This is a genomic window from Pantoea sp. KPR_PJ (genome assembly GCF_041386365.1).
Classification (GTDB): domain Bacteria; phylum Pseudomonadota; class Gammaproteobacteria; order Enterobacterales; family Enterobacteriaceae; genus Pantoea.
The window spans coordinates 1-114,803 of record NZ_JABMIK010000008.1; the positions used below are offsets into that span (position 1 = coordinate 1).

109 protein-coding genes, 1 tRNA gene, 1 other RNA gene and 2 pseudogenes (1 of these 113 running past the window's edge) are annotated in these 114,803 nt (G+C 54.1%); 50 read left to right on the plus strand and 63 right to left on the minus strand.

Annotated elements, in window-relative coordinates; all coding sequences use genetic code 11:
* Positions 1-257: 257 nt before the first annotated feature.
* Positions 258-809, minus strand: coding sequence for a molybdopterin-guanine dinucleotide biosynthesis protein MobB (gene mobB, locus HP564_RS15840; protein ID WP_371244651.1), 552 nt, complete (start codon positions 807-809; stop codon positions 258-260).
* On the minus strand, positions 787-1,353 hold the full coding sequence (gene mobA, locus HP564_RS15845; protein ID WP_371244653.1) for a molybdenum cofactor guanylyltransferase MobA: 567 nt from the start codon (positions 1,351-1,353) through the stop codon (positions 787-789). Before mobA ends, mobB begins: the two co-directional genes overlap by 23 nt.
* A 52-nt stretch (positions 1,354-1,405) precedes the next feature.
* Here mobA and HP564_RS15850 point away from each other — a divergent pair, with 52 nt between their 5' ends.
* From HP564_RS15850 to polA, 4 genes are all read left to right on the plus strand, one after another.
* Positions 1,406-1,681 (plus strand): YihD family protein, encoded by a 276-nt coding sequence (locus tag HP564_RS15850; protein WP_371244655.1) that lies wholly within the window; start codon positions 1,406-1,408, stop codon positions 1,679-1,681.
* Positions 1,682-1,726: 45 nt separating this feature from the next.
* The gene (locus tag HP564_RS15855) at positions 1,727-2,710 is read left to right on the plus strand and encodes a serine/threonine protein kinase (protein ID WP_371244657.1); all 984 of its coding nucleotides are present in this window, start codon (positions 1,727-1,729) and stop codon (positions 2,708-2,710) included.
* A gap of 27 nt (positions 2,711-2,737) precedes the next feature.
* The gene (gene dsbA, locus HP564_RS15860) at positions 2,738-3,367 is read left to right on the plus strand and encodes a thiol:disulfide interchange protein DsbA (RefSeq protein WP_371244659.1); all 630 of its coding nucleotides are present in this window, start codon (positions 2,738-2,740) and stop codon (positions 3,365-3,367) included.
* A 376-nt stretch (positions 3,368-3,743) separates the two neighbouring features.
* Positions 3,744-6,530 (plus strand): DNA polymerase I, encoded by a 2,787-nt coding sequence (gene polA, locus HP564_RS15865; RefSeq protein WP_371244661.1) that lies wholly within the window; start codon positions 3,744-3,746, stop codon positions 6,528-6,530.
* A gap of 403 nt (positions 6,531-6,933) precedes the next feature.
* Here polA and yihA read toward each other — a convergent pair whose 3' ends face one another.
* Positions 6,934-7,566 (minus strand): ribosome biogenesis GTP-binding protein YihA/YsxC, encoded by a 633-nt coding sequence (yihA, locus tag HP564_RS15870; RefSeq protein WP_371244663.1) that lies wholly within the window; start codon positions 7,564-7,566, stop codon positions 6,934-6,936.
* On the opposite strand from yihA, the gene HP564_RS15875 reads away from it, so the two are divergent.
* From HP564_RS15875 to hemN, 3 genes are all read left to right on the plus strand, one after another.
* Positions 7,537-7,674 carry a hypothetical protein gene (locus HP564_RS15875; protein WP_371244665.1) on the plus strand — a complete coding sequence of 46 codons (138 nt, stop codon included), beginning with the start codon at positions 7,537-7,539 and terminating at the stop codon, positions 7,672-7,674. The two genes, yihA and HP564_RS15875, sit on opposite strands and share 30 nt — an antisense overlap.
* Before the next feature lie 536 nt (positions 7,675-8,210).
* A complete protein-coding gene (gene yihI, locus HP564_RS15880; protein WP_371244667.1) occupies positions 8,211-8,729 on the plus strand; it encodes a Der GTPase-activating protein YihI in 519 nt (172 codons plus the stop codon).
* 229 nt (positions 8,730-8,958) lie between these two features.
* Positions 8,959-10,332, plus strand: coding sequence for an oxygen-independent coproporphyrinogen III oxidase (hemN, locus tag HP564_RS15885; RefSeq protein ID WP_371244669.1), 1,374 nt, complete (start codon positions 8,959-8,961; stop codon positions 10,330-10,332).
* Between the two features lie 28 nt (positions 10,333-10,360).
* Here the strand turns inward: hemN and HP564_RS15890 are convergent, their stop codons facing one another.
* From HP564_RS15890 to glnA, 4 genes are all read right to left on the minus strand, one after another.
* On the minus strand, positions 10,361-10,486 hold the full coding sequence (locus HP564_RS15890) for a YshB family small membrane protein (RefSeq protein ID WP_371244671.1): 126 nt from the start codon (positions 10,484-10,486) through the stop codon (positions 10,361-10,363).
* Between the two features lie 112 nt (positions 10,487-10,598).
* Entirely contained in the window at positions 10,599-12,008 is a 1,410-nt protein-coding gene (gene glnG, locus HP564_RS15895) for a nitrogen regulation protein NR(I) (RefSeq protein WP_371244673.1), read from the minus strand.
* A gap of 7 nt (positions 12,009-12,015) precedes the next feature.
* The gene (glnL, locus tag HP564_RS15900; protein WP_371244675.1) at positions 12,016-13,065 is read right to left on the minus strand and encodes a nitrogen regulation protein NR(II); all 1,050 of its coding nucleotides are present in this window, start codon (positions 13,063-13,065) and stop codon (positions 12,016-12,018) included.
* 221 nt (positions 13,066-13,286) lie between these two features.
* Positions 13,287-14,696, minus strand: a complete 1,410-nt coding sequence (glnA, locus tag HP564_RS15905) for a glutamate--ammonia ligase (protein ID WP_371244677.1) — start codon at positions 14,694-14,696, stop codon at positions 13,287-13,289.
* A gap of 435 nt (positions 14,697-15,131) precedes the next feature.
* Between glnA and typA the strand changes: the two genes are divergently transcribed.
* The 5 genes from typA to fabY all read left to right on the plus strand — a co-directional run bounded on the left by typA (position 15,132) and on the right by fabY (position 20,070).
* Positions 15,132-16,952, plus strand: coding sequence for a ribosome-dependent GTPase TypA (gene typA, locus HP564_RS15910; RefSeq protein WP_371244679.1), 1,821 nt, complete (start codon positions 15,132-15,134; stop codon positions 16,950-16,952).
* Between the two features lie 210 nt (positions 16,953-17,162).
* Positions 17,163-17,759: a glucose-1-phosphatase gene (yihX, locus tag HP564_RS15915; RefSeq protein WP_371244681.1), complete on the plus strand. Its 597-nt coding sequence runs from the start codon at positions 17,163-17,165 to the stop codon at positions 17,757-17,759.
* Positions 17,760-17,762: 3 nt separating this feature from the next.
* Complete coding sequence (locus tag HP564_RS15920) at positions 17,763-18,632, plus strand: virulence factor BrkB family protein (protein WP_371244979.1); 870 nt, start codon at positions 17,763-17,765, stop codon at positions 18,630-18,632.
* Positions 18,629-19,063, plus strand: a complete 435-nt coding sequence (dtd, locus tag HP564_RS15925; protein ID WP_371244683.1) for a D-aminoacyl-tRNA deacylase — start codon at positions 18,629-18,631, stop codon at positions 19,061-19,063. Before HP564_RS15920 ends, dtd begins: the two co-directional genes overlap by 4 nt.
* Before the next feature lie 59 nt (positions 19,064-19,122).
* On the plus strand, positions 19,123-20,070 hold the full coding sequence (gene fabY, locus HP564_RS15930) for a fatty acid biosynthesis protein FabY (RefSeq protein WP_371244685.1): 948 nt from the start codon (positions 19,123-19,125) through the stop codon (positions 20,068-20,070).
* Positions 20,071-20,101: 31 nt separating this feature from the next.
* Here the strand turns inward: fabY and HP564_RS15935 are convergent, their stop codons facing one another.
* From HP564_RS15935 to gmk, 7 genes are all read right to left on the minus strand, one after another.
* Entirely contained in the window at positions 20,102-21,781 is a 1,680-nt protein-coding gene (locus HP564_RS15935; RefSeq protein WP_371244981.1) for an AsmA family protein, read from the minus strand.
* Positions 21,782-21,901: 120 nt separating this feature from the next.
* Complete coding sequence (locus HP564_RS15940) at positions 21,902-23,275, minus strand: NCS2 family protein (RefSeq protein WP_371244687.1); 1,374 nt, start codon at positions 23,273-23,275, stop codon at positions 21,902-21,904.
* Between the two features lie 124 nt (positions 23,276-23,399).
* On the minus strand, positions 23,400-25,478 hold the full coding sequence (recG, locus tag HP564_RS15945) for an ATP-dependent DNA helicase RecG (RefSeq protein ID WP_371244689.1): 2,079 nt from the start codon (positions 25,476-25,478) through the stop codon (positions 23,400-23,402).
* The gene (gene trmH / locus HP564_RS15950; RefSeq protein WP_371244691.1) at positions 25,475-26,173 is read right to left on the minus strand and encodes a tRNA (guanosine(18)-2'-O)-methyltransferase TrmH; all 699 of its coding nucleotides are present in this window, start codon (positions 26,171-26,173) and stop codon (positions 25,475-25,477) included. Before trmH ends, recG begins: the two co-directional genes overlap by 4 nt.
* A 3-nt stretch (positions 26,174-26,176) precedes the next feature.
* Positions 26,177-28,285, minus strand: a complete 2,109-nt coding sequence (spoT, locus tag HP564_RS15955) for a bifunctional GTP diphosphokinase/guanosine-3',5'-bis pyrophosphate 3'-pyrophosphohydrolase (protein WP_371244693.1) — start codon at positions 28,283-28,285, stop codon at positions 26,177-26,179.
* A 20-nt stretch (positions 28,286-28,305) separates the two neighbouring features.
* Positions 28,306-28,581 (minus strand): DNA-directed RNA polymerase subunit omega, encoded by a 276-nt coding sequence (rpoZ, locus tag HP564_RS15960; protein WP_013511051.1) that lies wholly within the window; start codon positions 28,579-28,581, stop codon positions 28,306-28,308.
* Positions 28,582-28,635: 54 nt separating this feature from the next.
* Entirely contained in the window at positions 28,636-29,259 is a 624-nt protein-coding gene (gmk, locus tag HP564_RS15965; RefSeq protein WP_371244696.1) for a guanylate kinase, read from the minus strand.
* A 241-nt stretch (positions 29,260-29,500) separates the two neighbouring features.
* Between gmk and ligB the strand changes: the two are divergent.
* A pseudogene (ligB, locus tag HP564_RS15970) lies at positions 29,501-31,241 on the plus strand (NAD-dependent DNA ligase LigB); the annotation flags it as partial.
* On the opposite strand, the gene HP564_RS15975 reads toward ligB, so the two are convergent.
* From HP564_RS15975 to HP564_RS16035, 13 genes and pseudogenes are all read right to left on the minus strand, one after another.
* Entirely contained in the window at positions 31,182-31,799 is a 618-nt protein-coding gene (locus HP564_RS15975; protein ID WP_033754272.1) for a trimeric intracellular cation channel family protein, read from the minus strand. The pseudogene ligB and the gene HP564_RS15975 overlap by 60 nt on opposite strands.
* Positions 31,800-32,167: 368 nt before the next feature.
* Positions 32,168-32,812 carry an oligosaccharide flippase family protein gene (locus HP564_RS15980; RefSeq protein ID WP_371244698.1) on the minus strand — a complete coding sequence of 215 codons (645 nt, stop codon included), beginning with the start codon at positions 32,810-32,812 and terminating at the stop codon, positions 32,168-32,170.
* Between the two features lie 71 nt (positions 32,813-32,883).
* Positions 32,884-33,135: a hypothetical protein gene (locus HP564_RS15985; RefSeq protein ID WP_371244700.1), complete on the minus strand. Its 252-nt coding sequence runs from the start codon at positions 33,133-33,135 to the stop codon at positions 32,884-32,886.
* A gap of 448 nt (positions 33,136-33,583) precedes the next feature.
* Positions 33,584-33,979, minus strand: a complete 396-nt coding sequence (locus HP564_RS15990) for a polyketide cyclase (protein WP_371244702.1) — start codon at positions 33,977-33,979, stop codon at positions 33,584-33,586.
* 18 nt (positions 33,980-33,997) lie between these two features.
* Positions 33,998-34,174, minus strand: coding sequence for a hypothetical protein (locus tag HP564_RS15995; RefSeq protein ID WP_371244704.1), 177 nt, complete (start codon positions 34,172-34,174; stop codon positions 33,998-34,000).
* 18 nt (positions 34,175-34,192) lie between these two features.
* On the minus strand, positions 34,193-34,666 hold the full coding sequence (locus HP564_RS16000) for a hypothetical protein (RefSeq protein ID WP_371244706.1): 474 nt from the start codon (positions 34,664-34,666) through the stop codon (positions 34,193-34,195).
* A 24-nt stretch (positions 34,667-34,690) separates the two neighbouring features.
* Entirely contained in the window at positions 34,691-35,614 is a 924-nt protein-coding gene (gene lpxP, locus HP564_RS16005) for a kdo(2)-lipid IV(A) palmitoleoyltransferase (protein ID WP_371244708.1), read from the minus strand.
* An 801-nt stretch (positions 35,615-36,415) separates the two neighbouring features.
* Complete coding sequence (gene drt3b / locus HP564_RS16010; RefSeq protein ID WP_371244710.1) at positions 36,416-38,377, minus strand: antiviral reverse transcriptase Drt3b; 1,962 nt, start codon at positions 38,375-38,377, stop codon at positions 36,416-36,418.
* Complete coding sequence (gene drt3a, locus HP564_RS16015; protein WP_285064353.1) at positions 38,374-39,657, minus strand: antiviral reverse transcriptase Drt3a; 1,284 nt, start codon at positions 39,655-39,657, stop codon at positions 38,374-38,376. The genes drt3b and drt3a overlap by 4 nt, the downstream gene beginning before the upstream one ends.
* Positions 39,658-40,187: 530 nt before the next feature.
* Positions 40,188-41,000 carry a hypothetical protein gene (locus tag HP564_RS16020; protein ID WP_140924040.1) on the minus strand — a complete coding sequence of 271 codons (813 nt, stop codon included), beginning with the start codon at positions 40,998-41,000 and terminating at the stop codon, positions 40,188-40,190.
* A gap of 17 nt (positions 41,001-41,017) precedes the next feature.
* Positions 41,018-41,293, minus strand: a complete 276-nt coding sequence (locus HP564_RS16025; protein ID WP_094121039.1) for an ogr/Delta-like zinc finger family protein — start codon at positions 41,291-41,293, stop codon at positions 41,018-41,020.
* 366 nt (positions 41,294-41,659) lie between these two features.
* Positions 41,660-41,977 (minus strand): annotated as a pseudogene (locus HP564_RS16030) (alkaline-shock protein); the annotation flags it as partial.
* Between the two features lie 109 nt (positions 41,978-42,086).
* Positions 42,087-42,950, minus strand: a complete 864-nt coding sequence (locus tag HP564_RS16035; RefSeq protein WP_371244713.1) for a YicC/YloC family endoribonuclease — start codon at positions 42,948-42,950, stop codon at positions 42,087-42,089.
* 158 nt (positions 42,951-43,108) lie between these two features.
* Between HP564_RS16035 and HP564_RS16040 the strand changes: the two genes are divergently transcribed.
* Positions 43,109-43,540: a DUF3574 domain-containing protein gene (locus tag HP564_RS16040; RefSeq protein WP_371244714.1), complete on the plus strand. Its 432-nt coding sequence runs from the start codon at positions 43,109-43,111 to the stop codon at positions 43,538-43,540.
* A gap of 33 nt (positions 43,541-43,573) precedes the next feature.
* Here the strand turns inward: HP564_RS16040 and HP564_RS16045 are convergent, their stop codons facing one another.
* Positions 43,574-44,758, minus strand: a complete 1,185-nt coding sequence (locus tag HP564_RS16045) for a NupC/NupG family nucleoside CNT transporter (protein WP_371244716.1) — start codon at positions 44,756-44,758, stop codon at positions 43,574-43,576.
* A 144-nt stretch (positions 44,759-44,902) separates the two neighbouring features.
* Here HP564_RS16045 and rph point away from each other — a divergent pair, with 144 nt between their 5' ends.
* Entirely contained in the window at positions 44,903-45,619 is a 717-nt protein-coding gene (gene rph, locus HP564_RS16050) for a ribonuclease PH (RefSeq protein WP_371244718.1), read from the plus strand.
* 49 nt (positions 45,620-45,668) lie between these two features.
* Positions 45,669-46,310 carry an orotate phosphoribosyltransferase gene (gene pyrE, locus HP564_RS16055; RefSeq protein WP_371244720.1) on the plus strand — a complete coding sequence of 214 codons (642 nt, stop codon included), beginning with the start codon at positions 45,669-45,671 and terminating at the stop codon, positions 46,308-46,310.
* 60 nt (positions 46,311-46,370) lie between these two features.
* Here pyrE and slmA read toward each other — a convergent pair whose 3' ends face one another.
* The 3 genes from slmA to coaBC form a co-directional block, all read right to left on the minus strand.
* Positions 46,371-46,967, minus strand: coding sequence for a nucleoid occlusion factor SlmA (gene slmA, locus HP564_RS16060; protein ID WP_371244722.1), 597 nt, complete (start codon positions 46,965-46,967; stop codon positions 46,371-46,373).
* 111 nt (positions 46,968-47,078) lie between these two features.
* Positions 47,079-47,537, minus strand: a complete 459-nt coding sequence (gene dut, locus HP564_RS16065; protein ID WP_371244723.1) for a dUTP diphosphatase — start codon at positions 47,535-47,537, stop codon at positions 47,079-47,081.
* On the minus strand, positions 47,506-48,735 hold the full coding sequence (gene coaBC / locus HP564_RS16070; RefSeq protein ID WP_371244982.1) for a bifunctional phosphopantothenoylcysteine decarboxylase/phosphopantothenate--cysteine ligase CoaBC: 1,230 nt from the start codon (positions 48,733-48,735) through the stop codon (positions 47,506-47,508). The genes dut and coaBC overlap by 32 nt, the downstream gene beginning before the upstream one ends.
* 184 nt (positions 48,736-48,919) lie before the next feature.
* On the opposite strand from coaBC, the gene radC reads away from it, so the two are divergent.
* The 4 genes from radC to mutM all read left to right on the plus strand — a co-directional run bounded on the left by radC (position 48,920) and on the right by mutM (position 51,113).
* The gene (gene radC, locus HP564_RS16075; protein ID WP_371244725.1) at positions 48,920-49,576 is read left to right on the plus strand and encodes a DNA repair protein RadC; all 657 of its coding nucleotides are present in this window, start codon (positions 48,920-48,922) and stop codon (positions 49,574-49,576) included.
* Between the two features lie 242 nt (positions 49,577-49,818).
* Entirely contained in the window at positions 49,819-50,055 is a 237-nt protein-coding gene (gene rpmB / locus HP564_RS16080) for a 50S ribosomal protein L28 (RefSeq protein ID WP_371244728.1), read from the plus strand.
* 11 nt (positions 50,056-50,066) lie between these two features.
* On the plus strand, positions 50,067-50,234 hold the full coding sequence (gene rpmG, locus HP564_RS16085) for a 50S ribosomal protein L33 (RefSeq protein ID WP_001051798.1): 168 nt from the start codon (positions 50,067-50,069) through the stop codon (positions 50,232-50,234).
* Between the two features lie 69 nt (positions 50,235-50,303).
* The gene (gene mutM / locus HP564_RS16090) at positions 50,304-51,113 is read left to right on the plus strand and encodes a bifunctional DNA-formamidopyrimidine glycosylase/DNA-(apurinic or apyrimidinic site) lyase (protein ID WP_371244729.1); all 810 of its coding nucleotides are present in this window, start codon (positions 50,304-50,306) and stop codon (positions 51,111-51,113) included.
* Here mutM and coaD read toward each other — a convergent pair whose 3' ends face one another.
* From coaD to HP564_RS16125, 7 genes are all read right to left on the minus strand, one after another.
* Positions 51,114-51,593: a pantetheine-phosphate adenylyltransferase gene (coaD, locus tag HP564_RS16095; RefSeq protein ID WP_371244730.1), complete on the minus strand. Its 480-nt coding sequence runs from the start codon at positions 51,591-51,593 to the stop codon at positions 51,114-51,116.
* The gene (locus HP564_RS16100; protein WP_371244733.1) at positions 51,590-52,366 is read right to left on the minus strand and encodes a glycosyltransferase family 2 protein; all 777 of its coding nucleotides are present in this window, start codon (positions 52,364-52,366) and stop codon (positions 51,590-51,592) included. Before HP564_RS16100 ends, coaD begins: the two co-directional genes overlap by 4 nt.
* Entirely contained in the window at positions 52,366-53,640 is a 1,275-nt protein-coding gene (gene waaA / locus HP564_RS16105) for a lipid IV(A) 3-deoxy-D-manno-octulosonic acid transferase (RefSeq protein ID WP_371244736.1), read from the minus strand. Before waaA ends, HP564_RS16100 begins: the two co-directional genes overlap by 1 nt.
* An 85-nt stretch (positions 53,641-53,725) precedes the next feature.
* Positions 53,726-54,859, minus strand: coding sequence for a glycosyltransferase family 4 protein (locus tag HP564_RS16110; protein ID WP_371244738.1), 1,134 nt, complete (start codon positions 54,857-54,859; stop codon positions 53,726-53,728).
* Complete coding sequence (rfaQ, locus tag HP564_RS16115; protein ID WP_371244740.1) at positions 54,852-55,928, minus strand: putative lipopolysaccharide heptosyltransferase III; 1,077 nt, start codon at positions 55,926-55,928, stop codon at positions 54,852-54,854. Before rfaQ ends, HP564_RS16110 begins: the two co-directional genes overlap by 8 nt.
* 72 nt (positions 55,929-56,000) lie before the next feature.
* On the minus strand, positions 56,001-56,996 hold the full coding sequence (locus HP564_RS16120; protein ID WP_371244741.1) for a glycosyltransferase: 996 nt from the start codon (positions 56,994-56,996) through the stop codon (positions 56,001-56,003).
* Positions 56,997-57,176: 180 nt separating this feature from the next.
* Complete coding sequence (locus tag HP564_RS16125; RefSeq protein ID WP_371244743.1) at positions 57,177-58,148, minus strand: deacetylase; 972 nt, start codon at positions 58,146-58,148, stop codon at positions 57,177-57,179.
* A 196-nt stretch (positions 58,149-58,344) separates the two neighbouring features.
* Here HP564_RS16125 and HP564_RS16130 point away from each other — a divergent pair, with 196 nt between their 5' ends.
* Positions 58,345-59,445 carry a glycosyltransferase gene (locus HP564_RS16130; RefSeq protein ID WP_371244983.1) on the plus strand — a complete coding sequence of 367 codons (1,101 nt, stop codon included), beginning with the start codon at positions 58,345-58,347 and terminating at the stop codon, positions 59,443-59,445.
* Between the two features lie 72 nt (positions 59,446-59,517).
* On the opposite strand, the gene tdh is transcribed toward HP564_RS16130, so the two are convergent.
* Positions 59,518-60,546 (minus strand): L-threonine 3-dehydrogenase, encoded by a 1,029-nt coding sequence (gene tdh / locus HP564_RS16135; protein WP_371244746.1) that lies wholly within the window; start codon positions 60,544-60,546, stop codon positions 59,518-59,520.
* 10 nt (positions 60,547-60,556) lie between these two features.
* Complete coding sequence (locus HP564_RS16140; protein ID WP_371244984.1) at positions 60,557-61,753, minus strand: glycine C-acetyltransferase; 1,197 nt, start codon at positions 61,751-61,753, stop codon at positions 60,557-60,559.
* 232 nt (positions 61,754-61,985) lie between these two features.
* Here HP564_RS16140 and rfaD point away from each other — a divergent pair, with 232 nt between their 5' ends.
* The 5 genes from rfaD (at position 61,986) to HP564_RS16165 (ending at position 67,008) form a co-directional block, all read left to right on the plus strand.
* Positions 61,986-62,918 carry an ADP-glyceromanno-heptose 6-epimerase gene (gene rfaD, locus HP564_RS16145; protein WP_371244747.1) on the plus strand — a complete coding sequence of 311 codons (933 nt, stop codon included), beginning with the start codon at positions 61,986-61,988 and terminating at the stop codon, positions 62,916-62,918.
* Between the two features lie 16 nt (positions 62,919-62,934).
* A complete protein-coding gene (gene rfaF / locus HP564_RS16150) occupies positions 62,935-63,993 on the plus strand; it encodes an ADP-heptose--LPS heptosyltransferase RfaF (protein ID WP_371244748.1) in 1,059 nt (352 codons plus the stop codon).
* Positions 63,981-64,943 (plus strand): lipopolysaccharide heptosyltransferase RfaC, encoded by a 963-nt coding sequence (rfaC, locus tag HP564_RS16155; RefSeq protein ID WP_371244750.1) that lies wholly within the window; start codon positions 63,981-63,983, stop codon positions 64,941-64,943. The genes rfaF and rfaC overlap by 13 nt, the downstream gene beginning before the upstream one ends.
* Entirely contained in the window at positions 64,944-65,840 is an 897-nt protein-coding gene (locus tag HP564_RS16160; protein WP_371244752.1) for a sugar glycosyltransferase, read from the plus strand. It abuts the gene before it with no gap.
* Positions 65,841-66,021: 181 nt separating this feature from the next.
* Entirely contained in the window at positions 66,022-67,008 is a 987-nt protein-coding gene (locus tag HP564_RS16165) for an O-antigen ligase family protein (RefSeq protein ID WP_371244755.1), read from the plus strand.
* 5 nt (positions 67,009-67,013) lie between these two features.
* On the opposite strand, the gene HP564_RS16170 is transcribed toward HP564_RS16165, so the two are convergent.
* From HP564_RS16170 to envC, 3 genes are all read right to left on the minus strand, one after another.
* Entirely contained in the window at positions 67,014-68,090 is a 1,077-nt protein-coding gene (locus HP564_RS16170) for a glycosyltransferase family 9 protein (protein ID WP_371244757.1), read from the minus strand.
* 133 nt (positions 68,091-68,223) lie between these two features.
* A complete protein-coding gene (locus HP564_RS16175) occupies positions 68,224-69,120 on the minus strand; it encodes a divergent polysaccharide deacetylase family protein (RefSeq protein ID WP_371244985.1) in 897 nt (298 codons plus the stop codon).
* 3 nt (positions 69,121-69,123) lie between these two features.
* Entirely contained in the window at positions 69,124-70,425 is a 1,302-nt protein-coding gene (gene envC / locus HP564_RS16180; protein WP_371244986.1) for a murein hydrolase activator EnvC, read from the minus strand.
* 253 nt (positions 70,426-70,678) lie between these two features.
* On the opposite strand from envC, the gene HP564_RS16185 reads away from it, so the two are divergent.
* The 5 genes from HP564_RS16185 to cysE all read left to right on the plus strand — a co-directional run bounded on the left by HP564_RS16185 (position 70,679) and on the right by cysE (position 73,791).
* The gene (locus HP564_RS16185) at positions 70,679-71,110 is read left to right on the plus strand and encodes a rhodanese-like domain-containing protein (protein WP_371244759.1); all 432 of its coding nucleotides are present in this window, start codon (positions 70,679-70,681) and stop codon (positions 71,108-71,110) included.
* Positions 71,111-71,130: 20 nt separating this feature from the next.
* Complete coding sequence (gene grxC / locus HP564_RS16190) at positions 71,131-71,385, plus strand: glutaredoxin 3 (protein ID WP_371244761.1); 255 nt, start codon at positions 71,131-71,133, stop codon at positions 71,383-71,385.
* 36 nt (positions 71,386-71,421) lie between these two features.
* Positions 71,422-71,886 (plus strand): protein-export chaperone SecB, encoded by a 465-nt coding sequence (gene secB, locus HP564_RS16195; protein ID WP_371244762.1) that lies wholly within the window; start codon positions 71,422-71,424, stop codon positions 71,884-71,886.
* Complete coding sequence (gpsA, locus tag HP564_RS16200) at positions 71,886-72,902, plus strand: NAD(P)H-dependent glycerol-3-phosphate dehydrogenase (protein ID WP_371244763.1); 1,017 nt, start codon at positions 71,886-71,888, stop codon at positions 72,900-72,902. Before secB ends, gpsA begins: the two co-directional genes overlap by 1 nt.
* Before the next feature lie 67 nt (positions 72,903-72,969).
* Positions 72,970-73,791, plus strand: a complete 822-nt coding sequence (cysE, locus tag HP564_RS16205) for a serine O-acetyltransferase (RefSeq protein ID WP_371244765.1) — start codon at positions 72,970-72,972, stop codon at positions 73,789-73,791.
* Here cysE and trmL read toward each other — a convergent pair.
* The 3 genes from trmL to cpxR are packed head-to-tail and all read right to left on the minus strand — an operon-like array spanning position 73,788 to position 76,368.
* Positions 73,788-74,258, minus strand: coding sequence for a tRNA (uridine(34)/cytosine(34)/5-carboxymethylaminomethyluridine(34)-2'-O)-methyltransferase TrmL (gene trmL, locus HP564_RS16210; protein ID WP_371244766.1), 471 nt, complete (start codon positions 74,256-74,258; stop codon positions 73,788-73,790). The two genes, cysE and trmL, sit on opposite strands and share 4 nt — an antisense overlap.
* Before the next feature lie 35 nt (positions 74,259-74,293).
* Entirely contained in the window at positions 74,294-75,673 is a 1,380-nt protein-coding gene (cpxA, locus tag HP564_RS16215; protein WP_371244768.1) for an envelope stress sensor histidine kinase CpxA, read from the minus strand.
* A complete protein-coding gene (gene cpxR, locus HP564_RS16220) occupies positions 75,670-76,368 on the minus strand; it encodes an envelope stress response regulator transcription factor CpxR (RefSeq protein ID WP_371244770.1) in 699 nt (232 codons plus the stop codon). Before cpxR ends, cpxA begins: the two co-directional genes overlap by 4 nt.
* A 149-nt stretch (positions 76,369-76,517) precedes the next feature.
* Between cpxR and cpxP the strand changes: the two genes are divergently transcribed.
* The 6 genes from cpxP to HP564_RS16250 all read left to right on the plus strand — a co-directional run bounded on the left by cpxP (position 76,518) and on the right by HP564_RS16250 (position 82,007).
* Complete coding sequence (gene cpxP, locus HP564_RS16225) at positions 76,518-77,027, plus strand: cell-envelope stress modulator CpxP (protein WP_371244771.1); 510 nt, start codon at positions 76,518-76,520, stop codon at positions 77,025-77,027.
* A 508-nt stretch (positions 77,028-77,535) separates the two neighbouring features.
* The gene (locus tag HP564_RS16230) at positions 77,536-77,718 is read left to right on the plus strand and encodes a general stress protein (protein WP_371244772.1); all 183 of its coding nucleotides are present in this window, start codon (positions 77,536-77,538) and stop codon (positions 77,716-77,718) included.
* A gap of 218 nt (positions 77,719-77,936) precedes the next feature.
* The gene (fieF, locus tag HP564_RS16235) at positions 77,937-78,839 is read left to right on the plus strand and encodes a CDF family cation-efflux transporter FieF (RefSeq protein WP_371244774.1); all 903 of its coding nucleotides are present in this window, start codon (positions 77,937-77,939) and stop codon (positions 78,837-78,839) included.
* A 206-nt stretch (positions 78,840-79,045) separates the two neighbouring features.
* Positions 79,046-80,008, plus strand: coding sequence for a 6-phosphofructokinase (gene pfkA / locus HP564_RS16240; RefSeq protein ID WP_371244775.1), 963 nt, complete (start codon positions 79,046-79,048; stop codon positions 80,006-80,008).
* Between the two features lie 149 nt (positions 80,009-80,157).
* Positions 80,158-81,147, plus strand: a complete 990-nt coding sequence (locus HP564_RS16245) for a sulfate ABC transporter substrate-binding protein (protein ID WP_371244776.1) — start codon at positions 80,158-80,160, stop codon at positions 81,145-81,147.
* A gap of 113 nt (positions 81,148-81,260) precedes the next feature.
* Positions 81,261-82,007: a CDP-diacylglycerol diphosphatase gene (locus HP564_RS16250; protein WP_371244778.1), complete on the plus strand. Its 747-nt coding sequence runs from the start codon at positions 81,261-81,263 to the stop codon at positions 82,005-82,007.
* A 39-nt stretch (positions 82,008-82,046) separates the two neighbouring features.
* Here HP564_RS16250 and tpiA read toward each other — a convergent pair whose 3' ends face one another.
* The 3 genes from tpiA to fpr all read right to left on the minus strand — a co-directional run bounded on the left by tpiA (position 82,047) and on the right by fpr (position 84,390).
* Complete coding sequence (tpiA, locus tag HP564_RS16255) at positions 82,047-82,814, minus strand: triose-phosphate isomerase (RefSeq protein ID WP_371244779.1); 768 nt, start codon at positions 82,812-82,814, stop codon at positions 82,047-82,049.
* An 83-nt stretch (positions 82,815-82,897) separates the two neighbouring features.
* Complete coding sequence (locus HP564_RS16260; RefSeq protein ID WP_371244781.1) at positions 82,898-83,524, minus strand: DUF1454 family protein; 627 nt, start codon at positions 83,522-83,524, stop codon at positions 82,898-82,900.
* 119 nt (positions 83,525-83,643) lie between these two features.
* Positions 83,644-84,390 carry a ferredoxin--NADP(+) reductase gene (gene fpr / locus HP564_RS16265; RefSeq protein WP_371244782.1) on the minus strand — a complete coding sequence of 249 codons (747 nt, stop codon included), beginning with the start codon at positions 84,388-84,390 and terminating at the stop codon, positions 83,644-83,646.
* A gap of 289 nt (positions 84,391-84,679) precedes the next feature.
* Here fpr and emrD point away from each other — a divergent pair, with 289 nt between their 5' ends.
* Positions 84,680-85,870, plus strand: a complete 1,191-nt coding sequence (emrD, locus tag HP564_RS16270) for a multidrug efflux MFS transporter EmrD (protein ID WP_371244783.1) — start codon at positions 84,680-84,682, stop codon at positions 85,868-85,870.
* Here the strand turns inward: emrD and glpX are convergent.
* From glpX to HP564_RS16285, 3 genes are all read right to left on the minus strand, one after another.
* A complete protein-coding gene (glpX, locus tag HP564_RS16275) occupies positions 85,860-86,870 on the minus strand; it encodes a class II fructose-bisphosphatase (protein WP_371244784.1) in 1,011 nt (336 codons plus the stop codon). The genes emrD and glpX overlap by 11 nt on opposite strands.
* A 94-nt stretch (positions 86,871-86,964) precedes the next feature.
* A complete protein-coding gene (gene glpK, locus HP564_RS16280; protein ID WP_371244786.1) occupies positions 86,965-88,482 on the minus strand; it encodes a glycerol kinase GlpK in 1,518 nt (505 codons plus the stop codon).
* A gap of 26 nt (positions 88,483-88,508) precedes the next feature.
* Positions 88,509-89,357 carry an MIP/aquaporin family protein gene (locus HP564_RS16285; RefSeq protein ID WP_371244788.1) on the minus strand — a complete coding sequence of 283 codons (849 nt, stop codon included), beginning with the start codon at positions 89,355-89,357 and terminating at the stop codon, positions 88,509-88,511.
* 419 nt (positions 89,358-89,776) lie between these two features.
* Here HP564_RS16285 and zapB point away from each other — a divergent pair, with 419 nt between their 5' ends.
* On the plus strand, positions 89,777-90,016 hold the full coding sequence (gene zapB / locus HP564_RS16290) for a cell division protein ZapB (protein ID WP_371244789.1): 240 nt from the start codon (positions 89,777-89,779) through the stop codon (positions 90,014-90,016).
* 55 nt (positions 90,017-90,071) lie between these two features.
* Here zapB and rraA read toward each other — a convergent pair whose 3' ends face one another.
* From rraA to priA, 6 genes are all read right to left on the minus strand, one after another.
* Positions 90,072-90,557 (minus strand): ribonuclease E activity regulator RraA, encoded by a 486-nt coding sequence (gene rraA, locus HP564_RS16295; RefSeq protein ID WP_371244790.1) that lies wholly within the window; start codon positions 90,555-90,557, stop codon positions 90,072-90,074.
* Between the two features lie 160 nt (positions 90,558-90,717).
* Entirely contained in the window at positions 90,718-92,049 is a 1,332-nt protein-coding gene (gene hslU / locus HP564_RS16300; protein WP_371244792.1) for an HslU--HslV peptidase ATPase subunit, read from the minus strand.
* A gap of 9 nt (positions 92,050-92,058) precedes the next feature.
* Positions 92,059-92,589, minus strand: a complete 531-nt coding sequence (gene hslV / locus HP564_RS16305) for an ATP-dependent protease subunit HslV (RefSeq protein WP_120458028.1) — start codon at positions 92,587-92,589, stop codon at positions 92,059-92,061.
* Positions 92,590-92,679: 90 nt separating this feature from the next.
* Complete coding sequence (gene ftsN / locus HP564_RS16310) at positions 92,680-93,639, minus strand: cell division protein FtsN (protein ID WP_371244794.1); 960 nt, start codon at positions 93,637-93,639, stop codon at positions 92,680-92,682.
* 152 nt (positions 93,640-93,791) lie between these two features.
* The gene (gene cytR, locus HP564_RS16315) at positions 93,792-94,829 is read right to left on the minus strand and encodes a DNA-binding transcriptional regulator CytR (RefSeq protein ID WP_371244796.1); all 1,038 of its coding nucleotides are present in this window, start codon (positions 94,827-94,829) and stop codon (positions 93,792-93,794) included.
* Between the two features lie 144 nt (positions 94,830-94,973).
* Positions 94,974-97,169: a primosomal protein N' gene (priA, locus tag HP564_RS16320; RefSeq protein WP_371244798.1), complete on the minus strand. Its 2,196-nt coding sequence runs from the start codon at positions 97,167-97,169 to the stop codon at positions 94,974-94,976.
* Positions 97,170-97,401: 232 nt separating this feature from the next.
* On the opposite strand from priA, the gene rpmE reads away from it, so the two are divergent.
* Positions 97,402-97,617 (plus strand): 50S ribosomal protein L31, encoded by a 216-nt coding sequence (gene rpmE, locus HP564_RS16325; RefSeq protein WP_371244800.1) that lies wholly within the window; start codon positions 97,402-97,404, stop codon positions 97,615-97,617.
* 203 nt (positions 97,618-97,820) lie between these two features.
* On the opposite strand, the gene HP564_RS16330 is transcribed toward rpmE, so the two are convergent.
* From HP564_RS16330 to metJ, 3 genes are all read right to left on the minus strand, one after another.
* Complete coding sequence (locus HP564_RS16330) at positions 97,821-99,398, minus strand: filamentous hemagglutinin N-terminal domain-containing protein (protein ID WP_371244802.1); 1,578 nt, start codon at positions 99,396-99,398, stop codon at positions 97,821-97,823.
* Positions 99,399-99,473: 75 nt separating this feature from the next.
* Complete coding sequence (locus tag HP564_RS16335; RefSeq protein ID WP_371244804.1) at positions 99,474-101,192, minus strand: ShlB/FhaC/HecB family hemolysin secretion/activation protein; 1,719 nt, start codon at positions 101,190-101,192, stop codon at positions 99,474-99,476.
* A gap of 221 nt (positions 101,193-101,413) precedes the next feature.
* Positions 101,414-101,731, minus strand: a complete 318-nt coding sequence (gene metJ / locus HP564_RS16340; RefSeq protein WP_033754441.1) for a met regulon transcriptional regulator MetJ — start codon at positions 101,729-101,731, stop codon at positions 101,414-101,416.
* A gap of 269 nt (positions 101,732-102,000) precedes the next feature.
* Here metJ and metB point away from each other — a divergent pair, with 269 nt between their 5' ends.
* The 3 genes from metB to metF all read left to right on the plus strand — a co-directional run bounded on the left by metB (position 102,001) and on the right by metF (position 106,707).
* On the plus strand, positions 102,001-103,161 hold the full coding sequence (metB, locus tag HP564_RS16345) for a cystathionine gamma-synthase (RefSeq protein ID WP_371244806.1): 1,161 nt from the start codon (positions 102,001-102,003) through the stop codon (positions 103,159-103,161).
* Positions 103,162-103,163: 2 nt separating this feature from the next.
* The gene (locus HP564_RS16350) at positions 103,164-105,599 is read left to right on the plus strand and encodes a bifunctional aspartate kinase/homoserine dehydrogenase II (RefSeq protein ID WP_371244807.1); all 2,436 of its coding nucleotides are present in this window, start codon (positions 103,164-103,166) and stop codon (positions 105,597-105,599) included.
* A gap of 211 nt (positions 105,600-105,810) precedes the next feature.
* Positions 105,811-106,707 (plus strand): methylenetetrahydrofolate reductase, encoded by an 897-nt coding sequence (gene metF, locus HP564_RS16355; protein WP_371244809.1) that lies wholly within the window; start codon positions 105,811-105,813, stop codon positions 106,705-106,707.
* Between the two features lie 39 nt (positions 106,708-106,746).
* Here the strand turns inward: metF and HP564_RS16360 are convergent, their stop codons facing one another.
* Positions 106,747-108,348 carry a gamma-glutamyltransferase family protein gene (locus tag HP564_RS16360; RefSeq protein WP_371244810.1) on the minus strand — a complete coding sequence of 534 codons (1,602 nt, stop codon included), beginning with the start codon at positions 108,346-108,348 and terminating at the stop codon, positions 106,747-106,749.
* A gap of 522 nt (positions 108,349-108,870) precedes the next feature.
* Between HP564_RS16360 and HP564_RS16365 the strand changes: the two genes are divergently transcribed.
* A complete protein-coding gene (locus HP564_RS16365) occupies positions 108,871-109,164 on the plus strand; it encodes an HTH-type transcriptional regulator (RefSeq protein ID WP_033754453.1) in 294 nt (97 codons plus the stop codon).
* Positions 109,165-109,201: 37 nt separating this feature from the next.
* On the opposite strand, the gene HP564_RS16370 is transcribed toward HP564_RS16365, so the two are convergent.
* Complete coding sequence (locus HP564_RS16370) at positions 109,202-109,795, minus strand: HD domain-containing protein (protein WP_371244812.1); 594 nt, start codon at positions 109,793-109,795, stop codon at positions 109,202-109,204.
* Positions 109,796-109,858: 63 nt separating this feature from the next.
* Between HP564_RS16370 and HP564_RS16375 the strand changes: the two genes are divergently transcribed.
* The 6 genes from HP564_RS16375 to dppA all read left to right on the plus strand — a co-directional run.
* The gene (locus HP564_RS16375; protein ID WP_371244813.1) at positions 109,859-110,323 is read left to right on the plus strand and encodes a MarR family winged helix-turn-helix transcriptional regulator; all 465 of its coding nucleotides are present in this window, start codon (positions 109,859-109,861) and stop codon (positions 110,321-110,323) included.
* An 89-nt stretch (positions 110,324-110,412) separates the two neighbouring features.
* Entirely contained in the window at positions 110,413-110,841 is a 429-nt protein-coding gene (locus HP564_RS16380) for an organic hydroperoxide resistance protein (protein WP_371244814.1), read from the plus strand.
* Between the two features lie 247 nt (positions 110,842-111,088).
* Positions 111,089-112,780, plus strand: a complete 1,692-nt coding sequence (gene eptB / locus HP564_RS16385) for a kdo(2)-lipid A phosphoethanolamine 7''-transferase (RefSeq protein ID WP_371244816.1) — start codon at positions 111,089-111,091, stop codon at positions 112,778-112,780.
* A gap of 123 nt (positions 112,781-112,903) precedes the next feature.
* Positions 112,904-112,980, plus strand: a tRNA-Pro gene (locus HP564_RS16390).
* Between the two features lie 32 nt (positions 112,981-113,012).
* A non-coding RNA gene (locus tag HP564_RS16395) (RtT sRNA) lies at positions 113,013-113,141 on the plus strand.
* 1,004 nt (positions 113,142-114,145) lie between these two features.
* Positions 114,146-114,803, plus strand: partial view of a dipeptide ABC transporter periplasmic-binding protein DppA gene (gene dppA / locus HP564_RS16400; protein WP_371244817.1) — the beginning only. Its footprint extends 953 nt past the window's final position; only the first 658 of its 1,611 coding nucleotides appear in the window; its start codon is at positions 114,146-114,148; its stop codon lies off the right edge, out of view.

Below are 114,803 nucleotides of genomic sequence, written 5' to 3' on the forward strand. Positions count from 1 at the left end.
CTCAGAAGTGAAACGCCGTAGCGCCGATGGTAGTGTGGGGCCTCCCCATGCGAGAGTAGGGAACTGCCAGGCATCCATACGCGACAGCCCTGACCTCACGGTCAGGGCTTTTTGCGTTTTGCCTCCGGTAAAAGATTGCTGAATAAAGTCTGCTCTACGTTCTCGTTTATGTCAGTGCCGTCCGGAATGAAATGAGAGGTTCAAATCAGGCTGATCAGGCCTGATTTCATGGCAACAAACGATGTTCTCTTTGTTACCTACCGGCCGTTCGCGCCGGATGCCATGCTGTTCATCCAGTCAGAAATAAACGCAGCGATCTGCTCAGGATCATTTAAATCCAGCAGTGGGCAAGAGAGCTCCAGCTTTTCATCACTGGCAACGGCAATCACGTGTTTATCCAGCAGTGAAGCTAAATCTTTATGTGGGTTATTTCGCCACAAAATAATTTTAGCCACGGGCTCGTGTTTAAACCCTTCAACTAAAACAATGTCGAGCGTGCGGGTATCCATGCGGCTGGCCAGGGTTTGCAGATCGGGAACAGGCAATTCCGCTAACTCAGTAATCAATGCCCATCTTTGCTGGTTAAATACCATGACCTGATCAGCCCCTGCTTTACGCAATTCGTAACTGTCTTTGCCTGGCGTATCAATATCCATGTCGTGATGCGTGTGTTTAATCAGCCCGGGTCTGATACCACGCGCTTTCAAAACAACAATAAGCTTTTTCAGCAACGTCGTTTTTCCCGTACCGCTCCAGCCAGCAATAGCCAGTAAAGGCAGCGCCATTTCAAAAGCCTCCAGCCAGTTCATCAGGGGTATTAATATTGCGGAACGCCACTTCATCCTGAGTCATTGTCACTGCATGTCCACCTTGATCACGTAAAAACTGCATCAGACGCCGTTCGCCACGCTGCAAATAGTCAGCCAGTGGCTGGGCCAGACTACGGTGCAGTAGTGCCAGCGCAGGATGATCACGTTCAGAAGAACGCGCCCAGACGCTTAATGCTTCCTCTTTGTGCCGCCACAGCTGCTGTACATAGTCCACAGGGATAAACGGCGTATCACAGGAACAGAATGCAACCCATTCAGTCTCAGCGGCAAGCAGTCCACTCAACATGCCTGCCAGCGGACCGGGATAGCCTGGTAGCGTATCCGGGAGCACCGTGAGCCCGCTCGACTGATAACGATCAAGGTTACGGTTAGCGCTTATCATGACAATGTTAACTTGCGGCCTGAGCCGTTGAAGAACATGCTGATAAAGCGGGATGCCATCAAACAGCAGCAGACCTTTATCCTGACCGCCCATGCGACGTCCCTGTCCGCCGGCCAGAATAATGCCGGTTAATACTGTCATGCGGATACTCCTGTTTTAAGGTCTATAACAAACACGTTATGAGGAACAACTCATGAAATACCATCGCCTGAATGAGCTGCTTGAACTGCTAAAGCCAGCCTGGCAACAGGAACCCGATCTTAACCTGATGCAATTTTTACAAAAACTGGCGCAGGAGTCTGGTTTCAGTGGCCCATTAAGTGAATTAACTGATGACGTATTGATTTATCATTTGAAAATGCGTGATGCCGACAAGTTTGCAGAAATACCGGGGCACCAGAAGGATTATGAAACGGATTTTAAAACTGCGCTGCTGCGTGCACGCGGTGTGATTAAGGACGATAACTAGTGCTATGCTTGCCGGCTCCTTGTAAAGACAGTCACAGGTAATTCAATGGATGCCGCTTTTAACTTCCAGACGCTTGAACCCGATGCCATCCTCGATGCGCTGTGGGCAACAGGGCTTAGGGTTGAGTCTGGCTTAACCGCGCTTAACAGCTATGAAAATCGCGTTTATCAGTTTAGTGATGAAGATCGACAGCGCTATGTGGTGAAGTTTTATCGGCCACAGCGCTGGAGCGCGGCGCAAATAGAGGAAGAACATCAGTTCACGCTCGATTTGCAGTCCGATGAAGTGCCAGTGGCTGCCCCTCTCGTTTTACAGGGGAACACGCTGCATGCCCACAACGGATTCTTTTTTACCGTGTTCCCCAGCCTGGGTGGACGTCAGTATGAAACTGACAATGATGAGCACCTGGAGTGGGTGGGCCGCTTTCTCGGGCGCATTCATCAGACCGGCCGTAAGCAGAGCTTCCAGCATCGTCCTGCAATGGGCCTGGATGAATATCTCCATCAGCCGCGCGCTGAGTTAGCCACCAACGCAATCGTCCCCGCCTCGCTTAAACCCGCTCTTTTACAGGCGATTGATAAACTCGGCAGCACGTTAGCGCAGTACTGGCATCACAACTGGCAGCCGCTGCGTTTGCATGGAGACTGTCATCCGGGCAATATCCTCTGGCGTGACGGACCGCTTTTCGTCGATTTGGATGATGCCCGTACCGGGCCAGCGGTGCAGGATCTCTGGATGCTGATCAATGGCGATCGTCAGGAACAACGGATCCAGTGGGATATTCTGCTGGAGGCTTACAGCGAGTTCAGCGAGTTCGATAGCAATGAATTGTCACTGATTGAGCCTTTACGCGCCATGCGCATGGTTTATTATCTGGCCTGGGTTGCGCGCCGCTGGCAGGATCCGGCTTTCCCTCGTGCGTTTCCCTGGATGACCGATGAGGATTTCTGGCGCAGACAGATTTCGCAATTTACCGAGCAGGAGAAGCTGTTGCAGGAACCACCGCTACAGCTCACCCCGCAATTTTAAATAGAGAAGTCAGGAGAATTTTTCACAATGAAAAAAATTTGGTTTGCACTGGTTGGTTTAGTGCTCGCGTTCAGTGCCTCTGCCGCCCAGTTTACCGATGGTCAGCAATATGTCAGTCTGCAGAAACCGGTTGCTGGTGAACCGCAGGTGCTGGAGTTTTTCTCCTTCTTCTGCCCGCACTGCTATCAGTTCGAGCGCATTTACCATATTGGCGACGCAGTGAAAAAGAACCTGCCTGCTGATACCAAAATCACAAAATATCACGTTGATTTTCTGGGCGGTGATTTCGGTCCGGTTGTGACTCATGCCTGGGCCGTTGCGATGGCGCTGGGTGTTGAGGATAAAGTCACTGCACCTCTGTTTGATGGCATTCAGAAAACACAGACGATTACCGATGCCAATAGCCTGAAGTCAGCGTTTATCAATGCGGCGGGCATCTCTTCACAGGAATATGACGCTGCGTGGAACAGCTTTGCGGTAAAAGCACTGGTTGCTCAGCAGGAAAAAGCTGCGTCAGATGTTGACCTTCGTGGCGTACCGGCCATGTTTGTTAACGGTAAATATATGATTAACAATGGTGGGCTGGATACCAGTTCCATGGACAACTTTGTCGCTGAATACGCTAATGTTGTGAAGTTTCTGGTCAACCAGAAATAACAATGCGCCTTTCCCTGAGAAAACGTCGACAGTGTCGGCGTTTTTTTTAGCCAAAATTATTTAGCCCTATAGCCCATTTGCATCCTTTCCGATTTAATATCCACATAAGCCACTGCCTGTGTAGAAAGGCTCAACAGGTCACGGCAATAAATTAAGTAATTGAAATTTATGTTTTTAATATTTATTTCTGGCGTTTGATAACGTCAGGTTTAACGCGTTATGATTTTTGCGCACAAAGTTATCCACAGAAGGATCCTTGCGATCCGCGTCCGCAAATCATGAAAAAGGCCTGCTGCTCACGCCCTTCGTTCAACATTCTGCTCAAGCTGTGGCATCCTTATAGTTCAATCCATGGCAACGAAGATTACACAGACTTATGGCGCAAATTGCAGAAAACCCCCTGATTTTGGTTGATGGCTCATCCTACCTGTACCGTGCTTATCATGCGTTTCCGCCGCTGACCAATAGCGCAGGCGAGCCCACTGGCGCAATGTATGGTGTGCTCAACATGTTGAAAAGTCTTCTGACACAATACAACCCGAGCCACGTTGCCGTGGTATTTGACGCCAAAGGCAAGACCTTCAGGGATGAGTTATTTGAGCATTACAAGTCTCATCGTCCGCCAATGCCAGACGATCTACGCGCACAGACAGCACCATTACATGAAATGGTTAAAGCAATGGGGCTTCCGCTGCTGGCGGTAAGCGGCGTTGAGGCGGATGACGTAATTGGCACCCTGGCGCTACAGGCAGAAAAAGAGGGCCGCGCCGTGCTCATCAGCACCGGCGATAAAGATATGGCGCAGCTGGTTACGCCAAATATCACCCTCATCAATACCATGACCAATAACATTCTTGGGCCTGAAGAAGTCGAGCAAAAGTATGGCGTACCGCCTGCATTGATCATCGATTTTCTGGCGATGATGGGTGACAGCTCAGATAACATTCCTGGCGTACCCGGCGTGGGGGAAAAAACCGCGCTGGCATTGTTGCAGGGGCTGGGCGGCATGCAGTCGATCTATGACAATCTGGATAAGGTGGCCGATCTCTCTTTCCGCGGCGCAAAGACAATGGCAGCGAAGCTGGAACAGAACCGCGAGCTGGCCTTTCTCTCTTACCAGCTGGCTACCATTAAAACCGACGTTGAACTTGAGCTTACCTGCAGCGAGCTGACGGTTGCAGAGCCCGATGTTGCTGCACTGCAGGCGCTGTTTAGCCGTTATGAATTTAAACGCTGGCTGTCAGATGTGCAGGAAGGCAAGTGGCTTCAGGGCAAAAAAAGCAATGTTAAAGCACAGCAGGCGCTACCTGATGAGCCTGCTGTTAAGCCCGAAGCAACCAGCGTGCTCGCTTCGGACGGTTACATTACTATTCTTGACCAGGCCACTTTTGACGTGTGGCTGGCGAAACTGAAAAAGAGCGAGCTTTTCGCCTTTGATCTCGAAACGGACTCGCTTGATACGCTGAGCGCCAATATCGTTGGCATTGCGCTGGCCGTCGCCCCAGGCGAGGCTGCCTATCTGCCAGTGGGACACGATTATCTGGATGCGCCTGACCAGCTGGATCGCCGCGAGGTCCTGGCACAGCTCAAGCCGATTCTGGAAGATAATAACGCGTTCAAGGTGGGGCAGAATCTTAAGTACGATCGTGGCGTATTGAAAAACTACGATATTGAGCTGGGCGGCATTAAGTTCGATACCATGCTGGAGTCCTACATCCTCAACAGCGTGGCGGGTAAACACGATATGGACAGCCTCTCTGCACGCTGGCTGAACCATAAAACAGTAACGTTTGAGGAGATTGCAGGCAAAGGGAAAAACCAGCTGACCTTCAATCAAATTGCGCTCGAGCAGGCAGCACACTATGCGGCAGAAGACGCCGATGTCACTCTTCAGCTGCACCTGAAAATGTGGGCAGAACTGGCGCAGGAAGCCGGACCGAAAAAGGTTTTCGAAGAGATTGAAGTGCCTCTGCTGACGGTTATTTCACGCATTGAACGTAACGGGGTACTGATTGACCAGAACATCCTGGCGCAGCATTCGCAAGAGCTGACGCTGAGGCTGGCGGAGCTGGAGCAGAAGGCACATGAACTGGCTGGCGAGCCGTTTAATCTCTCCTCCACTAAACAGCTGCAGACTATTCTGTTTGAAAAGCAGGGCATCAAGCCGACGAAGAAAACGCCAGGCGGAGCGCCGTCGACCAGCGAAGAGGTATTGGCGGAGCTGGCACTCGATTATCCTCTGCCCAAAGTCATTCTTGAACATCGCGGTCTGTCGAAGCTGAAATCCACCTATACCGACAAACTACCGCAGATGATTAACCCGCTGACCGGTCGCGTGCATACCTCTTATCACCAGGCGGTTACCGCCACTGGTCGCCTTTCATCCACCGATCCTAACCTGCAAAACATCCCGGTTCGCAATGATGAAGGTCGTCGTATTCGTCAGGCTTTTATCGCCGGCAAAGGCAACCGCATTGTGGCAGCGGACTACTCGCAGATTGAGCTGCGCATTATGGCGCACCTGTCGCAGGATAAAGGGTTACTGGACGCTTTCGCCCACGGCGAAGATATCCACCGCGCCACCGCCGCAGAAGTGTTTGGCGTAACGCTGGACAAAGTCAGCGGCGAACAGCGTCGCAGCGCGAAAGCAATTAACTTCGGCCTGATTTACGGCATGAGCGCTTTTGGCCTGTCGCGCCAGCTGAATATCGGCGCGGGTGAAGCGAAGAAATATATGGATCTCTATTTTGAACGCTACCCCGGCGTACTGCGCTATATGGAAAATACGCGTCAGCTGGCGGCCAGCAAAGGCTACGTCGAAACACTCGACGGGCGCCGCCTGTGGCTACCAGATATCAAATCCAGCAACGCTATGCGCCGTAAAGCGGCCGAGCGCGCCGCAATCAACGCACCTATGCAGGGCACTGCAGCGGACATTATCAAGCGAGCCATGATTGCTGTAGACGGCTGGCTACAACAGCAAAATGATGATGCCGTGCGAATGATTATGCAGGTGCATGATGAACTGGTATTTGAGGTACGTGAAGATGCCGTCGAGTCAGCCAGCCAGCAGATCCGTGCGTTGATGGAAGGTAGCATGAAACTGGATGTGCCGCTTCAGGTGGAAGTCGGCGTTGGTGACAACTGGGATCAGGCACACTGATTAACAGGGCGCAGATCGATGAGGCATCGTCTCATCGGTCTGCTCTGCGCATAAGAAAAAGGTCTGTTTAACCGATTCAGCCAGAAGCGGGATTTTCCCCCTTTCTAACTACTTATCGGTTAAGCATTTTTTTGGTAATTAAACTACAGGCAGATGTGATTTTTGTGATGAACGCATTAAAAATCAGGGCATTTGCTGAAAATTACCTTCAAAAAACCCTTTGTGCGTCAGAAAAAATCAGGTAAAGTTCGGGGCGTAGGGTACAGAGGTAAGATGTTCTATCTTTCAGACCTTTTACTTCACGTAATCGGATTTGGCTGAATATTAGCCGCCCCAGTCATTTATGACTGGGGCGTTTTTTATTGGATTGTTGCCAGAAACAGCGAGCAGATCAGGCCAGATCTCATTCTTCAGCCGGATTCGCTTCGGCTGGTGCTAATTCGTTGAACCAGGTATCCAGCTTCTGGCGCAGTTTATCGACGCCCATCTTTTTCAGAGATGAAAATATCTCTACCTGCACATCGCCCATAAAGGCCAACGACGCTTCGCGCACCATGTTGAGCTGTGCTTTGCGCGCACCTGAAGCGAGCTTGTCCGCTTTGGTCAACAGAACCAGCACCGGGATCTGGCTTTCCACCGCCCATTGAATCATCTGCTGATCGAGATCTTTAAGCGGATGGCGAATATCCATCAATACAACCAGCCCTTTTAACGCTTCACGTTTTTGCAGATATTCGCCGAGCGCGCGCTGCCATTTACGCTTCATCTCTTCCGGCACTTCTGCATAACCGTAACCTGGTAAATCGACCAGACGTTTACCTTCAGCCACTTCAAACAGGTTAATCAGCTGAGTACGTCCTGGCGTTTTACTGGTACGTGCCAGGCTTTTCTGATTAGTCAGCGTATTGAGCGCGCTGGATTTGCCTGCGTTTGAACGTCCGGCAAATGCAACCTCTATGCCGGTATCAGCAGGCAGATGACGGATATCCGGGGCGCTAAGAATAAAATGGGTAACGTGGTAATTCAGTGCAGACAAAATTTAACTCCAGGAACGAATACGGGCATTGGCGCTGATTATACGCTTTATGGCGCAAAAGTGCCCGATGACGTCACCAGGCAATCATTTGTAAGATATTGGCTATAAACTCTGCCAGCTTTAACGCTTTTTGGTGAAAAATTAAAAAAAATAAATAAATAAAAATCAAAAAGTTGAACTTGTATCGCTGATTAAATGGGCAAATCAGGCAACAGTTGGGTTGTAGCTTTTACCGGTTGGTCTACATTATTGGGCAGTGCACGGCAGCACCCATCAGGATGATGTGCTCAGGAGCGTCGGGAAGACCGGGAGCAGAGGAATGGAAATGGTCAGGGAGAGTTGACCACACAGGGACAGGGATTCGCTCAGGAGTTGAGCAGGCGCGGGATTGACCGGGATGTTGCGAGCTAAAACGGACTAAAAACATAATTCCTTCCGCGGAAGGTGCGAAATAAGGCGACAGCGCAAGCTGTCGCCTTTTTTCTTTGTCTGCTTTCTGCTAGATTTCGCCGCAATTCTGTACCCTCCGTTACCAGACGAGCTTGAGAAGAAGAGACGTACTTTCTGGTGCGCACTGCCGACAAAAAAGCTGCGTGAAGAGAGACGGGTATATACTGATTAAAAAAACAGCGAGACCGAACATCATGAAGCAACCTGTACGCGGCACGCACGGCAAACCGGCAAGCAAAACTAAACGTAAATCGCGCGAAGAACTCAACCAGGCCGCGCGCGATCGCAAGCGCGACAAAAAACATCGCGGTAATGCCTCGGGCAGCCGCGCTAACCCTGACGTAAGCAGCGGCAAAGCGACCCAGAGCAATAAACCCAAAGATCCGCGTATCGGCAGCAAGAAACCCGTGTCGCTGGTGGCGGATGGTACAACGGTGAGTGCACCAGTAAAAAAAGTAGCGAAGCCAGCGGCGACAAAAGTGCGTCTTAGCCCGGAAGAGGAGCTGGCGCAGCTGGAAAACAGTGAGCGTCTGGATACGTTGCTGGATCGTATGGAAAACGGTGACACGCTGTCGTCAGAAGATCAGGCCTGGCTGGATGAAACGCTGGACCGCATCGACGAGCTCATGGAGCAGCTTGGCATTAATATGGATGATGAAGCGGAAGATGAGCAGGCAGAAGAGGATATGTACCGCCTGCTGAAAGGAAACTGAGTCGTTGATCGGCATGCGCTGATGCGCATGCCGTGCCAGACAGGTAAATCATTATGTTTTGGCCTGGATCAATTTTAGCGCTGCTGCTGACATGTTATCTCATTCTGTTATTGGCTAAACTACGACGCCTGTCGCGTCTGAAGTCACGTTTACGTCGGGTTCAGCCCCGCTCATCTCTCTTCTCTTCTGCATCGCGACCTTCTCTCAGACGTCACCGGAAGGAGTAAGCATGTCTTTGCAACCTGTCTCCTGGGATCAGCGGCTTATTGAAAAGTACAATTATGCCGGTCCGCGCTATACCTCTTATCCTACCGCCCTTGAGTTTAGCGACCGCTATGGTGAAGCCGACTTTCAGCACGCCGTCGCCCGTTATCCTGAGCGTCCGCTCTCACTCTACGTTCATATCCCTTTTTGCCATAAGCTCTGTTACTTCTGCGGCTGCAACAAAGTGGTCACGCGCCAGCTGCACAAAGCTGATCGCTATCTGGAAGCGCTGGCGCAGGAGATTCGCCAGCGCGCGCCGCTGTTCGGCGATCGTCGCGTGACACAGCTGCACTGGGGAGGGGGTACGCCGACTTTCCTTAATCGGGATCAGCTTTCCCGGCTGGTGGCACTGCTGCGGGAAAACTTTAGCCTGGCGGATGATCTGGAGATGTCAATTGAGGTCGATCCGCGCGAAATTGAGCCCGATACTCTTACCCATCTGCGTCAGCTTGGCTTTAACCGCCTGAGCATGGGGATACAGGATTTCAATAAAGCGGTGCAGGCGCGCGTGAATCGCGTACAGGACGAAGAGGCGATTTTTGCACTGATGGCGCGCGCACGTGAGCAGGGTTTCCATTCCACCAGCATCGATCTGATTTATGGCCTGCCGCTGCAAACGCCAGAGAGTTTCGCCTATACGCTACAGCGCGTTATGGCACTTAATCCCGATCGCATGAGCGTATTCAACTATGCGCATCTGCCCGCGTTATTTGCGGCACAGCGCAAAATTAAAGAAGAGGAATTACCGTCGGCGCAGCAGAAGCTGGAGATCCTGCAGCAGACTATCGCAACGCTGACGCAGCACGGTTACGATTTTATCGGCATGGATCACTTTGCGAAGCCGCAGGATGAGCTGGCGCAGGCGCAGCGCGCCGGGCTGCTACATCGTAATTTCCAGGGCTACACCACGCAGGGCGACAGCGATCTTCTGGGATTAGGCGTTTCCGCCATTAGCATGATCGGCGACAGTTACGCGCAGAATGAGAAAGATCTCAACCGCTGGTACGACGCTGTAGCAACGCGCGGTGAGGCCCTGTGGCGCGGCGTTGTGCTGACCGAAGATGACTGTCTGCGCCGTGATGTGATCAAAACGCTTATCTGCAACTTCGCGCTGGATTTTGACGCTATTGAGTCGCAGTACGCCATTCGCGTGGAAGATTACTTTGCGGAGGATTTAGCGCTGTTGCAGCCGCTCATTAACGATGGGCTGGTGGAGCGGCACACTGGCGGGCTACAGGTGACCGGCACCGGCCGTTTATTGATACGCAACGTCTGCATGTGCTTCGATGTTTATTTACGGCACAAGGCGCGACAGCAGCAGTTTTCGCGGGTGATATAAAAAAACGGGAGCATAAGCTCCCGTTTTCTCAGTTAAACAGATTAACCATGATGGCGCACAGCACGGCGGCAAAAGCCGTCTGCGGCGAATGCCCTGCGAGACTGCCAATTGCGCCAAGGCTGTGCGACATCATGTGAAAGAAGGATTCGATCATTGCTTCATCTCCCGATAGCCGCTCGTATGATACTGAACGGCTTCGGTGTGTAAAGCGGGAACACCCACCAGGCAGAACAAAAAATCACCTTTTTGAGACCTGGCGTGGGGGATTACTCCATTCCCAGCTCTTTCAGTTTCCGCGTCAGGGTGTTGCGTCCCCAGCCGAGAAGCCTTGCTGCTTCCTGCTTGTGTCCCTGCGTATGGCGCAGGGCTGTCGTCAGCAGCGTCCGCTCCATTTCCGGCTGCGCTTCGGACAACAGGTTTTGATGACCGGAACGCAGCGCGCGGTCAGCCCACTGCGCCAGTAGCGTTGCCCAGCTGTCCGGCAGCGACTGCACCGGATTTTCCGGCGTGCTGGACTCAAACAGCTCGGGAGGCAGATCCTGAATCAGGACTTCCTGGCCGGCTGCCATCACCGTCAGCCAGCGGCAGGTATTCTCCAGCTGACGCACGTTGCCTGACCAGTGCAGACGCGTCAGCGCGGCCTCCGTTTCCGGATGAAGAATCTTGGCCTCAACGCCCAGCTCACGCGCGGCGACCTGTAGGAAATAGCGTGCCAGCCGTGGAATATCTTCACGGCGCTCGCGCAGCGGCGGCAGATGAACGCGTATCACGTTAAGACGATGGAACAGATCCTCACGGAACTTGCCTTCCTGTACCCGTAGCTCCAGGTTCTGGTGCGTGGCCGCGATAATACGCACGTCGACTTTTACCGGTGCATAGCCGCCGACGCGATAAAACTGGCCATCTGCCAGCACGCGCAGCAAACGGGTCTGCACATCAAGCGGCATATCACCAATCTCATCCAGAAATAGCGTGCCACCGTCAGCCTGCTCAAAGCGCCCCTGGCGAATCTGATTCGCCCCGGTAAACGCGCCTTTTTCATGGCCAAACAGCTCTGACTCGATCAAATCTTTCGGGATAGCGGCCATGTTGAGCGCGATAAACGGCGCTTTGGCGCGTGGGCTATGGCGATGCAGCGCGTGTGCGACCAGCTCTTTCCCCGTTCCCGATTCGCCGTTAATCAGCACACTGATTGAGGAGCGCGACAAACGACCGATAATCCGGAAGACATCCTGCATCGCTGGCGCTTCGCCGATGATATCGGTGGTTGGACCGCTTACTGGCTGATTACGCGGCTGCTGCTGCTCCTGATAGTGGCTGATGGCGCGATCGACCAGTGCCACCGCTTCGTCGATATCAAAAGGCTTGGGCAAATAGTCAAAGGCCCCTTGCTGGTAAGCGCTGACCGCCGCATCCAGATCGGAGTGCGCCGTCATAATGATGACCGGCAGCATCGGATGCCGCTGTTTGATCTGTTTCAGCAGCGCCAGTCCATCCATACCGGGCATGCGAATATCTGACAATAAAACGTCTGGGGTTTTGGTGGAGAGTGCATCCAGCACCTCGTTAGCGCTGTCGAACGTGGCGCAGCTTAAACCGGCTCCAGTGAGCGCGCGTTCAAGCACCCAGCGGATGGAGCTATCGTCATCGACGATCCAGACTATCCCTCGTTGCATAGAAACCTCACTGGCGAATAGGCAGATAAACCGAAAACTCGGTGTGTCCAGGCCAACTGTTAAATTCAATTTTTCCTGAATGTTGATCAATCAGGCTACGGGCGATAGAGAGACCCAGACCGGTGCCGCCTTCGCGTCCGCTCACCATCGGATAGAACAGGGTATCCTGCAGCTGAGCAGGAATGCCCGGACCGTCATCTTCCACATCGATGCGCGCCACCAGACGGTAGCGTGTACCGTGCAGCGTAAGCTGAAAGGCGGTGCGGGTGCGCAAAATAATGGTGCCGCCGTCGTTGCCCAGCGCCTGTAGCGCATTGCGAACCACATTAAGCAGCACCTGTTCAATCTGGTCAGGGTCATGCGGCAGTTCTGGCAGGCTGGGATCGTAATCACGCACCAGCCTGACGTTATCGGGTAATTCCATCGACACCAGATTCACCACGCGCTCTGCGACCTGATGAATGCTTTGGGTAATATGCATACCCGGCTGTTGTGGACCAAGCAGACGATCTACCAGATTACGCAGGCGGTCTGCCTGCTCAATAATGACTTTGGTGTATTCGTTCAGCGAGGGATCGGGCAGCGCACGTGACAACAACTGTGCTGCGCCACGCAGTCCACCCAGCGGATTTTTAATCTCATGAGCAAGTCCGCGCACCAGATCGCGCGCCGCGACCTGCTGGGCATGCTGTAGCTGCTCCTGACTCAGGCGACGTTGATTATCCATGGGGGCCATCTCCAGCAGGATAAACGTGTCGAGCAGACGCTGCGCTGTGAGTGCCATGACGTGGGCACGGCCATCTACTACAAGCGTGACCTCGCTGTCGGTAAACCCCTGGCCAGCCTCAAGACTCTCGCGCATCACGTCGATATTCAGCGAAAAATAGCCGGTCAGATCGGGAAGCGGCGTGCCGAACAGCTTGCGTGAGCTTTGCGCCAGTAATTGCTGTGCCGCAGGATTGGCATAGTGAATAACCAGATCGTTATCCACCAGCAGGATACTGTTAATCAGGGAGTTGAGAATTTGCCCCGCATCGGGCAGGGAGCCAGTTGCCATACAGCGTTCCTCTGCACTGTTTTAGTGCATTATACTCTTCCGCGCCGGTTTTCAGGCGGCTGAACGATGATTTCGCGGCGAAAAAAGCCCATCCGGAGATGGGCTAAAGTTTCCACGGCAACAAAAAATCTTCTGCTTCTTGCGCGTCGCCGCTGCTTCAGCAGCTTCCGGCCTCTCCGGTTGCCGCCTGTCGCGGCAACGCGCCCTGAGCAGACTTACGATTAAACGCTGTAGTACAGTTCGAACTCAACCGGATGCGGCGTCATGCGAATGCGGTCATTTTCAACTTTACGCAGTTCGATATAGGCATCGATAGCATCATCAGTGAATACGCCGCCACGGGTCAGGAACTCGCGATCTTCGTTCAGTGCGTTGAGCGCTTCTTCCAGTGAACCTGCAACTTTTGGAATCTCCGCTTCTTCTTCCGGCGGCAGATCGTACAGGTTTTTGTCCATTGCATCGCCCGGATGGATCTTGTTGATCACGCCGTCCAGACCCGCCATCAGCAGTGCGGTGAAGGCCAGGTATGGGTTTGCAGCTGGATCCGGGAAGCGCGCTTCGATACGGCGCGCTTTCGGGCTGGCCACCACCGGGATACGGATTGAGGCAGAGCGGTTACGGGCAGAGTAAGCCAGCATTACCGGTGCTTCGTAGCCAGGAACCAGACGCTTGTAAGAGTTGGTGGTCGGGTTCGCCAGGGCGTTAATCGCTTTAGCGTGCTTGATGATACCGCCGATGTAGAACAGGGCAGTTTCAGACAGGCCGCCGTACTTGTCGCCTGCGAACAGGTTCACGCCACCTTTAGACAGTGACATGTGGCAGTGCATGCCAGAACCGTTGTCGCCAAACATCGGCTTCGGCATAAAGGTTGCTGTTTTGCCGTAGGCATGCGCGACGTTATGCACGACATATTTGTAGATCTGAATTTCGTCAGCTTTTTTGGTCATGGTATTGAAGCGGGTTGCCACTTCGTTCTGACCTGCAGTTGCCACTTCGTGGTGATGCGCTTCAACGACCAGGCCCATCTGCTCCATAGTCAGACACATAGCAGAACGGATGTCCTGAGAGGAGTCGACTGGTGGAACCGGGAAGTAACCGCCTTTCAGACCAGGACGGTGACCTTTGTTGCCGCCTTCGTACTCTTTACCTGTGTTCCAGGCGGCTTCGATATCGTCGATAGCAACGTGTGAGCCAGAGGTTGAAGAACCAAAGCGGATGTCGTCAAACAGGAAGAATTCAGGTTCCGGTCCAAACAGCACGGTGTCAGCGATGCCGGAAGAGCGCAGATACTCTTCAGCACGTTTGGCGATGGAGCGCGGATCGCGATCGTAGCCCTGCATGGTGCCTGGCTCAAGGATGTCACAACGAATGATCAGCGTCGGGTCTTCGAAGAACGGGTCCAGAACCGCAGTGGTTGCGTCCGGCATCAGCACCATGTCTGATTCGTTAATGCCTTTCCAGCCGCCGATAGAGGAGCCATCAAACATTTTGCCTTCTTCGAAGAAGTCAGCGTTAACCTGGTGAGCAGGGATAGTAACGTGCTGTTCTTTACCTTTGGTATCGGTAAAACGCAGGTCAACAAACTTAACTTCGTGCTCGTTCATCATCGAGAGAACGTGTTCAGCGGACATACTCAACTCTCCTGGAAATGGTCATTGTCATCGTGGTGAGAGGCTGCGTCGTCTGGAATGTAATGTGTCTGACCGCCATCCCCAACCAACCGATCTCGGCAAGCTCTGCAACCGTTGTGCAACTGCTGTTTTCGCTTAACAGGAATAAAGCGAATTCTGTGCCAACTTTTTTCAGCAGCGCTAAATCACGCCCATGCGCACCTTTTTAACGCCGCAAAGCTGCACCAGGCTGGACAGCGTGCACCAGAATAGTGCTTTTTACGCCTTTCATGGCACCATTATGGTGCATTCGCTCAACTTAGTGCATTCCTTGCACCGTATCCAGCGCAAATTTCCGCCACTGCAATAAACTTCAAGTGAAAAGTGTGATCGTGTTCAGTATCCCGCTTAATCCGTGTACAATAGCGCGCTATTTCTAATGCCTGAGGCAAAGTTGTGATCGAAAACTTGCGTAATATCGCCATCATCGCGCACGTCGACCATGGTAAGACCACCCTGGTTGATAAGCTGCTGCAACAGTCCGGTACCTTTGACGCGCGTACCGAAGCGACTGAACGTGTGATGGACTCCAATGACCTGGAGAAAGAGCGTGGAATTACTATCCTCGCGAAAAACACCGCTATCAAATGGAATGACTACCGTATCAACATCGTTGATACCCCAGGACACGCCGACTTCGGCGGTGAGGTAGAGCGCGTCATGTCCATGGTGGATTCGGTGCTGTTGGTTGTCGATGCGATGGATGGCCCTATGCCGCAAACCCGCTTCGTGACCAAAAAGGCATTTGCCCACGGTTTGAAACCTATTGTTGTTATCAACAAGATTGACCGTCCGGGCGCACGTCCTGACTGGGTTGTTGACCAGGTATTTGACCTGTTCGTTAACCTGGATGCGACTGACGAGCAGCTCGACTTCCCAATCATTTACGCATCTGCACTGCAGGGCATCGCCGGTCTGGATCACACCGACATGGCTGAAGATATGACCCCGCTGTATCAGGCGATTGTTGACCACGTTTCTCCGCCGCAGGTTGAAGTTGAAGCGCCGCTGCAGATGCAGATCTCGCAGCTGGATTACAACAACTACCTGGGCGTTATCGGCATCGGCCGCATCAAGCGCGGTAAAGTTAAGCCGAACCAGCAGGTCACCATCATCGACAGTGAAGGTAAAACCCGCAACGGTAAAGTCGGTAAAGTGCTGGGCCACCTGGGTCTGGAACGTATCGACACCGACCTGGCTGAAGCTGGCGACATCGTTGCGATTACCGGTCTGGGCGAGCTGAACATCTCTGATACCATCTGCGATCCGCAAAACGTACAGGCGCTGCCTGCGCTGAGCGTTGATGAGCCGACGGTAACCATGTTCTTCAACGTTAACACCTCACCGTTCTGCGGTCAGGAAGGCAAGTATGTGACCTCGCGTCAGATCCTTGAGCGCCTGAACAAAGAGCTGGTGCACAACGTTGCACTGCGCGTTGAAGAAACGGAAGATGCCGACGCGTTCCGCGTATCTGGCCGTGGTGAACTGCACCTGTCGGTGCTGATCGAAAACATGCGTCGCGAAGGCTTCGAACTGGCTGTATCGCGTCCGAAAGTTATCTTCCGTGAGATCGATGGCCGTAAACAAGAGCCGTTCGAGAACGTTACGCTGGATATCGAAGAGAACAACCAGGGCGCAGTAATGCAAGCCATGGGCGAGCGTAAAGGCGATCTGAAAAACATGGATCCCGATGGTAAAGGCCGTGTGCGTCTTGACTACGTGATTCCAAGCCGTGGTCTGATCGGCTTCCGTAACGAATTCATGACCATGACTTCCGGTACCGGTCTGCTGTACTCCACCTTCAGCCACTACGACGACATTCGTCCGGGTGAAGTGGGCCAGCGCCAGAACGGCGTGCTGATCTCTAACGGTCAGGGTAAAGCCGTTGCTTTCGCCCTGTTCGGTCTGCAGGATCGCGGCAAGCTGTTCCTGGGTCACGGTGCAGAAGTCTATGAAGGCCAGATCATCGGTATTCACAGCCGCTCTAACGACCTGACCGTTAACTGTCTGACCGGTAAGAAGCTGACCAACATGCGTGCTTCGGGTACAGATGAAGCCACAACGCTCGTTCCGCCGGTGAAGATGACCCTTGAGCAGGCCATCGAATTCATCGATGACGACGAACTGGTTGAAGTAACGCCGCAGTCTGTCCGTATTCGTAAACGTCACCTGACCGAGAACGAGCGCAAACGCGCATCACGCGGTCCAAAAGAGTAAGACGTTCATGTTATGAAAAAGCCCCGTTTATCGGGGCTTTTTTTATCGCTGTTATCTTTCCGCCCTCTGTTTATCGTCCCGTCCGCTGCCGTAATGTCGCAAGCCAGCATGCGTCAGCCTTCATAACCTGTTTTTCTCCTGCCTGTTACCTGTTCAGCCCCTGTTTTTGCCGCTAGAGTGAAGGATCCAGGGAACCCGAGGAGTAACGACATGTTGTACATTTTTGATTTAGGCAATGTGATTGTTGATATTGATTTTAACCGTGTACTGGGCGTCTGGAGTGACCTCGGCCGCGTCCCTCTGGCGCTACTGCAAAGCCGTTTTCAGATGGGTGAGGCCTTTGAACAGCACGAGCGCGGCGAGATCAGCGATGAGCATTTTGCGGCTGAGCTGTGTGAGCAGCTGGATATCGCCCTGAGCTACCAGCAGTTTGTGGCGGGCTGGCAGGCGGTGTTTATGGGCGCACGTAGTGATACGCTGGCGTTGATGAACCAGCTGCGGAGTGACGGGCATCGCGTCGTCATCCTCTCCAACACTAACAAGCTGCATACGGAGTTCTGGCCGACGCAGTATCCGGAAGTGCGAGCGGCGGCAGACGCTGTCTATTTGTCCCAGGAGCTGGGAATGCGTAAGCCGGAAGCACGTATCTTTGAGCATGTGCTGCAGCAGGAAGGCTATCGTGCCGATCAGGCGATTTTCTTTGATGACAATGCCGATAACATCGCTGCGGCTGAAGCGTCAGGGATCAAAAGTGTTCTGGTTGTCGACCATAAAACCGTACCAAACTGGCTGGCAAGCCACCGTTAGATGATGACATCACATTCTGTTTATTCAACCTGCCACGCCCTCTGGCTGTGGCTGAAACTGCTGTGGAAACGCATTGACGAAGATAACATGACCACACAGGCCGGTAACCTGGCCTATGTGTCACTGCTGGCGCTGGTGCCGCTGATTGCTGTGGTCTTTGCCCTGTTTTCGGCGTTTCCCGTATTTGCTGAAGTCAGCGTACAGCTGAAAAACTTCATCTTTACGAATTTTGTGCCGGCAACAGGCAATGTGGTTGAGCGCTATCTCGATCAGTTTGTGGCTAACGTCCATCGTATGACCGCACTGGGTGCGATCGGGCTGATCATCACCGCGCTACTGCTGATGCACTCGGTCGACACCTCACTGAATACTATCTGGCGCAGTCATAAGAAGCGGCCGCTGGTTTACTCTTTTGCCGTCTACTGGATGATCCTGACGCTGGGACCGCTGCTGGCAGGCGCCAGCCTGGCAATTAGCTCTTACCTGCTATCGCTGCGCTGGATTAGCGACAGCGGCGTTTATGGCCTGATTGATCAGATGCTGCGAATATTCCCGCTGCTGCTTTCGTGGCTCGCTTTCTGGCTGCTGTACAGTATTGTGCCAACGCGCAGCGTACCCGCGCGCGATGCGCTTATCGGGGCGCTGGTGGCGGGCGCGCTGTTTGAGCTGGGTAAAAAAGGGTTTGCCCTGTATGTAACGATGTTTCCCTCTTACCAGCTGATTTATGGCGTACTGGCAGTGATCCCGATTCTGTTTCTCTGGGTCTACTGGACCTGGTGTATTGTGCTGTTAGGCGCGGAAATTACCGTGACGCTGGATGACTACCGCCAGCTAAAACAGCAGGAAAATAAAAAAGAACGAGAGGTTGCATGATTGCGTTGATTCAACGAGTACTCAGTGCCAGCGTCAGCGTGGATGGCGCAGTGGTCGGCGAAATTGGGCCTGGCCTGCTGGTGCTGTTAGGCGTAGAAAAAGGCGACGACGAGAAGCGTGCCGAGCGGCTGGCGGAGAAGGTGCTGGGCTACCGTATTTTCAGCGATGAGCAGGGCAAGATGAATCTCAACGTCCAGCAGGCCGGAGGCAGCGTGCTGGTGGTGTCCCAGTTTACGCTGGCGGCAGATACGCAAAAAGGGATGCGTCCGTCATTTTCCGGCGGGGCCGCGCCCGATGAGGCGAATCGGCTGTATGAGTACTTCAGCCGCTGCTGTCGTCAGAGCGTGACCACCGCCAACGGCCGTTTTGCCGCCGACATGCAGGTTGCACTGGTGAATGATGGTCCTGTTACCTTCTGGTTGCAGGTTTGAGGCTGGCAGCCGAGCGGCAAGGGATCGGCCACGCAAGCTCTGAACGAGAGAACCACTTTATGTATCATCTTCGGGTACCGCAATCGGCGGAAGAGCTGGATATGTACTACCAGTTCCGCTGGGAAATGTTACGTAAGCCACTGCGTCAGCCGCAGGGCTCGGAACGGGACGGCTGGGATGCGCTGGCGCACCATCAGATGGTGGTGGATGAGCAGGGCCAGCCGGTAGCCGCTGGCCGCCTCTACATCAATGCGGATAATGAAGCCTCGATTCGCTTTCTCGCCGTGCATCCCTCGGTGCAGGGCAAAGGGCTGGGCACGCTGGTGGCGATGACGCTTGAATCGGTGGCGCGTCAGGAGGGAGTAAAGCGTGTAACCTGTGCCGCGCGTGAGGATGCGGTCGAGTTCTTTGCCAAGCTGGGTTACGTCAACCAGGGCGAAATTACCGCGCCACAAACTACGCCGGTACGCCATTTCCTGATGATTAAGCCAGTGGTCACGCTGGATGACATCCTGCACCGCGCCGACTGGTGCGGCCAGCTTCAGCAGGCCTGGTACGACAATATTCCGCTCAGCGAAAAGATGGGCGTGCGTATTTTACAGTTCACCGGGCAAAAATTTATTACCACCATGCCGGAGACCGGCAATCAGAACCCGCATCATACGCTGTTTGCCGGCAGCCTTTTCTCGCTGGCCACGCTGACCGGCTGGGGACTTATCTGGCTGCTGTTGCGTGAGCGCCATCTGGGCGGCACCATCATTCTTGCCGATGCGCATATTCGCTACAGTAAACCCATTACCGGACGACCAGGTGCCATTGCGGATATTGGCTCCATGAGCGGCGATCTCGATCGGCTGGCACGCGGACGCAAAGCGCGCGTGCGGCTTGAGGTTGAGTTGTTTGGCAATGAGGAACTGGGCGCGGTATTTGAAGGCGTCTATATCGTTCTGCCCGCCGATCCTGATGAACCGCTGGAAGAGGGGGGGTCTGGCGCACAGATTAACTAAACAGAAAGGGCCGCATCAGCGGCCCTGTTTCTTATTTAACCTCACCGCCCTGCATCTGCTGCTGGAGTTGCTGTTCATCTGTGCGCAGCGAGAGTGAGCCATTGACCGAAGGTTTCAGCGGTGCATTGGCGTTTAATGATGCATTGAGCTGCAGCTGGAAATTGCTGGGACCGCTCGCTGGCAGCGCAGGCCAGCCCCAGTTTTGCAGCACGCTGGCGGCCACGGCCTGACCTTTTAGCGACAGTGCAACCGGACGATCCGGCTGCTGGCCGACGCTGGCTGATCCCTCCAGCAATCCACTACCGCTAAAGGCGCTTAGCTCCGTTATCTGAATCTGCCGCTCGTCGGCGGTAAGGGACAGCGACGGATGGCGCAGATCGGCACGGTTAAACGTCGCTTCCGCAGCGTTAAGGCTCAGCTTACCTGACCAGATGCCCCACTGATGCTGACGCGCCAGCAGCAGATTTTCGCCGCTGCCGTCCAGTGAGGTCATCTGAAACGGGAAGGCCGGATTGATATCAATAATCAGGTTGCGACTGGAGGTAAAACGGCGCACTTCCAGGCTGTCGAGCCATGCTGGCAGGGCGGTCTGCCAGTGGTCACGCCAGCTCTCCGGGAGCGTATACTCCAGCCCGGCAACGGCCAGGTTGTTCAGCGTCAGGCGTTTGTCGCTGCGGCTCCAGTTGCCGTCAGCGCGGATTACGCCATTGGCCCAGCGCGAGCTGAACTGGGTAAGGGCAATACCCTGCGGTGACAGATCGGCATTGACAATGGGATCGTTAAGTTCAAAGCGGCCATTGATAAAATTGCTGGCATTCAGCGACAGAGAACCGTCGTCGCTGCGCCAGTCGCTGCCTTGCCAGGTGAGGTTTTTCAGCGTCAGATCGAGATCGGTCACCGCCCAGTCCGGGCCCTGCAACCGCGCGTCGGTCATATCCAGACGATTAACGGTGACAGAGGGAAGCGCCTGAACGGGACGTAAAAAGTCGGCCAGGCTTTGGCTGGTTTGCAGGCGAATATCGTTGAGGCGCAGCTGACGAATGAGCCAGTTGCCCTGCGCATCGCGCTCGGCGCTCCCGGTCATTGAACCTCGTGCCAGGTCGGCACCGACATTGCTGAAGAGCATACGGCCCTGCGTTACGCTGCCCTGAATCAGCACGTTTGTGCCCGGGACATGATTGACCGTCATGTGCGCGGCGCTCATCTGGAACTGGGCGTCACTGCCGAGCACCGTTTCTACGCTGGGTTTCCATGGCATGATACCGCCATTTACCTGGCGGGCTTCCAGTGGCAACAGGGTTTTGGGACTGTCGATACGCATATTATTAAGCTGGAGCCGGCCAGCCTGAACAGGGAGTGCGTCGTCGCTGCTGAGATTGGCAACGTTTGCTACGCCATCACGAAGCTCAATGCTGGCAAAATGCAGCGGATCGCTGAACTGCACCAGAGCGAGTCCAAGATCAACTCGTCTGGCGACGACCACCGCAGGCTGGCCATCATGGCCAAAGCTAAAATCATCCAGAATGATATGGGAAGGCGAAGAAAAATTATGTTCGATTTTGCTCAGCGACAGATGCCATGCGGTTTTATCACTCACGGTGCGGCTAACCCAGCTTGCGCCCCATTGCGTCTGCAACAGGACGTAAATAATCACCAGGCCGAGCACCAGCAGCAACAGTATCGTCAGTAAAAATTTTCCAGGAAATTTCATCGTATCCATTCCGCCATCTTTCCGGTCAGTGCTTGTTATGCCTGAATTACCGTTGTAGCTCAACAGCCTGGATGTAAATACGAATAAATAGCAGAGGCGGGCTGTCGCCCGCCAGAGCAATTACTTTTCCTGTGGAAAGATCAGGTTCAGTACAATAGCGGTGATGCCGCCTGCGGCGATACCGGAGGAGAGAAGGGTTTTCAGCCAGTCTGGTGCAAACTGCAGGATAAGCGGCTGCTGAGAGACGCCCAGTCCGACCGCCAGCGACAGCGCGATAATCATAATAGCGCGGCGGTTAAGCGGTTCACGTGACACGATGCGCACGCCAGAAGCTGCGATGGTACCAAACATAACGATGGTTGCGCCGCCCAGAACCGGCTCAGGAATATGCTGAACAAAACCGCTTACCGCCGGGAAAAGGCCCAGCACGATCAGCATTAGCGCGACAACAAAGCCGACATAGCGACTGGCCACACCGGTCAGCTGAATCACCCCGTTATTCTGGCCAAAACAGGAGTTAGGAAAGGTATTGAATAGCGCGGAAACGCAGGAGTTCAGCCCGTTGGCCAGCACACCGCCTTTCAGGCGCTTCATATAGAGCGGGCCACTGACCGGCTGCTCTGAGACGTCGGACGTTGCGGTAATGTCGCCAATGGTTTCCAGCGACGTCACCATAAATACCAGCATCAGCGGGATCAGCAGATTCCAGTCAAACCCCAGTCCGTAATAAAGCGGCGTCGGCACCGCAATCAGCGGCTGGCTGACCGGCGCAGCGGTCTGTGGCAGCATCTCCATGAGCCAGGCGGCAAGGTAGCCAATAGCCATCGCGATCACCAGCGACGCGACGCGCAGGTAAGGATTGCGCTGGCGGTTAAGCACGATGATCACCGCCAGCACCACACCCGCCAGCAGCAGGTTTTTCGGTGCGCCAAAGCTGTGGTCGTTCATTGCAGCGAAACCGCCGCCAATCGAGGTCAGTCCGACCTGAATCAGCGACAGGCCAATGATCATAACGACAACGCCGGATACCAGGGGCGTAATGATGCGGCGCGCCAGGTGCAGCACGCGCGATAAAACCATCTCGGTGCAGGACGCCACCATCAGGGTACCGAACAGCGCAGCCATCATAGTCGGCACGTCAGCGCCACCGTTTTTCAGTGCCATACCGCCCATAATCAGCGGAGTCACAAAGTTAAAGCTGGTGCCCTGAATCGACAGCAGGCCCGAGCCTACCGGACCCCAGGTTTTTATTTGCAGTATGGAGGCGACCCCCGAGGCGAACAGCGACATACTGATGATGTGCTGCGTATCCTGGGCAGGCAAACCCAGCGCCTGACAGATCAGCAGAGCAGGCGTGATCACCGCCACAAACATAGCCAGCAAATGCTGGCCCGCTGCAAACAGCGTTTGCGGCAGCGGCGGACGATCTTCAAGGCGGTAAATCAGTTCGCTCTGACGTGGATTCAGTGAGGCATCTGGTTGATCAACGGACATAATGTGGCTTCCCAATCTGTGAAGATGGGGATTTTAAACCGCTCATAGCTGAAAGCAATCGTTTGCCAGTCATTATCTTCTTTGCGCTCACGGGACGCCTGGTGACAAAAGCGGGAGGAAAAGATTATACGTTGGTGTAGCGCGCCGTTTCCGGTAGCCAGCGTTCAATCAGGGCTTTCGCCTGTTCAGGATAGTGCTGGTGAATGTGTCGCGCTACGCGCTGCACTTCAGGCACCATCGCCTGATCGCGCAGCAGATCGGCAACCTTGAATTCGGCGTTGCCGGTCTGGCGGGTACCCAGCAGCTCGCCAGGCCCACGGATCTCCAGATCGTGCTGGGCAATAACAAAGCCGTCATTGCTGTCGCGCAACACCTGCAGACGACGCTGTGCGGTTTTACTCAGCGGTGCCTTATAGAGCAGTACGCAGTGGGAAGCCACTGCTCCTCGCCCCACGCGCCCGCGCAACTGATGAAGCTGCGCCAGACCCAGGCGTTCAGGGTTTTCAATGATCATCAGGCTGGCGTTTGGCACATCGACACCCACCTCAATCACCGTGGTTGCTACCAGAAGCTGCAGTTCGTTGGCTTTGAATGCCGCCATCACCGCCTGTTTTTCCGCAGGTTTCATGCGGCCATGCACCAGACCGATGTTAAGCGTAGGCAGCGCGGCTTTTAGCGCCTCCCAGCTCGCTTCCGCGGCCTGCGCCTCCAGCAGATCGGACTCTTCGATTAGCGTACAGACCCAGTAAGCCTGACGACCTTCCTGGCAGGCGAGCTGAACGCGCGCAATGATATCGTCGCGACGGCTATCGGGAATGGCAACGGTCGTGACCGGTGTGCGGCCAGGCGGCAGCTCATCAATGGTGGAGGTATCAAGATCGGCATAGGCGGTCATCGCCAGGGTCCGTGGGATCGGCGTGGCCGTCATAATCAGCTGATGCGGATGAAAGCCCTGCTCTTCGCCTTTCTCCCACAGCGCCAGCCGCTGATGCACGCCGAAACGATGCTGCTCATCAATAATCACCAGCGCCAGGCCGTTGAACTGCACCTGCTCCTGGAACAGCGCGTGGGTGCCGACCACCATCGCCACCTGGCCGCTGGCGATCGCCTCCTGCTGCGCCTGACGCGCTTTGCCTTTCTGCTTGCCAGCCAGCCAGCCAACTTCAATGCCGAGCGGCGCGAACCAGCTGCGGAAGTTGTTTGCATGCTGCTCTGCCAGCAGTTCAGTCGGTGCCATCAGCGCCACCTGCTTGCCGTGTGCGATAACATCGAGCGCAGCCAGCGCAGCCACCAGCGTTTTACCGGAGCCAACATCACCCTGCACCAGGCGCATCATCGGAAAATCGTTGGCCAGGTCATGTTCGATTTCCTGCACGACACGTTTCTGCGCGTGGGTTGGCGAAAAGGGCAGCGCCGCCAGCAGCCTGTCGCTCAGGGTATGAAGGGGCTTCATCGGCAGAGCATAGTAGCGCTGCGCACCGGCACGCACTGCCAGCATGCTGAGATTATGAGCCAGCAGTTCTTCCAGAATCAGACGGCGCTGTGCCGGGTGACGCCCGCTCTCCAGCTCGCTGAGACGCAAATCCGGTGGTGGACGATGCAGCGTGTGCAGCGCTTCTGGCAGGCTAATCAGGCCCTGCGCCAGCTCCTGCGGCAGCAGTTCAGCAATGGGCACGCTCTCCAGCAGCGTTAGCGCCTGGTCGGTCAGGCTGCGCAGCGTCGCCTGGCGGATACCTTCGGTGGTGGGATAGACCGGCGTTAAGGTCTCTTCCAGCGTGACCGGGCTCTGCTCGCCCTGGATGCGGTACTCGGGGTGAATGATCTCTGCACCACGCTGGCCGCGTTTGATCTCGCCATAGGCCGTGACGCGGCGGCCCGGTGCGAGACTGTTTTTCATTCCGGCATTAAAGTTGAAGAAGCGCATGGTCAGCACACCACTGCCGTCGCTGATTTGACACACCAGCATACGGCGTCGGCCAAAGGTGACGTCAGACTGCAACACTTCGCCCTCTACCGTCGCCCAGATGCCGGGCAGCAGATCGTTAATAGCGTAAAGCTGAGTGCGGTCTTCGTAACGCAGAGGGAGGTGAAGCAGCAGATCCTGAATGGTATGCAGGCCAAGCCTGGCGAGTTTTGCCGCCTGGCTGGCACCGACGCCGGTCAGGGTACTGAGCGGAATGGCATCCAGCAGGCGGCCTTTCATTTCTTTTTCCCCGAGGCCTGCATCGTGGTCCACCAGTCGGCGTCCGCTTCCACTTCGCCCTGGCTGTTGATGCAGGGGTAAGGTAAGCCTTTCTGTTTTGCCACGCGTGCCAGCACCGGATAGCCGCCTTCAAACAGCAGGCGCTGCTGCTCTTCTTCATCCAGCAGGCTGTGCTGGCGCTGGTAGAGTCCGGCATTCTGCCGCTGGCGCTGTGCTTCATACAGAATTAGCGCAGAGGCAACAGAGACGTTGAGCGACTGCACCATGCCCACCATCGGAATAATAATGTCGCGATCGGCCAGTGCCAGGGCTTCAGCGGTAATACCGGTCTTTTCCTGCCCCATAAGGATGCAGGTAGGACGGGTATAGTCGATTTCACGAAAGTCGACGGCTTTCGCCGACAGATTCGTGGCCAGTACCTGCATACCGCGATCTTTCAGATGGGTCACTGCCTCAGCGATGTTGCGATGGGTTTTGACCTTTACCCAGCTGTTGCTGCCTGCAGAAGCCGAGACCATGGTACGCATGCGCTCGCTGGGCCATACGGCGTGCACTTCATGAATGCCCACCGCGTCTGCGGTGCGAATGACCGCCGACACGTTGTGTGGCTTGTGCACCTGCTCCATGCAGACGGTGAGATCGTGCTGGCGAAGCGCCAGCATCTCCTGGATACGAGCAAAGCGTTGGGCGTTCATAGATTAGTTACGATTACGATGGACTTTTATCACGTCCGGCATGACGCGGATTTTACGCATAATATTAGCCAGATGGACGCGATCGCGCGCAGTCAGGCGAATAAAGGCGCTGTAAACGCGACCGTCACGCTCTTCAGTGCTCAGGCTCTGGATATTGGATCCTGCGGTATTGATCGCGGCCGTCAGGTTCGCCAGCGCGCCCTGATGGTTAAACATATCTACCTTAATCTCCGCGACGAATTCCTGTTCAGTCACCTTATCCCACTCCACCGGCATGAATTTTTCCGGCTCTTTCTGGTAACCGCGAATGTTACGACACGATTCATGATGGACAACCAGCCCTTTGCCAGGACTGATGTGCGCCACAATCGGATCGCCGGGGATAGGGCGGCAGCATTTCGCGAAGGTAATCAGAACGCCATCCGCGCCTTTGATCGGCAGTTTGCCGCGCTTGCTGGTGCTCGGTGGCGTGGCGTTGCTGGACTGCAACAGGTTCTTCGCCACGACCACGCTCATGGCATTGCCCAGGCCAATTTCCGCCAGCAAATCGTCCAGCGACGTAAGCTTCATGCGGTCCAGCTCCTGCCTGATATTCTCCGGCGTAATCTCTGCCAGCTTGCGGCTGCCGCCAAGCGCATGGCTCAGCAGGCGACGGCCAAGATTGACGGAGTCTTCACGCTTGAGGTTTTTCAGCAGCTGACGAATTTTGGCGCGAGCTTTAGAGCTGACGACAAAATTAAGCCAGGCGGCGTTAGGACGCGCACCCGGTGCGGTGATGATTTCCACCGTCTGTCCGCTGGTCAGCGGCTGCGACAGCGGGTAGGGCTGACGATCGACGCGTGCACCAACGCAGGCGTGGCCGATATCGGTGTGTACCGCATAGGCAAAGTCCACTGGCGTAGCGCCAGCGGGCAGTTCTACAATGCGGCCTTCTGGCGTGAACACATAGATCTCGTCAGGGAAGAGATCGGATTTCACGCTTTCGATGAATTCAAACGAACTGCCCGCGCTTTGTTGCAGCTCCAGCAGGCTTTGCAGCCAGCGCTGGGCGCGAATCTGCGCGGTCGTCCCGCTTTCGCCCGCCTGTTTGTAAGCCCAGTGCGCGGCGACACCCATTTCAGCCATCTGGTCCATATCTTCGGTACGGATCTGCACCTCAACCGGTACGCCATGCGGCCCGATCATGGAGGTATGCAGCGACTGATAGCCGTTGGCCTTGGGAATAGCAATATAATCTTTCATGCGGCCTGGACGCGGTTTGTACAGGCTGTGCATCTGACCCAGCACGCGATAGCAGGTATCCACATCTTTCACGATCACGCGGAAAGCGTAAATATCCATGATGGAGTGAAAGCGCTGCTCTTTTAGCGTCATTTTGCGGTAGATGGAGTAGAGATGTTTTTCACGGCCGCTGACGCGACACGGAATCCCCGCTTCTTGAAGACGCCCGTCGATTTCTGACAGGATCTTCTGAATCATCTCTTTACGGTTGCCGCGCGCCGCTTTCACTACCTCTTTAATCACGCGATAGCGATTCGGGTAAAGCGCCTCAAAACCCAGCTCTTCCAGTTCGGTTTTCAGGTGATGGATACCCAGGCGATGCGCCAGTGGACTGTAGATCTCCAGGGTTTCCAGCGCGATGCGGCGACGCTTGTCCGGGCGCAGTGCACCCAGCGTGCGCATATTGTGCGTGCGGTCGGCCAGCTTGATGAGAATGACGCGGATGTCTTGCACCATCGCCATAATCATCTTGCGGAAGTTCTCTGCCTGCGCCTCTTTCTTGTCGCGGAAGGTGAGCTTATCCAGCTTGGAAACCCCTTCCACCAGCTCAGCAACGCTCTTGCCGAACAGCTGCTCCATATCCTGATAGGTGGCAGGCGTGTCTTCAATCACGTCATGCAGCAGCGCGGCCATGAGTGTTTCATGATCGAGCTTCATCTCCGCCAGAATACAGGCGACAGCAACAGGATGGGTGATGTAGGGCTCGCCGCTGGAGCGTGTCTGTCCCTCGTGAGCATCACGTGCGACAAGATACGCTTGCTGGAGGCGCTTGATTTGCTCCTCCGGCAGGTATTTTTCAATCAGCTGATTGAGGCTTTCAAACAGATACAAGGTTGGCCTGTAGGTTGCTGTTAACGACGACCTTCAGCAATAGCGGTAACAGCTTGTAATTCAGCGGCTTCCTGCTCTTGCTGCTCCTGACGATCACGCACGTCCAGAATCTGGTTAGTGATCAGGCCTTCTTCGATTTCGCGCAGAGCGATAACGGTGGCTTTATCGTTCTCTTCCGGAACCAGCGGATCTTTACCGCCTACCTGCATCTGACGTGCACGACGTGCAGCGACCAACACCAGGTCAAAACGGTTACCAATTTTTTCTACTGCGTCCTGAACGGTTACGCGTGCCATAGGTGTGCTACTCCACAGATGAAGAAATGACTGGGCATAATACTGAAACTGACTTCAGACTGCCAATAGTTTGCTGATTAAAGCATCATGACGCGCCTTCTGACGCCCCATGCGCAGGCGCTCAGCGCGGATAATGGTTTTCAGATCGGACAGCGCCAGATCGAAATCATCGTTAATGATTAAATAGTCGTATTCGGCGTAATGGCTCATTTCGGAGACCGCTTGCGCCATACGGCGGGCAATCACCTCTTCGCTGTCCTGACCACGACCGCGCAGGCGGCGATCGAGCTCGTCCTGCGAAGGCGGCAGTACGAAAATACTGCGCGCGGCGGGCATTCTGGCACGGATCTGCTGTGCGCCCTGCCAGTCGATATCCAGAAACACATCGACGCCGGTAGAGAGCACCTGCTCAATCGCTTTGCGTGACGTGCCGTAATAGTTGTCGAAAACTTTGGCATGCTCAAGGAAGGCGTCTTCCGCGATCATCGCTTCAAACTCATCCTTCGACACGAAGTAATAGTGTTCACCATGGGCTTCGCCGGGACGCATGCCGCGAGTGGTGTGAGAAACAGACACCTGCGTATCGTACAGCGGTTGTGTCTTCAGTAACGCCTGAATCAGGCTGGATTTACCCGCGCCGCTGGGGGCGGAAACAATAAAAAGCGTGCCTTGAGCCATGGTCTTCTTGAATTGAGTAAAGAGCGGAGTCGATTTCCTGCACAGTATACACGGCTTAGCGCGCGGACGCAGCGTTTGCGCACCAGAGCGTGCTAAATCTTTTGCGGCACGGTGCACAACATCCTGTGTGCTGAGGTGCAAAGAGAGACTTTTTCTGCGTTGCCTCTTCCTTGCTTCACTTTCCTTTGTCGCCGCGCCCTGGTCAGGTTGCTTCACTAGGCAAAACCTGAGGAGGCTCACTATGAAAAAAGGATTACGCCTGCTGCTGGCCCTGTTACTGCTGGCGACGGGGGCCGCGAAGGCGCTTTGCCCGGTATGGACACCCGCTCGCGCCAGCAGTGAAATGGCGCGCCTCCAGCAGCAGCTCCAGCACTGGGATAGCGCCTATTATCGCGAAGGTAAGAGCCTGATTAGCGATGCGGATTACGATAGCCTGTTACAGCGTCTGCAGATCTGGCAGCACTGTTTCTCTGTACAGCCGCCCTATGCGCCTCACCTGCCCGCCTCGGGGAAGGTGGCGCATCCTGTTGCCCATACCGGCGTGAAAAAGCTGCGCGACAAGCTGGCGCTGGCGTACTGGATGCAGAATCGGCAGGATTTATGGGTGCAGCCAAAAATAGATGGGGTGGCGGTAACACTGGTTTACGAAGCGGGGCGGCTGACCTCGCTAATTAGCCGGGGCGACGGTCTGCACGGTGAATCCTGGCTGACGAAAGCGGCCTGGATCCCTGCCATTCCGTTGAAGATTGACAGCAACGCGCCACGCATAATCTTGCAAGGCGAACTCTTCCTGAAGATGACCGATCATCGGCAGTCGCGTGATGGAGGTAAAAATGCGCGGCCGCAGGTGGCAGGCGCACTGATGAGCCAGAAACCTGTTCCACTGTTAGCCCATCTCGGCCTGTTTATCTGGGGCTGGCCAGATGGACCCTCAGCGATGAAGGATCGGTTGCAACAACTTTCTGCCTGGGGATTCGGGCTGGCGCAACAGTGGAGCCAGCCCGTCAGCGATGAAGAGGCTGTGGCTGTCTGGCGAGAGCGCTGGTTCAATGCGGCATTGCCTTTTGTCACGGACGGCGTTGTGATTCATCAGGGACAGCGCCCGGCCGGGAAAAACTGGCAGCCCGGTGAGGGCGACTGGGCTGTCGCCTGGAAATTTCAACCGCCTGAGGTCACCAGTGAAGTGCGCTCGGTAACGTTCAACATCGGGCGAACCGGTCATATCGCCGTTGTGCTCAATATCCAGCCGGTACAGCTTGATGACAAGACGGTCCGGCGAGTGAGCATAGGGTCGCTGCGGCACTGGCGATCCTGGGATGTCATCGCGGGCGATCAGGTTGCCATTAGGCTGGCAGGACAAGGGATTCCGCGTCTGGAAAGAGTGCTGTGGCGTACAGGAGAGCGTGACTATCCGCAGCCCCCCGATCCTGCCAGTTTTACGCCGCTCAGCTGCCTGAGTTTCACACCATCCTGTCAGCCACAACTGCTCGCACGTCTCAGCTGGCTGAGCCAGAAATCGGTACTGGACATCGGTGGAGTACAGCGCAGCACCTGGCTACGACTGCTGCACGGGGGAAGCCTGAATCATCTCTTTGGCTGGCTGACGCTGACGCCGGAGCAGATTGCGCAGGCATCCGGCATTAGCTCCACGCGAGCGCACCAGCTGTGGCACCGGTTCAACCTGACGCGACAGCAACCGCTTCGACGCTGGATAAGCGCACTCGGTATACCTCTGCCGCGTAGCGCGCTGCAGAGCTTATCAGACCAGACATGGGATGAGGTGCAGCAGCGCGATGCAAAGCGCTGGCAGAGCCTGCCTGGCGTAGGCGCGGTGCTGGCGCAGCGTGTACATGCGATGTTGCTGGATGCCCGGATACAGAGGCTGATTACCTTTTTGCAACAGCAGGGCATCCCGCAAAACATCAGTGTTCAGGATGAGGGTAGTTGAAGACGGGCAGGCCAAGCCGAAAGCGCAATGCCAGCAGGCGCGCCAGAAAGCCGAACAGCAGGGTGATAATGACAACAGCCTCGTGGGCCAGCGACGTTTTGAGCAGCAGAATATAGATCCAGCCTGACGCGAACGCGATGCCTGCATATAACTCTTTCTGGAAGACCAGCGGGATGCGGTTGCAGAACATATCGCGCAACACGCCGCCAAAAACGCCCGTAATGACGGCAGCGATAGCGGCGATAATCATGGCATGACCACTGTCCAGCGCAACCTGCGCGCCGATGATAGAGAAGACCACCAGACCCAGCGCGTCCAGCACCAGAAAAACTTTACGCAGATGGGTCATCAGCGGTGCCAGCCAGGTAGTGAGAACCGCCGCAGCGGCCACGATCATGATGTATTCAGGATGCTTTACCCAGCCAAGCGGATAGTGACCCAGCAGAATGTCGCGCACCGAACCACCGCCAATTGCCGTCACGGAGGCAATGATGATCACGCCAAACAGATCCATTTTGCGTCGTCCGGCGGCCAGCGCCCCTGTCATCGCTTCAGCCGTGATACCAATAATATAGAGGACAGTTAATAACATAGCAGGCTCCAGAGGGTGGGCGGCAAGGCTACGAGGTTTGTGAAATATCAGCGAGTGAGAATTTTTCAGGTGACGCGCTTCGCATCAGTTTAACTTATGTCGGGTGCAGGAAAATACCGGTTCAGCGGGAAAGATGCGGCTAACGCTGTGTGAGCAGGATAAGAAAAAGGCATTACAGCAGGGTGAGCCTGCTAATGAGAGCGTTGGTCGAGGTGTGTTAACAACAGACGCTGAGTGCCCGGCGTGGGGTTTTAATATCTGCTGCCTGTTAAAAAATATAAATCCGGTTAAAAGAAAAAGCGTGCTGTTGCCAGCACGCAAATGCATCTTTTCAGATGCCCAGAGCCCACCATACAGACTTGTTGTTATTATTGAGTTCTTGCGCGAATACGGCTGTAATCTTTCAGGTTAAAGCGATATTCGGGCTGAAAGCTTGAGCGGCCATAATAGCAGTAGATCAGCATACGTACAGACGCCATTGCCAGATAACCCCAAATGGCGCACAGCACGGATGGGGTCAGCCAGACGGTAAATAACGTTATGGCCAGGCCGAAAAGTACCGATAAAGTTTCTGTAAATGCAATGCGGGTATACTGTCTGTCGCGCTGCAAAATAGCACGATAGTGCTGCCCCTGAGGAATAATAATAAAAATTACAGAGACCATTTCCAGCATTACAGCCAGTTCTGGCTGCTGCAGAAGTCTTCCGATGATATCGCTGCCTGCAAAAAGTACGGCAAAAATAATCAGGCTCAGCAACATATTTCCCCAGTAGAGCATCGACTGGTCACGCACCGATAAATTACCGTTGCGAAGAAGGGCATTGGAATAACCCCGATCGGCCAGCGTATCAATCACCAGCAAGCCGATAATAGCTATAGCCAGTAAGTTCAGCTCATCGGCCTGCAGAATTTGCGCCAGCAAAGTGAGCTGCAAGACCCCGATGCCAATAATTTTTATTGAAGAGAGAACTGACCATTTAGCGCTGATAAAACTGCGTTCACGTATCGCCATGATATGCTCGTTAGGTATATGTACCGCATAAACGGATACGAGTGAAATAACTGGCTATCTCACCCAGCGGGTTAATGCCATCTGCCGGCCCGAAGTCCTGATGTTTTACGCCAGACTTCACCTGTTATTATTGACTCAATACGATGGATTTCAGATGTAAAAATAATTTCCCCGGTTTTATTATTATCCCGGGATAAGGCCTTCCTCTCTGTGCTTAAAAGAAAGTCGGCCAGATCCTGGGCAAATCCCTTTATTGTCTTATATTCTCCAGCAAGCATCCTTCCTGCAATCTCAACGAGTTCCTCTTCAGAAAGCAAAGTCATGGTTGAGCGTCCATTTTATTATTTACCTGGTGTTGTTATTTTAGGTATTGCTGTGTGTGAATAATTTATACCTCGTTTTATTTAATTTAACACCATCAGAAAAATCCGATAAGGCATCTGCAAAAATAAATGGATTCATTCTTTGCATGAGATTTTTTTAAGATCGGCCGAAAAGCTTTATTAAACGTTGTGCAGTTAAAAGCCCTGACTGGTCGAACATAAAATACCCATGTCGTGCGAAAGCACGTGTTGCAGGCATTGCAGGCAAAAAGTGAGCGTAGCAGTCCAGGATTTTTCCCACACATCAGCCTTTAATGAAACTGTTATGAAAGTCTGAGATCACGTAAGAGAGAGGTGAAGTGACTAATATTTTTTTTGCGAACTTTTTTCACTTTTTTGAGGGGTAAGGCCCAACCCAAACTAAAGTCAGATACCTTTTCCCCCTGTTTTACTGCGTCAGCAGACTGTTAAGGCGGGCAAGATCGCTTCTGACCCATTCAATTTCCTGGAAAAATTTTTGATCGGACAAGAGTGGCTGACGATAAACAACCATCACAATTTCTGCGCCCTGTTCATTCGCGACCACGCGCATCGGCATATAAATCTCTTTACCAAAGCCGCTGTCTGTCCAGTGATCCATTACGCCAAAGGGATTGTGTGGTGTAAAACGAAGCCTGACCGGCCCTTGCGGTCCCTGCGCGCGCCAGTAGTTCCCTTCCTGTTCCAGCTTACTGCTGCTGAGTCCAGAGGCCCATTTGGCAAAATAATCAGGTCTCCAGATCGTTTCATATAAATCTAACCAGTTACGAGCAATGGTCTGACTGACAACCTGTGAAGACAACATGCTACCTCCTGAACGTGGTTAAAACGGCATTAAAGCATGCTGAGTCATCAGGGAACATGTTACGCGGCGAGAAGTGTGGCGCAGCCGCGATTTCAGCAGCCCGGCTTTGCGGATAGCCAGCGTCAGCGCTATGACCTCACCACGCTGCGGCTCAATACCGATGCGGTGCAGGCCAATATCCACCTTTATCGTCACGGTGATATCGGCGTCGGGCTACTGACGCCGAGCCGCGGCGATAGCAGCAATGCCATGCGGTGCATCAACCATCCACGTGAGCGTTGCCTGATACCGTGCTGCCAGACTGAGTAAGGCGGCGATACTCTCTGCCCGGACATTCGGGTAAGCCAGCAGCACGTCGCGTGCATCACTACGTATAAACATCTCTTCTTCACTCGGTTTAGAAACCATTATGCCGCTTGCACCTGAGGCACGCTGACGACGGGCAATAAAGAGACTCTTGTGAGTTTTAACAGGGGGGACGATGGGTAACGCCTGCGCGGCCTGCAGGTTTTTTGCTGGTCTGGCGACATCAATCTCAGGGTGTGGGGTCAGGCGATGGTCTGGCAAAGAAGGCGGCGGCCAGCGGTGTTTCGTATCCCTGCGAGGCCCGGCACAAACCGATGAAGCCCCGCCACGCAATACGCTGCTGCCGTATGCCAGCCATCCCTGCGTAAGAAAACGCATCATGAAGCGGTCATGATGCGGAACAGATTAGACGTAAAGTGAAGCCTCACCCGGTGGGCGGGTTTTGAAACGACGGTGCAGCCACAAATACTGCTCAGGTGCACGCAGGATCTGACTTTCAATCACCTTATTCATATAGGCAGCGGCAGCGGCCTCATCGGTATGCGGATAGTTTTCCAGTTCCGGATCGATAATAAGCTGGTAGCCGTAATTGTTCGGGTTGCGAATCAATGAAATGGTTAGCATTGCTGGCTTCGCAAGGCGTGACAGGACAAAGGTTCCGTTGGTGGTTGCGGCTTTTTCGACGGCGAACAGCGGCGCAAACACGCTGCCTTTCGGACCATAATCCTGGTCTGGCGCAAACCAGACGGATTCGCCTTTCTTCAGCGCATGAACCATACCGCGCAAATCACGTCGATCGATCATCGCTTTATTAGAGCGCATGCGACCCTTTGTCTGCGCCCACTCCATTGCCCGGTTATTGTGCGGACGGTACATCGCCATCATCGGCTGGCACAAACCGCTAATGCGTCCACCCAGTTCCAGCGACATAAAGTGCACGCCGATCACCATCACACCCCGTTTTTGCTCCATGGCAGACTGCAAATGGTGCATACCCGAAACGTCGAACAACTTCCTTACGGCCCGATCGGACCAGAACCATGCGATGCCGGTTTCCACCAGCGCCATACCCAGCGAAGCGAAGTTGCCCGCAATCATGCGTTCCATGTCGGTTTCACTGATGTGCGGGAAGCAGAGTTCGATATTGCGTCGCGTAATGTTTTCCCGACGCTTAAGGAAGTGACGAGAGAGCGTACCGGCATTAGCGCCCAGACGCATCAGGATGGGATAGGGAAGCTGAACTAACAGCCAGAGGATACCCAGCCCAAGCCAGGTTAACCAATAACGTGGATGCAGCAACGAACTGCAAAAAACTCCGGTTTTTTTCATAGCACACCTTTATGTGATGAATGTATGTATCGCATAAAGAAGCACTTCCGTAAGTTCCCCAGGCGCTACAGCTTGTAGTCAGTCGGACCGGCACCTTAACAAAAAGTGCCACGAAAAAAAGTGAATCCGCAGAATCCTGTAGAGAGAAATGTTTCATTGAGGGCGTGATTATCTGGCGGAAAAACAGCGCTGACGGGCAAATCTTCCTGCTTAACAGCGGGTTAAAAAAGTGGGTAGCACATTTTTGACAAAGCTCAAATCTGATTTAAGAAGGGTCTGGAAATGAAATATTATGTTTCTTTACGCAGACTTTACGCCCTGCTGAACGCTGGGCAGGGCGTTTCACGTGCGATATACGCAGCCAGGCTATGTCAGGCGCTAACGCAAATCCAGACAGAAAAGGGCACGCATTACATGTGGGGCGTTGCATCGTGCTCGCTGTCAGCCGTCTGCAATGCTCAGGTATTCAGTGTCAGCGGGCAGAGAAGAAAAGCCCCGCTACACGGGGCCGGGGGTTTTCAGGCTGGCAGCGAACAGGGCAGTTGAGCGTTACTCGATATTCTGAATCTAAATATTAAAATAAATTTAATGCTTTGTTTATAAAGGGATTTATCTATGTTAGAAAATACTTGGTACACATTATGGTACAAAAAAACCACGATGAATGGTGTAGTGTGTGCGAACTTCCGCCAACTAAGGGCAAAGATGGTCTTTCACCCTTAGTTGAAGCAGTATATGGGATCACCGCCGCCGGTCATGAGACCGTGAAGCCATTCATCGTGGCATCGAAAAAGTATCCTATCAGTAGACGCTTAGCAATTCCTTTTTCTCTAAAAACATACGTAAATCGAAGTTATCCCATTGTACAAACCAGTATTCGCGAGCTAGTTCTTTCCAATACGTATCAATTTCTTTGCTTGACGGTTTACGGCCCAAGTGCAGCTTAACGACTTCTGAAGCTAATCCTTTCCTCTTTTTTAGTTCAATAAATGGGCAGTTTATTATATCCAACATAAGATAGAATTTTAATGAATCTATTTTAATGTCGGTAACATTCTCAAGAATTGACTTTACATGCTTAAACATTTTATCCTTTAAGCTGTTGTAATGAGTGTCATTATCTGCATAATAAAAGAATGTTATTATCTCAAAATAACTGAAGTTTGTTCGTGTGTCCATGTTGTATATTGAGCTTAGAAAATCCCGCGTAAGCCTATAATCTTCCCCCAGCAATTTAAGAGCTATCAGTAGGTTAAGGTTTTCAAATGCTATTTTTTTTATTCTATTACCTTTTTCAATTTCTATACATCTTTCAAAATAACTATGTATCAAGTTAAAAATTAACCCCTTCAGCATGCTTGCATCGTCAGAAATCATTTTAGTTGCATTTTTGCAAATTATGTCAACGAATATGCATATTTTAATAGAGGAGTTATGGCTTGGCGATATAAAAAACAGATGAAATATTATTTCAGTCGCCACATAGAAAAAGTCGCTTATGGTTTGCTCATTTAATTTTAAAAACTCAACATTAGCCTTGCATTTTCTATCAATGGTAATAGCAATATTTGTTAAGCATGAAATAGTATAGCCGGCCGCTAAATTATAGTTTTCTCTTTCAAGAACAAACATAGATTTTATCTTGTTCAGATAAGAAATCACTGTGTTTCTTCTGCTATAAATTCTTTTTATCTTTTCAGGGTTCTCAGGATCGAGAAATTTACTTGTTAGTGAGTTTAGTATTTCATTTAATTGATTGATTGTCCCAGATTTTGCTGTTGAAAAAGGTCGGAAAGTAATGCTAATTTTTTGTTTATTGATTGTAAGCTTATATTTTTTAAGCGTATCTTCTACTATATCTCTGATGTCGTTGAGGATCTTTTCATTTAATGTGAAAACAAATATGTCGTCAACATATCTTCTGATTGTATAATCTCGACCGTTAGAGTAGCCAAGTTCTTTCAATTGGTTTTCAATATCACGGTCAATATCCTGAAAAATGATCTCTGAAAAAACTCTACTTACTTCGGGACCAATTATTATACCTGCTGTTTCATTATAGTTAATAGATTGCATTAGCCTGTCAAATATTGTTCCAAACGAGTTTTTTATCTGACGGTTTTGCTTGGAGAATTCTTTGTTTTTTATTGCCCAAGTTATGCTATGAGTGTAAATGCTGTCAAAGCACTTTGCGACATCTAAGCTGCAAAATACGTCAAACTTTTTTTCTAAATTAAGGAATTCTTCTGAGTTAAAAAATTTATAAAGGCGAGTGTATCTATTATATGAAAAATAAGATGCTAAATGTTTGTATTTTTTTTCATCTGTGTCAGATTGAATCTCGCCTCTTGAATATTCAAGATCATTCATCTCTGTATTTTTTATATAGTATTTTGATGATATTTTCGATGGTGACCTTAGGCTGAAATCGCTTTTTTGGCATGTAGATATGATTAAATTAGAAAAATTCTCATAAAACTCTGCAATGCAAATCTGGCTACGCGGATGTATTAGTGATAATACTCGCGATGAATCAATGTCTTTTTTTATCTTATAGGTAAGCGGGACAGTATAATCTTCGTTAAGATTTTTTTCAAAAAGAAAAGAAAGTATGCTGTTTTCAACTTTGTTTTTATTGTGATAAGAAATGTTATTGTAAAATCCCAAGTTTGAAAAAATTGCGGGAACCTCATAAGGCGAAGTTTCTGTAAGAATCACCCTCAGAAAATCTTTCCTTTTAACTTGTTTAGAAGTTCTCTTCATTTCCAACATTCCTTAATTTGTTTCAGTCGAGCATAATTAAAAGTATGGAATCGCACTAGGTAGAATCCATTTTTAAAATTTAGCTTACATAATTCTCTTTTTTGTTTTATAGAAATGCATGTTGATAATCTTTTATATAATTTGTTTTTTTTAGAAAATAATATACTTCGTAAGAAATTATCTAAATTTTCAAGGGCGCAATTTAATGACGAGTTTTTGTGCTGGTAATTATAAAATATACCAGAGTTTATTTTAATACCCGAACTCGGATCTTTGATCGGGTAGTTCCCTGTTATAAATTTTATCCGATCATTTAGTAAATCAAAGTCCGTCTGAGACTGATTGCTCCCAATATAGGACAAGAACGATTTTATTATTCTTTTCTTTATTTTGACTATCTTCGTGCTAGATAAGTCAACCTGCACTTTTCTGTTATTGTTTGAAAATGTAAAGTCGTTATTATCATATACATTATAGATTTTGAACTCGTAGCCTAGAAAGTCCATTTTAAAAGGCTGCTCTGATTGTAATTGAATTTTTTCCGAGCAGTCTCTGGCGCGCGAAACATTGAGAAATGCTAATTTATCTTTATCATGCAATTTAAGATTTTTTGGTAATTTTTCAAAAAAATAGTCCATGATAATTTGCTTGGTTATCTTATCGCCATGATGCAAAATTAAAATGTCATCAACGAATCGTGAATAGAAGAAAACGTCTTTTCTTTTGAGGAAATAAGAATCTATATCCTGTAAGCAAAGCTCAGCAAGTGTGGCGCTTAAGCTTACTCCCCTTGGTAATCCTTGTATGTTTTTGCTGCTCAAGGATTCTTTGTATTTATAAAGAAGATTGAGGTTATATCTTGATATTCTGCCTTCTGATGTTATTTTCTCGAGAAGAAAATTAAAATCTATGCTTTCGTAGAAGCTTCTTATATCAAGGCGAGTTATATTGTAAGGGCTTCCATCTTTCAAATGCGTTATGAGGTTCTTTATAATTTCGTGCCTGTTGACCTTTCTGATTCTGTAGCCTTTTTTTATGTTTCTAACCAGCAGTTTTGATATAAGCTTATCTTCGATGTTGCTATATTTAACCCCTTTCTTTCCGGCTATGCTTATCTCTTTTATTCCATTGTCTAGGAAAAGCTTTGCTGCTGCCTTTGATTGAGCGCTTAATGATGCGGCGATCCTGTTGGAGTAATCAATTAAAGTCTTATCTTCCATTAGGTCAGTGTATGTGATGCAGTCATAGAGGTTGCTATGCGTATAGGAAAGTTGCTCCATATATTTTCCTTTTTATTTCTGGAATTAACTATTTATCTTGTTAAGTCACATTTTGACCGATATCGAGGTTTGATTGCTTTATAACTCAACAAGTCCGTAATGGTGACCGTTACACTACGAAAACCGATTTGAATGCAGATGTATGCTCATTCTAAAACTAAAACAACTCAAACATTTATATTAATACTAAAGGAAACCACGTTCTTATAGCTTCAAGCCTACCTATATACATCACCCTACAGAAAATCTTTATAGTTGTGAACAAACTTCGCGTCGAAAACGTAGGGCTTAGTAATTTTGCAATTCTGCCCATCTGCGCGCTCTCGTAGCCCCGCCACGCCTGCCCGCTTAATGCAGCGGTTTTCATGCACCTGCATGATTAGCTCTGAGCCGCGCCGCTGCTGGCCTTGCCTGCCGTTCCGGGGGGCCGGAGACTCATGCATTTTCATGCAGCATAGACATGCACTCACGCAGTAGACGTAAAAAAGCCCGGCACGGACCGGGCTTCGGTGAGTTCCTGAGTCTTCGGCTCAGAAAAGTTTACGCTTGCGGCGGTCGGTTCTGGCTCCCCGGAAAGGATGCGCACCGCTGACGCTCAGCACGTCATCACGGAACATCAGCGGCTGATTTACGCTCGTCCATCGCTTAATCAGGTTCTGGACATATGCGCCGTAAAGCGTGTCGGCATCGTTCGCGCCTTCGATAACGCCCGGTGCATGCGTTGAGCCATTCCGTTCAAACTGGCTGTACTTCATTCTGAGCAGGCTGCTCAGCTCTGCGCCATGAATGATAAAGAAGTCATCAATAAGCGTATCAATGCGCTCATCCGTGATGCCCTCATGACAGAATACGTAAGCGTTAGCCTTGCGCCCCGTCACGTCGGCCAGCACCGGCAGTTGCTTTTCCTTTTCGGCAATCAGCCCGGCAAGGTCTGATGCCGTTTCCTGCTGCTCCAGATACTCCGCGCGCAGCATTTTCATCTCCGGCGTGACGTTGCCGCCATTCTGTCCCAGCAGTTCACGGAAGCGTGCCCGGTTGTCCCGGCTTGCCTGCTCCATTTCGGCCTTACGCTGGCGCAGCTCGCTGAGGTTCTCAGCGGCGGCGTTCTCGGCCCGTCTTGCCTCCAGCCAGGCCAGCATCTTCGTATTGAGGTCTTCGATACGCAACCGCCATTCAGAGGACAGCCCCTTCACCAGCTCGGTGGTGTGACTGATAACGTCGGCCTCGGGTAACCGCAGGAGCCATCCTGCTTCCTTGAGTGGCCGCTGCGCTCTGGCCTGCGCCGTGCCGATACGGTTGCCGGCGGCCTGAATCTGTTCATCGGTCATCTGCTGCTGTGTCATGCTGTTTTTCCTCTCTGTCAGGGCTGTGCGTGGCGGTCTTTGCGGGCGCTGGCTGAACCATAGCGGCCCAGCGTCTGCGGCTGGCGAACCGGTACGTCATTCTGCGGTTCCGGCTCTGCGGTCTTGGGCCTGTGCGGCTTCATGATGATTTTCTCGACGCTCTCCAGCGCAGTGAACGTGCAGGAGCAGTCGAGGTTTTGGCACTGATACCAGGTGCGCTTTACGGACGGGGCTTCGTAGGCGCTGGTGCGGGTATGGGCTACCTGACCGCATTCGGGACATTTCAGGGCCATTTCGTTTTCCTGTGTGGTCGTTTTTAGTAAGTCAATTGTGCCGGGGCTGGCACAGGTGAACCATGTGCGGGCCGTGTACCGTGCCTGACACAACGTCTGCCAGAAAAGGGCGGCTGGCTGACTTACCTTCTATAAGCGGTGTAACACGGGTAACAGGTGTTACAACCATGAATTAAAAGAACATTTTCTTATTCTTCCGGTGTAACGCGACGGGTAACACGGTGTAACAGCGCGGGCGGGTGCGTTACACCTGTTACACCTCACATGAGAAAGAGGTGTAACAGGCTGACGCCTTACTGCATGCGGCTGTTACACCCGTTACACCTGTTACCCTTTAAAAATAAGACTCACGCAAAGGCAACTTCATCAGCCCGGCACCTCGCTGTTGAAGACGTACAGCCTGCGCACGTTCATCTCTGGCGGGCGGATGCTGGTCTGCAGCTTGCCGTCGGCGGAGGCCATCAGGTAGCCCCGGTCGGCACAGAGACGCGCCACCTTGCGTGGGTCAAACCCCTTGCAGATTTCCTTCCACCCGGACGGCATGACGTAAAACGTCGTGGCCGCCTCGGTACCCTGCGCGGTGTTGCCTTTTTCCACCCTGCGCCAGCCCACCATGTTGCCGGGGCGGTTGCGCTCGTCGTGCCAGTCGGCAAAGCGGCTGTACTGATTGGCCGTGAAGAAGCTGCCAAATGATAGAGATTTTGCGAGAAGGGATGATTCTTTATGAGAAAGTAAAACCCGTAAGTTACGGGTTTTACTGGTTTTATGAAGTTATATGATAGTTATTGAGAAGTTACTCAATATTCTGAATCTGCTCGCGCATCTGCTCGATCAGCACCTTCAGCTCAATCGCTGACGCCGTGACGTCCGCATTAATCGACTTCGAGCCCAGCGTGTTCGACTCGCGATTGAACTCCTGCATCATAAAGTCCAGGCGGCGGCCAACGGCCTCTTTTTTGCCGAGGATGTTATAGGTTTCTTTCACATGCGCTTCAAGACGGTCCAGCTCTTCTGCGACATCGATGCGCTGCGCCATCATCACCAGCTCCTGCTCGAGACGATTGTTTTCCAGCTGCACCTCCGCTTCTTCCAGCTTTGTCAACAGACGCTCGCGCTGCCACTTCAGGACTTCAGGCATCTGGGCGCGCACTTTTGCCACTTCCTGCTTCACGCCCTCAAGGCGCTGTTCAATCAATGCTTTGAGCGCCGCGCCTTCGCTTTCACGCGCGATGATAAAGTCATCCAGTGCCGCATCCAGCGCGCTCAGCAGCTGGGTGTTAATCGCGTCCAGATCCTGCTCCTGCGCAGACATCACGCCAGGCCAGCGCAGAATATCCATAGGGTTGATGGCACCTTCATCGCTCTGCATCTTCACCCAGTTGGCAGCCTGCACCAGTTGACGCGCAAGTGTTTCATTCAGCATCAGCTCGCCCTGTGCGCTGGGGTCAGCGTCAAAACGCAGATTACATTCGATCTTGCCGCGCGTCAGGCGCTGGCGAATGCGCTCGCGGATCACCGGCTCCAGGCTGCGGAACTGCTCCGGCAAGCGGATATAGGTTTCAAGATAGCGCTGGTTGACGGAACGTAGCTCCCAGGCGGCGCTGCCCCAGGTGCCTTTGGCTTCACGGCGGGCGTATGCGGTCATACTGCGGATCATAATGGGCTACTCTTTGTCAGAAATAATGCAGCAAGTATAGCGAGACCGACCGCTGGCTAACAGGCATATGCGTCAGTACACAGGCATATGAAAAAATTTCCGCTCTTGCAGGCAGATACTTATGATGATGGCTGGTCAATTTATTAAGGATATTGCTGATGTTTCGCTCTGTTGCCCTTTCAGTGGCGCTGGCCGCAATGCTGGCTGGTTGCCAGGCGCCGCGCCCTCCTGCGCCCCCCACGAAGCCGGTTCCTGTCTGTGCAGGGGGAGAGATGATGATGCAAACCACTCTGTGGTTTGGTCTCAGCAAACCACAAGGCGGCAGGGTAAGTGCGTCAGAATGGCAGCAGTTTCTGGACAAAGACGTCACGCCGCGCTTTAAAGCGCGGCTAAGCGTTTACGATGCTAACGGCCAGTGGCTGGAGAAAAGCGGCAGGCTGGCGCGCGAGCCGAGTAAAGCGCTGCTGTTGATCCACGGGCCAGACACCGGCGTCAATGATGATATCGAAGCGCTGCGTGCGCTTTATAAACAACGGTTTGGCCAGGAATCGGTGATGCGCGTAGACGCGCCAGCCTGCGTAGGGTTCTAAGAAAAACGGCGGCAGACTGCCGCCGTAACAGGATTAAATAAACAGACCGGCGAAGGCCGCTGACAACAGGCTCACCAGCGTTGAGCCATATACCAGCTTCCAGCCGAAGCGGGAAACAACATTCCCCTGCGGTTCGTTCAGCCCTTTAATCGCACCGGCCACAATGCCGATAGAGGCGACGTTGGCAAAGGAGACCAGGAACACGGAAAGAATACCCAGCCCGCGCGGTGTCATGTCTGCCGCCACTTTTTGCAGCTCAATCATCGCAACAAACTCATTCGCCACCAGTTTGGTCGCCATAATGCTGGCGGCCTGCAAGGCATCAACGGCAGGGATGCCGATTAGCCAGGCGAATGGATAAAAGACATAGCCGAGGATCTGCTGGAAGCTATAGCCAAACAGCGCGCTAAACAGCGCGTTAACCGCTGCAATCAGCGCAATAAAGCCGATCAGCATGGCCAGAATAATCATCGCCACCTTAAAGCCCGCCAGAATGTACTCGCCGAGCATCTCAAAGAAACTCTGCTCTTCGTGCAGTTTATCGAGCTGGATTGCCTGCTCATCCTGCGCTTTGCCGGGATTGATAATAGAGAGGATAATAAAGGTGCTGAACATGTTGAGCAGCAGCGCCGCGACCACATATTTAGGCTCAATCATCGTCATATAAGCCCCAACGATCGAGAGTGACACCGTGGACATTGCCGTAGCGGCCATGGTGTAAAGGCGCGTTGGCGGAATGTCAGCCAGAATACCTTTATAGGCAATAAAGTTTTCTGACTGACCGAGAATGAGCGTGCTGACCGCATTGAACGACTCAAGCCGGCCCATGCCGTTGACTTTAGAGAGCAGCGTCCCTACCAGACGGATCATCAGCGGCAGAATACGCCAGTGCTGCAGAATGCCAATCAGGGCAGAAATAAACACGATAGGGCAGAGTACGCCAAGGAAGATAAAGGCCAGGCCCTGTTTACTCATATTGCCGAATACGAAGTCGGTGCCCTGCGCGGCAAAGGTCAGCAGCTTTTCGAAAAAGCCGCTGAATGCGCCAATTGCCGCTTGTCCGCTGGCGGAGTGAAGGAAAAACCAGCCTAGCGCAGCTTCCACCACGATCAGCTGGACGATATAACGCAGGCGTATCTGTTTGCGGTCATGGCTGACCAGCAGCGCGAGGGCAAAAATCACCACCAGCGCCAGCAGGAAATGAAGAATTGAAGTCATCTTTTTATTTTCAGTGAGTGAGGAAGGCGCATTTAGCCACAGACGTCACAGAAATTCATCTGCCGCTGTAAAATCCCGTCAGCAAGACAGGCGGCGAGGAAGTCCGTATAATGCGCAGCCAATTCATTGCAGCCGGAGATTACCATGCGTCCAGCAGGCCGAAGCGCACAGCAGGTGCGTCCCGTCACCCTGACCCGAAACTACACTAAACATGCCGAGGGCTCGGTGCTGGTGGAGTTCGGTGAAACCAAAGTGCTCTGCACCGCGACCGTGGAAGAGAGCGTCCCGCGCTTTTTGAAAGGTCAGGGGCAGGGCTGGGTGACCGCCGAATATGGCATGTTGCCACGTTCTACCCATAGCCGTATGGCGCGCGAAGCGGCAAAAGGCAAGCAGGGCGGACGTACGCTGGAAATTCAGCGCCTGATTGCCCGCTCACTGCGTGCAGCGGTCGATCTCAAAGCGCTGGGCGAGTTTACCATTACGCTCGACTGTGACGTTATTCAGGCGGATGGCGGCACACGCACCGCGGCGATTACCGGTGCCTGCGTGGCGCTGGCGGATGCGCTCAATAAGCTGGTGGCCGATGGCAAGCTAAAAGCCAACCCGATGAAAGGCATGGTGGCGGCGATCTCTGTGGGCATCGTCGACGGCGAAGCGCGCTGCGATCTCGAGTACGTGGAAGATTCTGCGGCTGAGACCGACATGAACGTTGTGATGCTGGAAGATGGCCGCATGATTGAAGTGCAGGGGACCGCCGAGGGTGAGCCGTTCAGCCACGAAGAACTGCTGTCGCTGCTTGCGCTGGCGCGTGGCGGCATCGAGGAACTGATTCAGGCGCAGAAAGCAGCGCTAAACAACTGATTTAACAGGCGACCAGAGAGTCGCCTTTTTTTTGTGAGAGGAGTGAGAAATGAAAGCCTGGCAGCGTCAGTTTATTGAATTCGCCCTGAACAAGCAGGTGCTGAAGTTCGGCGAATTTACCCTGAAATCTGGCCGTAAAAGCCCCTATTTCTTCAATGCTGGCTTGTTTAACAGCGGCCGCGATCTGGCGCTGCTGGGCCGTTTCTACGCGCAGGCGCTGGTCGACGGCGGCGTAGATTTTGATCTGCTGTTTGGCCCGGCCTATAAAGGCATTCCTATTGCGACAACCACTGCCGTAGCGCTGGCCGATCATCATGACCGCGACGTGCCTTATTGCTTTAACCGCAAAGAAGCGAAAGATCATGGTGAAGGTGGCTTGCTGGTGGGCAGCCCGCTGGCGGGTCGCGTCATGCTGGTCGATGACGTCATTACCGCCGGAACGGCAATCCGTGAATCAATGGATATTATTCATGCACATCATGCCACGCTGGCAGGAGTGCTGATTTCACTCGATCGGCAGGAGCGTGGACGAGGGGATATCTCCGCCATTCAGGAAGTAGAGCGCGACTATAAATGTCAGGTCACCGCCATCATTACTCTGAAAGACTTGATTAGCTATCTGGAAGAGAAGCCTGAAATGGCCGATCATCTGGCGAAAGTGCGGGCGTACCAGAAAGAGTACGGCATCTAAACAGGGCACATTCCCTTTCCCGCAAGCGGGAAGGGGAATGGACTTGCCGCGTCAACCGCACTATACCAGCTGTGCAGCCAGCAGCGGCCAGCGAGTATCAAACTCGGCAGTAGGACGGAAGCGGAACTCTGAACGCACGTAGCGTGACAGCACCCCTTCGCAAAAGGCCAGCAGCTGGCTTGCCAGCAGCGCCTCGTCTGTCTCGAAACCTTCGCCTTCCCGCATTCTGCGCTCACGCATCACCTGACGAAGCTGGGCTTCAATTCGCTCGAACAGCTGATTAATACGCCCCTGCAGGCGATCCTGTTCGAACATGAGCGCGTGGCCGGTCAGAATGCGCGTCAGCCCAGGATTACGCTCACCAAAGCCCAGAATCAGTTGCACGATAAGACGCAGTCGCGCCATCGTCTCTTTTTCATCTTTCAGGATCAGATTGATGCGGGTAATCAGACTGTCTTCAATAAACTCAATCAGGCTGTCGAACATGCGCGTTTTGCTGGGGAAGTGGCGATAGAGCGCAGCTTCAGAAACGCCGACGTTGGCCGCCAGTTTGGCGGTCGTGATGCGCTGGCTACCGTCACTGGATTCCAGCATCTGCGCCAACGCCTGCAAAATTTCTTCGCGACGGTTCCGTTTGGCGATTTTTTTCTCTGCCATGACCTAAAAACCCCTGAAATTCACCTTAAACAGGCACACCCTCTCACTGCCCCTAAGAGAACATCTCCTGTGGCAATGAGAAATAAACAGATGGTTAAGTAAAAACGGGCGTTACTGACGGCCTGAATGACCGAAACCGCCTTCCCCGCGGGCGCTGGCGTCGAAGTCTTCTACCAGATTAAATTCTGCCTGGACAACCGGTACGAACACCAGTTGCGCCAGACGATCGCCTGGCTGCAGCGTGAAGCTCGTCTGGCCGCGATTCCAGACTGACACCATGAGCTGGCCCTGATAGTCAGAGTCAATCAGGCCAACCAGATTACCCAGGACAATACCGTGCTTATGGCCCAGACCAGAACGAGGCAGGATGACGGCTGCCAGGCCGGGATCGCCAATGTGAATGGCCAGGCCAGTTGGAACCAGCGTGGTCATGCCCGGCGTGATTTCCAGTGCGCTGTCCAGGCAGGCGCGTAAATCAAGCCCGGCTGAGCCAGAGGTGGCATAGGTGGGCAGCGGGAACTCTGCGCCCACGCGCGCATCAAGAATCTTTACGTCGATTTTTTTCATCATAAAGGCGGACTATCTCGTCTAATAAATGCTGGCCAAGGAGTGTCTTATCGCTGAGCGGTAAGCGTTTTTCTCCCTCCTGCCAAAAAAGGTGAAGCGCGTTGCTGTCGCTGTTAAATCCCTGTCCCGCTTTGGACACGTCGTTGGCGCAAATCAGGTCCAGGTTTTTACGTACTCGTTTTTGTCGTGCGTATTCTTCCACATTCTGGGTTTCAGCGGCAAATCCAACCACATAAGGGCGGTTCTGCTTCAGTGCGGCAACCTCTGCCACAATGTCGGGATTCTTCACCAGCTGTAGCGTAATGGCATCGTCTACGCTGCCCTGCTTTTTGGTTTTTTCGGCGGCAATAGCGGCAGCGCGATAGTCCGCCACGGCGGCACTGGCAATAAAAATCTGCTGCGTTGCCGCGTCGGCCATTACGGCAGCTTCCATCTCCAGCGCCGAGGTCACATCAATACGCTTTACCGCAGGCGGCGTTGGCAAACTGACCGGTCCGCTTACCAGCGTGACGTTTGCGCCTCGTCTGGCGGCCGCGGCGGCAATGGCGAAGCCCATCTTGCCGGAGCTGTGGTTGCTGATATAACGCACCGGATCAAGCGCCTCACGCGTCGGACCGGCGGTGATCATAATGTTGAGATGTTGCAAATCGTTGACGGGCGAGGCCCATTGCACCGCGTGGTCGACAATAACCAGTGGATCGAGCATACGACCCGGACCCACATCGCCGCAGGCCTGGCTACCGCTGTCAGGTCCCCAAATCAGCAGGCCGCGCGCATGGAGCTGCTGCAGGTTATGCTGGGTCACCGCGGCGCGGTACATTTGCTGGTTCATGGCCGGTACGACGGCAACCGGCGCGGCCGTAGCCAGACAGGCGGTTGTTACCAGATCATTCGCCATTCCCGCAGTGAGACGGGCAATCAGATCAGCCGACGCCGGTGCCAGCACCACTAAATCGGCCCATTTCGCCAGTTCGATATGGCCCATCGCTGCTTCGGCAGCAGGATCGAGCAGGTCTTCAAAGACCGGATAACCGGAAACGGCCTGCAGGCTGAGTGGCGTAATAAAGGCTTTGGCAGCCGGTGTCATCATTACACGCACCTCCGCACCGCGCTCGCGCAGGCGGCGCACCAGTTCGGGGGTTTTATACGCCGCGATGCCGCCGCTCACGCCAAGCAGAATTTTTTTTCCGGCTAATCCCATCATGCTTTTTGCCTCATGTCGCTGGATGCCGCGTCAGGCGCGGCTGAGTGGCAGGACTGTATCATAAAACCGGCTACAGGCCTTTTCACCCCTTGCCTTTGCGAGCCACCTCGTAAATCCGCCACAAAGCACTGGTTAAGTATACAGCATTCTATCATGATGTCGTCAATGGCAGGAGGCATTTATGGACAGTATGGCACCACGGGAAAAATTGCGGTTAAGGGGAGCAGAGGCATTGAGTGATGCCGAGCTGCTGGCCATTTTCCTGCGAACCGGAGCGGTGGGATTGAATGTTATGGCGCTGGCACAGCAGATGCTGCAGCAGTTCGGTTCGCTTTATTACATTATGACGGCCGACCCGGCAACGCTCAGTAAACTAAAAGGGGTTGGCGCCGCGAAGCTGGCGCAGCTGCACGCCATTGCGGAACTGGCTCGGCGTTTTTTTGCCAGCCAGATGGCGCAAGAAGATGTAATGGCGAATCCACAGGTGACGCGGCATTATCTGCAAAGCATGCTGGCGCATCAGGAGCGGGAAATTTTTATGGCGCTATTTCTGGATAATCAGCACCGCGTTTTACAGGCGCAGAAAATATTTATGGGCTCGATTAACAGCGTTGAGGTTCATCCACGAGAAATCGTGCGGGAGGCGCTGAAAGTGAACGCGGCGGCGGTGATTCTGGCTCATAATCATCCCTCGGGCATGGCGGAACCCAGCCGCGCTGACCGGCATATCACCCATAAAGTGAGCGCAGCCTGTACCTTGCTGAATATCCGCCTGCTCGATCATCTGGTGATCGGTCATGGTGAGTATGTCTCTTTTGCAGAGCGTGGCTGGCTGTAAAAGCCTGCTCTGCCAGGTGCAGATGATGGGTTTTTGCGCGATCTTCAGGGATCTTTATCTGTTCGGGACTTGAGCACTTGCGCTGAGCGGCGTATACTACGCCACCTTTGAGAATCTCGGGTTTGGCGTTTGGGCCAGCTTAGCGGGTTCACATGGAACTCGCCTGGCGGGCTATGAGCCTGACGAGGCGGCCAAAACCTAGTTTTTAAAGCTCGAGCTGATTTGATTTTTGGAGAATAGACATGTCACGAGTCTGCCAGGTAACTGGAAAGCGTCCGGTGACCGGTAACAACCGTTCCCACGCAATGAACGCGACGAAACGCCGTTTCCTTCCGAACCTGCACTCACACCGTTTTTGGGTTGAGGGCGAGAAGCGCTTCGTTACTCTGCGTGTATCTGCTAAAGGTATGCGTGTTATTGATAAAAAGGGCATCGAGACGGTTCTGGCCGAAATCCGCGCCCGTGGTGAGAAGTACTAAGGAACTGAATCATGGCTAAAGGTATTCGTGAGAAGATCAAGCTGGTTTCCTCTGCTGGTACAGGTCACTTCTATACCACCACGAAGAACAAACGTACTAAACCAGAGAAACTGGAACTGAAAAAGTTCGATCCGGTTGTACGTCAGCACGTGATCTACAAAGAAGCCAAAATTAAATAATTTTGGTGTTCTTCGAAAAACCCGGCTTCGGCCGGGTTTTTTGTTTTTGCCACTTTTTGAGGAGAGAACATGCCGGAATTACCCGAGGTTGAAACCAGCCGACGCGGCATCGAACCGCATCTGGTCGGTGAAAAGATTTTACATGCCGTGGTGCGTAACTCGCGTCTGCGCTGGCCGGTGTCGCAGGAGATCCACGCGCTCAGCGACCAGCCGGTACTGAGCGTACAGCGCCGCGCCAAATACCTGCTGCTGGAGCTGCCGCACGGCTGGATTATTATCCATCTCGGCATGTCTGGCAGCCTGCGCGTGCTGCCAGAAGAACAGCCCGCCGCAAAACATGACCATGTTGATTTAGTGATGAGCAACGGCAAAGTGCTGCGTTACACCGATCCGCGACGCTTCGGGGCCTGGCTATGGAGTACCGATCCCGAAGGGAGCAACGTACTGGCACACCTGGGGCCAGAACCGCTCAGCGAGGCCTTTAGCGGCGACTATCTGTACGAGAAGTCGCGTGGCAAGCGCACCGTCGTGAAACAGTGGCTGATGGATAACAAAATCGTGGTGGGTGTGGGCAATATCTACGCCAGCGAATCGCTGTTTACCGCCGGGATCCTGCCCGATCGTCCGGCAATGAGCCTGAGCAAGGAAGAGGCGCAGCTGCTGGCGACCACTATCAAAGCGGTACTGCTGCGCTCAATAGAGCAGGGCGGCACGACGCTGCGCGACTTTTTACAGAGCGACGGAAAGCCGGGGTATTTTGCGCAGGAACTGCAGGTTTATGGCCGCGCGGGCGAACCCTGTCGCGCCTGCGGCACACCCATCGTCAGTGGCAAGCATGGGCAGCGCAGCACGTTCTGGTGCCCCAACTGCCAGCATTAATCAGTTAAGTTTCGCCATCAGCGCCTGATGTACGTGCTCAGGCAGAAACGCGCTGACGTCACCGCCGTGGCGCGCGACCTCTTTCACCAGTGAGGAAGAGACGAACGAGAAGCCTTCCGAGGGCATCAGAAACACACTCTCCAGCGTCGGCAGCAGATGGCGATTCATATGGGCGAGCTGCATTTCATACTCGAAGTCTGACACCGCACGCAGGCCACGCACCAGCACGTTGGCCTGCTGCGCGCGTGCAAAGTTTGCCATTAAATCGCTAAATCCGACGACTTCCACGTTCGGCAGGTGCGCCACCGCCTGACGCGCCAGCTCAATGCGCTCTTCCAGGCTAAACAGCGGTTTTTTGCTCGGGCTGGCAGCGATCGCCAGAACCATCTGGTCAAACATGTGCGCGGCGCGAGTGACAATATCAATATGACCCAGCGTAACGGGATCGAAGGTGCCAGGATAAATCGCTTTCGTGCTCATAAGCGGCCTTTGTCAGCGGCATGATTCAGCGCCCACAGCGCGGAATATTTATTGAAGGTGTACTGCGCGTTGACCACGGCGAGGATGCAGCCCTGTTTACCGTCAAGAAACCCGGCGCGCAGCAGGAAGGTTTTCAGGAATGCGCCCAGCGTATGGAAAAACACAGAGAAGAGACCACAGCGTTTCCCGCGCTGATGGCGCTCCTGTGCCCAGGCTGCGGCATAGGCCAGCTGCTTTTGCTGGAACGCCACCAGATCGCGACAGGTCAGATGTTGCAGATCGCCCTGAAGTCTGACAACCGGCGCCCCCTGGGTATCCAGCGATTCATGCACCAGATTGTCGTTATAGCGCAGCGCTCGCGGGTAGAGGCGCATCACGCGATCGGGATACCAGCCGCTGTGGCGCATAAAGCGGCCAAGAAACAGGTTGCTGCGGTTCAGGCTATAGACCGTGGCAGCAGGAGGCTGCGCCAGCACCGCTTCAATGCTGGCGCGCAGCGACGGCGTGACGCGCTCGTCGGCATCGATCATCAAAATCATATCGCCGCTGGCATGATGCTGCGCACGCTGGCGTTGCCTGCCGAAACCTTCCCATGTCCCGGCGTGGAAAACCTGCGCGCCAGCCTGGCGCGCAATCGCGACGGTATCGTCGTGACTGCCTGCGTCCAGCACGATGATTTCGTCTGCCCAACTGACAGAGTCGAGACAGGCAGGCAGCAGGGACGCTTCGTTTTTGGCGATTATCACCACAGAAAGACGTTGGCGAGCGGTCATTAATGGGCCCGTGGCGGTAAATGAGGTTCGAGTAACTGTAGCAGACGCTGTAATGCGCCCTGGTTCTGGTGCAGGACCTCAACCGCATGGCGGCCATAGTAGAGGCGATAATCCTCATCCTGCAGCAGGTTGGTGACCTCTTTTTCCAGCGACACCGCATCGGTGACGGTGATAAGACCCTGCGCCTCCTGCAACTTGCCGCAGATATCTTTGAAGTTCCAGATATGCGGACCCATCAGTACAGGGATGGCGTGCGCGGCGGGCTCCAGCGGATTGTGTCCGCCGCGCTCTACCAGGCTGCCGCCAACAAAAGCAAGATCGGCAATACCATAAAGCAGCATCAGTTCACCCATGGTGTCACCGATGACCACCTGCGTTGACCCTGACGGAATTTCGCCACTGCTGCGCAGGATAGCGCTGAAGTTGCGCTTTTGCGTCAGCTCACGTGCATCGCTAAAGCGTTCAGGATGTCGCGGCACCAGAATCAGCAGCAGATCGGGAAAGGTCTGCAACAGGCGGCGATGTGCATCCAGCACGATCGCCTCTTCACCTTCATGCGTGCTGGTAGCAATCCAGACTGGACGGCGCGGAGCCCACTGGCGGCGTAGCGTCACGGCTCTGGCTGCCAGCTCAGGCGTGACAGAAATATCAAATTTCAGGCTGCCGGTAACGGCCAGCTGCGAACGTTTCAGGCCCAGCGCCAGAAAGCGGTCGCCGTCTTCCGCATTTTGTGCAGCAATCAGGGTAATGCTTTGCAGCAGATTACGCATAAAGCCGCCGAGCTTGCGGTAGCCTTTAGCAGAGCGCTCTGAAAGGCGGGCGTTGGCAATGACCAGCGGGATCTGGCGCTGATGCAGGATGCGGATAATGTTAGGCCACAGCTCAGTTTCCATGATGATCACCAGACGCGGATTCACCGTATCGAGGAAACGGTTGATCGCGCCCGGCAGATCGTAAGGCAGATAGACGTGATGCACATCTTTGCCAAACGCCGACTGCGCTCGTTCTGAGCCGGTCGGCGTCATGGTGGTGACGGTAATCGGCAACGTCGGGTAGCGGTGACGTAGCGCTCGCACTAACGGGATAGCAGCCAGCGTCTCACCGACCGAAACCGAGTGCAGCACAATGCCGTCCGGCTCCACTTTGCCCGTGCAGTAGCCGTAGCGTTCTGCCCAGCGTTTGCGGTACGCCGGCGCTTTGCGGCCGCGCAGCCAGAGGCGCAGCCAGATGAGCGGCTGGATAAGGTAGAGCAGGACGGTATAAAGGGTTGTCATAGTTATCGTTTCGACAGCCTGGCAGAAAAAATTTCACATAAATCAATCTATGTTACCAGAAAGCCCAGGCACGCTCATCACTTTGTCAGCGGCGTGCCAGCACCTGCTGATAAAGCGATGTCAGCGACTGCGCCAGACGCTGAGGCCCGTAAGGCTCAATTCTGCGCCTTGCGGCTTCGCCCAGGCGCGAATCCAGTGAAAGCGACGGTATCGCCATCGTTGCCTCGGCTAATGCATTGATATCCAACGCATCGCAAACGAAGCCTTCCTGACCAGCGGTAATAAATTCTGCACCGCCGCAGCCGGTGCTGGTAATCACCGGCAGGCCGCAGGCCATCGCTTCCAGCACGACGTTGGGAAAAGGATCGTAGAGCGTGGGCAGTAGCAGGGCGTCAGCAGCATGATAAAAAGGCTGCACATCCTGCTGTACACCGACAAAGCGTAGCCGATCCAGACAGTTGAGCTGATTTGCCAGCTGCTGATAACGCGACAGCTGTTTGTCCTGGCCAACCACAATCAGGTAGCGATCGCTGCGCGCCAGCGCCTCAATCGCCGCTTTCAGACCCTTGCGCTCAAAGCCGGAGCCGACGTAGATCAGTACCGTAGCCGCATCCGGCAGCTGTAACTGCTGACGCGCGGCATGGCGGCTTGCCTCGCTGGCCGGCTGGAAACGCTGGCTGTCAATGGCGTTGTGGATAACGTGAATTTTTTCTGCGCTGAGTGAGAAGCAGCGCAGAATATCGCGCTTCACCATCTCCGAGTTGCAGATAACCGCTTTTAGTGAGGAGGCGTTAAACATCTCCGCTTCTGCCCGCAATACGTAGCGATGATAGGGGCTGAGGGCGGCGCTCAGGCGCTGCCAGGGTGAGACGATGCGCGCACGCTGCTCAAGCCAGACGCGATGTACACCATCGCCGGCGCGGAAAATGTCGCAGCCTGCGATGCGCTCATGGCTCTGGACAATATCAAACCGCTCCTTTTCCCAGCAGGCTCGTGCCGCATGTGCAAAACCCCGCTCGCGCGAGATGCGGCCCAGTTTCGGAGGGTTGCAGATATGCAGGTGCCAGTCGGGATTCGGCGTGCCCTGCCAGCTGCGCGTAATAATGTTGAGATCCAGCTGTTCACTACCGAGCGCTTCCAGCGCGCGCGAAATAAAACGTTCCGCGCCGCCATCAGGGCGATATTTTTGCCGAACAATCGCCAGGCGTAATTTAGTCATGTAGAAAATTCCTTGCGGCGTTGACCACCTCTTCGACCGGAATAGCGCTGAGATAACGCTGGCGAGTATTGGTATCAATGGCGTCGGGATCAGGCAACGGGCCATAATCGCCCGCCCAGATCACGCGGTTGTGATCGCCCCAGGGACGCCAGAACTGAAGCTTGGTGGGACCAAACAGCGCAAGGCAGGGCGTATCAAGCGCAGCGGCCATGTGCATTGGTGCAGAATCGACACCGATAAACAGGCTGGCGCGCGCGATTAGCGCCGCCAGCTGCGGTAGCGATAGCCTGCCTGCCAGCGACACGCAATCGGGCGTACTACAGAGCGCCACAATGCGTGCAATCATCTCCAGCTCGTGTTTGTCGGGCCCGGCGGTCAGCACCACTTTACGGCCTGCCTGCGCCAGCTGGTCGATGGTGGCGGCGACTTTCTCTTCTTCCCAGCATTTAAAGTTCCAGCGCGAGGTAGGCTGAAAGACAATAAAGGGGGCGCTGACGTCCTGTTCCGCCAGCAGCGCATCAACCTTCTGTCCATCTGCATCGCTGAAGTGCATCGACGCACGCGCCCCTGCTGGCGAAATGCCCAGCGGGGTCAGCGCCATCATATTCTGCTCAACCGTATGAAGCTGTCCATGGTGGCTGGTTGGCACCAGGCAGTTGTGGCACAGGCGCCAGAAGAGGTTATCGCGCTTGGTAAAGGCGAAGCCAATACGCAGCGGCGCGCCGCTGAACAGGGTAATCAGCGCGCTGCGCCACTGGTCGGCAAGATTGATGACCAGGTCGTAACGACTGGCGCGAACGGCAGCAATCAGGTCACGTTCATGCCGGAGCTTGCGCCAGCTTCCTTCCTGCTTCCATTTGCGGTCAATAACGTGCAGCTGGCGGATCGCCGGATGCGCCTCCAGCATCGGCCGCGTCTCTTTATAGAGCAGAACGTCAATGCTGGCCTGAGGGTAACGCTGACGCAGCGCGTTAATGACGGGCGTTGTCAGCAGCATGTCGCCGTGATGGCGCAGCTTGATCAGCAAAATATTGTGTGGGGTGACGTCAGCGTGAGTCGGGTTTGCCATACACAAATGCTCTTAATTTTCAGTGAGCCGATTGTAGGGCAAACCCCTCAGGGGTTAAACCAGCGACGACGGTTATTTGTCGCGCCAGCGCCAGAGTCGACTCAGCCACAGCAATAGCTGGTACCACTGTTTGATGCCGCGCGCGTTGCGCAGCATACGCAGATGCGTTTTGCTGGCAAAAATATCATGGATAATCGCCTGCTTTGCAGCCGGTTCAGGCTCGCGGCGCACGCAGTGGCAGACGCTCAGCGCTTCATGGGTGATCTGCGCATGAAAAGCGGGATAGATCTTTACCTGGTTTTTATAGCGTGCATTAAGCTCGTCCAGCATACGCGCAATTTTTAAATAGTGGCGTTGATACTCAACGTTACGCTGGCCGGTGCGTTTGCGGTTGCTGATGGAGGCGTTATGCAGGTAGTAGCGATAAAAAATTGCATCGGTATAGCGGACGCGCTGCGCATTAAACATAAATTCGGTGGTCCAGGGAATATCCTGATGGTGCAGGCCTGGTTCAAACCACAGCTGCTTCTGCTCAATCAGCGCGCGACGATAGATGCCCAGCCATACCACATGCAGATAGCGACGCGTCTTCAGCGCAGTATTGAGCCATTCCGCTCCTTTCAACACTGGCGTGCTGCGTAGTCGCTCCAGCGGGATCAGGGGACGGGTACGCTGGTCGCGCTGAAAAAACCATTCTGCATTGCACTGCGCGGCGTCGAGATTATCCTGCTCGGCCATCGCGACCAGCGTGTCATACATCTCAGGGTGCATGGTGTCGTCGGAATCGGGAAAGGTTACATACTTACCGCGTGCAATACGCAGCCCGGCGTTGCGTGCGCGTGATACGCCACCATTTTCCTGATGAATGACCGTGATATGCGGATATTGCGCCGCATATGCATCGGCGCGCGCGCCGGAATCGTCGGTGGAACCGTCATCGACGATAATAATTTCCAGTGAGGTCAGCGTCTGCGCCAGCAGCGACTGCATAAAGAGATCGAACATCTCCCCGGCGTTATACATGGGGGAGATGATACTCAACAGCGGTGGGCTAGAAGATAAAGGCATAAGCTCTGTTTTTTTGTCGGTGCTTTAGAAATTCTGACGACATCCTTTAACGCCAGTCGTGTCGTAACAATACGTGTAGAAAACGTCCGGCACATTATGAAGGTTGATAAGCTTTTTTAGACACCTTTCATGCGGTTAACGAAAATATAGCCTGCGTTTTTACGCATCAGGCCGACCTGCTTAATTCTGACTGTCGCCCTGCGTAAAGCTGGCGTGATATTCCGTTAGCGTGCGGCCCTTAAAGCGTGGGCTCACCCAGCTAAAGAGTGCGTCCAGATCCTCATAAAGACGTTCGATATCCTGCTCATTTTTAAAGGTTGGACTGCCGTCCGGCATAAACTCAGACGAGTGCAGCATAAATTCGACGTAATCCTGTCCTTCTGCCAGTGACTGTTCAATCACGCGCTTCATGCTCGCCACATTGCCCCCTGACGGACGTAGCCAGTAAACCGCCGGGCTACGCTGCTTGCCGCGCAGTTTATACATGCCCTGCTTAAAGGCACTCATCAGTGGAGAATATTTATACTGAATGCTCATCGGCACTTCCAGTAAGGGTGAACGGCCCGGTCGGGAAATATCGGCAGGATCAATGAAATAGGCGTTGCGGGGAAAATGCGTGTAATCTGTGCCGCCGTTACCCTGGGGCGCGCCACGGTTAAAGCGCCAGTTAACGCGCGGCGTAACGGAGCAGTCAACCAGATAGCCCAGTTCAGTCAGGGCGGCGGCATAACGTTCATCAAAAGCCCAGCGGCCCGCGCGGTGGCTACGCATTTTGGTCTGAAAGGTCTCTTCCAGCAGTTGCGTCATAAAAGCGACTTTCGCGCGCAATACGTCGTCAGGGTATTCAATCAGATAGGGCTGCCAGCGCCAGTCATCATCGGTTAAGGGGGCTTCTGGCGGGCTGTTCCAGGCGTGTAAATGCATACCCACTTCACCCTGATTGCGGGCAATCACATCGCGCGCGAATTCAACGTAGGCGGGATCCACTGCCATTTCGTAATTGGTAAGCCAGGTTGGCTTCAGACTGTAGCGTTCACACAGCGACTGAAAACGCGGCAAAAAGGCAGTATTACGCGTGGTAATAGTGCGATGGTTGCGCCAGAGATTATCGCCTTCAGTATCGATGGTAATAAGGAATGATGGCTGTGTCATAGTAGGGTCCTGAACGCCTTACAAAGGCGCAATAGTACGCCTCGCCGTAAGCTGGCGCAAAGTGTTACGTAATGGTTGCGCTGAGCGCAGCGCGATTTACTGCCTGGCAGCGCTTTCGTACTATAGCCAGATAAAGGTGCCCAGATGGCCGACTTTTCTTACTCAATAAGGACATATTTTGTCGAAACGCATCCTGATGGTGATCGATGGCCTGCCCGGCGGCGGCGCAGAAAAGGTGGTGGTAACGCTGGTGGCGGGTCTGCTGGCAGCCGGACACCGCGTTTCTCTCTTCTCGCTGCGCAGGGTGTGTGAATATGCGCTGCCTGCAGGCGTGGATTATCAGGTTATTGAAGATCGCTGTCGACATCCTCTGCGTAAGCTGACGGAACTGCGCCGCCGGGCGCGTCAGCTCGACAACGCGGTGCAGGTCGCCGAGCGCACCGGCGGCGAATTTGATCTGGTTGTCTCACATCTGCATAAAACTGACCGGATTGTCAGGCGATGTGCCACGCTAAGAGCAGATAAAACCTGGTTTTGTCTGCATGGCGTTTTCTCTGCATCTTATCTGAAACATCGTCGTGGAGTGTCTCGCTGGCTCAAGGTGCGCAAAATCCAGCGCGTTTACCAGCAGCGTAACGTGACAGGGGTTTCCGCCTGTGTGCTGGAGGATTTGAAAAGTGCGTTTCGCGTGCGCCTGCGCCGTGAAGCGGTTATTGCCAATCCTTTTGACATCGCAGCTATTAAAACGCTGGCCCAGGCACCGCTGACGCCACCTGCCAGCGAATTTATTTTGCACGTGGGTCGATTTCATGAGACCAAGCGTCATGACCGCCTGCTTCAGGCCTATGCGCTGACCAACCTGACGATACCGCTGGTCCTGCTGGGCAAAGGCAGCGAGGAAAAAACCGCGGCGCTGCGCGCGCAGGCGAAAGCGCTGGGTATTGAACAACGGGTTATTTTTCAGGGTTTTTCTGACAACCCCTATGCCTGGATGGCCCGCGCCAGCCTGCTGGTGGTCAGCTCCGACAGCGAGGGTTTTGGTAATGTACTGATCGAGTCAATGCTGTGCGGCACGCCAGTGGTCAGCACGCGCTGCCCGGGCGGCCCGGTCTCTTTGTTACAGGGCGAGCTGGCGCGCGGACTGGCCGACCTTAATCCTGTTTCTCTGGCAAATGTCATGCTGGAGATTTACCAGCAGCCGCCTGACCTGACACAGATCGATTTTACCGCTTTCGATACGCAGAGAGTGTGCCAGCAGTATCTGTCTTTGATATCAGCAGATTCTGCAGAGCGCTGAGAGAGAGGATGGGACGCCGGGCTGTGCTGTCCCGTTCCCGCTCACCAGCGGCTGTAGGGATACTTGTTGATGTTAATCCCAGCTCAGCACCACTTTTCCTGATCGCCCGGAACGCATCTCGTCGAAGCCCTGCTGGTAATCATCAATATGAAAGCGATGCGTAATCACAGGGGTCAGATCAAGGCCAGACTGAATCAGCGCGGCCATCTTATACCAGGTTTCAAACATTTCACGGCCATAAATCCCTTTGATAAACAGCCCTTTAAAAATCACCTGGTTCCAGTCAATCGCCATCTCGCCTGGCGGTATGCCCAGCAGGGCAATCCGCCCACCGTGGTTCATTACCTCCAGCAGCGTGCGGAATGCAGGGGGAGCACCGGACATCTCCAGCCCGACATCAAACCCCTCTGTCATGCCCAGTTCGCGCATCACACCGCGAAGATCGTCCTGCATCACGTTTACTGCGCGCGTGACGCCCATTGATCGCGCCAGCGCAAGGCGATAGTCGTTGATATCGGTGATCACCACGTTGCGGGCACCAACATGTTTACACACTGCCGCAGCCATAATCCCGATAGGGCCCGCTCCGGAGATCAGAACATCTTCGCCCACCAGATCGAACGACAGGGCGGTATGTACCGCATTGCCAAAGGGATCGAAAATGGCAGCAAGCTCATCGGAGATATTGTCGGGAATGCGGAAGGCGTTGAACGCCGGGATCACCAGATACTCGGCAAAGCAGCCCTGACGGTTAACGCCCACGCCGACAGTATTGCGGCATAAATGGGTACGTCCGGCACGACAGTTGCGGCAGTGACCGCAGGTAATATGCCCCTCACCCGAGACGCGATCGCCGACAGCAAAACCTCGCACCTCCTGGCCGACAGCCACCACCTCACCCACATATTCGTGACCGGTGATCATCGGCACCGGGATGGTTTTGCGCGACCAGTCATCCCAGTTGTAGATATGGATATCGGTACCGCAGATAGCGGTTTTGCGGATTTTTATCAGCAAATCGTTATGACCCGGTTCCGGTATCGGCGCATCGGTTACCATCCAGATACCTTCCCGAGCGTGAAGTTTGGCTAAGGCTTTCATTCAACGCTCCTCAGGCGATTACGCCGAGCTGTTTGCCAATGCGCGTAAAGGCCTCAACCGCGCGCTCCAGCTGCTGCTGGGTATGGGCTGCCGAAATCTGCGTGCGGATACGCGCCTGCCCGCGTGGCACCACGGGATAAAAGAAACCGGTGACGTAAATGCTCTCCTGCTGCAGCAGACGGGCAAACTCCTGTGCCACGCTCGCTTCCCCCAGCATCACCGGAATAATGGCGTGATCGGCACCGGCCAGGGTAAAGCCCGCCGCAGTCATCTTCTCGCGAAAGAAGCGTGCGTTCTCCCACAGGCGCTGGCGCAGACCATCGCCCTCGCTCAGCAGGTCAAGCACGCGAAGAGAGGCAGCAACAATGGCCGGGGCGAGCGAGTTAGAGAAGAGATAGGGGCGTGAACGCTGGCGCAGCCATTCAATGACCTCCGCACGCGCGGCGGTGTAGCCACCGGATGCGCCGCCTAAGGCTTTACCCAGCGTGCCGGTAATGATGTCAACGCGGCCCATGACGTCACAATATTCGTGTGTACCGCGCCCGGTGGCTCCTACAAAGCCAACTGCATGTGAGTCGTCGACCATGACCAGCGCATCGAACTCCTCGGCGAGATCGCAGATAGCGCGCAGACTGGCGATGACACCATCCATTGAAAAGACACCGTCAGTGGCGATAAGGAGATGGCGCGCACCTTTTTGTCGAGCTTCTGTCAGGCAGGCACGCAGCGCCTGCATATCATTATTGGCGTAGCGATAGCGCTGCGCCTTACACAGGCGGACGCCGTCAATGATTGAGGCGTGGTTCAGCGCGTCGGAGATAATAGCGTCTTCTGCATCAAGCAAGGTTTCAAACAGGCCGCCGTTGGCATCGAAGCAGGAGGAGTAGAGAATGGCATCCTCCATACCCAGAAAGGCCGCCAGCTTTTTCTCTAACTGTTTATGGCTCTCCTGCGTGCCGCAGATAAAGCGCACCGATGCCATGCCAAAACCGTGCGAATCCATGCCTTCTTTTGCCGCCTGAATCAGCGCGGGATGATTAGCCAGACCTAAGTAATTGTTGGCGCAGAAGTTAATAACGTTTTCGCGTTCACCAACCCTGATATGGGTTCCCTGAGCGGAGGTGATGATGCGCTCCTGCTTAAACAACCCTTCCTGATGTGCAGTATCCAGCTGCTGGCGGATGTGCTGATAGAATTGCGCTGGCATCATTGTTCTCCTCAGATAGCGGAAATTCGGCACATCTTACTGAAGGAAAGAAGGGTTAACGATAAATCGACCAGGAGAATGTCAATTTTGCAGCATAGTTCACGTCAGAGACCGGGGGAGTGGCATGGTGTCAGAGTCATCTGGCTGTCTGCACCGTGATGAAATGTTATGATATGAGACATTAGCGCGTGAAACCCCCTGTTTCACCCCCATAACTTTTAAGGTACAGCACATGATTATCGTCACTGGCGGCGCAGGAATGATTGGCAGCAATATCGTCAAAGCGCTTAATGACCGCGGCATGAGTGATATTCTGGTGGTCGACAACCTGAAAGACGGCACCAAGTTCGTCAATCTGGCCGACCTCAATATCAGCGACTACATGGATAAAGAAGAGTTTCTGACCTATATCGCGGCGGGCGAAGATTTCGGCCCGATCGAAGCGGTATTCCATGAAGGTGCCTGTTCTGCTACCACCGAGTGGGACGGCAAGTACATGATGGATAACAACTATCAGTACTCCAAAGATCTGCTGCACTACTGTCTGGAGCGTGAAATCCCGTTCCTTTACGCCTCATCTGCGGCGACCTACGGCGGTCGCAATGATAACTTCATCGAAAAGCGTGAATATGAGCAGCCGCTGAACGTCTATGGCTATTCAAAAATGCTGTTTGACCACTACGTGCGTCAAATTCTGCCGGAAGCGGCGTCACCGGTCTGTGGTTTCCGCTACTTTAACGTTTACGGCCCGCGTGAAGGTCACAAAGGCAGCATGGCGAGCGTGGCGTTCCATCTCAACACGCAAATCGCTGCCGGTGAGAATCCAAAGCTGTTTGAAGGCAGCGACGGCTTTAAGCGCGATTTTATCCACGTAGATGACGTGGTCGCGGTAAACCTGTGGTGTTGGGAAAATGGCATTTCCGGCATCTATAATTGCGGCACCGGCCGCGCGGAGTCATTCCAGGAAGTGGCTGATGCGGTGCTGAAATTCCATCAGAAAGGGCAAATTGAATACATTCCTTTCCCTGACAAACTGAAAGGTCGTTATCAGGCCTACACTCAGGCAGATCTCACTAACCTGCGCGCAGCAGGCTATGACAAACCCTTTAAAACCGTTGCGCAGGGCGTGGCTGACTATATGGCCTGGCTGAACCGCAGCGCATAAGGAACGCGTACCGGCGATGAAAATTCTGGTAATTGGCCCGTCGTGGGTCGGCGATATGATGATGTCGCAAAGTCTCTATCGCACCCTCAAGGCTCAACATCCGGATGCGGTGATCGATGTGATGGCACCTGCATGGTGTCGTCCTTTGCTGTCGCGCATGCCGGAAGTTAACCAGGCGCTGGCAATGCCGCTGGGGCACGGCGCCCTGGCGTTAGGCGAACGCCGCCGTATTGGCAAAACGCTGCATGCCAGCGGTTATGACCGTGCCTATGTGCTGCCCAATTCCTTTAAATCAGCGCTGGTGCCTTTCTTCGCCGGAATTAAACGTCGCGTCGGCTGGCGTGGTGAAATGCGCTATGGCTTGCTCAATGACATACGCGTGCTGGATAAAACGGCTTTTCCCCTGATGGTAGAGCGCTATATTGCGCTGGCGTATGACACCCCGGTAACCTCGGCGCAGCAGCTTCCGCAGCCGCTGCTCTGGCCACAGCTTCAGGTAGAAGAGCAGGAGATGATTGAAACGGCAGCACAGTTTCAGCTCTCTGCGGAGCGTCCGCTGATAGGTTTTTGTCCGGGCGCGGAATTTGGTCCGGCAAAACGCTGGCCACATTACCATTACGCCGCACTGGCACAGCAGCTGATTGCGGAAGGCAAGCAGATCGTGCTGTTCGGCTCGGCAAAAGATCGTGCCTGTGGCGACGAGATTATCGCGGTACTCCCTCCAGAGGCGCGCCCCTACTGTCGCAACCTGGCGGGTGAAACGCAGCTTGAGCAGGCGGTTATGTTAATTGCACGCTGCAATGCCGTGGTCAGCAACGACTCAGGGCTAATGCATATTGCCGCTGCGCTTAATCGTCCGCTGGTCGCGCTCTATGGACCAAGTAGCCCTGACTTTACGCCACCCCTTTCCCGTCAGGTGCGCATTATTCGTTTGATTAGCGGATACCATAAAGTGCGCAGAGGTGATGCCGGGCAGGGCTATCATCAAAGCCTGATCGATATCCAGCCGCAGCGCGTTCATCAGGAACTGAGCGAATTGCTGGCGCATCCGCAGGAGACGGCATGCAGGTCCTGATCGTCAAAACGTCGTCCATGGGCGATGTGCTTCACACGCTTCCCGCCTTAACCGACGCCATGCAGGCGATCCCGGCGATCCGATTCGACTGGGTCGTGGAGGAGAACTTTGCCCAGATCCCGACCTGGCACCCCGCCGTGGACAACGTCCTGCCGGTGGCCATCCGTCGCTGGCGTAAACACTGGTTTGGCAGCCAGCAGCGTGAAGAGCGTGTCTGTTTCAAGCGTGCATTACAGTCGCGTCAGTATGATGTGATTATCGACGCGCAAGGGCTGATAAAAAGTGCTGCACTGGTCACGCGCCTTGCCAGAGGTGTTAAGCATGGTCAGGACAGCCGCAGCGCGCGTGAACCTTTTGCCAGCTGGTGGTACGACCGTCGCCATGAGATCGATAAAAAGCAGCATGCGGTAGAGCGCACGCGTGAGCTGTTTGCAAAAAGCCTGGGCTATGAAAAACCACAAACCCAGGGAGACTACGCCATCGCCGCTCATTTTCTGCAACAAGTGCCGCTGGATGTCGCGCCTTATCTGGTGTTCCTGCACGCCACTACGCGTGACAATAAACACTGGTCGGAGAGCCACTGGCGTGAGCTGATAAGCCTGCTCCAGCCCACCGGACTACGCATTAAACTGCCCTGGGGGGCCGATCATGAACATCAGCGTGCGCAGCGTCTGGCAGAAGGCTTTGACTATGTTGAGGTCCTGCCAAAGCTGACGCTGGATGCGGTTGCCCGGGAACTGGCGGCTGCCAGAGCGGTCGTCTCGGTCGATACCGGCCTGAGCCATCTGACCGCGGCGCTGGATCGCCCCAACATCACCCTGTATGGCCCAACCGATCCAGGGCTGATTGGCGGTTACGGACAAAACCAGCAGGCAATAAAAGCCAGTGATGGCAATATGGATTCAATCCGTGCCGAACAGGTCTTTGCTAAGCTCAGGGAATTATGTTGAATGGGATCGCTCTGGAAGCAGATTTACCGCTATACCCACCCACGCACTTACCGGCACAGTGAAAATTTATGGCCGCACGTAAATATCACGCGCGCGCCAGAAGGACACATTCGCTCGCTGGTCTGGAAGGGCAGGCCGGTTGCGATGGAAGACTTATCGGCGCTGCGCGCCAGCCATAGCGGTGATCTGACGATTGTGGCAACCGGGCCATCGGTAAAGACACTCGATGCACAAAAGCTGGCGCAGTTTAGCGCCATGGGCGTTAACGGTGCTTACTCTTTGCACGATCGCCTCAAATTCGATTATTACGTCATTGTGGACCGCGATTTTGTTGCAGACCGGCAGGCAATCATTCGGCAGATTATTCAGGACCGCGAGCTGCTGCTGTTCATCACCGTCCACTGTCTGCACGATATTTTTTGCACCCTGGGCTATGAAGCGGTTAAATGCCGTCTTGCCATTGTTGAAGATGTCAGGCACAAGATCTTCCAGCCGCTGATTGAGCCTGCTGATTACGCCGCCAAAAGCGCGCAGCTGCCGGGGCTGGTGGTCGATCCGGCGAACAGCCAGATTGGATTTTGCCGCGATATCCGACACGGGGTAATCGATGCAGGGACGGTGGCCTACTGGGCGCTGCAAATCGCCTTTTTCTTAGGTGCAAAGAGGATCTTTATTGCCGGTGTGGATATGACCAACTTCTCTTTACCGCGTTTTTATGAAAGTGAAGGCGATGTGATGCCGAGCCTGCTTGAAAGCAGTTTTTCATCACTGATAAAACCGTCGTTTTCGCACGCCAGCCAGATACTGAAAAAGGAACATATCGTGGTTTATAATTTGTCCCCGGACAGCGCCCTTGAAAGCGAAATTTTTGAAAAGGTGTCGCTGAATGATCTCTGAGTCCAGACGTACGCTAATTGCAAAAATTGCTTCCTTTTCATTTATGGCATTTTTATTTTTAATGCCGATATTTCCTTCACAGGGCAAGGTTAGCAACTTTTTCTATCTCTCGTTAATCCTGATGGTTATTGTTTTTTTAGCTGACAGGCAACGCTTTAAGACGTTTATTCAGGGGTTGAAGGTGCCGCTGATAACCACCAGCCTTTTTCTCGTTTATTTTAGCCTGAGTACATTGTGGAGTGACGGAGAGGGCACGTTCTCTTCTGCCCTGAAACACAGCATCTATATTCTTTTTTTCATGCTGATGATTAACCATCTGATTAAGCATTATAGCGTGTTGACGGTGCATTCAATCCTTTTCTCTGCCACCTTCGTGCTGTTAATCCTGACCTTTGTTTTTGTCGATAAAAGTACCCTGCTGACCGGTCGGCTGGAAAATGGTTTTTTCAGCGCACCCAGCAATGTTATCGATCTGGGTGGCTATTTCGCCATTGGCATCATCAGTGCACTTATTGTCTCACGGGAAAGCGGCAAGCATTGGCTCTATCTGCCCGCTGCGCTGCTGTTTATCGGTCTGTTACTCACGCAAAGTCGCGGGCCACTGCTGGCGCTCATCGTCTCTTCGTTTTTGCTTTTTGCCAAATATAAGCACATTCATCTGCGACATATGCTGTCCACTGTTGCCTGTTTTATTTTAATTGGTCTGTTTTTCTATTTTACCGGCTATGGCAGCGAATATTCGCAGCGATTAATTGACGCCTATCAGCAGAGCTACGTTCGCTTTGGTATCTGGCACCACGCGCTGGAGCTGGCGGAACAGAAACCCTGGTTTGGCTGGGGCTTCGATAAAACGCTCTCCTTCACCAATAGCCTGGGCGCAGTGGTTACCACCACGCACAGCGTTTATTTGGGTACGTTGTTGAAGGGCGGCATTGCCGGGCTCATTCTGCTGGCAGCGGTGATGGCGGCAGGATTAGGCTGCGCCTGGCGGCGCTTTCACGAGGCGATGGCGCTGGAGGCCATGCTCTATTGCTTCTCTCTTATGTTTTTTGTCACGCAGGGCATGTTCGTTATTGGCTCCCCTAATGAATCCTGGATGCTCTTTTGGTTGCCGCTGGCGGTCGCTATGGCTTCGCGACGTCCTGAACCGGTGAGTCGACAGCGCTAAGCGATTCAGAAAGACAGCAGCGCCTGGATCTGTGCAAAAACAGATTCAGCGCTGATTTTCCGCAGCGGCAGCTTTGCATCGTCTCCAGCCTGCGGCTCAACCCGAATCGTTTTATGCAGATGGGGATCCTGGTAGGGGCCAGTATGACGCGGGTTCGCTCCTACATAGAGACTCAGCGTCGGCGTTTGCGCAGTGATAGCCAGGTGTAGCGGCCCCGTATCACCCGTGACCAGTAGCGTGAAAGTCCCAATCTGCTGGATAAGCTCAATCAGCGTTGTTTTGCCGATCAGCGAAGTAATATTGGGGTGCAGCGATTCAGGCAATAAATTTATAAACTCCTGCTCAAGCCTGGCATCCTGACGCGCACCGGTTAAGACAATTTCAGCCTGCGGGTCGGCAGCTAAAATCAATCTGGCCAGCTCAACAAAATGTTCCACTGGCCAGCAGCGATCGGGCTTGGATGCACCCATCTGAAAACCAATACGGCGTTTTTCCAGCGGCTTTGGCGGCATGGCAATCTCCAGGGGAAAAGCCATACTAATATCGCTGGTATCGCAGCCTAAACGGCCCAGCGTATTTAATTTTCGCTGGATAATATGCGTATCTTCCGGCTGCGAGTAGCTATCCAGCCAGCGGTTTAAAACTTTAGGATCTTGCATAAAATTATCACGCACAATATAGGTTGAGCCTGACAGCTTCGCGCACAGAATGTCGTAATAAATATTGGCGTGCAGAATAAAGGTTACTTCTGGTTTAAATGCCCATAGCTTTTTTAACAGCCTGTGCATGTTTTTAATTTTATTATCCCAGATCTCAACCTGATCGAACCACGGACTCTCCTGCACCAGCAGGCTGTTTTTCTGGCTGGTGACAAAGAAAATGTGTGCCTGCGGATAGCGTTTTTTTATCGCCTTAATCGCTGGCGTGTTGAAAAGCAGGTCGCCTAACGCCGTAGTGGAATAAATAGCGATGCGTTTAAATTCAATATCCTGACTCAGCGCAGGCTTTTTTCTGTGCCCGTTAAACAGCGAGTAAAGAGCGATAACAGCGTTAATGAAATATATCTTTTTTTTCAGTTTCATTGGCATTAAAAGCGACTAATCACAGAAATTGAGAAGCACACACTTCTCTGCATGCAAAATTGCGCATCCATCATAGAGGATGCGCAACGGATAACAAGCCACTTGCGATCTGCATGACTTTTTCAGACCGCGATCAAAACAGTTGCCTGATGGTAGTAACCGGCAGGCTGGCGGCGATGCTTTCCCATACCACGCCAAGCGCCCTGGTTGCCGGAACGGGTTGCTGTTTGATGTTACATACGCCTGGCGGCTGGAAGTCAGGTTTCGTCGGGCGCGGCTGCGGTTTTGACGGAGTTGAACCGCGATGCAGCGGCTCATTAAGCAGCTGGGCCGGACTCACCAGCGTGATGTCTGAGGGCAGCGTTGGCAGCATCTGCTGGAGCACGCGTACCGTATTAGGATGCGGATGGCCAATGGCAATAGCGTAACCATCACGCTGCGCCAGTTTTACCGCGCGTGTAAACTGCTGGCGAATGGCATTGATATCCTGACTGTCATCCAGAAATACACGGCGTTTTAGCACCTTAACATGCGTGCCCTGAGCGGCAGGCACCGACTGGCTGTTGCCAATCGTCATACTGTCGAGAAAATAAAAGTTATAGTGGTTGAGCGCCTGCATCACCTTCTGCATACCGGGCAGGCTGGAGGTCATTTTGCTGCCCATATGGTTGTTCAGGCCCACAGCATAAGGCACGTTATTCACGGCATTGCGCAGGATGCGCGCAATCTCTTCGCTGCTCATCTCTGGCGTCAGCGTATCTTTTTCCAGCGGCTGTTTGCTGAGTGGCGCCATCGGCAGATGAATCAGCACCTCATGACCCCCCTGATGCGCTTTGATCGCCATCTGACGCGCAGCCGGCGCGTTGGGCAGCACGGCAACAGAGATGGCGGCGGGCATTTGCAGCACCTTGTTTTCTTCCGCAGGACGATAACCAAAATCGTCAATAACAATAGCGAGCTTGTCCGCATGGGCTGCGCAGCTTAACAACAGTCCGCTGATTGCAGCGGCGAGATGGCGACGTTGAAACAACACTTATCTTCCTAACCACGGCAGTGGATTGACGGCCTGTCCCTGACGGCGGATTTCAAAATAGAGCGATGGCGTGCCGCGGCCACCACTGGTGCCCACAAGGGCAACAGGCTGTCCTGCCTTCACCTGGGCACCTACGCTCACCAGCGCGCTTTGGTTATAGCCGTACAGGCTCATATCACCTTTGCCATGCTCCAGCACGACAACCAGCCCATAGCCCTGTAGCCAGTCCGCCATTAATACGCGGCCATCAGCGATCGCTTTTACTTCCGATCCTTCCGGCGCATCAATGACTAATCCCTTCCAGCGCAGTTCGCCCTGTAGCTGTTCGCCAAAGCGATGTTCGATACGGCCGCGTACCGGCCAGAGCGCCTGGCCGCTTGCGCGACCCAGCCCGCCGGTGCGGGCCACCAGTTCGCGCTCGCTCTGTGTCGGCTGATAGGTCGAGCCTTTGGCTTTCGCCTGCGCCTGACGCTGGCGCACTTTTTCCGCTTCCCGCGCCTCGCGCGCCGCGCGTTCTCGCGCCTCGCGTTCGGCCCGGGCGATTTTATCCTGCAGACGGCTCTCGTTCTGGCGCATCTCAACCAGATCGGCCTGATCTTTTTCCAGCGCGTTTTCCAGCGCGCTCAGCGTTTTCTTACGGGCCGCACTTGCCTGCTGCAGCTTCTCCTGCTGGCCTTGCTGCTGGGCTAACAGACTTTTTTGCTGCTGCTGTTTCTGCTGGAGTGAGCTTTTTTGTTCACCCAGCGTCTGTCGGGTTTTTTGTAACTCATCGATGCTCTTTTGCCGCGCGTCGTTGAGATAGCCAAAATAGGCCAGAATGCGCTCGCTGCGCTGGCTCTCTTCGCCACCAAGCAACAGCTGCACACCATTATGTTTTCCCTGTCGGAATGCCGCATCCAGCTGCTGAGAAAGCAGACTTTCCTGCTGCGACTGTTGCTTCTCAAGACGGGCAATGGAGGCGGTCAGCTGGCCGATCTCGCGGTTGAGCGCGTTGAGGCTGTTGCGGGTTTCGCGCAGCTGACGGCTGGCCTGCGCAATCACTTTTTCCTGGCTTTGTAGCTGATCGAGCAGCTGGCTGCGCTGGATTTTTTGCGCTTTAACGCTTTTTTCTTTTTCGGCAATATCTTGCTGAATGGATTTCAACTGCGACTTGCTGTCGTCAGCGCTGTACGCGGCGGTGGGCAATAACAGAACGCCCGCGCAAAGCAGGCTGAAGGAGAGAATGGACAGGCGTACAGGCAACGGGGTTTTTTTTCCGCTGTGACGGGTCCTTGTGGCTAAAACAGTCGCTTTTCCCTTCATAGGCCAGTGATTATTCCACGACGAACAGCCGCTTACCAGCGCCACGCCATGAGATTTCCTTTTCGAAAGATGTCCGCATTTATCTTAATTCTGAATAAGCGTTGTGCCATTTTTGCGATACGGCAATTTTTTTTGGAAAATGACGCACAAATCGTAACTCTGGCTGCTTAGCGTCTGTACATGAGAAGTGGCGCAGGTATACTCAGAACCCTTGTTTTTAGCTTATTAGCCCGGTCTGGAGTCTTTACCCCTCATGCAAGAAATTATGCAGTTTGCAAGCAATCACACCATCCTCAGTCTGGCATGGGTTGTTTTACTGGTTCTGGTGATTGTGACCACCTTCAAGGGAATGTTTTCTAAGGTGAAAGTAATCAGCCGCGGTGAAGCGACCCGCCTGATTAACAAAGAAGAGGCGGTAGTAGTGGACGTGCGGTCGCGTGACGATTACCGCAAAGGACATATTTCGGGTGCCATCAACGTTGCCGCCGCAGATATCAAAAAAGGCAGCTTTGGCGAACTGGAAAAGCATAAAGCTCAGCCCATAATTGTGGTGTGCGCGACCGGCCAGAGCGCAAGCGAACCGGCTGAAAAACTGAGCGCCGCTGGCTTTAGCCAGGTGACCGTACTGAAAGACGGCATCAGTGGCTGGAGCGGAGACAACCTTCCGCTGGTGCGCGGAAAATAACATTCACTGAGGTAGGCAATATGGCCAATGTTGAGATTTACACCAAAGCGACCTGTCCTTTCTGCCACCGGGCGAAGGCGCTGCTGAGTCAAAAAGGTGTGGCGTTTCAGGAAATCCCCATCGACGGGAATGCGGCGAAACGCGAAGAAATGATCAAGCGCAGCGGCCGTACTACCGTGCCTCAGATTTTTATTGATGCGCAGCACATCGGCGGTTGCGACGACCTTTATGCGCTGGACGAGCGTGAAGGATTAGATCCGTTACTGCAGGCGTAAGGGTGCAGGATTTTTCAACTCACAGGACTTAGTCAGATGTCAGAACAAAACACCAACGAAATGCAATTCCAGATTCAACGCGTATACACCAAAGATGTCTCTTTCGAAGCGCCGAACGCACCGCAGGTTTTCCAGAAAGAGTGGGAACCGGAAGTGAAGCTGGATCTGGACACTGCGTCATCACAGCTGGCTGACGAAGTTTATGAAGTGGTATTGCGTGTAACCGTAACCGCCAGCGTCGGCGAAGAAACGGCCTTCCTGTGTGAAGTTCAGCAGGCAGGTATCTTCACCATTAGCGGCATCGAAGGTACACAGATGGCCCACTGCCTGGGTGCTTACTGCCCGAACATCCTGTTCCCGTATGCGCGCGAATGCATCACCAGCCTGGTGTCTCGCGGCACCTTCCCGCAGCTTAACCTGGCACCGGTCAACTTTGACGCACTGTTCATGAACTATCTGCAGCAGCAAGGCGAAGGTGCTGAATCACATCAGGATGCCTGATGACTACACACGCTTCGATTAGCGTCATCGGTGCCGGTTCATACGGCACCGCTCTGGCTATCACGCTGGCCCGCAACGGCAATCCTGTGCTGCTGTGGGGACACAATCCTGCTCATCTCGCGCAATTACAGATCGAACGCTGCAACAGCGCTTTTCTTCCTGACGTTCCCTTTCCCGACAACCTTGAGCTTGAGCCCGACCTCGCTAAAGCGATTGCGGCCAGCCGCGATCTGCTGGTTGTTGTACCAAGCCATGTGTTTGGCGACGTGCTGACGCAGATTAAACCGCATTTGCGGTCTGAATCGCGCATCGTCTGGGCCACCAAAGGGCTGGAGAGAGAGACAGGACGACTGTTGCAGGATGTGGCGCGCGACATCCTTGGCAAAGAGACACCGCTTGCGGTGATTTCGGGACCGACGTTCGCCAAAGAGCTGGCGGCTGGTCTACCGACCGCCATTGCGCTGGCGGCGACCGATGCGACTTTTGCTGAGGATTTGCAGCTGAAGCTGCACTGCGGCAAAAGTTTCCGTGTCTATAACAATCCCGATTTCGTCGGAGTGCAACTGGGCGGTGCCGTTAAAAACGTTATTGCTATCGGTGCCGGGATTTCAGACGGCATCGGCTTCGGCGCAAATGCGCGCACGGCGCTGATTACACGCGGTCTGGCAGAAATGAGTCGGCTGGGTGCCGCCCTGGGTGCCGATCCCACCACCTTTATGGGCATGGCAGGTCTGGGCGATCTGGTATTAACGTGTACCGATAATCAGTCGCGTAACCGCCGTTTTGGCCTGATGCTGGGCCAGGGCGAAGAGGTAGATAACGCGCAGCGCATTATCGGACAAGTTGTAGAGGGGTTCAGAAACACTAAGGAAGTGAAGGTGTTAGCTGAGCGCGTTGGCGTTGAAATGCCGATTACCGAGCAAATCTATCAGGTACTCTATTGCGGAAAATCGGCGCGAGAGGCAGCATTGACTCTGTTGGGCCGTACACGGAAGGACGAAAACAGCCCGGGCTGATGCAGGATGCACAGCATTATCACCTGTAGCGCCATTCAGGCGCTTTTTTTATCGGGAGAAGAGAGCAATGTCGTCTGATGAGCTGGAACTGGTCTGGAACAATATTAAAGCGGAAGCGCGCGCACTGGCCGACTGTGAGCCAATGCTGGCCAGTTTTTATCATGCGACTTTGTTGAAACACGAGAATCTCGGCAGCGCCCTGAGCTATATGCTGGCGAACAAACTCTCCAACCCCATTATGCCCGCTATCGCTATCCGCGAAATTGTCGAGGAAGCCTATCGCCAGGATCCGACAATGATCGCCTCGGCTGCACATGATATCCAGGCAGTGCGCCAGCGCGACCCTGCGGTAGATAAGTACTCAACGCCGCTGCTCTATCTGAAAGGATTTCATGCGCTTCAGGCTTATCGCATCGGCCACTGGCTGTGGAATGAGGGACGCCGTGCACTGGCGGTCTATCTGCAAAATGAAATCTCCGTCTCGTTCGCCGTTGATATCCATCCTGCGGCGCAGATCGGCCACGGTATTATGCTTGACCACGCTACGGGCATTGTCATTGGTGAAACCGCAGTAGTTGAGAACGATGTCTCCATTCTGCAGTCGGTGACGCTGGGTGGTACGGGTAAAACCAGCGGCGATCGCCATCCAAAAATCCGGGAAGGCGTGATGATTGGTGCTGGCGCAAAAATTCTTGGCAATATTGAAGTGGGGCGCGGCGCAAAAATTGGTGCCGGCTCCGTGGTATTGCAGCCCGTGCCGCCACATACGACGGCAGCAGGCGTACCGGCACGGATTGTAGGCAAACCTGCCAGTGACAAACCCTCAATGGATATGGATCAACACTTTAACGGCACCGTGCCGGGTTTTGAATTTGGCGACGGAATCTAATTAAGCCTGGCGCCAGCGTAGTCAAGCTGGCGCCAGGCTTCATACACCACCACCGACACCGCATTTGACAGATTCATGCTGCGGCTCTCTGCACGCATAGGAATACGGATCTTCTGATCAGCGGGAAGCGCATTGAGGATGTCGGCCGGCAGTCCGCGGCTTTCCGGGCCAAACAGCAGATAATCCCCTTCCTGATAGTTTACCGCGCTGTGTGCCGGCGTTCCTTTGGTCGTGAGCGCAAACAGGCGTCTCGGCTGCTCAGCCTGAAGAAACGCGGCATAATTCTCATGCTTCTGGATGGCGGTAAATTCGTGGTAGTCAAGACCGGCGCGACGCAGACGTTTATCGTCCCATGCAAAGCCGAGCGGCTCTATCAGATGCAGACGGAAACCGGTATTCGCGCAGAGGCGAATGATGTTGCCGGTATTAGGTGGGATTTCTGGTTCAAATAAGACGATGTTAAGCATAAGGCCCCCGATAACAGGGGCCAGAGCATAACAAATTATTGTCGGCTGGAGGAGTAAAGCGGAAGCCAGAGTGTCAGCCGCAGACCGCCAAGAGGGCTGTCATCCGCCTTCACCCAACCCCGATGCTGCTGGATAGCGGTTTCCACAATCGCCAGGCCCAGCCCGGTCCCCCCGGACTCACGGTCACGCGCTTCGTCGGTACGATAGAACGGCCGGAAAATTTGCTCGCGATCTTCCTGACTAACGCCCGGACCATCATCATCAACGTGCACCGTCAGGCCGCTGATATCGACCGAAAAACTGACGCTGATGTGCGAGTGTGAGTAACGCAGCGCGTTGCGCACAATGTTTTCCAGCGCGCTTTCCAGTGCGTGCGGGTTGCCGTAGAGCGGCCAGGGGCCGGGAGGATAGGGTACATCAAGCTGTTTGCCCATCTGCTCAGCTTCGAATTTTGCATCCTCCAGCACGCCATTCCACAGCTGATTTGCCTTCATCGCCTCACTGACCAGCGCATTCTTATGCTGGGTTCGCGACAGGACCAGCAGATCGTTGATCATGCCGTCCAGACGCTGTGCTTCGGTCTCAATGCGCTCCAGCTCTTTGCCTTCGCCGTGGCGACGGCGCAGCAGTGCTGTCGCCAGCTGCAAGCGCGTCAGCGGCGTGCGCAGCTCATGGCTGATGTCTGACAGCAGGCGCTGCTGTGACGTCATCATCCTTTCCAGCGCGCTGACCATCTGGTTGAAGCTGGAGCCTGCCGCCAGAAATTCCTGCGGCCCCGATTCCAGTTCCGGGTGCTGACGTAAATTACCGCTGGCGACTTCATCTGCCGCATATTTAAGCTTGCGCGCCGGACGTGCCAGGCTCCACGCCAGCCAGAGCAGCAGCGGCGAGCTGATCAGCATGGTGACAATCAGCAGCAGCAGCGGGCGATCAAACAGTAAATTAACAAAATCGAGCTGCGAGCTGGTCGCAGGACGAATCAGATAGAGCTGATAGTTATCTTCACCGTCGCGTACGGCAAAGGGACCGACCATCTCAATGCGACCATACTTTTTTTTCTGCGGATGATCGGCATTGTCAGACTGGCCAATAAAGTTGCGAATGACCTGCATTTCATTGTGCTGTGCGCCAATCACGCGGCCTTCGCTGGTAACCAGCAGCAGGCGTTGGCCTGGCGGAGCCCACTTTTCAATCGCACGAAACAGGCGGCGCCACCACATTAAATCGTTGGGCGGATCCTGTGACAGCTCCGCTTCAACATGCTGCTCAATCATCGTGCCCTGTCGCTGCTCGCTATCGAGCAGCGCAGTCATCTGGCGAGAATCGAGTTTGGGCACCATCAAGACCAGCATCAACACCAGCGCCAGGGTTAACCAGAAGATGGCGAAGATGCGGGTGGTCAGACTGCCAATCATGATGCTGAGACCATCAGATAGCCGCGTCCGCGTAAGGTTTTAAACCACGGATGACCATCGCGACGCTCAGGCAGCTTACGGCGCAGGTTGGAGATATGCATATCAATGGCGCGGTCGAACGGCGTCAGACGCTTGCCGAGCACTTCCTGACTGAGGTGTTCGCGCGAGACCACCTGACCAAGATGCTGTGCCAGCAGATAGAGCAGCGTAAACTCCGTGCCGGTCAGATCGAGCGTCTGGCTGTCAAAGCTGGCCTCCTGACGGCCGGGGTTGAGGCGCAGGCAGTCAACTTCCAGCGTTGGCGAACTGTTGTCATGCTGCTGCTGTTGCTCGCTCCAGTTCGAGCGGCGCAAAATCGCCCGTATACGGGCCACCAGTTCACGATCGTTAAAAGGCTTAGGCAAATAGTCATCTGCACCCAGTTCGAGCCCCAGAACGCGATCCAGCTCGCTCCCGCGGGCCGTTAACATGATCACCGGCGTCTGATGTTGCTGGCGTAACTCTTTCAGCGTGTCGATACCGTTCTTTTTAGGCATCATCACATCGAGTAAAAGCAAATCGACAGAGGTATCCAGCAGGCTTAACGCCTGTTCGCCATCGCTGGCTACCACGACTTCAAACCCTTCCATTTCTAACAGTTCTTTAAGCAGCGAAGTCAATTCGCGGTCATCGTCAACCAACAGGATTTTATTCATTTTTTATTGCCCTCCGCAGGCAAAATACCGTGTTCCTGACTTGTCAATCCAACGCTTTACGTAGTTTTACACCCCCTGACGGATGTTTGCAGCTATCGCCGTACACTGGCTCTCGTTGAATCGCAAAACGGAACAAACTGGAGTAAACGATGCGCACAGTAACCGCCGTCGTCCTTGCCTCAGCGATGGTTCTCAATCACGCCAGCGCAGGAGAAGCAGACACGACGACGATTGACGACATGCATCACGGCGGATTGACGACAGGCAGTATGACGCAAAATCCGCAAAGCCACATGTTTGACGGCATTGAGTTGACGGAAGAGCAGCGTCAACAGATGCGAGACCTGATGCAGCAGGCACGACATAAACGTGCACCCGTCAGCGTCGAAGACATCGAAAACATGCATGGCATGATTACGGCAGACAAATTTAACGAAGCGGCTATTCGCGCCCAGGCTGAAAAAATCGCGCAGGCGCAGATCGAACAGCATGTCGAGATGGCGCGCATTCGTAACCAGATGTACCACCTGCTAACGCCGGCCCAGCAGGCCACGTTGCAAAAGAATTATGAGCGGCGTCTTAGCGAATTACGCGAGCTCTCAAATTTGCAGTCAGCGTCATCGCTGCAAGCAGTGAGTAGTACCAGCAGTAACCAGTAACATAGTATCCCTGTTTTCCTTGCCATAGACACCATCCCTGTCTTCCCCGCCATGATGGCGGGGTTTTTTTTGCCTTTTTGCGCGTTTCAGGTTGGTAAGTCAACCTTTGCCCTCTTATCTGCCACAAACATTAACATTTCATTTAAGAAGGGGACTAACACCCTAAATTAAAAGGTAATTAACAATATTATATTTGCTTACGGGTCGTTTATAGTCAGGAAGGGAAAGCATATGCGGGATAAATATATGTGACGCAGGTTTGGTTTTATTATTAAAGCCGAACGGCAAATTGTTTAAATATATGATAATAAGCAACAGGTTACTAATGAGTCTATTTTTATTGTATATAATACAAAGAGTTATTGTTTATTTCTCTTTCCTTGAATTCTGCCTTGTTACTTCTACAATTAATTCTGTCGCAGCAAGGAAGCTGTACATCCCGGGAATTTAAACGGAGTGCATTAACCACATTACGTAAATCAATCTGAATATATTAACGGAGTAAGTTATGGCAGAACATCGTGGTGGTTCAGGCAATTTCTCAGATAACCCACAAAAAGCCTCTGAAGCTGGTAAAAAAGGCGGACAACACAGCGGCGGTGGCAACTTCAAAAATGATCGTGAAAAAGCCTCTGAAGCAGGCAAAAAAGGCGGTCAGAACAGCCACGGTGGTGGCCGCAGCTCATCCTGACGTCGTAAGAGCGCAGTCGTAAGAGCGCAGCTGTAATCGTGCGTTTCCCGCCCGGGAAACGGTACCCCGTCCTCATTGAGGGCGGGGTTTGTCTTTGCAACAACTCCCTCGATTCTCTTCCTGGCTAGCTGATGTTTAGGCGCGGCAACTCTCCAGATGTTAAACTTTAACCATTCCTCTGTTTTGGGTGCATGCCGGTAACGACACAGGGAGACATTATGCAGCCCATCTATGCGCGTCTGGTCAAGCGTGCTGCGCTGGCCGCGACGATTCTGGCGTCCTGCCTGCTGATTGTGAAAATTTTTGCCTGGTGGTACACCGGGTCTGTGAGTCTGCTGGCAGGGCTGGTTGATTCACTGGTGGATATTGCCGCCTCACTGACCAATCTGCTGGTCGTGCGCTATGCGTTACAGCCCGCTGATGCCAATCATACCTTTGGTCACGGTAAAGCTGAGTCACTTGCGGCGCTGGCGCAAAGTATGTTTATCTCCGGGTCAGCGCTATTTCTGTTTTTAACCGGTATTCAGCATCTGGCAACCCCGAATACGCTGCGCGCGCCGATGGTGGGGGTGATTGTCACCGTGGTCGCGCTGTGTTCAACACTGACACTGGTCGCCTTCCAGCGCTGGGTGGTCCGTCATACCCACAGCCAGGCGATTCGCGCCGACATGCTGCATTACCAGTCCGATGTGATTATGAATGGCGCTATCCTGATTGCGTTAGGATTAAGCAGCTTTGGCTTTGCTCGCGCCGATGCGTTGTTCGCACTGGGTATTGGTGCCTTTATTTTGTACAGCGCGCTGCGTATGGGTTATGAAGCCGTGCAGTCGCTACTGGATCGTGCGCTGCCCGAAGAAGAGCACAACGCCATTCTGACGCTTGCTCTGAACTGGCCTGGCGTTGAAGGCGTTCATGACGTGCGCACGCGTCAGTCTGGGCCCACTAAATTTATACAGCTGCACCTGGAGCTGGATGATGATTTGCCGCTGGTGCAGGCGCATCGCGTCGCCGATCAGGTGGAGAAGGCGTTGCGCAAACGCTTTCCTGGATCGGACGTGATTATTCATCAGGATCCCTGTTCGGTCGTTCCTGTCGAACAGCAGAATTCTCCCGGCTTTTAACCCAATTGGATCAGTTTTGTCGATTTAAAATGACGAAGCGCTAACATTACTGCAAAAAATTTAGTGAAAACTTGTCTGACCTGAATCAATTCAGCAGCAAGCCTTTGATATACTATCTGCCATCACGGGTCGCGCATAACGATATGCCGCTTGGCGGCGCACGACAGGCAGGATTAACTTTTCGTTTTAACAATCCAGAGGTTGTCATGATCAAAAAAATTGGTGTATTGACCAGCGGCGGCGACGCCCCAGGCATGAACGCAGCCATTCGCGGTGTTGTGCGCTCAGCGTTGAGCGAAGGGCTGGAAGTTTTTGGTATCTATGACGGCTATCTGGGCCTGTATGAAGATCGCATGATTAATCTTGACCGCTACAGCGTGTCAGACATGATTAACCGCGGGGGCACTTTTCTGGGTTCCGCGCGTTTTCCCGAGTTTCGCAATGATGAAGTGCGTCAGGTTGCCATTGAGAATATGAAAAAACGCGGCATCGATGCGTTAGTGGTAATCGGCGGAGACGGTTCCTATATGGGTGCAAAGCGTCTGACCGAAATGGGCTTCCCCTGCATTGGTCTGCCTGGCACCATCGATAACGACGTAGCGGGTACCGACTATACCATCGGTTACTTCACTGCGCTGGAAACCGTGGTAGAAGCGATTGACCGCCTGCGCGACACCTCCTCTTCTCACCAGCGTATCTCTATCGTGGAGGTCATGGGCCGTTACTGTGGCGATCTGACGCTGGCGGCATCCATTGCGGGCGGCTGCGAATTTATCGTACTGCCTGAAATCCCTTACACGCGTGAAGAGCTGGTCATGGAGATCAAAGCCGGCATCGCCAAAGGGAAAAAGCACGCGATCGTGGCCATTACCGAGCACATTTGTGATATCGACGATCTGGCAAAATATATCGAGACGGAAACCAAACGCGAAACCCGCGCGACCGTGCTAGGTCATATCCAGCGTGGCGGCGCACCCTGTGCGTATGACCGCATTCTCGCCTCGCGCATGGGAGCCTACGCCATTGAGCTGTTGCTGCAGGGCTACGGTGGCCGCTGCGTCGGTATTCAAAACGAGAAGATGGTGCATCACGACATTATCGACGCCATCGAAAATATGAAGCGTCCGTTCAAGCGTGACTGGCTGGAAACGGCAAAAAAACTCTACTGATTGCTTCTTTTAAAACGGCGCGCTTCGCTGGCGCGCCGCTGTGCGGTTTATCTATATTCCTCTCGGTTATAAATCCTTATTTTTAATTCTTTTAGCTCTAAAATGGTTTATGTCACGCTACCGGCCTAATGACATCGGGAGAGTGCATAATGAATAAGTGGAGTATCGGTCTTACCCTTCTGCTGGCCTCTGCCAGCGTTCTGGCAAAGGATTACCACCTGCTGAACGTCTCTTACGATCCAACGCGCGAGCTGTATGAGCAGTACAATAAAGCTTTTGCAGCACACTATAAGCAGGAAACCGGCGATAACGTAGTGATCCGCCAGTCGCACGGCGGCTCGGGTAAACAGGCTACTTCCGTTATCAATGGCATTCGCGCCGATGTCGTTACGCTGGCGTTGCAGTCTGATGTGGATGCCATCGCTGAACGCGGTCGCATCGACAAAAACTGGCTTAAACGTCTGCCTGACAACTCTGCACCCTATACGTCCACCATTGTGTTTCTGGTACGCAAAGGCAACCCAAAAGGCATTCACGACTGGCCAGATTTGATCAAGCCGGGCGTCTCCGTGATCACGCCAAACCCGAAAACGTCTGGCGGGGCACGCTGGAACTATCTGGCCGCCTGGGGCTGGGCGCTGGATCAAAACAATGGCGATCAGGCCAAAGCGCAGGCATACGTCAAAGCGCTGTTTAAAAATGTTGAGGTGCAGGACTCTGGCGCACGTGGTGCAACCAACACCTTCGTAGAGCGCGGCATTGGTGATGTGCTGATTGCCTGGGAAAACGAAGCGTACCTGGCGGTTGATAAGCTGGGCAAGGACAAGTTCGACATCGTGACGCCGAGCGAATCTATCCTGGCAGAACCAACGGTTTCTGTGGTTGACAAAGTGGTCGACGATCAGGGTACCCGCAAGGTGGCGGATGCCTATCTGACCTACCTCTACTCACCGGAAGGCCAGACCATTGCGGCGCAAAACTTTTACCGTCCGCGCGATGCAGAAGTGGCGAAGAAGTTTGCCAGCGCCTTTGCCCCGGTAAAACTGTTCACTATCGACAACAAGTTTGGCGGTTGGGCGCAGGCGCAGAAGACGCACTTCGCCGACGGCGGCACCTACGATCAGGTGATGAAGCCTTAATCGCATATGAGCAGTGAAAACGGTCAGCCAGCGTGCTGGCCGTTTTTGTTTGTGCGTGACATTGCGGCATAAGCGCGCGAGGATGCGGGCACAAGCCGGAAAGGAGCTTTGCCATGCGTGGACACCGTCTGATTGCGCTACTGCTGTTGGTCCTGATGAGCGGTTTAGTGATAGCAGCTATTCATCTGCAAAAAAACAGCAATGCGCTGTGGCAGATCGTGAGTGAAAAGTGTGAGCCGAACCAGCGTACCATGGGATTGCCAGCGCCCTGTCAGCGTGTCGATCGTGAAAACGGCTATGCGCTGCTGAAAGATCTTAACGGCCCACTGCAATATCTGCTGATCCCGCTGGCAAAAATAACCGGGATGGAGAGTTCGTCGCTGCTCAATCCCGCCACACCTAATTTCATTGCTCTGGCCTGGCAGTCTCGCGAGCAGCTGGCACTACGCCGGGGCGCGCCTGTTGCCGACAGCGCGCTCTCGCTGGCGATTAATGCCGAATATGGCCGCACACAAAACCAGCTGCATATTCATATCTCCTGTCTGCGACCCGATGTACGGCGTGCGCTGGATCGTCTGACTCCTGCGCTCTCCCGCCGCTGGCAGGCGGAAACGCTGCACCAGCATACCTATTTGATACGCACGCTCACGCTGCCGGAACTGACCCGGCAAAGCCTGTTTATCCGCATTGCGCAGGAGATACCTGATGCGCGCGGCGAGATGGGGAAATATGGCGTGGCGATAGCGCAACTGTCGGATGGGCGCCTGGCTGCTCTGGCGCTGGAGCGAAACTGGCTGTTGCTGAATCGTGGTTCGGCGGAAGAGCTACAGGATCACAGCTGCCAGATATTGCAGCCATAAAAAAGGCGGCCAGGTAGCCGCCTCTCCTGCGCTCAGGCGTTACGCCTTTTTCGCATCTGCTGCGGCTTTGACGATAACGGCAAACGCATCTGCCTTCAGCGACGCGCCGCCAACCAGCGCACCGTCGATATCTGGCTGGGTAAAGAGCTCAGCGGCATTTTTATCGTTAACGGAACCGCCGTACTGAATAATAACCTGCTCAGCGACTGCCGCATCTTTCTTCGCGATATGCTGGCGAATGAACTTATGAACCGCCTGCGCCTGCGCCGGAGTGGCTGATTTGCCGGTGCCGATGGCCCAGACCGGTTCGTAGGCGATAACCACGCCATTGAACGCTTCTGCACCCTGCGTTTCCAGCACAGCGTCAATCTGACGTGCGCACACTTCTTCCGTCTGACCCGCTTCGTTTTCTGCTTCGGTTTCACCGATGCAGAGTACCGGCACCAGGCCAGCCTCTTTCAGTACGGCAAATTTCTTCGCAATAAACTCATCGCTCTCTTTATGGTAGGTACGACGCTCAGAGTGGCCGATGATGATATATTTCGCGCCGATGTCTTTCAGCATGTCAGCGGAGGTTTCGCCGGTGAACGCGCCGGAGAGGTTTACGTCAACGTTCTGTGCGCCCAGTGCAATATGGCTGCCGGAGATAGCGTGCTTCGCCTGGTCAAGATAGATCGCGGGCGGTGCGATCGCCACGCCACAACCATCAACGCCGGAAAGCGCTTTGCGCAGACCGTCGATCAGTTCGCCCGTCATCTGCTTGCTGCCATTCAGTTTCCAGTTACCCATAACCAATGGATGTCGCATTCTATCCTCCGCGTTACGCGATTCATTAAATTGCACTGCCGACAGGCAGCGTAGACTGCCAGACAGTATAGAGATCTATCAGGTCAATGGCTTTGCTTTTCGTCATTTTTGCCGCTCTGATCGGCGGGAGGCAAGGTCAGTTTTATGGGCTCAATCGCGAACGTTAAGCCCTTATCACCGTTGTCGGCGACAACAAAGCGCAGTGCGCCTTCCGTGCGGGAAAAATAGCGTGAACCTTTGCCTTCGCTGAGTAATGCGGCGAGTTTTTTCCGCGCCTCCTCGGGCGGCAAACCCGCAACGAAAAAGCGCAGCAGCGCGGTCATATAGGCCATCGCTTTTTCCTGTGAGGCCTTTTGGTCTGGCCCGGGCACGGGAAGCCACGTCAGCTGTAGCGTTTTAACCTTGCCGGTTCCCTGTTCCAGGGCGGTGGACGCATAGAGTGTTTCGTTGATTTTACTTGCCGCACGTGTCAGATGACTGCTGTCGTTTCGGTTATCGATGGCGCGGTACTCCATCAACGGCAGGTCTGCATTAACAGCATTATATTTTTCGCGGAACTGGCCAATCGTCATGTCAAACGTAGGCGCACCCGCGAGCAAGTAGGGCGCGGCGGGCAAGGTGTCGCTGCGATCGCGCAGCGGCATGTTAGCGGCAAATGCCGGGGCCGTTAGCGCAAAACTCAGCAGCAGTGCGCCAGGCAAGTTCTTCATTTTCGTTGGCTCTGACCAGTAAACTTAGCTCTAAATTAGAACGGTTTTTACCTGTAAAAGTCAAAAGCACCACGGGCGGATTTTTGCCTGAAACAGGCGTCATCGCACAATTACAGTGCCTACCAGTAATGTTCGCTGGTCATGTGCCCGGGTTTGCGTTTCAGGTGCTTGCGCATGCCGCGCGTCTCTTTCAACAACTGCTGTGTATCACGCACCATTTGCGGATTGCCACACAGCATAATATGGCTTGTTTCCGTATTCACAGGCAGCCCCACCGCGCGCTCCAGCTCACCGCTCTCAATTAACGCCGGTACACGCCCGGTGAGCGAGCCAGGTGCGTTTTCGCGGCTTACCACGGTCTGAATATGCAGTTTGCCATTGTAGATCTGTTGCAGCGACTGCATTAACGGCAGGTAGCTCAGGTCTGCTGCGTAACGCACCGCGTGCAGCAGAACAATATTCTCGAAGCGATCCAGCCCTTCACCCTGTTGCAATATAGAGAGATAAGGGCCGATGGCCGTGCCAGTTGCCAGCATCCACAGGGTCTTGCAGGGCGGGATCTCATCCAGCACAAAAAATCCGGCAGCCTCTTTGGTCACCATCACATTATCGCCGGGTTTCAGTGCCTGCAGGCGCGGGCTCAGCTTACCTTCTGGCACGGTTACCAGATAGAACTCCAGCAGGGGATCGCTGGGAGCATTAACGTAAGAGTAGGCGCGCTGCACGCGTTCGCCGTCAATCTCCAGCGCCAGCTTGGCGAACTGCCCGGCGGTGAAGGGAGCTATCGGCGCGTGCACCCGCAGGCTGAACAGCGCGTCCGTCCAGTTTTTGACTTCCTTTACTTGCGCATTGACCCATTCGGCCATGGTTACTCTCCCGGTCGTTGATTTTCCAGCCACAGAAATATCATCGCGGCTGCACCGCTGAATTTCCACCGGCGCAGCGGTTTTTAGGCTCTAATCGACAAATGTGCCGCACGCCTCAACACGTCGTTGTCGTCCGTTGACAAGGTGGTACGAAAACTTGACGCCTTACTCCAGACAGCTTTACTCCTGCCTCTCGATTTGTCACGTAATCCTGATATTTTGCCCGCCATAGTCCTGCTACAGCGCGTTTTGCTGCTGTATTAACCTTATTTTTCAGACTGAGATGTCGATGAAGACGATAGAAAATCGGCCGCTGCTGCTAATGCTAATTTTCATGCTGGCGGTTGGGCAGATGGCGCAGACCATTTATGTTCCCGCCATGGCCAGCATGGCTGACGCGCTCAACGTACATAATGGCACCATGCAGCGCGTGATGGCGGCCTATCTGATGACCTATGGCGGATCGCAGCTGATCTACGGTCCGCTCTCCGACAGCATTGGCCGCCGTCCGGTGATCCTTGCCGGTATGACGATCTTTATGATCGGCGCGGTAACCTCCATGCTGGCACCATCGCTCAATGTGCTGGTGCTGGGCAGCGCTATTCAGGGGCTGGGCACCGGCGTGGCAGGGGTGATGGCGCGTACCATGCCGCGCGATCTCTACGCAGGCGTTGCGCTCCGACAGGCAAACAGCCTGCTGAATATGGGATTACTGGTTAGCCCGCTGCTGGCACCAGTAATAGGGGCGCTGCTGACAAAGCTGTTTGGCTGGCACGCCTGTTTCGCCTTCCTGCTGCTGCTCTGCGTGGCGGTGACAGGCGCGATGATGCGCTGGCTGCCGGAGACACGCCCGCATGGAGGAGAGGTAACGCCGTTTTTCCGTCGCTATCAGCGCCTGTTAAGTGATACCAGCTTTGTGCGTTTTATTGTGCTGCTGATCGGCGCGCTGGCCGGTATTGCGGTATTTGAAGCGAGCTGTGGCGTGCTGCTGGGGGGCGTGCTCGGGCTGGATGCCTTTACCGTCAGTATTCTGTTTATTCTGCCAATTCCGGCGGCCTTCTTTGGTGCCTGGTTTGCCGGACGCGAAGCGCGTTCCTGGCACAGCCTGATGTGGGTCGGCGTGAACAGCTGTCTGGTGGCAGGCGCACTGATGTGGATCCCGGCGTGGTTTGGCGTAATGAATATCTGGACGCTTCTGGTGCCTGCTGCGCTCTTCTTCTTCGGTGCCGGCATGCTGTTCCCGCTGGCGACGTCGGGGGCGATGGAACCTTATGCCTGGCTGGCGGGCAGTGCAGGAGCGCTGATTGGCGGCTTGCAGAACCTGGGGTCGGGGGTGGTGGCCTGGGCGTCGGCACTGCTGCCGCAGCGCGATCAGTTCAGCCTGGGGATGCTGATGTTTGCCACCGCGCTGGTGATGCTGCTGTGCTGGCTGCCGCTGTCGCGACAGCCTGAGAGCGAGAGTAGGACGGTTACAGGATAAAAGGGCGCAGCGCCGCGTCTTTGCGGTCCAGATAGTGAATCGACTGGATGCGGCGGAGAGTGCGCGACTTGCCGCGTATCAGCAGGGTTTCGCTGGTGGCGATATTGCCCTGACGGGTAATGCCTTTCAGCAGGTCACCGCTGGTGATGCCGGTGGCGGCGAAGATTACGTTATCGTTGCGTGCCATGCGCGCCAGCGGTAACACCTCGCCCGCTTTTATGCCCATCTGCTCACAGCGTGCCTGTTCCTGCTCGCCAATGCGGCGATTCTCTTCGCTCTCGCCTTTAACCTCATGGCGCGCCAGCAGGCGACCCTGCATGTCGCCATCCAGCGCACGAATGACTGCGGCGGAGATGACACCTTCAGGCGCGCCTCCCGTACCGTATAGCACATCAACTTCACTGTCCGGCATGCAGGTAAGAATGGAGGCCGCAACGTCACCGTCCGGAAAAGCAAACACGCGTACGCCAAGCTGGTGCAGCTGCGCGATGATCGCGTCGTGGCGTGGCTTAGCAAGAATTGAAACCGTCAGCTGTGCCAGCGGCTTGTTAAGCGCTGCCGCGATATTACGCAGATTGGTTTCCAGTGGGAGATTAAGATCGATATGACCGCGCGCTGCCGGGCCAACAATCAGCTTCTCCATATACATATCAGGCGCATGCAAAAACGTGCCTTTGTCGCCGACCGCCAGCACTGCCAGCGCGTTAGCCTGGCCCATCGCTGTCATACGCGTCCCTTCAATTGGATCGACCGCGATGTCTACTGCATCGCCCTCTCCGCTACCCACTTTTTCGCCAATATAGAGCATAGGCGCTTCATCGATCTCGCCCTCCCCGATCACGATCTGACCGTCGATATGGATAGTATTGAGGACGTGTCGCATGGCGTGGACGGCAGCACCGTCGGCACCGTTTTTATCGCCGCGGCCCAGCCAGCGATAGCCTGCTAAGGCGGCGGCTTCGGTTACGCGGGAAAATTCTATGGCGAGTTCTCGTTTCATGGCCTGCACCTGATGTAAAAAGGGCAGTGTAACACAGCGGGGAAGGGCAAAAAAAAGCCCGCGGCAGAGGCCGCGGGCAAGAGAGGATGAATCCTTACTCTTCGTGATCTTCCCACGCCTGAGCGCGAGCCACGGCTTTACGCCAGCCAGCGTAGCGCACATTGCGCTCGGTGGTCTCGATGCTCGGGCGGAACTCACGTTCTACTACCGCTTTGGCGCGTACTTCTTCCAGATCGTTCCAGAAGCCAACCGCCAGGCCAGCCAGATAGGCGGCACCCAGGGCCGTCACTTCGCGCACTTCCGGACGTTCCACACGCGTGCCGAGAATGTCAGACTGGAACTGCATCAGGAAGTTGTTCGCGACGGCACCGCCATCGACACGCAGCGATTGCAGACGGGTGTCAGCATCGTTCTGCATCGCTTCCAGCACGTCGCGCGTCTGGTAGGCAATCGATTCCAGCGTAGCGCGAATGATGTGGTTGGCATTTGCGCCGCGCGTCAGGCCGAAAATTGCACCGCGTGCATAGGGATCCCAGTAGGGTGCGCCGAGGCCGGTAAAAGCCGGCACCATGTAAACGCCGTTGGTATCCTTCACTTTCAGGGCAAAGTATTCTGAGTCAGTGGAGTCGTTAATCAACTTCATCTCATCGCGCAGCCACTGGATGGAAGCCCCCCCGATAAACACGGCACCTTCCAGCGCATAGTTCACTTCGCCACGTGGACCGCAGGCAATCGTAGTCAGCAGCCCGTGCGATGACGTTACCGCTTCGGTGCCGGTATTCATCAGCATAAAGCAGCCGGTGCCGTAGGTGTTTTTCGCCATGCCCGGCTGAACGCAGAGCTGGCCATAAAGCGCTGCCTGCTGATCGCCGGCAATACCGGCGATGGGAATACGCGTACCGCCTTTACCGCCGATGTTGGTCTGACCGTAAATCTCAGAAGATCCTTTCACTTCCGGCAACATCTCACGCGGAATATCGAGGATCTCCAGCATACGCTGATCCCATTCCAGCTTGTGGATGTTGTACATCATGGTACGCGAGGCGTTGGTATGATCGGTGATATGCACGCGTCCCTGGGTCATTTTCCATACCAGCCAGGTGTCCACGGTACCGAACAGCAGCTCGCCGCGTTTGGCACGTTCACGGGCGCCTTCTACATGGTCAAGGATCCATTTCACCTTGGTGCCGGAGAAGTAGGGGTTAATGACCAGACCGGTGGTGTGCTGGATATACTCTTCCAGCCCCTCTTTTTTCAGCTTGTTACAGTAGTCCGCCGTGCGCGGGTCCTGCCACACGATAGCGTTGTAGATTGGCTTGCCGGTCTCTTTATCCCAGACGATAGCGGTTTCGCGCTGGTTAGTAATGCCGATAGCGGCAATCTCGTCAGAACGGATGTCGGCATGTGCCAGTACTTCAACCAGCGTCGAGCTCTGCGATGCCCAGATGTCCATCGGGTCATGTTCAACCCAACCGGCTTTTGGGTAGATCTGGGTAAATTCACGCTGTGAGACGGCAACGATATTGGCGTCATGATCCAGCACGACGGCGCGTGAGCTGGTGGTGCCCTGGTCGAGCGCTACAATGTATTTTTTATCAGTGGTTGTCGTCATAATGCATTCCCGATGAAAAGTGAAACTTACGCTTTGCGCTGTTCAGCGCGTGCGACCGGTTTTTCTGTTTTGCTGCTGGCCACGGTTACGCCTGGCAGATGGCGGCCAATCAGCGCACGGTAGCTCAAGGCACCCAGACAGGCTCCGACTAACGGGCCAAAAATCGGTACCAGGAAGTAAGGAATATCTTTGCCGCCAGTGAAGGCAACATTACCCCAGCCAGCAAAGAAGGCGAACAGCTTGGGTCCGAAATCACGCGCCGGGTTAAGTGCAAAGCCGGTCAGCGGACCCATTGAACCGCCGATAACGGCCACCAGCAGGCCGATCAACAGCGGAGCCAGCGGGCCACGCGGCACGCCGTTGCCATCGTCGGTCAGGGCCATGATCACCGCCATTAACACGGCGGTAATAACCATCTCCACCAGGAATGCCTGGCCTACGCCAATGTGTGGGTTAGGGTAGGTGGAGAAAATACCGGCCAGATCCAGACTTTCAACGGTGCCGCGCACCATCTGATGGCTTTGCTCGTAATCATAAAACAGGCTGTAGTAGAGGCCATAAACCAGCGCGGCCGCGCAAAACGCACCTGCAATTTGCGCCAGAATGTACGGCACCACTTTGCGGCCGTCAAAACTGGCGAACAGGCAAAGTGCAACCGTAACGGCAGGGTTAAGATGCGCACCTGACACGCCAGCGGTAAGATAGACCGCCATTGAAACCGCTAGACCCCAGATAATACAGATTTCCCATTGACCGAAGGCGGCACCAGCCAGTTTCAGCGCGGCCACACAGCCTGCGCCAAAAAAGATAATTAAGCCGGTCCCGATAAATTCGGCGATGCACTGACCTTTCAGCGTGTTCGTAGTCTGACTCATAGTGGTGTTCCTGAAGCGAGGTTAAATTTTATCAGTTTTTGTTCTCATTCCGTGAGGTTCCCAGCTCTCTTGTAGGGCTGGTGTGAATTTATCGTTAACGAGCATAAACGAGAAATAGCGAAATCTAAATCTGTGTGCTGAGTCAAAAAAATGCGCGTTTTCGCGCCTTTTGGCTTTCATGAAACATCATTGAGGGTCTGTTACCCGCCTGTTTTAGGGCTCGCCTGAGCAACGGCATGGACGTCCAGGTATAAGCCGAAAAGTGTTACAGACTGCGCACGCAGGTCCTGCGTCGCTGGACTTGCGCTATCAGGCTACATACAATCGGAAACATTGTTGCTGGCCTGGCTGATACAGGGCGTCACGCGCTATGGCTGGCATCATCAACGCCCTGCGAGAATTTAGGAGAGGTCAGAAAGATGTCATTTGAAGTATTCGAGAAACTGGAAGCAAAAGTTCAGCAGGCGATTGATACCATCACTCTGCTGCAGATGGAAATCGAAGAGCTGAAAGAGCAGAACAACGCGCTGAAAAACGACGCGCAGCAGGCGGCCGGCAATCATGAGTCGCTGGTGCGTGAAAACCAACAGCTGAAGGAAGAGCAGCACCTGTGGCAGGATCGCCTGCGTGCACTGCTGGGAAAAATGGAAGAGGTGTAAGCGCCTCTTTTCAATGAAAAACGGGAGCGATATGCTCCCGTTTTCGTTTCTGAAATTACTCGATATCGAGCGGATCTTCAGAGAGGATAATGCCGGTATTGTCGGCATAAAGATGGTCGCCGGAGAAGAAGGTGACGCCGCCAAAGTTAACGCGCACATCGCTCTCACCAATGCCTTCGCCCGCCGCCCCCGCTGGAATCGCCGCTATCGCCTGAATACCAATCTCCAGCTCTTCCAGGTCGTCGACCTGACGCACAGAGCCGTAAACCACCAGACCTTCCCATTCGTTCTCGACTGCCAGGCGAGCCAGCTGTGCATCAACCAGCGCGCGTCGTACGGAACCGCCGCCGTCAACGACCAGCACACGACCCTGGCCGTTCTCTTCCAGCAGATCGTAGAGCAGACCGTTGTCTTCAAAACATTTCACTGTGGTTATCTGACCACCGAATGAGGTGCGGCCACCGAAGTTTGAAAAAAGCGGCTCAACAACGTTCACTTCTTCGTGGTAGATGTCGCAGAGTTCAGAGGTATCGTATTTCATGGTGGGTCCATCTGTTTGCCACAGGAGCGATAAGTATACCGCCAGTTGCGGATTGTTGGCAAAATCATCAGCGGAAAAAAAGGCGCTGCATCAGCAGCATGCAGATAAAAAAAGCCCGGCTCAGTGGCCGGGCATTGTGCTAGCGCATAGAAAAAGTCAATTACAGGATAAAGCGGCTGAGATCTTCATCTGCGACCAGTTCATCCAGATGCTTGCTGACATACTCTGCATCAATGGTCACGGAGTCGCCCTGACGGTCACTGGCGTCATAGGAGATATCTTCCATCAGACGCTCAAGCACGGTATGCAGGCGACGCGCACCGATATTCTCAGTGGTTTCGTTGACCTGCCATGCGGCTTCAGCGATGCGGCGAATACCGTCTTCGGTAAATTCGACATTCACTCCTTCGGTACCCATCAGCGCCTTGTACTGTACGGTCACAGAGGCGTTTGGCTCGGTCAGAATGCGCTCAAAGTCGTTAACGGTCAGTGCCTGTAGCTCAACGCGAATCGGCAGACGGCCTTGCAGCTCAGGGATCAGGTCTGACGGGCTGGCTACCTGGAACGCGCCGGACGCGATAAACAGAATGTGATCAGTTTTCACCATACCGTGCTTGGTGGAGACGGTGCAGCCCTCTACCAGCGGCAGCAGATCGCGCTGTACGCCTTCACGCGAAACGTCAGGACCAGACGACTGGCCGCGCTTACAGATTTTGTCAATCTCATCTATGAAGACGATACCATGCTGCTCTACGGCTTCAATCGCATCCTGCTTCAGCTCTTCCGGATTAACCAGCTTGGCCGCTTCTTCTTCAATCAGCAGCTTCATTGCGTCTTTGATTTTCAGCTTGCGCGGCTTCTGTTTCTGGCCGCCCAGGTTCTGGAACATCGACTGCAGCTGGTTAGTCATCTCTTCCATGCCCGGAGGCGCCATGATCTCTACGCCCGCAGGTGCCGCAGCCAGATCAATTTCAATCTCTTTATCGTCCAGCTGGCCTTCACGTAATTTCTTACGGAATGACTGGCGAGCCGCAGAGGGTTCGCTGCTCTGCTCTGGCTGGCCCCAGTTGTTTTTAGCCGGTGGGATCAGCACGTCAAGAATGCGCTCTTCCGCCATCTCTTCAGCGCGGTATTTGTTCTTTTCGATCGCCTGGCTGCGCACCATTTTCACGGCGGCATCGGTCAGGTCACGAATAATGGAGTCGACTTCCTTACCGACATAGCCTACTTCGGTAAATTTCGTGGCTTCGACTTTGATAAACGGCGCGTTGGCAAGCTTCGCCAGACGACGGGCAATTTCGGTTTTACCGACGCCGGTCGGGCCGATCATCAGAATGTTTTTCGGCGTCACCTCGTGGCGCAGCTCTTCATCAAGCTGCATACGACGCCAGCGGTTACGCAGCGCAATGGCGACGGCTTTTTTTGCGCCATCCTGGCCGATGATAAAGCGATTCAGTTCGCTGACGATTTCGCGTGGAGTCATCTCAGACATCTTTAATCCTTACGCCCTGGCCGGCAGTTCTTCAAAGTTAACATTGTGGTTGGTGTAGATGCAGATGTCGCCTGCGATATCCAGGGATTTCGCAACGATGTCATGCGCGCTCAGTTCAGTATTTTCCAGCAGCGCGCGGGCTGCCGCCTGAGCAAAGGGGCCACCAGAACCAATGGCGATCAGATCGTTTTCTGGCTGGATAACGTCGCCGTTACCGCTGATGATCAACGAAGCGTTTTCATCCGCTACGGCGAGCAGGGCTTCAAGTCGACGCAGCATACGGTCGGTGCGCCAGTCTTTCGCCAGCTCAACGGCCGCTTTCACCAGATGACCCTGGTGCATTTCCAGCTTACGTTCAAAGAGTTCAAACAGCGTAAAGGCATCTGCAGTGCCGCCAGCGAAACCGGCAATCACTTTATCGTTGTAAAGACGACGCACTTTTTTAACGTTGCCTTTCATGACGGTATTGCCGAGCGTCGCCTGGCCATCACCACCGATAACGACTCGTCCGTTGCGTCGTACGCTTACTATTGTTGTCACGGGCAGACCCCTTGTTGCAGTAGAAAAAAAGCGCCGCGCGGCAAAGCGCGGCGCATCATGCAACCAGATATGGGGCGGGTTTGGCGGGTTTCAACCCCCGATGGAGAGCGGAATGCAGTTTGAGTGACCGTTGCCACGCAGTCGCTTCAGCGTGCTGTCAGCACTGCTGCGATCTTTATAAGGGCCAATCACCACGCGATTCCAGCCACCGCCGGTCGTAATGCGGCTTTCAAAACCTTCAAACGCCAGACCTGCACGGACAGACTCCGCCTGATCGGTGCCTTTGAACGAGCCGCACTGCACCATCCAGCGCTGTGAAGAGGCCGGTTTTTCCACAGGCTTTTTCGCGGTTTCCTGAGCCGGTTCACGCGTTACGGGCGCAGGCTGCTGGGTTTGTGTCTGACGCGGCGGCGCAGTCTGGCGCGTCGTTTGCTGCTGCGTCTGCTGAGGCTGATGGGCGCTCTGTTGCTGAACAGGCTGCGTCTGGCGCGGGGGTGCACTCTGCTGAGTCTGCGTCTGGCGCGGCGGTGCACTCTGCTGAGTCTGCTGCTGGCGCGACTGCATCTGCAGCTGCTGCTGACGCTGCAACGTCTGCTGACGCTGCGCCGGAGTCTGCTCATTCCACGGCACTTCATTCAGCTGCGTCGGTGACTGACGCATGTCCGCCTGCATCTGCTCCAGCAGCTGGCGCTGTTCATCCGTTAGCTGAGTATGCGACTGCACCTCACCGCCCGCTGATGGTTCGGTGGGTGTTGGCACCGTGACCTGCCGGTTTTCCAGCTCTTTAATATATTTCCAGCGCTCTTCAGGCTTCGGCGGCAAACCGTTGCCGTTGGCTTTATGATCCGGGATCACTGGCACATCTTCTTTTTTATGATGCGCAAGGAACCATAAACCACCGGCAAAGGTCACGAGCACCGCGACGGCCAGCCCTGTCATGAGTTTGGATACACCTGAACCGCTTTTGCTTTTCTTTCCACGGCTGGTGCTGCTTTTTTTGCGACGCGTCCCTGTTGAACGCCCGCGGCTTACGTAATCTCTCTGTGCCACTCTCGTTCTGATACCCTTCAAAAAATCGTGCAACTGGGCGAAAACGCCTTAAAAGACCGCCCGGCAAGGAGTCCGCCATGTTACTCAAGGGTCGGAACTTTGACCAGCAGTGTTCGACTTAGGAATCTACTGAAAATAACGGAAAATTGCGGCTATTTCTCGCGCTTATTTTCCGGGGCTGTACTGCCGCGTACGGTAAGCTCAGCATCCAGCAGACGTGAACCATTATTCACGCGCTTGCCTTGTAGCTCGTCCAGCAGGAGCAGCATCGCTTCGCGGCCAATCTGATAGCGCGGCTGGGCCACCGTCGTGAGCGGCGGTTCACAGTATCGTGACAGCTCAATATCGTCAAAACCGACAATCGACAGATCCTGTGGTATGCGCAACCCAAGGCGCTTAGCCTGATTCATTGCACCCAGCGCCAGCATATCGCTGTGGCAGAAAAGCGCGCGCGGCGGCTGCGGTAACGCCATTAGCTGCAGCAGCGCCTGCGCACCCGCTTCAAAGCTAAAATCGCCGCGTACAATATAGCTTGGGTTGATGGCCGTGTTGCTGCGACGCAGCGCCTGAATATACCCCTGAGTACGATACTGGCACAGCGGCATTGCTTCTGGCCCTGCAATACAGGCTATCTGACGATGCCCCAGCTGTAACAGATGATTGACCGCTTCGAAAGCGGCGGTCAGGTTGTCGATATGCACCGTGGGTAGTGACATATCTGGCGCAAATTCATTGGCCATGACCATGGGGGGCAGATTGCGATGTTCTTCATGAAGCGGATCAAAGGGAAGCTGTGAGCCAAGCAGCACCATGCCATCGATCTGGCGGGTAAGCAGCAGATCAAGAAAATTTTTCTCCTGCTGGTTCTGGTGCGCACAGTCGCCAATCAGCACCAGATAGCCCTCCTGCGCTGCGGTAACCTCAACGCCGCGAATAATTTCGCTAAAAAAGGGATCGCAGATGTCGGGCACAATCACCAGTATGGTTTGCGTCTCACCGCGGCGGGCGTTACGCGTCAGACCGTGTGGTGCATAGCCGACAGCAATAACCGCCTGCTCGACTTTTTGCCGTGTCGCCGCCGACACTTTTTCCGGGTTCATCAGCGCGCGCGAGACGGTGGCCGTTGAAACGCCTGCCTGCTCGGCCACATCTTTCATCGTGGCGGTGGGCGTTTGGGGATTGTGTTCCAACACTCTACTCCTGACGCGTTCGAAGGATGGCTAGGGCAATAAAAAGCCACATCGCGCACATTGTTAACGATTGCGCGAACGGTTGTTACTTAATTTGCATAAAAATTGTGACTTGTGCGACCTTTTTCGATCTGGCTCGCAGGCTCAGCTTTCAGTGGGGTCGATATCCAGCGTCCATTTTACTTTGCGTGCGGCAGGCAGCGTAGCGATCAGCGGCAGCGAGCCGTTAAGGAGCTGTTGCAGACGTTTACGTGAGGCGTGCTGCACCAGTAGCTGCCAGCGCCAGCGCCCGCCGCGCTTTGGCTGCAACGCCGGAACCGGCCCCATTAGCCACATCGCCGTGTCTTTAAGGGGGCTGGCATCGAGCAAATTACGCAGCTGTTGCAAAAATTCAGCAGCCTGATGGTTATCGTGATCCTCTGCGCGGAACAGCGCGTGGCTGGTCCAGGGAGGCAGCATCACCGACTGACGTTCAAACAGCGTCTGCTGGGCAAAGGCAAAATAGCCCTGATGCAATAGCGTCTGTAACAGCGGATGTTCCGGATGGTGCGTCTGCAGCAGCACTTCGCCCTGTTTACCGGCGCGACCGGCGCGGCCCGCCACCTGGGTATAGAGCTGGGCGAAGCGTTCAGCGGCGCGAAAATCGGCGGAGAAGAGCGCGCCATCCACATCAAGCAGTGACACCAGGGTCACGTCCGGAAAGTGATGGCCTTTCGCCAGCATCTGAGTACCGACCAGAATGCGTGCCCCGCCGCGATGCACATCGGCCAGGTGCTGCTCCAGTGCGCCTTTACGGCTGGTAGTGTCGCGATCGATGCGCGATACCGGCACGCCGGGAAACAGCGTGCCGAGCTGTTGCTCAAGCTGCTCTGTGCCGACACCTACCGGCAGCAGATGGGTAGAGCCACACTGTGGGCACTGATTAGGCAGCGGACGCTGACTGTCGCAGTGGTGGCAGCGTAGCTGGCGCTGCTGCTGATGCAGGGTGTAATAACGCTCGCAGCGCTGGCACTCTGCAATCCAGCCGCAGTCGTGACAGAGCAGCGCAGGGGAGTAGCCGCGGCGGTTGAGGAACAGCAGCACCTGATTATCCGCCTGCAGGTGCTGACGCATCTTGCCGATCAGCGCTGGGGCGAGGCCGCCGATAAGCTGCTGGCCCTTGAGATCGACCAGCTGCTGCAGCGCCGGTTTCGCATTGCCGGCGCGCCTGGTGAGATCGAGCTGGCGGTATTTACCGCTGTGCACGTTGTGCAGTGTTTCCAGCGCGGGCGTCGCCGAACCCATTACAATGGGAATATTCTCTTCGCGGGCGCGGAAGACGGCCAGATCGCGGGCCTGATAACGCCAGCCTTCCTGCTGTTTGTAGGAGCTGTCGTGCTCTTCATCAATGATGATGACGCCCGGACGAGCCAGTGGCGTAAACAGCGCCGACCGTGTGCCGATGATAATCGCATTTTCACCCTGACGCGCGCGCAGCCAGACGGCGAGACGCTCGCTGTCGTTCAGCGCGGAGTGCAGTACATCCACGGGCGCGTCAAATCGCTCGCGGAAGCGGGCGATGGTCTGCGGCGTCAGGCCGATTTCCGGCACCAGTACCAGCGCCTGCTTGCCGCGTGCCAGCACGTTCTCCAGCACGCTCAGGTAGACTTCCGTTTTGCCCGATCCGGTAATACCCGCCAGCAGCCAGGCCGCATATTGTTCATCTTCGCTGCGGATGGCACCAACCGCCATCGCCTGATCGGTGTTAAGCCGCAGGCGTTCACCTTTTACCGCAAAAGTTTCGCGCCAGTCCTGACGCTGTGGCTGATGTTCACGCAGTTCGCACAAACCTTTAGCACGCAGCGCCTGCAGAGCGGTCTCCGTAAGATCTTGTTCGGCTACCTGGTGGCGATAGAGGGGCTGATGGCGCAGCGCGGCCAGCGCCTGCTGCTGCTTCGGCGCACGCTTCAGGCTTTCCGGCAAGATCGCCTGGCCCTGCTCGGTTATCACCCACTGCCACAGCGGCGTCTCCTGCGCGGGTTTTCCCTGGCGCAGCAGCACGGGCAGCGCATGGCTTAGCACCTCACCTGTGGGAGAGTGATAGTAGCCTGCCGCCCAGTTGAGCAGCCGCCACAGTGAGGGAGGAAAGAGTGACTCGGCGTCCAGCACCTCGGCAACGCGTTTGAGTTGCGCCGTCGGCAGGTCACTCTGTTCGCGAAAGCCCACCACGATGCCGATCATTTTGCGGTTGCCAAAGGGCACGCTGACGCGTCCGCCTGTGACCGGCTGCGCACCATGCGGCGGCAAGTAGTCAAACAAACGGGGTAGCGGAACGGGCAGGGCAACCTGAACGACGGGCATGGCAATCTCTTTCCGGTTCAATGATTCATAGCGGGACGCCTAGTGTACACGCTGGCGCGACCAGCGGGTATCTTGCAGAAGATTTGCGTAAAGCGGTTATTTTCTGTATAGTATGCCGCCTTTGGTGAGAAAGCTCTCGCCAGAGCCTAAACATTAATGTTCAACCGCGTGTGGTGCTGTGCAGGTTTTAGCCTGGCACGGAGAGCGACACGGCCTTTTATGAGGTTCTCCCATGAAACAAGGTATTCACCCGAAATACGAAGCTGTGACCATCACTTGCACCTGCGGTAACGTGATCCACACTCGCTCTACTATGTCACACGACATGAACCTGGACGTCTGTGGTAAATGCCACCCGTTCTACACCGGCAAGCAGCGTGAAGTTGCAACTGGTGGCCGTGTTGACCGCTTTAACAAGCGTTTTGCGATCCCGGGCAGCAAAAAATAAGTTTTCAAAACGGAATGGCTCTTTTGAGCCATTCCGCTCTCGTCTTCCCGCTTTGCTTCACTTCCTGCTTTCCCTCATTACCTTCTCGATCTCAACCTTCCTGACATTTTCCAGAACAGAATACTTACAGCCCTTTTTTACGCCACTGACGGTTTTATAAAAAAAATGCCGACAGGATGAGTGCCGGCAATGAATAAAGCTAATCAGATGCTGGTTTTGTTCAGCTCAAGCACGGGTGCATGAACAGTGCCGCCAATATTGTTGATGCTGCCAACGGAGGACGCGTTAATTTGTAACGTTGAACCGGCAGACAGCGTGCCTGACTGACAAAGCACCCACAGCTTACAGGACTGCGTATTCAGCTTGCCTTTGGTGTTAAGCGTCAGAGTGTCGCCTTTCAACATTCCCGTATTAGTAATGCTGTTATTACCGGTGGCGGTCAGTTGGCCAGTGGCGGTCATCGTTCCTGAGTTAACGAACTCGTTGGCGTAGACGGTCAGATTTTTCGCGTCAACGGCGGTGCGGTTATCGACCTTACTGGCCCCGAAATAGGCCTGTCCCTGCGCAGAGGAGACTGAACCTGAGCTCAGGTTGATGGCTTTGACTGCCGTCAGGTTAACGCCGTTTGTTCCGCTAATGACGCCGCTCTTGGTATTGTTGATGCTGGTGTTGGCGTAAGGGGAATAGGCATTGCCGCTATAGGGGGCATATCCACTCATAAGGTAGACCGTGCCGTCTGACTCTATTGTGCCGCTGTTGGTTATGTCACCAGCGTAAGAGACAAGCTGATTCAGGGACGAGCCGGTTATTGTGCCTTTATTGGTTATCTGGCCAATACTGGTGGCGAGCGCAGAGCTGGCGCGGATGGTGCCACTATTTTCTAGCTCATTTGCTGACACCAGCTGGATGGTCGTGCCTTCCAGTGAGCCACTGTTGCTCAACTTGTTAACGGTGGAGGCGACCAGCGTTTTGGCTGCCAGCTTGCCCTGGTTGTTCAGAACGCCATTTGATGAAATCTGAATAGCATCCGCAGACAAAATACCGTTGTTATTAACGCCCGAGCCCGCTTTGGTGGTTTGCAGCTGAATCACGCCAGCCGTTACGCCGCCCAGCGCGCTGATATCAATGCCGACGTTGCGGGAGGAGGAGCCATCCGCAACGGTTTTACCTGTCGTGGGGTCATAACTGAATTTGCCAGCAATGGCTTTCAGCGTACCGGTTTCAAGCTGGCCGTTGATTTTGATGGTCTCAGCTAAAATATCGGTATAGCTCTGCGCATTGACCAGGCCCTTAATGGTGACGGTACCTTTCTGCACCTTAAAGCTGGATAACGCGCCATCGGTGAAGACGGGCGTACCCGTGGTCAGGGTCGCGCGGCTGGCATTGATAAAGCTACAGCCTGAGCAGGTGATGCCATTTGGGTTGGCGATAATCACCTCAGCACTCTGCCCCGCAACTTCAAGCGCCCCTTTTAACTGACTGGCTTTATTGGAAATGACCTCGTTCAGGATCACCTTAGCCGGAGCCGACAGGTTACGGTTTTTAGCGATGTCACCGCTTTCCCGAACCAGATCGTTCAGGCTGTTATTCAGCACCATACCCTTGCTGCTAACATTAAAGTCTGTCCACATATTGTGTGAAAGGCCACTGGCATTGGCATCGTTAATATTTACGATCGTCGAACCGTTAGCATGGGTATAGGTTGAGGGATTAGCAAAAACAGCAGGCGCCAGCATGACCGACGTCGCCAGGAACAATGCATTGAGTTTATAGCGTTTCATTATTTTTCCTTTTAATGTTTAAGATGTTATTCCATGTAGAGAGATAGTTGAAAGATGCTGTTGTTTTCTCCTCCGTTAATATGTCCACTGCAGCGAGAAGCCCAACGTTAAAGGATCTGTCTCAAATCCCGCAGGTTTATGCAGTGGCAAGCCGGCAAAAAAATCATAATGGGTTTTAAACATTTCTCCGCGTAAGCCGAGAACGCCGCCAGCGAGTGTTCTGCCAGAATAATATGGCTGGCTGTCATGACCCATCATTTGTCCAATATCGATGCCCAAATAAGGCTGATAACCGGTACTGTCTGGCATCCAGCTAATATCATTACGCAGGAACCATCCCTGATCGCCTTGTAAGCTATATTCACCATCGAAGCCTCTTACGCTCCAGCGGTTACCCAGCGCCAGCCTGTCCAGCGAAGAAAGCGTGTCAGGTGAAAACTGTAACTTCAGGAAAGGCGAATAATTAAATTGCTGGTCATAGAGGCTAAAGTTTATCGCTGCTTTAATATCAAGCGAGAGAATGCTTCCTGTACTGCTAATTAATCCGCTTTTCTGCTCGATGGTATTACCATTGTTAAACCAGTGCATTCCTTTCTGATAGCTCAACGTACCAGCCATAATGGCATGATTAAAATAACGCTGATGCTCAACAATCAGTTTCCATCCCGCGCTTTTTTTATGCATGCTCGCCAGTTCATAGTTATTATAGTAATAGTGCGTTTCTGCATTAAATAGCTGCAATCCTCCCGTCGTTTTCTGATGAACGGTATGGGAGAGCAGGCGGTTGAGTTGGCCACTGTAGTAACTGTTTTTATTTTTCAGCATCCAGTCTGAGAAATTACCCTGAATATGCTGTTTATAGGTGCTCTCGCTCGCGTAAAGATCCAGCCACCAAAAACCCCAGGGTACTGAGTAGCCTGCCGCGCGATTGTTACTGCCTTCAGGTTGATTATAGGTGCTTACATCGTGCCCGGCCGAGAAGAACAGGGTGTCATTAAGTGATGTAAGGTTATGGAGGTAAAGCGCCGCCCCGCCCTGATAGCGCCCGGTGGTTTTGCTGCCTGCATCGTTAGCCCAGGCGCTGACCTGCCACGGCTTATCCTGATGGCGTTCAATTAAGATATCGCTCTGGCCTTGTTCTCTCCCGGGAATGACGTTAATTTTTACCTCGCTGCCCGGCGTACGCCGTAAATTAAAACTCCCTTGTTCAAGCTCGCGGATATTTAACACGCTTCCTTCGTGCAGAGGCAACGTCGTGTTGAGATTGATATAATCTGAGCTGTCCTCTGTCAGTCGAATTTCCCCAACCTTTCCTGCGATGATATTAAACCTTAATTGCCGCCTTTTCAGATCCTGCTCTGGCATATTAATCCGCGTGGTAATATAGCCAAGACGAATGATTTCATTTTGTAGGGTATGGGCAAGCAATCTTATCCCTTGAATGCCCAAACACTTTCCCTCTGCCTGACGCGTAAAATAATTCAGGCTTTTTAACCTCAGTGAGGCATCATCTTGCGTCCAGATGACTTTTTCTATCAGATAGCAGGGCGATTCGCTGGGAAAAGAGATAAGGCTTTTGTTTTCTTCTTGCTGAGTGGAGCGATTATCTCTGTTCTGATTTTGTAAGGCTTGTTTGCGAACTTTATCCTGTTCAATCTGACTGGCAGAGTAATTATCTTGAGCGGTAATTACGTTGCCCGGCAGGGTTTTTCCTGCGCCCCATGCCGGATTTATTAAAGGCAAGGTGAGCGCAAGGGCAAAGATAACGCTCCTTGTATTTATATATTTTTCCATGTGCTGCGCCAGAATGTTTATTTAGCGTTGAAGTGTACTTTCTTTATGGCAGGTGAACAATAGCCGTGCTTTTTCTGTTATTTTTATTTTGCTACTGGTGTTAATTTATCTCGCTGGAGAAGAAGGGGTTTTAATACGATAAATAGAAATATTTTTATAAGCGGGATTTATATTGGCAGCAGATTCCTGAATGATAATCTGCCGCCGGGCGGATGAAGATATTAATATTCCCAGGTATCGGGATCGACGCCCTTTTCACGCATGATCTTTTTCGCTTCTTCCGGGATTTCATCGCTGCGTTCTTTACGCAGGTCGACGTCATCTGGCAGAGGCTGTCCGGTAAAGGCGTGGAGAAAGGCTTCACACAACAGTTCACTATTGGTCGCGTGGCGCAGGTTGTTGACCTGACGTCGGGTACGCTCATCCGTTAAAATTTTCAGCACGCTCAACGGGATAGAAACTGTGATTTTTTTGACCTGCTCACTCTTCTTACCGTGTTCAGCGTAAGGGCTGATATATTCGCCGTTCCATTCAGCCATGGGTTACCTTAATCAATAAAAGTTAAAAGTGGGTAAATCCGTGGATTATGCCCGATTTTGCCGTGCCTGACCTGTTGAACTGCTGGGTTTCTTCATCCTGACCACAAAAAGGGCGCAGGATGCAGGCAATCAGAGGGTAATTTTAGCGGGTTATAGCGTTCTGCTCAATCTATACGCAAAGACATTTAGATGTCCAGATGTATTGACGTCCAATTGTGGAATGTTATCCTGTTGCCTCTTTGTTAATTTCTCCAGGAACGGTATGCACCATGACGCGTAAACAGGCAACTATCGCAGTTCGCAGCGGTTTGAATGATGACGAGCAATATGGCTGCGTTGTCCCACCGATTCACCTTTCCAGCACCTATAACTTTCTTGATTTTAATGAGCCGCGTGCCCATGACTATTCACGTCGTGGTAATCCGACGCGCGACGTGGTGCAGCGCGCGCTGGCTGAACTGGAAGGTGGAGCAGGGGCGGTATTAACCAATACCGGCATGTCAGCGATTCACCTGGTAACGACAGTGTACCTGAAGCCGGGCGATCTGCTGGTTGCGCCTCATGACTGCTATGGCGGCAGCTATCGCCTGTTTGACAGCCTCGCAAAGCGCGGTGCCTATCGAGTGAAGTTTGTTGACCAGGGCGATCCTGCTGCGCTGGAGGCTGCGCTGGCGGAAAACCCCAAACTGGTACTGGTTGAAAGCCCAAGCAATCCGCTACTGCGCGTGGTGGATATTGCTGCCATCTGCGAAGCGGCGCGTCGCGCGGGTGCGGTAAGCGTTGTCGACAATACCTTCCTGAGTCCGGCGCTGCAAAATCCGCTGGCGCTGGGGGCTGACCTGGTCATCCACTCCTGTACAAAGTATCTCAATGGCCACTCCGATGTGGTAGCAGGCGCAGTGATTGCAAAAGATCCCGCGCAGGTTACTGAACTGGCATGGTGGGCGAATAACATTGGCGTGACGGGTGCCGCCTTTGACAGCTATTTGCTGCTGCGCGGCCTGCGTACGCTGGCCCCGCGCATGGCCGCCGCGCAGCGTAACGCGCTGGCAATTGTGGACTATCTGCAACAGCAGCCGCTGGTGAAAAAGCTGTATCATCCTTCTTTGCCAGAAAACGCCGGGCATGAGTACGCGGCGCGCCAGCAGCGCGGCTTTGGCGCGATGCTGAGCTTTGAGCTGGACGGCGACGAAGCGCTGCTGCGCCGTTTCCTGAAGGCGTTGCAGCTGTTTACACTGGCTGAGTCGCTGGGCGGTGTTGAAAGCCTGATTTCTCACACCGCAACCATGACGCATGCGGGCATGTCGGCAGAAGCGCGCGCGGCGGCGGGCATTTCAGAAACGCTACTACGCGTCTCTGTGGGCATTGAGGATCATGAAGATTTAATTGCCGATCTGGAACAGGCATTCCGGACGGCATCTGAGGGTTAAAAATGACGATTTCAGCCGGCGCGGCAACGCCGAATATTAAGCAGTTGCACAAGTTTGGGGGCAGCAGCCTGGCCGATGCGCGCTGTTATCAGCGCGTCGCCAGCATTATGGCGGATTACAGCCAGCCAGGCGATTTAATGGTGGTCTCTGCGGCGGGCTCAACCACTAACCAGCTCATTAGCTGGCTGAAGCTCAGCCAGAGCGATCGCCTTGCCGCACACCAGGTGCAACAGGCTTTACGACGTTATCACAGCGAGCTGATCGCCGGGCTGCTGCCTGCTGAGTATGCTGAACCCCTCACCGCTGCGTTTATCCGCGATCTGGAAAAACTGGCTGCGCTGCTGGACGGGACGCTCAGCGACGCGGTCTATGCTGAAGTTGTAGGGCATGGCGAGGTCTGGTCTGCGCGCCTGATGGCCGCCGTATTGAGTCAGCGTGATCTCGACGCCTGCTGGCTTGACGCGCGTGACTTTCTGCGAGCAGAGCGCGCGCCCCAGCCGCAGGTGGATGAAGGCAAATCCTGGCCGCTGCTGCAAACGCTGCTGGCGCAGCATCCGCACCAGCGCATCGTGGTGACCGGTTTTATCAGCCGCAACGACGCCGGCGAAACCGTACTGCTGGGACGCAATGGCTCCGACTACTCTGCCACGCAGATCGGCGCGCTGGCCGGGGTAAATCGCGTTACCATCTGGAGTGACGTTGCGGGCGTCTACAGCGCCGATCCGCGCAAAGTTTCTGATGCCTGCCTGCTGCCGCTGCTGCGCCTTGATGAGGCCAGTGAACTGGCGCGCCTGGCCGCACCGGTGCTGCATACCCGCACCCTGCAACCGGTTTCTGGCAGTGATATCGATTTACAGCTGCGCTGTAGCTATCAGCCGGAGCAGGGCTCAACGCGGATTGAGCGCGTGCTGGCATCCGGTACGGGCGCGCGCATCGTGACCAGTCATGACGACGTTTGCCTGATTGATGTGCAGGTGCCGGATCAACACGATTTTGCGGCGCTGCATAAAGACGTTGAGCAGCACCTCAAGCGCGCGCAGCTGCGTCCGCTGGCGACGGGCGTCCATCCCGATCGTCAGCTGCTGCAACTCTGTTACACCTCTGAAGTAGTTAACAGTGTGTTTCAGCTGTTGCAGGATGCGGGCCTGCCTGCGCACCTGCAGCTGCGTGAGGGCCTGGCGCTGGTAGCGCTGGTCGGTGCGGGCGTCACGCGCAATCCGCTGCACAGTCATCGCTTCTGGCAGGAAATCAACGACCAGCCGGTGGAGTTTGTCTGGCAGTCAGACGAACACATCAGCATGGTCGCGGTGCTGCGCGTTGGTCCAACGCAGTCGCTGATTCAGGGATTGCATCAGTCACTGTTTCGCGCGGAAAAGCGCATCGGTCTGATGCTGTTTGGCAAAGGCAATATAGGTTCGCGCTGGCTGGAGCTTTTCGCACGCGAGCAGGAAGCGCTTTCTGCACGCACTGGCTTTGAATATGTGCTGGCGGGCGTGGCGGACAGTCGACGCAGCCTGCTGAGCTATGACGGGCTTGATGCCAGCCGCGCGCTCGCCTTCTTTGATGATGAAGCTGAAGAGCGCGATGAAGAGTCACTGTTTTTATGGATGTGCGCGCACCCGTTCGATGACCTGGTCGTGCTCGACGTCACCGCCAGTACGCCGCTGGCGCAGCAGTATCTCGATTTCGCCAGCCACGGTTTTCACGTGATCAGCGCGAATAAGGTGGCAGGCGCGTCCGACAGCCAGACCTGGCGGCAGATCCGCGACGCCTTCGCGAAAACCGGACGTCACTGGCTTTACAACGCCACGGTGGGAGCAGGCTTGCCGATCAACCACACGGTGCGCGATCTGCGCGACAGCGGCGACACCATCCTGGCCATCAGCGGTATTTTCTCCGGCACGCTGTCATGGCTGTTTTTACAGTTTGACGGTACGGTGCCCTTTACCGAACTGGTTGATCAGGCCTGGCAGCAGGGACTAACCGAGCCCGATCCGCGCGTGGATTTGTCAGGTCAGGACGTGAAGCGCAAGCTGGTGATCCTGGCGCGCGAGGCGGGCTACAACATTGAACCCGATCAGGTACGTGTGGAGTCACTGGTTCCGGCGGGCCGCGAAGCCGAATCGATCGATGACTTCTTCGAGCAGGGTGAGGCACTCAACGACCAGATGCTGCAACGTCTCGAAGCTGCGCAGGAGATGGGCCTGGTGCTGCGCTATGTTGCACGCTTCGATGCCAGCGGCAAGGCACGCGTTGGCGTTGAGGCCGTTCGCCCGGAACATCCGCTGGCGTCACTGCTGCCGTGCGATAATGTTTTTGCTATCGAAAGCCGCTGGTATCGCGACAATCCGCTGGTGATCCGCGGTCCCGGCGCGGGACGTGACGTGACGGCGGGTGCTATTCAGTCAGATATTCATCGACTTGCTCAACTGCTGTAGCATCCAGGCACCTGCTTCAGCGGCAGGTGCCTGAACCCTTCTCTGCCATCCGTATAAATTTTCCCCATTCTGGTTAAATATTTCTCATAACTCGTCATCACTTTTCTGTTGACGAGTTAACCAGATTCGTTCATTTTGTGCATCTGGACGTCTAAACGTATAGATGTTTGAAGGCGATATTTAAACCGGTGTTTTTGATGAGGTAAGCAGGATGAGTTTCTTTCATGCCAACCAGCGCGAAGCGCTGAATCAGAGCCTGGCAGAGCTGAACGGGCAAATTAATGTCTCATTTGAATTTTTTCCGCCCCGTACCAGCGCAATGGAAGAAACCCTGTGGCACTCCATCGATCGCCTCAGCAGCCTGAAACCAAAGTTTGTTTCTGTCACCTATGGCGCAAACTCCGGCGAGCGCGACCGCACTCACAGTATTATCAAAGGCATTAAAGAGCGCACCGGGCTGGAAGCAGCACCGCATCTGACCTGTGTGGATGCCTCTCGCGAAGAGTTACGTGACATTGCTCAGGATTACTGGAACAGCGGCATACGCCATATCGTAGCGCTGCGCGGTGACCTGCCTGCAAACAGCGGCAAACCTGATATGTATGCCAGCGATCTGGTTACTCTGCTGAAGGAGGTGGGGGATTTTGATATCTCTGTCGCCGCCTACCCCGAAGTGCATCCAGAGGCAAAGAGTGCGCAGGCCGATCTGATCAACCTGAAGCGCAAAATCGACGCAGGTGCCAGCCGCGCCATCACGCAGTTTTTCTTTGATGTTGAGAGTTATCTGCGCTTTCGCGATCGCTGCGTCGCGACCGGAATTGACGTTGAGATCGTGCCAGGCATTTTACCGGTATCAAACTTTAAACAGCTGACGCGCTTTGCTGCCATGACCAACGTGCGCGTGCCGGGCTGGATGAACGCCATGTTTGCCGGGCTGGATGATGACGCCGAAACGCGCAAAATGGTGGGGGCCAATATCGCCATGGATATGGTGAAAATCCTGTCGCGGGAAGGAGTGAAGGATTTTCACTTTTATACGCTGAACCGTGCAGAGATGAGCTATGCCATCTGTCACACGCTCGGCGTGCGCCCGGTTCTTGCCGCGTAATGCATGTCAGCGGGCAGGCTTGCACTGCCCGGCTGAACCTTAAAACACTACCGCCTGACCATCTTTTCGGCTTTCCGTTGCCGCGATGTAAAATCCCTGCGGATCGCGGACGATCGCCTGTGCTCCGCCAAAGTTGTAGCCGTGCAGGGGATCTTCCAGCGTCACCCGGTGACCGAGGCGACGCAGTGCTGCCAGTGTATTGCGCTCCAGCGACGCCTCAAACACCACCTCGCGTCCCTGAACCACTCGCCAGCGCGGTGCATCGATTGCCGCCTGGGGATTCTGCCTGTGCAACATAATGCGCAGTGCCAGCTGTAAGTGTCCTTGTGCCTGCATCGGGCCGCCCATTACGCCAAAGGACATCAGCGGCGCACCCTCTGCGTCGAGCGCAAAAGCCGGAATAATGGTGTGAAAAGGGCGCTTGCCGCCAGCGACCACATTAGGGTGGGCTGGATCGAGCGAAAAGCCTGCGCCGCGATTCTGTAAACTGATACCGGTTTCTGGCACCACTACGCCAGAGCCGAAGCCCATAAAGTTTGACTGAATAAATGAGACCATCATACCGCTGGCGTCGGCGGTGCTGAGATAGACCGTGCCGCTCTGCTGCGGTGAGCCGAAGGTGAAGTCGCCTGCACGGTGCGGATCAATCAGCACCGCGCGCTGACGCAGATATTCCTCGCTCAACAACCGTTCCGCTGCAAACTCGAGATGATCTTCATCGCTGACGTAGCGCTCCAGATCGACCAGCGCCAGCTTCATCGCCTCAATGGACAGGTGTAACCAGGGCACAGAATCGGGCTGATAGCGGCCAATGTCGAGCTGCTCCAGGATGCCGAGTGCGATCAGCGTGGCGATGCCCTGGCCGTTAGGCGGTAGCTCCTGCACTGAGCCACCGGCAAACGGCTGCGACAGCACCCTGACCCAGTCGGCACGATGGTTATGTAAATCGTCCAGCGTCAGTGCTGCGTTATGCTGACGGGCAAAGGCGACCATTTTTTCTGCCAGTTCGCCCCGATAAAAGCTTTCGCCGTTGCTCTCAGCGATTTTTTGCAGCGTGGCGGCCTGAGCAGGATTACGGAACAGTTCACCGGCACGCGGCGGCCGCCCCTCGGGTGCAAAGCAGTCGCGAAAGCCGGGCTGATGCTGGAGTTTGTCGTAACCGCGCTGCCAGAGTTCAGCAATGAGTGGCGAAACGGGAAAGCCGTTGCGGGCATAATCGATAGCAGGCTGCGCCAGGGCAGTGAGCGGCAGTGTGCCAAAACGTTCCGCCAGCGTCACCCAGGCGGATACCGCGCCCGGTACCGTTACCGCTTCCCAGCCAATTTCCGGCATGCGGCTGCGACCAACGAAGCGACCGGGATGCCAGGCCGCAGGCGCGCGGCCAGAGGCATTCAGTCCATGGAGCTTCTCACCGTCCCAGATAATCGCAAAAGCATCGCTGCCGATTCCGTTGCCTGTCGGCTCCAGTACGGTAAGCGCCATAGCCGTGGCGATGGCCGCGTCAACGGCATTGCCACCCTGTTGTAACATACGAAGGCCAGCCTGCGCTGCCAGCGGCTGGGAGGTGGCAACAGCGTTGCGCCCCATCATCGGTACGCGATGTGACCCATAGCTGGCATGAAAATCAAACGCTGAGTGCATGTCGTTTCCTTAGCAAAGGGCAGTTGCGCCAGAAAGGTGCGCCCCTGCGGTGCAGCGAGCATCCTGACGCAGACTGGCAGAGAGGTGAACCATGAAAAAATCACAGGCTTTGCAAGTTGGCGCAAATTTTGCTCGTTATTTAGGCAGGGAAACGTACTGTAACAGTGTAAACGATGATCATTTTTTGCAATTTTTGCGCTTTTTTTAAGCGGGGCGGAAGGAATTACTTTTTTGTGATCAACAGCTTAATTTGCTTATAGCGCAAAGATCATTTTCCGCCAAAAAAATAATCAGTATTCACGCAGCAAATCGTCAGGTCTCTATCCATACTTAGAGTCCTGATGAGATATCGCACTCTTTCGAGCAGATTGCCGAAAGGTGCAAAACAGGCTGTGTCCCTTAAGGGTTTCAATAATAAAAAAGATAAACCCTTGTGGGACGCAGCCTGCAGTAACCGGTGTGTGAACATTTGGTCTTACCCCTACTTTCACGTGATTCATAGTGAGTTTTAAGGAGTTCTCTATGGAAGTAAAAGATCCTGTTTTTGAATTGCTCAGCAGCCTTGAGCAGATTGTTTTGACACGTGATGCAACACCTGCCACAACTGAAATTCAGCTTCAGCCCGCCATGCCAGAGCCGCAGCGCCTGCGTGAACTAACCGGTATGAAAGTCGATGAATTTGCCAAAGTGATGGGCGTCAGCGTCTCCTCAGTTAAAAGCTGGGAAGCCCGCCGGACACGTCCTTCAGCAACGGCACAGAAACTGATGAAATTGTTGCATGCCAATCCCTACCTCGGACGGCAGTTACTTGACTAAAAAGAAGAAAAAAGAGAACCCGCCGCGGCGGGTTTTTTTAGCTCAGGCCACCATATTTCGCTGCCTGTTTCACAAACCAGCTTTCTGGCACGCTGTAGGGCGGTTTCTCCAGCTGCGCAATGCCCTGCGCGATAATGGCACTGGCCTGCTGCCACAGCTGGGCATTTCCCTGCTTTAACAGGCCGATCTGAATCCGCTTTTCCACCAGATAAACGCGTGCGAAATGGGGATCGAAACGCACAATGGCGCGCGTATTGTCGATGATATCGGCCAGTTTAATCGTCTGTGCATCGGGTGACGCCTCTGCGGTGTGACGGAAATGCGCCAGTTTGCGCGCTGCACGGTTTTTTGCCTGTGGCTGAACGCTGTCGGTGAGCATTTCAACCAGCCGCGCGACACCCAAACCGAAATGGGCTTCAATATCCCCCAGGGTCGTGGCCGTATCCTCGACCGTGTCGTGCAGCCAGGCCGCCGCCAGCATCTCTTCATCCGCGCTCACGCTGCGAACCAGTTCTGCCACAGCAGCAGGATGCACGATATAGGGCTCATCAGTATATTTTCGCCGTTGGCCCGCCTCGGCATGCGCGCGTGTCGCAAAGCGTCGTGCCTGCTCTTCCAGAGATTCCAGCATGCAAAAGCCCTCTTGATTAAAAGTTGCTTGCAATTATCTAGCGCGCTATTTATATTCATTCCCATGAACAGTAACCAAAATGACAAAAAAGTGAAGTCCGCGCCACTGTTGGTCAATCAACAGCTTTGCTTCGCGCTCTATTCGGCCAACCTGGCCATGAATAAAGCCTATCGGCAACTGCTGTCGCAGCTCGACATTACCTATCCGCAATACCTGGTGATGCTGGTGCTCTGGGCGCATGATGACCTCACCGTGTCTGAAATCGGCGAGCAGCTGTTCCTTGATTCCGCCACGCTGACCCCCCTGCTAAAGCGTCTGGAAAATGCAGGGCTAATTAATCGCCAGCGTTCGCGTCAGGATGAGCGTCAGGTCGTGGTTACGCTGACCGAGCAGGGGCGCGCGCTGCAAGAACAGGCCCGCACTATCCCGGAGGCCATTCAGTGTGCGACGGCCTGCGATGATAATGCGCTGCTGTCGCTTAAGAATGAACTGGATTTACTACGCGACAATCTTAACCGGTCACGCTAAAAGATTACCGGGCGTCTGCGCCCGTTGAACCATCTGACAGACTTTTATAAATCGTGTGCGATTAAATCGCCTAATACAGAGAGGGCATTATGTCTTTAGAGAACGTTGTTTATACCGCAAAAGCCAAAGCTACTGGCGGCCGTGATGGTCGTGCGACTTCTTCTGATGGCGTCCTGGACGTGAAGCTGGGCGTGCCAAAAGAGATGGGTGGAGCAGGCGGCGAAGTAACTAACCCGGAGCAGTTGTTTGCTGCCGGTTACTCTGCCTGCTTCCTCGGTGCCATGAAATTCGTCGCCGGCCGCGACAAAATTGCTATGCCGAAAGAGGCATGGATTGAAGGTGAAGTCGGTATTGGTCCAATTCCGAATGGCTTCGGTATTGAGGCGAAGCTGAATATCCATCTGCCGGCGATGGATGAGGCAGAGGCGCAGAAGCTGGTTGATGCTGCCCATATCGTTTGCCCATACTCTAACGCTACGCGCAATAACATTGACGTCACGCTGAATATTATTCGCTGATTTTACGGGCCTTACCAGGCCCGTTATTTTTCGCCCTGCCTGCTTTCTCGCGTCGTCATCTCTGGCCTGTCTGGTTATTTTGTGTTCTACTGTGCCACCTTGTACAAGAGCCTTCCGATCCCGTTCAGATTCTTCCTGTTCGTCAAAAAATCGTCATGTCTCTGCGCTGTATAAGCGAACTCTTCCGCGTTGCGATAGTCACAATAGCGTTAAATATTATGCTCCAGCCCCGGGAAAACCGTGCAATATGAATTACATAAAGACAATAACTCAGCAAAAGCTCTCGTTACTGCTGGCGTTATACATCGGCATTTTGCTTAATTTGCCGATTTTTTACCGTCGCTTTGACGGCTTTTTAACGAAGTCTACCGTAACGAACTGGCTGACGGCTGTCACAGAGGTGATGGCGATTGTCGTGCTGACGTTTTTCCTTATGCGCCTGCTGTCGCTGGGCGGAAAGCGTTTTTACCGTGTGCTGGCAACGATGCTGGTGCTGATTTCCGTTGCCGCTGCCTATTACATGGCGTTTTTTAACGTGGTAATTGGCTACGGTATCGTGGCCTCGGTGATGACGACCGACATTGATCTCTCAAAAGAGGTTGTCGGCCTGCACTTCGTGGTGTGGATGGTCGCCGTCAGCGCACTGCCGCTGTTGATGATCTGGCGTAATAATCTTAGCCAGACGCTGATGGAGCAGCTGCGTACGCCGGGGCAACGCCTGAAACCGACGCTGTTGCTGCTGCTGTGTGTGGCGCTGGTGTGGCTGCCGATCCGCTATTTCGACAAGCTGCAAAAAGCCAACGAAGAGATTACCAATATCGATCTGCCGAGCTATGGCGGGGTAGTGGCTCACTCTTATCTGCCGTCTAACTGGCTGGCAGCGGTGGGGCTGTTTGCCTGGACGCGCATCGATGAGACGCTGGATAGTCAGGAGCTGCTCGACCCGGCGAAGAAATTTACCTATGTGGCGCCGCCAGGCATTGATGATACCTATGTGGTGTTTGTGATTGGCGAGACCACGCGCTGGGATCATATGGGAATGTTGGGCTACGACCGCGATACCACGCCAAAACTTTCTAAGGAGAAGAATCTGGTGGCATTCCGCGGCGAGTCTTGTGATACCGCCACCAAGCTGTCGCTGCGCTGTATGTTTGTACGCGAAGGCGGCACGGAAGAGAGCCCGGGTCGCACGCTGAAAGAGAAGAACATTTTTGCCGTAATGAAAGAGCTGGGCTTTTCATCTGAGCTCTTCGCCATGCAGAGTGAGGTATGGTTTTACGATAATGCAGAAGTCAACAACTTCGCCTTCCGCGAGCAGATTGGTTCCGAACCGCGCAACGCTGGCAAGTCTGTGGATGACATGCTGTTAGTGCCGGAGCTTAAGGCGTCGCTCGATCGTTATCCCCAGGGCAAGCATCTGGTAGTGCTGCACACTAAAGGCTCACACTATCTCTATTCGCAGCGTTACCCGCGCAGTTTTGCACGCTATCAGCCTGAGTGTATGGGCGTTGACGAGACCTGTAGTAAGGCGCAGTTGATTAATGCCTACGATAACTCGGTTCTCTATGTCGATAGCATGCTGGACAGCGTGCTGGATCAGCTGCGTGACAAGAAGGCGATTGTGTTTTATGCCGCCGATCACGGCGAGTCGATCAGCGAGAATACCCATTTGCACGGTACACCGCGCGAGCTGGCCCCGCCGGAGCAGTTCCGCGTGCCAATGATGGTGTGGGCGTCAGATAAGTATCTGGCTGATGCCACTAACCGCGCTAATTTCGAACGTTTGCAGGCTCAGCAGCGCGTTGGTAAGACGCATCGTCACGTTGAGCTGTTCGACTCAATTTTGGGATGTCTGGGTTATACCTCACCAGACGGGGGAATTAAGGCGGCCAATAACTGGTGTCAGGCACCTGCACCTGCCCATGCCAGCGCGCTTTGAGGCGTGCCGGAATGGGGGGAATGGCGGGCGTTTTCGCGGTTAGTTTGCTTTCCAGGCGATCGCGGTTAAATGGTGAAAAAGCGGTTGACGCTTAGAAATCGGCGCAGTAACATGCGCCCGCATCGGTGAGTGGCGCAGCCTGGTAGCGCACTTCGTTCGGGACGAAGGGGTCGGAGGTTCGAATCCTCTCTCACCGACCAGATTCAAGAAACCTGCTTGTCAAAGCAGGTTTTTTTTCGTCTGTAGAAAGAGGATGAGAACCTCCGAAGGAGGTTTGAGCCGAGCGTAGCGAGCCAGCGTTGCGCAGCAACGACCCGAAGGGCGCTTATCGAAGATAAGCGTTATCCTCTCTCACCGACCAGATTCAAGAAACCTGCTTGTCAACGCAGGTTTTTTTCGTCTGTGGAAAAGTGGCGCTGTGAATGGGGACCTGCGTGGAACCAGCAGGCGTGCGCCTCCCTGCATGCTCGGCCGGCAACACCTCTGTTGCGAGATGCGTTGCTCTCCCGCTCAGAGGTTGCGCGCGCAGGCTGATGGGCTGCCCGCTGTAACGAAGGTGATGCAAACCTGTGTGATGCGGATACCTGGCTTTTCAATTGATACTTACGCGCGATAACGTGCAGGCAAGACTGAAAAATAAATGCGTCATTCGCATAAGTTTTTATGAGGCGTCAAAAAAAGCCTGAGAGTAAAAACCGAACCTTATTTCCTCACCGCACGCTGGTAATATTCCGTCCCTCTGTTTTTACAACTTTGCTTTAAAACATGACGAAACTCCGCTTTGCCTCTGCCTGATGGCTGGCAGTCCGATTATTCCCCTTTTTCCTGCGCTAACGCCCGTGCTGTCAGGCCCAGACGCTTATTTCGCAACGCGTTTTTCTTATGACATTATTTATCTTCATCCAGATTGCTTATAGCTAAAAGCCAGCATTTTCCACTACCTGGACGCCATAACGCACGCTAAATCGTTCAGTTATTCAACATTTATCGGTTTATCACTCATGTTTTTTAACGGTGAAAATCACTGGCAAAAAGCGCCATCCTCAGTGAGATATAGGGTGTGAAAGATAAATGCGCTCTCTATTATTTGGTAATTACCCGAAGAAGCTTTTTTTTACCGTTGCTTGCTATCCCTCACACTCTGTGTAAATAACTCGTGGCTGTATTGACGTTCATTGCAACTGTTGACAAATTGATGCGTCATTAAAGTTGCAGAAGCGGCGTGATCCGACAGTTTCCACGGCGTCGGAATAACACAACAAGAACGCTCCGCACTTTCGACCACGTCAGTGGTCAGCCTGAACCGCATAAAAAAAACAGAGGTCGGGCAATACACACAACAACACATCACAATGGAGCAAAAGCATGATCAACTCCCTGGCCAAATCCAGGATGCTGAAGGTCGGTCTGAGCCTGATTGCTATGACCGTCGCCGCCGGTGTTCAGGCAAAAACCCTCGTTTACTGTTCAGAAGGCTCACCGGAAGGCTTTAACCCACAGCTGTTCACCTCTGGCACCACTTACGATGCCAGCTCTGTGCCGATCTATAACCGTCTGGTTGAGTTCAAAACCGGTACTACTGAGCTACAGCCGGGCCTGGCAGAAAAATGGGATGTCAGCGAAGACGGTAAAACCTACACCTTCCATCTGCGTCAGGGTGTGAAGTGGCAGACCACCAAAGATTTCAAACCTACGCGTGAATTCAACGCCGACGACGTGGTGTTCTCTTTTGAACGTCAGCTGGATAAAAACAACAGCTATCACAACGTCTCTGGCGGCAGCTATGAATACTTCGAAGGCATGGATATGCCGAAGCTGATTGGCAAAGTGGAAAAAGTGGACGATCACACCGTGCGCTTTACGCTGACGCGTCCGGAAGCGCCGTTCCTGGCTGACCTCGGTATGGATTTTGCCTCTATTCTGTCAAAAGAGTATGCAGACAACATGCAGAAAGCCGGTACGCCGGAGAAGCTCGACCTGAACCCCGTCGGAACCGGTCCGTTTGTACTGCAACAGTATCAGA

Excerpts from the sequence above, each read along its gene's own strand:
- mobB (WP_371244651.1), bottom strand. The coding sequence starts at position 809 with ATGAACTGGCTGGAGGCTTTTGAAATGGCGCTGCCTTTACTGGCTATT.
- mutM (WP_371244729.1), top strand. The coding sequence starts at position 50,304 with ATGCCGGAATTACCCGAGGTTGAAACCAGCCGACGCGGCATCGAACCG.
- cysE (WP_371244765.1), top strand. The coding sequence starts at position 72,970 with ATGTCGTCTGATGAGCTGGAACTGGTCTGGAACAATATTAAAGCGGAA.
- metF (WP_371244809.1), top strand. The coding sequence starts at position 105,811 with ATGAGTTTCTTTCATGCCAACCAGCGCGAAGCGCTGAATCAGAGCCTG.
- fieF (WP_371244774.1), top strand. The coding sequence starts at position 77,937 with ATGCAGCCCATCTATGCGCGTCTGGTCAAGCGTGCTGCGCTGGCCGCG.
- HP564_RS16360 (WP_371244810.1), bottom strand. The coding sequence starts at position 108,348 with ATGCACTCAGCGTTTGATTTTCATGCCAGCTATGGGTCACATCGCGTA.
- tdh (WP_371244746.1), bottom strand. The coding sequence starts at position 60,546 with ATGAAAGCCTTAGCCAAACTTCACGCTCGGGAAGGTATCTGGATGGTA.
- HP564_RS15940 (WP_371244687.1), bottom strand. The coding sequence starts at position 23,275 with ATGTCCGTTGATCAACCAGATGCCTCACTGAATCCACGTCAGAGCGAA.
- HP564_RS16370 (WP_371244812.1), bottom strand. The coding sequence starts at position 109,795 with ATGCTGGAATCTCTGGAAGAGCAGGCACGACGCTTTGCGACACGCGCG.
- fpr (WP_371244782.1), bottom strand. The coding sequence starts at position 84,390 with ATGGCCGAATGGGTCAATGCGCAAGTAAAGGAAGTCAAAAACTGGACG.
- emrD (WP_371244783.1), top strand. The coding sequence starts at position 84,680 with ATGAAGACGATAGAAAATCGGCCGCTGCTGCTAATGCTAATTTTCATG.
- yihX (WP_371244681.1), top strand. The coding sequence starts at position 17,163 with ATGTTGTACATTTTTGATTTAGGCAATGTGATTGTTGATATTGATTTT.
- yihI (WP_371244667.1), top strand. The coding sequence starts at position 8,211 with ATGAAGCAACCTGTACGCGGCACGCACGGCAAACCGGCAAGCAAAACT.
- HP564_RS15850 (WP_371244655.1), top strand. The coding sequence starts at position 1,406 with ATGAAATACCATCGCCTGAATGAGCTGCTTGAACTGCTAAAGCCAGCC.
- cpxR (WP_371244770.1), bottom strand. The coding sequence starts at position 76,368 with ATGAATAAAATCCTGTTGGTTGACGATGACCGCGAATTGACTTCGCTG.
- slmA (WP_371244722.1), bottom strand. The coding sequence starts at position 46,967 with ATGGCAGAGAAAAAAATCGCCAAACGGAACCGTCGCGAAGAAATTTTG.
- rfaD (WP_371244747.1), top strand. The coding sequence starts at position 61,986 with ATGATTATCGTCACTGGCGGCGCAGGAATGATTGGCAGCAATATCGTC.
- radC (WP_371244725.1), top strand. The coding sequence starts at position 48,920 with ATGGACAGTATGGCACCACGGGAAAAATTGCGGTTAAGGGGAGCAGAG.
- hemN (WP_371244669.1), top strand. The coding sequence starts at position 8,959 with ATGTCTTTGCAACCTGTCTCCTGGGATCAGCGGCTTATTGAAAAGTAC.
- glnG (WP_371244673.1), bottom strand. The coding sequence starts at position 12,008 with ATGCAACGAGGGATAGTCTGGATCGTCGATGACGATAGCTCCATCCGC.
- HP564_RS16125 (WP_371244743.1), bottom strand. The coding sequence starts at position 58,148 with ATGACACAGCCATCATTCCTTATTACCATCGATACTGAAGGCGATAAT.
- HP564_RS15935 (WP_371244981.1), bottom strand. The coding sequence starts at position 21,781 with ATGAAATTTCCTGGAAAATTTTTACTGACGATACTGTTGCTGCTGGTG.
- dsbA (WP_371244659.1), top strand. The coding sequence starts at position 2,738 with ATGAAAAAAATTTGGTTTGCACTGGTTGGTTTAGTGCTCGCGTTCAGT.
- HP564_RS15890 (WP_371244671.1), bottom strand. The coding sequence starts at position 10,486 with ATGATCGAATCCTTCTTTCACATGATGTCGCACAGCCTTGGCGCAATT.
- eptB (WP_371244816.1), top strand. The coding sequence starts at position 111,089 with ATGAATTACATAAAGACAATAACTCAGCAAAAGCTCTCGTTACTGCTG.
- HP564_RS16120 (WP_371244741.1), bottom strand. The coding sequence starts at position 56,996 with ATGCCTTTATCTTCTAGCCCACCGCTGTTGAGTATCATCTCCCCCATG.
- HP564_RS16245 (WP_371244776.1), top strand. The coding sequence starts at position 80,158 with ATGAATAAGTGGAGTATCGGTCTTACCCTTCTGCTGGCCTCTGCCAGC.
- hslU (WP_371244792.1), bottom strand. The coding sequence starts at position 92,049 with ATGTCTGAGATGACTCCACGCGAAATCGTCAGCGAACTGAATCGCTTT.
- drt3a (WP_285064353.1), bottom strand. The coding sequence starts at position 39,657 with ATGGAGCAACTTTCCTATACGCATAGCAACCTCTATGACTGCATCACA.
- glpK (WP_371244786.1), bottom strand. The coding sequence starts at position 88,482 with ATGACGACAACCACTGATAAAAAATACATTGTAGCGCTCGACCAGGGC.
- cpxP (WP_371244771.1), top strand. The coding sequence starts at position 76,518 with ATGCGCACAGTAACCGCCGTCGTCCTTGCCTCAGCGATGGTTCTCAAT.
- secB (WP_371244762.1), top strand. The coding sequence starts at position 71,422 with ATGTCAGAACAAAACACCAACGAAATGCAATTCCAGATTCAACGCGTA.
- HP564_RS15875 (WP_371244665.1), top strand. The coding sequence starts at position 7,537 with ATGGGTAACGTGGTAATTCAGTGCAGACAAAATTTAACTCCAGGAACG.
- HP564_RS16285 (WP_371244788.1), bottom strand. The coding sequence starts at position 89,357 with ATGAGTCAGACTACGAACACGCTGAAAGGTCAGTGCATCGCCGAATTT.
- HP564_RS16170 (WP_371244757.1), bottom strand. The coding sequence starts at position 68,090 with ATGAAACTGAAAAAAAAGATATATTTCATTAACGCTGTTATCGCTCTT.
- HP564_RS16250 (WP_371244778.1), top strand. The coding sequence starts at position 81,261 with ATGCGTGGACACCGTCTGATTGCGCTACTGCTGTTGGTCCTGATGAGC.
- HP564_RS16100 (WP_371244733.1), bottom strand. The coding sequence starts at position 52,366 with ATGACCGCTCGCCAACGTCTTTCTGTGGTGATAATCGCCAAAAACGAA.
- HP564_RS16025 (WP_094121039.1), bottom strand. The coding sequence starts at position 41,293 with ATGGCCCTGAAATGTCCCGAATGCGGTCAGGTAGCCCATACCCGCACC.
- HP564_RS16335 (WP_371244804.1), bottom strand. The coding sequence starts at position 101,192 with ATGGAAAAATATATAAATACAAGGAGCGTTATCTTTGCCCTTGCGCTC.
- grxC (WP_371244761.1), top strand. The coding sequence starts at position 71,131 with ATGGCCAATGTTGAGATTTACACCAAAGCGACCTGTCCTTTCTGCCAC.
- HP564_RS16380 (WP_371244814.1), top strand. The coding sequence starts at position 110,413 with ATGTCTTTAGAGAACGTTGTTTATACCGCAAAAGCCAAAGCTACTGGC.
- HP564_RS16185 (WP_371244759.1), top strand. The coding sequence starts at position 70,679 with ATGCAAGAAATTATGCAGTTTGCAAGCAATCACACCATCCTCAGTCTG.
- HP564_RS16000 (WP_371244706.1), bottom strand. The coding sequence starts at position 34,666 with ATGATGCGTTTTCTTACGCAGGGATGGCTGGCATACGGCAGCAGCGTA.
- HP564_RS16140 (WP_371244984.1), bottom strand. The coding sequence starts at position 61,753 with ATGCCAGCGCAATTCTATCAGCACATCCGCCAGCAGCTGGATACTGCA.
- HP564_RS15855 (WP_371244657.1), top strand. The coding sequence starts at position 1,727 with ATGGATGCCGCTTTTAACTTCCAGACGCTTGAACCCGATGCCATCCTC.
- glnA (WP_371244677.1), bottom strand. The coding sequence starts at position 14,696 with ATGTCCGCTGAACACGTTCTCTCGATGATGAACGAGCACGAAGTTAAG.
- drt3b (WP_371244710.1), bottom strand. The coding sequence starts at position 38,377 with ATGAAGAGAACTTCTAAACAAGTTAAAAGGAAAGATTTTCTGAGGGTG.
- HP564_RS16365 (WP_033754453.1), top strand. The coding sequence starts at position 108,871 with ATGGAAGTAAAAGATCCTGTTTTTGAATTGCTCAGCAGCCTTGAGCAG.
- HP564_RS15975 (WP_033754272.1), bottom strand. The coding sequence starts at position 31,799 with ATGTTATTAACTGTCCTCTATATTATTGGTATCACGGCTGAAGCGATG.
- HP564_RS16020 (WP_140924040.1), bottom strand. The coding sequence starts at position 41,000 with ATGACACAGCAGCAGATGACCGATGAACAGATTCAGGCCGCCGGCAAC.
- pyrE (WP_371244720.1), top strand. The coding sequence starts at position 45,669 with ATGAAAGCCTGGCAGCGTCAGTTTATTGAATTCGCCCTGAACAAGCAG.
- pfkA (WP_371244775.1), top strand. The coding sequence starts at position 79,046 with ATGATCAAAAAAATTGGTGTATTGACCAGCGGCGGCGACGCCCCAGGC.
- rpmG (WP_001051798.1), top strand. The coding sequence starts at position 50,067 with ATGGCTAAAGGTATTCGTGAGAAGATCAAGCTGGTTTCCTCTGCTGGT.
- tpiA (WP_371244779.1), bottom strand. The coding sequence starts at position 82,814 with ATGCGACATCCATTGGTTATGGGTAACTGGAAACTGAATGGCAGCAAG.
- trmH (WP_371244691.1), bottom strand. The coding sequence starts at position 26,173 with ATGAACGCCCAACGCTTTGCTCGTATCCAGGAGATGCTGGCGCTTCGC.
- HP564_RS15990 (WP_371244702.1), bottom strand. The coding sequence starts at position 33,979 with ATGTTGTCTTCACAGGTTGTCAGTCAGACCATTGCTCGTAACTGGTTA.
- rpmE (WP_371244800.1), top strand. The coding sequence starts at position 97,402 with ATGAAACAAGGTATTCACCCGAAATACGAAGCTGTGACCATCACTTGC.
- polA (WP_371244661.1), top strand. The coding sequence starts at position 3,744 with ATGGCGCAAATTGCAGAAAACCCCCTGATTTTGGTTGATGGCTCATCC.
- coaD (WP_371244730.1), bottom strand. The coding sequence starts at position 51,593 with ATGAGCACGAAAGCGATTTATCCTGGCACCTTCGATCCCGTTACGCTG.
- fabY (WP_371244685.1), top strand. The coding sequence starts at position 19,123 with ATGTATCATCTTCGGGTACCGCAATCGGCGGAAGAGCTGGATATGTAC.
- rfaQ (WP_371244740.1), bottom strand. The coding sequence starts at position 55,928 with ATGGCAAACCCGACTCACGCTGACGTCACCCCACACAATATTTTGCTG.
- metJ (WP_033754441.1), bottom strand. The coding sequence starts at position 101,731 with ATGGCTGAATGGAACGGCGAATATATCAGCCCTTACGCTGAACACGGT.
- mobA (WP_371244653.1), bottom strand. The coding sequence starts at position 1,353 with ATGACAGTATTAACCGGCATTATTCTGGCCGGCGGACAGGGACGTCGC.
- HP564_RS16130 (WP_371244983.1), top strand. The coding sequence starts at position 58,345 with ATGGTGATCGATGGCCTGCCCGGCGGCGGCGCAGAAAAGGTGGTGGTA.
- metB (WP_371244806.1), top strand. The coding sequence starts at position 102,001 with ATGACGCGTAAACAGGCAACTATCGCAGTTCGCAGCGGTTTGAATGAT.
- rfaC (WP_371244750.1), top strand. The coding sequence starts at position 63,981 with ATGCAGGTCCTGATCGTCAAAACGTCGTCCATGGGCGATGTGCTTCAC.
- trmL (WP_371244766.1), bottom strand. The coding sequence starts at position 74,258 with ATGCTTAACATCGTCTTATTTGAACCAGAAATCCCACCTAATACCGGC.
- HP564_RS16035 (WP_371244713.1), bottom strand. The coding sequence starts at position 42,950 with ATGATCCGCAGTATGACCGCATACGCCCGCCGTGAAGCCAAAGGCACC.
- rfaF (WP_371244748.1), top strand. The coding sequence starts at position 62,935 with ATGAAAATTCTGGTAATTGGCCCGTCGTGGGTCGGCGATATGATGATG.
- HP564_RS15920 (WP_371244979.1), top strand. The coding sequence starts at position 17,763 with ATGACATCACATTCTGTTTATTCAACCTGCCACGCCCTCTGGCTGTGG.
- gmk (WP_371244696.1), bottom strand. The coding sequence starts at position 29,259 with ATGGCTCAAGGCACGCTTTTTATTGTTTCCGCCCCCAGCGGCGCGGGT.
- HP564_RS16045 (WP_371244716.1), bottom strand. The coding sequence starts at position 44,758 with ATGACTTCAATTCTTCATTTCCTGCTGGCGCTGGTGGTGATTTTTGCC.
- rpmB (WP_371244728.1), top strand. The coding sequence starts at position 49,819 with ATGTCACGAGTCTGCCAGGTAACTGGAAAGCGTCCGGTGACCGGTAAC.
- recG (WP_371244689.1), bottom strand. The coding sequence starts at position 25,478 with ATGAAAGGCCGCCTGCTGGATGCCATTCCGCTCAGTACCCTGACCGGC.
- HP564_RS16350 (WP_371244807.1), top strand. The coding sequence starts at position 103,164 with ATGACGATTTCAGCCGGCGCGGCAACGCCGAATATTAAGCAGTTGCAC.
- gpsA (WP_371244763.1), top strand. The coding sequence starts at position 71,886 with ATGACTACACACGCTTCGATTAGCGTCATCGGTGCCGGTTCATACGGC.
- rph (WP_371244718.1), top strand. The coding sequence starts at position 44,903 with ATGCGTCCAGCAGGCCGAAGCGCACAGCAGGTGCGTCCCGTCACCCTG.
- glnL (WP_371244675.1), bottom strand. The coding sequence starts at position 13,065 with ATGGCAACTGGCTCCCTGCCCGATGCGGGGCAAATTCTCAACTCCCTG.
- zapB (WP_371244789.1), top strand. The coding sequence starts at position 89,777 with ATGTCATTTGAAGTATTCGAGAAACTGGAAGCAAAAGTTCAGCAGGCG.
- dut (WP_371244723.1), bottom strand. The coding sequence starts at position 47,537 with ATGATGAAAAAAATCGACGTAAAGATTCTTGATGCGCGCGTGGGCGCA.
- HP564_RS16040 (WP_371244714.1), top strand. The coding sequence starts at position 43,109 with ATGTTTCGCTCTGTTGCCCTTTCAGTGGCGCTGGCCGCAATGCTGGCT.
- cpxA (WP_371244768.1), bottom strand. The coding sequence starts at position 75,673 with ATGATTGGCAGTCTGACCACCCGCATCTTCGCCATCTTCTGGTTAACC.
- envC (WP_371244986.1), bottom strand. The coding sequence starts at position 70,425 with ATGAAGGGAAAAGCGACTGTTTTAGCCACAAGGACCCGTCACAGCGGA.
- HP564_RS16375 (WP_371244813.1), top strand. The coding sequence starts at position 109,859 with ATGAACAGTAACCAAAATGACAAAAAAGTGAAGTCCGCGCCACTGTTG.
- HP564_RS16260 (WP_371244781.1), bottom strand. The coding sequence starts at position 83,524 with ATGAAGAACTTGCCTGGCGCACTGCTGCTGAGTTTTGCGCTAACGGCC.
- rraA (WP_371244790.1), bottom strand. The coding sequence starts at position 90,557 with ATGAAATACGATACCTCTGAACTCTGCGACATCTACCACGAAGAAGTG.
- waaA (WP_371244736.1), bottom strand. The coding sequence starts at position 53,640 with ATGACAACCCTTTATACCGTCCTGCTCTACCTTATCCAGCCGCTCATC.
- HP564_RS15980 (WP_371244698.1), bottom strand. The coding sequence starts at position 32,812 with ATGGCGATACGTGAACGCAGTTTTATCAGCGCTAAATGGTCAGTTCTC.
- HP564_RS16160 (WP_371244752.1), top strand. The coding sequence starts at position 64,944 with ATGGGATCGCTCTGGAAGCAGATTTACCGCTATACCCACCCACGCACT.
- HP564_RS16230 (WP_371244772.1), top strand. The coding sequence starts at position 77,536 with ATGGCAGAACATCGTGGTGGTTCAGGCAATTTCTCAGATAACCCACAA.
- coaBC (WP_371244982.1), bottom strand. The coding sequence starts at position 48,735 with ATGGGATTAGCCGGAAAAAAAATTCTGCTTGGCGTGAGCGGCGGCATC.
- rpoZ (WP_013511051.1), bottom strand. The coding sequence starts at position 28,581 with ATGGCACGCGTAACCGTTCAGGACGCAGTAGAAAAAATTGGTAACCGT.
- glpX (WP_371244784.1), bottom strand. The coding sequence starts at position 86,870 with ATGAAACGAGAACTCGCCATAGAATTTTCCCGCGTAACCGAAGCCGCC.
- dtd (WP_371244683.1), top strand. The coding sequence starts at position 18,629 with ATGATTGCGTTGATTCAACGAGTACTCAGTGCCAGCGTCAGCGTGGAT.
- lpxP (WP_371244708.1), bottom strand. The coding sequence starts at position 35,614 with ATGAAAAAAACCGGAGTTTTTTGCAGTTCGTTGCTGCATCCACGTTAT.
- priA (WP_371244798.1), bottom strand. The coding sequence starts at position 97,169 with ATGCCCGTCGTTCAGGTTGCCCTGCCCGTTCCGCTACCCCGTTTGTTT.
- HP564_RS16110 (WP_371244738.1), bottom strand. The coding sequence starts at position 54,859 with ATGACTAAATTACGCCTGGCGATTGTTCGGCAAAAATATCGCCCTGAT.
- HP564_RS15985 (WP_371244700.1), bottom strand. The coding sequence starts at position 33,135 with ATGACTTTGCTTTCTGAAGAGGAACTCGTTGAGATTGCAGGAAGGATG.
- HP564_RS16330 (WP_371244802.1), bottom strand. The coding sequence starts at position 99,398 with ATGAAACGCTATAAACTCAATGCATTGTTCCTGGCGACGTCGGTCATG.